At 62.7% G+C, this 114824-nt stretch carries 105 protein-coding genes (2 of these 105 running past the window's edge); 65 read left to right on the top strand and 40 right to left on the bottom strand.

Annotated elements, in window-relative coordinates; genetic code table 11:
- Positions 1-652, top strand: the 3' portion of a protein-coding gene (hppD, locus tag EYV96_RS09935) for a 4-hydroxyphenylpyruvate dioxygenase (RefSeq protein WP_131151254.1). 443 nt of this gene lie to the left of the window's left edge; 652 of the gene's 1095 nt are visible here — the last part of the coding sequence; its start codon lies beyond the left edge, outside the window; its stop codon occupies positions 650-652.
- 47 nt (positions 653-699) lie between these two features.
- On the opposite strand, the gene EYV96_RS09930 is transcribed toward hppD, so the two are convergent.
- Complete coding sequence (locus EYV96_RS09930; protein ID WP_131151253.1) at positions 700-1095, bottom strand: DUF5362 domain-containing protein; 396 nt, start codon at positions 1093-1095, stop codon at positions 700-702.
- Between the two features lie 154 nt (positions 1096-1249).
- On the opposite strand from EYV96_RS09930, the gene hmgA reads away from it, so the two are divergent.
- The 4 genes from hmgA to tpx all read left to right on the top strand — a co-directional run bounded on the left by hmgA (position 1250) and on the right by tpx (position 4803).
- The gene (hmgA, locus tag EYV96_RS09925; protein WP_131151252.1) at positions 1250-2548 is read left to right on the top strand and encodes a homogentisate 1,2-dioxygenase; all 1299 of its coding nucleotides are present in this window, start codon (positions 1250-1252) and stop codon (positions 2546-2548) included.
- A gap of 5 nt (positions 2549-2553) precedes the next feature.
- Positions 2554-3174: a lectin gene (locus EYV96_RS09920; protein ID WP_240732395.1), complete on the top strand. Its 621-nt coding sequence runs from the start codon at positions 2554-2556 to the stop codon at positions 3172-3174.
- A 24-nt stretch (positions 3175-3198) separates the two neighbouring features.
- Positions 3199-4185 carry a fumarylacetoacetate hydrolase family protein gene (locus tag EYV96_RS09915; protein WP_131151251.1) on the top strand — a complete coding sequence of 329 codons (987 nt, stop codon included), beginning with the start codon at positions 3199-3201 and terminating at the stop codon, positions 4183-4185.
- A 117-nt stretch (positions 4186-4302) separates the two neighbouring features.
- A complete protein-coding gene (gene tpx, locus EYV96_RS09910; RefSeq protein WP_131151250.1) occupies positions 4303-4803 on the top strand; it encodes a thiol peroxidase in 501 nt (166 codons plus the stop codon).
- Positions 4804-4843: 40 nt separating this feature from the next.
- Here the strand turns inward: tpx and EYV96_RS09905 are convergent, their stop codons facing one another.
- Together EYV96_RS09905 and gap are read right to left on the bottom strand one after the other, a co-directional pair.
- On the bottom strand, positions 4844-5251 hold the full coding sequence (locus tag EYV96_RS09905; protein ID WP_131151249.1) for a group III truncated hemoglobin: 408 nt from the start codon (positions 5249-5251) through the stop codon (positions 4844-4846).
- A gap of 265 nt (positions 5252-5516) precedes the next feature.
- Positions 5517-6530 (bottom strand): type I glyceraldehyde-3-phosphate dehydrogenase, encoded by a 1014-nt coding sequence (gap, locus tag EYV96_RS09900; RefSeq protein WP_131151248.1) that lies wholly within the window; start codon positions 6528-6530, stop codon positions 5517-5519.
- Positions 6531-6836: 306 nt separating this feature from the next.
- Here gap and EYV96_RS09895 point away from each other — a divergent pair, with 306 nt between their 5' ends.
- The 7 genes from EYV96_RS09895 (at position 6837) to EYV96_RS09865 (ending at position 13394) form a co-directional block, all read left to right on the top strand.
- Positions 6837-7313 carry an OsmC family protein gene (locus tag EYV96_RS09895; RefSeq protein ID WP_131151247.1) on the top strand — a complete coding sequence of 159 codons (477 nt, stop codon included), beginning with the start codon at positions 6837-6839 and terminating at the stop codon, positions 7311-7313.
- Positions 7314-7416: 103 nt separating this feature from the next.
- Entirely contained in the window at positions 7417-8226 is an 810-nt protein-coding gene (locus EYV96_RS09890; protein ID WP_131151246.1) for a S1/P1 nuclease, read from the top strand.
- 320 nt (positions 8227-8546) lie between these two features.
- Positions 8547-10016, top strand: coding sequence for a pyruvate kinase (gene pyk / locus EYV96_RS09885; protein ID WP_131151245.1), 1470 nt, complete (start codon positions 8547-8549; stop codon positions 10014-10016).
- 100 nt (positions 10017-10116) lie between these two features.
- Positions 10117-10563: an energy transducer TonB gene (locus tag EYV96_RS09880; protein WP_131151244.1), complete on the top strand. Its 447-nt coding sequence runs from the start codon at positions 10117-10119 to the stop codon at positions 10561-10563.
- Between the two features lie 201 nt (positions 10564-10764).
- Entirely contained in the window at positions 10765-11769 is a 1005-nt protein-coding gene (locus EYV96_RS09875; RefSeq protein WP_131151243.1) for a class I fructose-bisphosphate aldolase, read from the top strand.
- A gap of 139 nt (positions 11770-11908) precedes the next feature.
- Complete coding sequence (locus EYV96_RS09870; RefSeq protein WP_131151242.1) at positions 11909-12334, top strand: hypothetical protein; 426 nt, start codon at positions 11909-11911, stop codon at positions 12332-12334.
- Positions 12335-12467: 133 nt separating this feature from the next.
- Positions 12468-13394 (top strand): sugar ABC transporter substrate-binding protein, encoded by a 927-nt coding sequence (locus EYV96_RS09865; protein ID WP_131151241.1) that lies wholly within the window; start codon positions 12468-12470, stop codon positions 13392-13394.
- 66 nt (positions 13395-13460) lie between these two features.
- Here the strand turns inward: EYV96_RS09865 and EYV96_RS09860 are convergent, their stop codons facing one another.
- The gene (locus EYV96_RS09860; RefSeq protein ID WP_165488643.1) at positions 13461-15317 is read right to left on the bottom strand and encodes a CPBP family intramembrane glutamic endopeptidase; all 1857 of its coding nucleotides are present in this window, start codon (positions 15315-15317) and stop codon (positions 13461-13463) included.
- A gap of 286 nt (positions 15318-15603) precedes the next feature.
- Between EYV96_RS09860 and EYV96_RS09855 the strand changes: the two genes are divergently transcribed.
- Entirely contained in the window at positions 15604-16080 is a 477-nt protein-coding gene (locus EYV96_RS09855) for a hypothetical protein (RefSeq protein ID WP_131151239.1), read from the top strand.
- A 54-nt stretch (positions 16081-16134) separates the two neighbouring features.
- The gene (locus EYV96_RS09850; protein ID WP_131151238.1) at positions 16135-16518 is read left to right on the top strand and encodes a hypothetical protein; all 384 of its coding nucleotides are present in this window, start codon (positions 16135-16137) and stop codon (positions 16516-16518) included.
- 29 nt (positions 16519-16547) lie between these two features.
- On the opposite strand, the gene EYV96_RS09845 is transcribed toward EYV96_RS09850, so the two are convergent.
- The gene (locus tag EYV96_RS09845; RefSeq protein ID WP_131151237.1) at positions 16548-18593 is read right to left on the bottom strand and encodes a M13 family metallopeptidase; all 2046 of its coding nucleotides are present in this window, start codon (positions 18591-18593) and stop codon (positions 16548-16550) included.
- 88 nt (positions 18594-18681) lie between these two features.
- Here EYV96_RS09845 and EYV96_RS09840 point away from each other — a divergent pair, with 88 nt between their 5' ends.
- The 4 genes from EYV96_RS09840 to EYV96_RS09825 all read left to right on the top strand — a co-directional run bounded on the left by EYV96_RS09840 (position 18682) and on the right by EYV96_RS09825 (position 20684).
- Positions 18682-19170: a MarR family winged helix-turn-helix transcriptional regulator gene (locus EYV96_RS09840; RefSeq protein ID WP_131151236.1), complete on the top strand. Its 489-nt coding sequence runs from the start codon at positions 18682-18684 to the stop codon at positions 19168-19170.
- 96 nt (positions 19171-19266) lie between these two features.
- Complete coding sequence (locus tag EYV96_RS09835; protein ID WP_131151235.1) at positions 19267-19767, top strand: hypothetical protein; 501 nt, start codon at positions 19267-19269, stop codon at positions 19765-19767.
- Between the two features lie 99 nt (positions 19768-19866).
- Entirely contained in the window at positions 19867-20280 is a 414-nt protein-coding gene (locus EYV96_RS09830) for a VOC family protein (RefSeq protein ID WP_131151234.1), read from the top strand.
- 74 nt (positions 20281-20354) lie between these two features.
- Positions 20355-20684 carry a DHCW motif cupin fold protein gene (locus tag EYV96_RS09825; RefSeq protein ID WP_131151233.1) on the top strand — a complete coding sequence of 110 codons (330 nt, stop codon included), beginning with the start codon at positions 20355-20357 and terminating at the stop codon, positions 20682-20684.
- Here EYV96_RS09825 and EYV96_RS09820 read toward each other — a convergent pair.
- From EYV96_RS09820 to nirK, 3 genes are read right to left on the bottom strand one after another with little or no spacing between them, the layout of a single operon-like run.
- Positions 20681-21247, bottom strand: coding sequence for an SCO family protein (locus EYV96_RS09820; RefSeq protein ID WP_338068492.1), 567 nt, complete (start codon positions 21245-21247; stop codon positions 20681-20683). The genes EYV96_RS09825 and EYV96_RS09820 overlap by 4 nt on opposite strands.
- 9 nt (positions 21248-21256) lie before the next feature.
- Complete coding sequence (locus EYV96_RS09815) at positions 21257-22015, bottom strand: formylglycine-generating enzyme family protein (RefSeq protein ID WP_131151232.1); 759 nt, start codon at positions 22013-22015, stop codon at positions 21257-21259.
- Positions 22016-22024: 9 nt separating this feature from the next.
- Complete coding sequence (gene nirK, locus EYV96_RS09810; protein ID WP_131151231.1) at positions 22025-23542, bottom strand: copper-containing nitrite reductase; 1518 nt, start codon at positions 23540-23542, stop codon at positions 22025-22027.
- Between the two features lie 274 nt (positions 23543-23816).
- On the opposite strand from nirK, the gene EYV96_RS09805 reads away from it, so the two are divergent.
- The 3 genes from EYV96_RS09805 (at position 23817) to EYV96_RS09795 (ending at position 25085) form a co-directional block, all read left to right on the top strand.
- Complete coding sequence (locus tag EYV96_RS09805) at positions 23817-24161, top strand: antibiotic biosynthesis monooxygenase family protein (RefSeq protein ID WP_131151230.1); 345 nt, start codon at positions 23817-23819, stop codon at positions 24159-24161.
- Between the two features lie 35 nt (positions 24162-24196).
- On the top strand, positions 24197-24451 hold the full coding sequence (locus tag EYV96_RS09800; RefSeq protein WP_131151229.1) for a hypothetical protein: 255 nt from the start codon (positions 24197-24199) through the stop codon (positions 24449-24451).
- A gap of 88 nt (positions 24452-24539) precedes the next feature.
- The gene (locus EYV96_RS09795; protein WP_131151228.1) at positions 24540-25085 is read left to right on the top strand and encodes a hypothetical protein; all 546 of its coding nucleotides are present in this window, start codon (positions 24540-24542) and stop codon (positions 25083-25085) included.
- On the opposite strand, the gene EYV96_RS09790 is transcribed toward EYV96_RS09795, so the two are convergent.
- Positions 25082-25726: a glutathione S-transferase family protein gene (locus tag EYV96_RS09790; protein WP_131151227.1), complete on the bottom strand. Its 645-nt coding sequence runs from the start codon at positions 25724-25726 to the stop codon at positions 25082-25084. The genes EYV96_RS09795 and EYV96_RS09790 overlap by 4 nt on opposite strands.
- A gap of 142 nt (positions 25727-25868) precedes the next feature.
- Between EYV96_RS09790 and EYV96_RS09785 the strand changes: the two genes are divergently transcribed.
- The 5 genes from EYV96_RS09785 (at position 25869) to EYV96_RS09765 (ending at position 29950) form a co-directional block, all read left to right on the top strand.
- Positions 25869-26588 carry a helix-turn-helix domain-containing protein gene (locus EYV96_RS09785; protein ID WP_131151226.1) on the top strand — a complete coding sequence of 240 codons (720 nt, stop codon included), beginning with the start codon at positions 25869-25871 and terminating at the stop codon, positions 26586-26588.
- 69 nt (positions 26589-26657) lie between these two features.
- Positions 26658-27008 carry a VOC family protein gene (locus EYV96_RS09780; RefSeq protein WP_131151225.1) on the top strand — a complete coding sequence of 117 codons (351 nt, stop codon included), beginning with the start codon at positions 26658-26660 and terminating at the stop codon, positions 27006-27008.
- A gap of 301 nt (positions 27009-27309) precedes the next feature.
- Complete coding sequence (locus tag EYV96_RS09775; RefSeq protein ID WP_131151224.1) at positions 27310-28239, top strand: alpha/beta fold hydrolase; 930 nt, start codon at positions 27310-27312, stop codon at positions 28237-28239.
- Between the two features lie 126 nt (positions 28240-28365).
- Positions 28366-28848 (top strand): GFA family protein, encoded by a 483-nt coding sequence (locus tag EYV96_RS09770; protein WP_131151223.1) that lies wholly within the window; start codon positions 28366-28368, stop codon positions 28846-28848.
- Between the two features lie 115 nt (positions 28849-28963).
- The gene (locus tag EYV96_RS09765) at positions 28964-29950 is read left to right on the top strand and encodes a phytanoyl-CoA dioxygenase family protein (protein ID WP_165488642.1); all 987 of its coding nucleotides are present in this window, start codon (positions 28964-28966) and stop codon (positions 29948-29950) included.
- Positions 29951-29969: 19 nt separating this feature from the next.
- Here the strand turns inward: EYV96_RS09765 and EYV96_RS09760 are convergent, their stop codons facing one another.
- Entirely contained in the window at positions 29970-30497 is a 528-nt protein-coding gene (locus tag EYV96_RS09760) for a lipocalin-like domain-containing protein (RefSeq protein ID WP_131151221.1), read from the bottom strand.
- Between the two features lie 21 nt (positions 30498-30518).
- Here EYV96_RS09760 and EYV96_RS09755 point away from each other — a divergent pair, with 21 nt between their 5' ends.
- From EYV96_RS09755 to EYV96_RS09730, 6 genes are all read left to right on the top strand, one after another.
- Positions 30519-31553, top strand: coding sequence for a LysR family transcriptional regulator (locus EYV96_RS09755; RefSeq protein ID WP_205746123.1), 1035 nt, complete (start codon positions 30519-30521; stop codon positions 31551-31553).
- A gap of 58 nt (positions 31554-31611) precedes the next feature.
- Complete coding sequence (locus EYV96_RS09750; protein ID WP_131151220.1) at positions 31612-31902, top strand: hypothetical protein; 291 nt, start codon at positions 31612-31614, stop codon at positions 31900-31902.
- An 861-nt stretch (positions 31903-32763) separates the two neighbouring features.
- Complete coding sequence (locus EYV96_RS09745) at positions 32764-32979, top strand: hypothetical protein (RefSeq protein WP_131151219.1); 216 nt, start codon at positions 32764-32766, stop codon at positions 32977-32979.
- A gap of 111 nt (positions 32980-33090) precedes the next feature.
- Positions 33091-33483 carry a hypothetical protein gene (locus EYV96_RS09740; protein WP_131151218.1) on the top strand — a complete coding sequence of 131 codons (393 nt, stop codon included), beginning with the start codon at positions 33091-33093 and terminating at the stop codon, positions 33481-33483.
- Between the two features lie 2580 nt (positions 33484-36063).
- Positions 36064-36654 (top strand): cytochrome c oxidase assembly factor Coa1 family protein, encoded by a 591-nt coding sequence (locus EYV96_RS09735; RefSeq protein WP_131151217.1) that lies wholly within the window; start codon positions 36064-36066, stop codon positions 36652-36654.
- A gap of 542 nt (positions 36655-37196) precedes the next feature.
- Positions 37197-37613, top strand: a complete 417-nt coding sequence (locus EYV96_RS09730; protein WP_131151216.1) for a DUF4279 domain-containing protein — start codon at positions 37197-37199, stop codon at positions 37611-37613.
- 1041 nt (positions 37614-38654) lie between these two features.
- Here EYV96_RS09730 and EYV96_RS09720 read toward each other — a convergent pair.
- Positions 38655-39023 (bottom strand): nuclear transport factor 2 family protein, encoded by a 369-nt coding sequence (locus tag EYV96_RS09720; RefSeq protein WP_131151214.1) that lies wholly within the window; start codon positions 39021-39023, stop codon positions 38655-38657.
- Positions 39024-39204: 181 nt separating this feature from the next.
- On the opposite strand from EYV96_RS09720, the gene EYV96_RS09715 reads away from it, so the two are divergent.
- Both EYV96_RS09715 and EYV96_RS09710 read left to right on the top strand, forming a co-directional pair.
- Positions 39205-40089 (top strand): LysR family transcriptional regulator, encoded by an 885-nt coding sequence (locus EYV96_RS09715; RefSeq protein ID WP_165488641.1) that lies wholly within the window; start codon positions 39205-39207, stop codon positions 40087-40089.
- A 117-nt stretch (positions 40090-40206) separates the two neighbouring features.
- A complete protein-coding gene (locus EYV96_RS09710; protein ID WP_131151213.1) occupies positions 40207-40623 on the top strand; it encodes a hypothetical protein in 417 nt (138 codons plus the stop codon).
- A 292-nt stretch (positions 40624-40915) separates the two neighbouring features.
- On the opposite strand, the gene EYV96_RS09705 is transcribed toward EYV96_RS09710, so the two are convergent.
- Positions 40916-41566, bottom strand: coding sequence for a hypothetical protein (locus tag EYV96_RS09705; protein ID WP_131151212.1), 651 nt, complete (start codon positions 41564-41566; stop codon positions 40916-40918).
- 553 nt (positions 41567-42119) lie between these two features.
- Here EYV96_RS09705 and EYV96_RS09700 point away from each other — a divergent pair.
- The 8 genes from EYV96_RS09700 to EYV96_RS09665 all read left to right on the top strand — a co-directional run bounded on the left by EYV96_RS09700 (position 42120) and on the right by EYV96_RS09665 (position 47223).
- The gene (locus EYV96_RS09700; RefSeq protein WP_131151211.1) at positions 42120-42944 is read left to right on the top strand and encodes a hypothetical protein; all 825 of its coding nucleotides are present in this window, start codon (positions 42120-42122) and stop codon (positions 42942-42944) included.
- A 474-nt stretch (positions 42945-43418) separates the two neighbouring features.
- Positions 43419-44114 (top strand): alpha/beta fold hydrolase, encoded by a 696-nt coding sequence (locus EYV96_RS09695; protein ID WP_131151210.1) that lies wholly within the window; start codon positions 43419-43421, stop codon positions 44112-44114.
- Positions 44115-44230: 116 nt separating this feature from the next.
- Complete coding sequence (locus tag EYV96_RS09690) at positions 44231-44557, top strand: hypothetical protein (RefSeq protein WP_131151209.1); 327 nt, start codon at positions 44231-44233, stop codon at positions 44555-44557.
- Positions 44558-45099: 542 nt separating this feature from the next.
- Positions 45100-45534 carry a DUF4826 family protein gene (locus tag EYV96_RS09685; protein ID WP_131151208.1) on the top strand — a complete coding sequence of 145 codons (435 nt, stop codon included), beginning with the start codon at positions 45100-45102 and terminating at the stop codon, positions 45532-45534.
- Between the two features lie 108 nt (positions 45535-45642).
- On the top strand, positions 45643-46056 hold the full coding sequence (locus tag EYV96_RS09680) for a hypothetical protein (protein ID WP_131406473.1): 414 nt from the start codon (positions 45643-45645) through the stop codon (positions 46054-46056).
- Positions 46057-46106: 50 nt separating this feature from the next.
- Positions 46107-46352, top strand: coding sequence for a hypothetical protein (locus tag EYV96_RS09675; RefSeq protein ID WP_131151206.1), 246 nt, complete (start codon positions 46107-46109; stop codon positions 46350-46352).
- A 130-nt stretch (positions 46353-46482) separates the two neighbouring features.
- Positions 46483-46794: a hypothetical protein gene (locus EYV96_RS09670; RefSeq protein WP_131151205.1), complete on the top strand. Its 312-nt coding sequence runs from the start codon at positions 46483-46485 to the stop codon at positions 46792-46794.
- A gap of 105 nt (positions 46795-46899) precedes the next feature.
- Positions 46900-47223: a hypothetical protein gene (locus EYV96_RS09665; protein ID WP_131151204.1), complete on the top strand. Its 324-nt coding sequence runs from the start codon at positions 46900-46902 to the stop codon at positions 47221-47223.
- 16 nt (positions 47224-47239) lie between these two features.
- On the opposite strand, the gene EYV96_RS09660 is transcribed toward EYV96_RS09665, so the two are convergent.
- Positions 47240-48607 (bottom strand): FAD-binding oxidoreductase, encoded by a 1368-nt coding sequence (locus EYV96_RS09660; protein ID WP_131151203.1) that lies wholly within the window; start codon positions 48605-48607, stop codon positions 47240-47242.
- Positions 48608-48716: 109 nt separating this feature from the next.
- Complete coding sequence (locus EYV96_RS09655; protein WP_131151202.1) at positions 48717-49016, bottom strand: hypothetical protein; 300 nt, start codon at positions 49014-49016, stop codon at positions 48717-48719.
- Positions 49017-49628: 612 nt separating this feature from the next.
- On the opposite strand from EYV96_RS09655, the gene EYV96_RS09650 reads away from it, so the two are divergent.
- From EYV96_RS09650 to EYV96_RS09635, 5 genes are all read left to right on the top strand, one after another.
- The gene (locus tag EYV96_RS09650; protein WP_131151201.1) at positions 49629-50003 is read left to right on the top strand and encodes a hypothetical protein; all 375 of its coding nucleotides are present in this window, start codon (positions 49629-49631) and stop codon (positions 50001-50003) included.
- A gap of 79 nt (positions 50004-50082) precedes the next feature.
- Entirely contained in the window at positions 50083-50268 is a 186-nt protein-coding gene (locus EYV96_RS18950; protein ID WP_240732394.1) for an AAA family ATPase, read from the top strand.
- Between the two features lie 41 nt (positions 50269-50309).
- On the top strand, positions 50310-51257 hold the full coding sequence (locus EYV96_RS09645; RefSeq protein WP_240732393.1) for an AAA family ATPase: 948 nt from the start codon (positions 50310-50312) through the stop codon (positions 51255-51257).
- A 71-nt stretch (positions 51258-51328) separates the two neighbouring features.
- Positions 51329-51886, top strand: a complete 558-nt coding sequence (locus EYV96_RS09640) for a hypothetical protein (protein ID WP_131151200.1) — start codon at positions 51329-51331, stop codon at positions 51884-51886.
- A 70-nt stretch (positions 51887-51956) separates the two neighbouring features.
- On the top strand, positions 51957-52700 hold the full coding sequence (locus tag EYV96_RS09635; protein ID WP_131151199.1) for a ubiquinone/menaquinone biosynthesis methyltransferase: 744 nt from the start codon (positions 51957-51959) through the stop codon (positions 52698-52700).
- 48 nt (positions 52701-52748) lie between these two features.
- Here EYV96_RS09635 and EYV96_RS09630 read toward each other — a convergent pair whose 3' ends face one another.
- Both EYV96_RS09630 and EYV96_RS09625 read right to left on the bottom strand, forming a co-directional pair.
- Positions 52749-53732: a VOC family protein gene (locus EYV96_RS09630; RefSeq protein WP_131151198.1), complete on the bottom strand. Its 984-nt coding sequence runs from the start codon at positions 53730-53732 to the stop codon at positions 52749-52751.
- A gap of 198 nt (positions 53733-53930) precedes the next feature.
- Positions 53931-54866: a GlxA family transcriptional regulator gene (locus tag EYV96_RS09625; protein WP_131151197.1), complete on the bottom strand. Its 936-nt coding sequence runs from the start codon at positions 54864-54866 to the stop codon at positions 53931-53933.
- 201 nt (positions 54867-55067) lie between these two features.
- On the opposite strand from EYV96_RS09625, the gene EYV96_RS09620 reads away from it, so the two are divergent.
- The gene (locus tag EYV96_RS09620) at positions 55068-55874 is read left to right on the top strand and encodes a bestrophin-like domain (protein WP_131151196.1); all 807 of its coding nucleotides are present in this window, start codon (positions 55068-55070) and stop codon (positions 55872-55874) included.
- A 12-nt stretch (positions 55875-55886) separates the two neighbouring features.
- On the opposite strand, the gene EYV96_RS09615 is transcribed toward EYV96_RS09620, so the two are convergent.
- The 11 genes from EYV96_RS09615 to EYV96_RS09565 form a co-directional block, all read right to left on the bottom strand.
- Complete coding sequence (locus EYV96_RS09615) at positions 55887-60014, bottom strand: response regulator (RefSeq protein WP_131151195.1); 4128 nt, start codon at positions 60012-60014, stop codon at positions 55887-55889.
- A gap of 57 nt (positions 60015-60071) precedes the next feature.
- Positions 60072-61190 (bottom strand): response regulator, encoded by a 1119-nt coding sequence (locus EYV96_RS09610; protein WP_131151194.1) that lies wholly within the window; start codon positions 61188-61190, stop codon positions 60072-60074.
- A 233-nt stretch (positions 61191-61423) separates the two neighbouring features.
- Positions 61424-64582, bottom strand: a complete 3159-nt coding sequence (locus EYV96_RS09605; RefSeq protein ID WP_131151193.1) for an autotransporter family protein — start codon at positions 64580-64582, stop codon at positions 61424-61426.
- A 271-nt stretch (positions 64583-64853) separates the two neighbouring features.
- A complete protein-coding gene (locus EYV96_RS09600) occupies positions 64854-68315 on the bottom strand; it encodes an autotransporter outer membrane beta-barrel domain-containing protein (RefSeq protein ID WP_131151192.1) in 3462 nt (1153 codons plus the stop codon).
- A 249-nt stretch (positions 68316-68564) separates the two neighbouring features.
- The gene (locus EYV96_RS09595; protein WP_131151191.1) at positions 68565-69425 is read right to left on the bottom strand and encodes a MurR/RpiR family transcriptional regulator; all 861 of its coding nucleotides are present in this window, start codon (positions 69423-69425) and stop codon (positions 68565-68567) included.
- Positions 69426-69467: 42 nt separating this feature from the next.
- Positions 69468-70763 (bottom strand): peptide MFS transporter, encoded by a 1296-nt coding sequence (locus tag EYV96_RS09590; protein ID WP_240732392.1) that lies wholly within the window; start codon positions 70761-70763, stop codon positions 69468-69470.
- On the bottom strand, positions 70760-71776 hold the full coding sequence (locus EYV96_RS09585; protein ID WP_131151190.1) for a dipeptide epimerase: 1017 nt from the start codon (positions 71774-71776) through the stop codon (positions 70760-70762). The genes EYV96_RS09590 and EYV96_RS09585 overlap by 4 nt, the downstream gene beginning before the upstream one ends.
- 8 nt (positions 71777-71784) lie before the next feature.
- The gene (locus EYV96_RS09580) at positions 71785-73734 is read right to left on the bottom strand and encodes a serine hydrolase (protein WP_131151189.1); all 1950 of its coding nucleotides are present in this window, start codon (positions 73732-73734) and stop codon (positions 71785-71787) included.
- Between the two features lie 28 nt (positions 73735-73762).
- The gene (locus tag EYV96_RS09575) at positions 73763-76042 is read right to left on the bottom strand and encodes a TonB-dependent receptor (RefSeq protein WP_240732391.1); all 2280 of its coding nucleotides are present in this window, start codon (positions 76040-76042) and stop codon (positions 73763-73765) included.
- A 182-nt stretch (positions 76043-76224) separates the two neighbouring features.
- Entirely contained in the window at positions 76225-76974 is a 750-nt protein-coding gene (locus tag EYV96_RS09570) for a hypothetical protein (protein WP_131151188.1), read from the bottom strand.
- A gap of 248 nt (positions 76975-77222) precedes the next feature.
- On the bottom strand, positions 77223-77915 hold the full coding sequence (locus EYV96_RS09565; RefSeq protein WP_240732390.1) for a hypothetical protein: 693 nt from the start codon (positions 77913-77915) through the stop codon (positions 77223-77225).
- 669 nt (positions 77916-78584) lie between these two features.
- Between EYV96_RS09565 and EYV96_RS09560 the strand changes: the two genes are divergently transcribed.
- The gene (locus EYV96_RS09560) at positions 78585-83528 is read left to right on the top strand and encodes an IPT/TIG domain-containing protein (RefSeq protein ID WP_165488640.1); all 4944 of its coding nucleotides are present in this window, start codon (positions 78585-78587) and stop codon (positions 83526-83528) included.
- A gap of 42 nt (positions 83529-83570) precedes the next feature.
- On the opposite strand, the gene EYV96_RS09555 is transcribed toward EYV96_RS09560, so the two are convergent.
- From EYV96_RS09555 to EYV96_RS09545, 3 genes are all read right to left on the bottom strand, one after another.
- The gene (locus EYV96_RS09555; RefSeq protein ID WP_131151186.1) at positions 83571-84209 is read right to left on the bottom strand and encodes a glutathione S-transferase family protein; all 639 of its coding nucleotides are present in this window, start codon (positions 84207-84209) and stop codon (positions 83571-83573) included.
- Positions 84210-84403: 194 nt separating this feature from the next.
- A complete protein-coding gene (locus EYV96_RS09550) occupies positions 84404-84994 on the bottom strand; it encodes a porin family protein (RefSeq protein ID WP_205746122.1) in 591 nt (196 codons plus the stop codon).
- A gap of 222 nt (positions 84995-85216) precedes the next feature.
- Positions 85217-85954, bottom strand: coding sequence for an outer membrane protein (locus tag EYV96_RS09545; protein WP_131151185.1), 738 nt, complete (start codon positions 85952-85954; stop codon positions 85217-85219).
- Positions 85955-86246: 292 nt separating this feature from the next.
- Here EYV96_RS09545 and tkt point away from each other — a divergent pair, with 292 nt between their 5' ends.
- Positions 86247-88256, top strand: coding sequence for a transketolase (tkt, locus tag EYV96_RS09540; RefSeq protein ID WP_131151184.1), 2010 nt, complete (start codon positions 86247-86249; stop codon positions 88254-88256).
- A 73-nt stretch (positions 88257-88329) separates the two neighbouring features.
- Here tkt and EYV96_RS09535 read toward each other — a convergent pair whose 3' ends face one another.
- Positions 88330-88962 carry an HAD hydrolase-like protein gene (locus EYV96_RS09535; RefSeq protein ID WP_131151183.1) on the bottom strand — a complete coding sequence of 211 codons (633 nt, stop codon included), beginning with the start codon at positions 88960-88962 and terminating at the stop codon, positions 88330-88332.
- The gene (locus tag EYV96_RS09530; RefSeq protein WP_131151182.1) at positions 88962-90140 is read right to left on the bottom strand and encodes a phosphoglycerate kinase; all 1179 of its coding nucleotides are present in this window, start codon (positions 90138-90140) and stop codon (positions 88962-88964) included. The genes EYV96_RS09535 and EYV96_RS09530 overlap by 1 nt, the downstream gene beginning before the upstream one ends.
- A gap of 137 nt (positions 90141-90277) precedes the next feature.
- On the opposite strand from EYV96_RS09530, the gene maiA reads away from it, so the two are divergent.
- The gene (gene maiA, locus EYV96_RS09525; RefSeq protein ID WP_131151181.1) at positions 90278-90943 is read left to right on the top strand and encodes a maleylacetoacetate isomerase; all 666 of its coding nucleotides are present in this window, start codon (positions 90278-90280) and stop codon (positions 90941-90943) included.
- Positions 90944-91002: 59 nt separating this feature from the next.
- Positions 91003-91317, top strand: a complete 315-nt coding sequence (locus tag EYV96_RS09520) for a 2OG-Fe(II) oxygenase (RefSeq protein WP_205746121.1) — start codon at positions 91003-91005, stop codon at positions 91315-91317.
- A gap of 74 nt (positions 91318-91391) precedes the next feature.
- Here the strand turns inward: EYV96_RS09520 and EYV96_RS09515 are convergent, their stop codons facing one another.
- Entirely contained in the window at positions 91392-92507 is a 1116-nt protein-coding gene (locus EYV96_RS09515) for a PilT/PilU family type 4a pilus ATPase (protein WP_165488639.1), read from the bottom strand.
- Positions 92508-92591: 84 nt separating this feature from the next.
- On the opposite strand from EYV96_RS09515, the gene EYV96_RS09510 reads away from it, so the two are divergent.
- The 5 genes from EYV96_RS09510 (at position 92592) to glmS (ending at position 97956) form a co-directional block, all read left to right on the top strand.
- On the top strand, positions 92592-93194 hold the full coding sequence (locus tag EYV96_RS09510; protein ID WP_131151179.1) for a DUF4398 domain-containing protein: 603 nt from the start codon (positions 92592-92594) through the stop codon (positions 93192-93194).
- Positions 93191-93790 carry a hypothetical protein gene (locus EYV96_RS09505; RefSeq protein WP_131151178.1) on the top strand — a complete coding sequence of 200 codons (600 nt, stop codon included), beginning with the start codon at positions 93191-93193 and terminating at the stop codon, positions 93788-93790. The genes EYV96_RS09510 and EYV96_RS09505 overlap by 4 nt, the downstream gene beginning before the upstream one ends.
- Positions 93791-94199: 409 nt before the next feature.
- A complete protein-coding gene (locus EYV96_RS09500) occupies positions 94200-94427 on the top strand; it encodes an HP1242/YdcH family protein (RefSeq protein ID WP_131151177.1) in 228 nt (75 codons plus the stop codon).
- A 147-nt stretch (positions 94428-94574) separates the two neighbouring features.
- Entirely contained in the window at positions 94575-95945 is a 1371-nt protein-coding gene (locus tag EYV96_RS09495) for a pyridoxal-phosphate dependent enzyme (RefSeq protein WP_131151176.1), read from the top strand.
- Positions 95946-96129: 184 nt separating this feature from the next.
- Complete coding sequence (gene glmS / locus EYV96_RS09490; RefSeq protein ID WP_131151175.1) at positions 96130-97956, top strand: glutamine--fructose-6-phosphate transaminase (isomerizing); 1827 nt, start codon at positions 96130-96132, stop codon at positions 97954-97956.
- Between the two features lie 39 nt (positions 97957-97995).
- Here the strand turns inward: glmS and EYV96_RS09485 are convergent, their stop codons facing one another.
- The 7 genes from EYV96_RS09485 to EYV96_RS09455 all read right to left on the bottom strand — a co-directional run bounded on the left by EYV96_RS09485 (position 97996) and on the right by EYV96_RS09455 (position 104629).
- Positions 97996-98622 (bottom strand): hypothetical protein, encoded by a 627-nt coding sequence (locus tag EYV96_RS09485; protein ID WP_131151174.1) that lies wholly within the window; start codon positions 98620-98622, stop codon positions 97996-97998.
- Between the two features lie 131 nt (positions 98623-98753).
- Positions 98754-100166: a mannose-1-phosphate guanylyltransferase/mannose-6-phosphate isomerase gene (locus tag EYV96_RS09480; protein ID WP_131151173.1), complete on the bottom strand. Its 1413-nt coding sequence runs from the start codon at positions 100164-100166 to the stop codon at positions 98754-98756.
- A gap of 3 nt (positions 100167-100169) precedes the next feature.
- Positions 100170-101105, bottom strand: coding sequence for a dTDP-4-dehydrorhamnose reductase (gene rfbD / locus EYV96_RS09475; protein WP_131151172.1), 936 nt, complete (start codon positions 101103-101105; stop codon positions 100170-100172).
- Positions 101102-101659, bottom strand: a complete 558-nt coding sequence (gene rfbC, locus EYV96_RS09470) for a dTDP-4-dehydrorhamnose 3,5-epimerase (protein ID WP_131151171.1) — start codon at positions 101657-101659, stop codon at positions 101102-101104. The genes rfbD and rfbC overlap by 4 nt, the downstream gene beginning before the upstream one ends.
- A complete protein-coding gene (gene rfbA, locus EYV96_RS09465) occupies positions 101656-102543 on the bottom strand; it encodes a glucose-1-phosphate thymidylyltransferase RfbA (protein WP_131151170.1) in 888 nt (295 codons plus the stop codon). The genes rfbC and rfbA overlap by 4 nt, the downstream gene beginning before the upstream one ends.
- Entirely contained in the window at positions 102540-103610 is a 1071-nt protein-coding gene (gene rfbB / locus EYV96_RS09460; protein WP_131151169.1) for a dTDP-glucose 4,6-dehydratase, read from the bottom strand. Before rfbB ends, rfbA begins: the two co-directional genes overlap by 4 nt.
- Positions 103611-103831: 221 nt before the next feature.
- Positions 103832-104629: a sulfotransferase family protein gene (locus tag EYV96_RS09455; protein WP_131151168.1), complete on the bottom strand. Its 798-nt coding sequence runs from the start codon at positions 104627-104629 to the stop codon at positions 103832-103834.
- Between the two features lie 255 nt (positions 104630-104884).
- Here EYV96_RS09455 and EYV96_RS09450 point away from each other — a divergent pair, with 255 nt between their 5' ends.
- The 8 genes from EYV96_RS09450 to gmhB form a co-directional block, all read left to right on the top strand.
- The gene (locus EYV96_RS09450) at positions 104885-106063 is read left to right on the top strand and encodes a trans-sulfuration enzyme family protein (RefSeq protein ID WP_131151167.1); all 1179 of its coding nucleotides are present in this window, start codon (positions 104885-104887) and stop codon (positions 106061-106063) included.
- Between the two features lie 96 nt (positions 106064-106159).
- On the top strand, positions 106160-106984 hold the full coding sequence (locus EYV96_RS09445; RefSeq protein ID WP_240732389.1) for an ABC transporter permease: 825 nt from the start codon (positions 106160-106162) through the stop codon (positions 106982-106984).
- A complete protein-coding gene (locus tag EYV96_RS09440; protein ID WP_131151166.1) occupies positions 106974-108407 on the top strand; it encodes an ABC transporter ATP-binding protein in 1434 nt (477 codons plus the stop codon). The genes EYV96_RS09445 and EYV96_RS09440 overlap by 11 nt, the downstream gene beginning before the upstream one ends.
- Before the next feature lie 2 nt (positions 108408-108409).
- The gene (locus tag EYV96_RS09435; protein WP_131151165.1) at positions 108410-112429 is read left to right on the top strand and encodes a glycosyltransferase; all 4020 of its coding nucleotides are present in this window, start codon (positions 108410-108412) and stop codon (positions 112427-112429) included.
- Complete coding sequence (locus EYV96_RS09430) at positions 112426-113454, top strand: GHMP family kinase ATP-binding protein (RefSeq protein WP_131151164.1); 1029 nt, start codon at positions 112426-112428, stop codon at positions 113452-113454. The genes EYV96_RS09435 and EYV96_RS09430 overlap by 4 nt, the downstream gene beginning before the upstream one ends.
- Before the next feature lie 5 nt (positions 113455-113459).
- Positions 113460-114038, top strand: a complete 579-nt coding sequence (locus tag EYV96_RS09425; protein WP_131151567.1) for a D-sedoheptulose-7-phosphate isomerase — start codon at positions 113460-113462, stop codon at positions 114036-114038.
- The gene (locus EYV96_RS09420) at positions 114025-114741 is read left to right on the top strand and encodes a nucleotidyltransferase family protein (RefSeq protein WP_131151163.1); all 717 of its coding nucleotides are present in this window, start codon (positions 114025-114027) and stop codon (positions 114739-114741) included. Before EYV96_RS09425 ends, EYV96_RS09420 begins: the two co-directional genes overlap by 14 nt.
- Positions 114738-114824: the 5' portion of a D-glycero-beta-D-manno-heptose 1,7-bisphosphate 7-phosphatase gene (gene gmhB / locus EYV96_RS09415; RefSeq protein ID WP_131151162.1), read on the top strand. Its footprint extends 474 nt past the window's final position; only the first 87 of its 561 coding nucleotides appear in the window; it begins with the start codon at positions 114738-114740; its stop codon lies beyond the right edge, outside the window. The genes EYV96_RS09420 and gmhB overlap by 4 nt, the downstream gene beginning before the upstream one ends.

Below are 114824 nucleotides of genomic sequence, written 5' to 3'. Positions count from 1 at the left end.
CATTTACGACGGCGACTACGCGCCGATCGCCGGCGTCGACCCGCACCCGAAGGGTTTTGGCCTGACCTTCATCGATCACCTGACGCACAACCTCTACTTCGGCAACATGCAGAAGTGGTCGGATTACTACGAGCGCCTGTTCAACTTCCGCGAGATCCGCTACTTCGACATCAAGGGCGCCAAGACGGGCCTGGTGTCCAAGGCCATGACCGCGCCGGACGGCATCGTGCGCATCCCGCTCAACGAGTCGAGCGATCCGAAGAGCCAGATCAACGAATACCTCGACGCGTACCACGGCGAAGGCATCCAGCACATCGCCTGCTTTACCGACAACATCTATGACACGGTGGAAGCGATGCGCGAGCAGGGCGTCGAGTTCCTCGATACGCCGGAAACCTATTTCGACGTGATCGACATGCGCATCCCCGATCACAACGAAGACGTGCCGCGCCTGAAGAAGAACAAGATCCTGATCGACGCCGATCCGGAGACCAAGCAGCGCAAGCTGCTGCAGATATTCACCCAGAACAACATCGGCCCGATCTTCTTCGAGATCATCCAGCGCAAGGGCAACGAGGGCTTCGGCGAAGGCAACTTCCAGGCGCTCTTCGAGTCGATCGAGCGTGACCAGATGAAGCGCGGCGTGCTGTAAGACGCCGCGTGGGCGTGGCCTTCGGGAAGAAGGCCACGCCGCGAGTCTCAGTGCGGGAAGCCGCCATTCTTGAGCACGGTCGCCATCATCGCGCCAAAGAAGATGATGTACAGCGCGAAGATGCCGAACATCACGAGCCACAGCACACCCTGGATCACGAAGTAGGTGCGAAGCTTGGACAGGCCCTCCTTGAGGGCGGCGGCATCCCCGGTCTGGCTGGCGCGCTCGACGGCACCGGCCGACTGCATGACCAGGACGCCGATCCAGATCGGCAGCCAGGCAAACAGGATGCCGACGATGGTCAAGGCGGTGAGGGCGCCCTGGATGATGGACATGATGCCCACGAACTTCATCCAGCCCGTGCCCGATGCCAGTGGCTGGCTCAGGTCGGTGATGGAATGGTTGTTGCGGGCCTCGCCCAGCGAAGCGTACTGGTCAGACATGTGGTCCCCCTTGTAGATGTAGTGCTGTCGTTACGTTGCAGTCGATCCAACCAACATGGCGTTTCGCAGCGGTCTTGGCCTCGATCCTTGAGTGAGGCCGTCCAAGCGTAGCGAAATGTCATTGCCGTAATCGAGACCTTTCCAGGAATTGACGATGTCCAACCAAGCGCGCGGTTACCAGTCGGGTTTTGGCAACGAGTTCGCCAGCGAAGCGATCGAGGGTGTCCTGCCGAAGGGGCAGAACTCCCCCCAGCAGGTGGCCCACGGCCTTTACGCTGAGCAGGTCTCCGGCACGGCCTTCACCGCGCCGCGCCACCTCAACCGTCGCAGCTGGCTCTACCGCATCCGTCCGGCCGCCATGCACGAGCCGTTCGAGCCGCTGGGCAAAGCGTCGTTCCACAATCGCTTCGAAGAAGCCCCCGCCACACCGAACCAACTGCGCTGGGATCCGTGGCCGATGCCCGCCGAGCCGACCGATTTCATCGATGGCATCGTCACGATCGCCGGCAACGGCGGACCGGCCGAGCAGGGCGGTTGTGGCATCCATGTCTATGCGGCGAATCGTTCGATGGAAGGCCGTTTCTTCTACGACGCCGATGGCGAGCTGCTGATCGTGCCGCAGGAAGGTCGACTCGTGCTGGCTACCGAGCTGGGCGTGCTCGAAGTGAAGCCGCTGGAGATCGCCGTGATTCCGCGCGGCATCCGTTTCCGCGTCGAGCTGCCCGATGGTCAGGCGCGCGGATACATCTGCGAGAACTTCGGCGCGCTCTTGCGCCTTCCCGACCTCGGCCCCATCGGCGCCAACTCCATGGCGCTGCCACGCGATTTCCTCACGCCGCACGCGGCCTACGAGGACGTGGAGGGTGCGTTCGAGCTGGTCGCCAAATTCCAGGGCAACCTGTGGTCGGCAAAGATCAACCACTCGCCGCTCGACGTGGTGGCATGGCACGGCAACTACGCCCCGTACAAATACGACCTGACGCTGTACAACACCGTCGGTTCGATCAGCGTCGATCATCCGGACCCTTCGATCTTCACCGTGCTGACCTCGGCCAGCGATACGCCCGGCACGGCCAACATCGATTTCGTGATCTTCCCGCCGCGGTGGCTGGTGGCCGAGCATACGTTCCGCCCGCCGTACTTCCATCGCAACGTGGCGAGCGAATTCATGGGCCTCATCCAGGGCGCGTATGACGCCAAGGCCGGCGGCTTCGTACCCGGCGGCGCCAGCCTGCACAACTGCATGAGCGGCCACGGCCCGGATGAGGCGAGTTTCGAAAAGGCGACGCAGGCTGATCTGAGCAAACCCGATCACCTGACCGGCACCATGGCTTTCATGTTCGAAACGCGCAAGGTGATCCGCCCCACGCTGCAGGCGCTGGGCGCGCCGCAGCTGCAGGGCGATTACTATCAGTGCTGGCAGGGGATACAGAAGCACTTCAAGGAGAGCTGATCCGCATGCAGATCTTGCGCACGGGCCTTATCGTCACGCTGGCTATGGCTGTCGCCGCTTGCAGCCACAGCGAGGCACCGGAAACCACATCGGTACCGACGGCCGCCGCCACGGCGACTCCCGTCGCGGCGGCCAGCGTCGAAGAAGCGCCGCGAGCGGGTGCGCTGGAAGCCGATGGCATGGAAGGCTATGGCAGCACGCGCTTCGGCATGGATGAGTCCCGGTTCGCGACGGCCTGGCTGGCGACGACACAGGGCCGCGGGATTCGCCAGACCGAGCCCGCGCCTGGCGCCACCTGCCACTACGCCTATCCGGCCGACGACAAGGACAAGCCCTCGCTGGGTTTCATGTTTGAAGACGGTCGCTTCGCGCGCTATGACGTGCGCACCGACAAGGAAAAGGCGCCCGGTGGCGGCCGTGTCGGCATGACCAAAGTGGAGTTGCTGGCGTTGTACGCCGGCAAGTTCGAAGAACAACCGGCCAAATACGAGGCCAGGGCCAGCACCATTCGCGTGGCGGGCGCACAGGGCACGTCCCTGGTGTTTGATGTCAGCGCCGATGGCGAGGTCACGCAATGGCGCGTGGGTGTTTCCCCGCAAATCGATTACGTTGAAGGCTGCGGCTAAGCCGCTGCATACGGAGCATACGCAATGAAACTGGGCAGTCTTAAGGAAGGCGGTCGCGACGGCACCCTGATCGTGGTCAGTCGTGATCTGACGCGCGCCGTGAAGGCCACCGGCATCGCCGTCACGCTGCAGGCGGCGCTGGACGATTGGTCGAATGTCGCGCCGCGCCTGAACGCCTTGTCGGAATCGCTCAACGCGGGTGAAGCCGAGGGCGTGTTCCCACTGGACGTCGCCGCCATGGCGGCGCCGTTGCCGCGCGCCTACGAGTTCGTCGACGGCAGCGCTTACTTGCCGCACGTCGAGCGCGTGCGTCGCGCGCGTGGCGCGGAAGTGCCGGAGTCGTTCTATGTCGATCCGCTGATGTACCAGGCGGTGAGCGCCGGCTTTCTTGGGCCGCGCGATCCCGTGATCGTGCCCAGCGAGGAATACGGCATCGATCTCGAAGCTGAAGTCGTCGTCATCACCGACGACGTCCCGATGGCTGTGTCGCCCGGCAAGGCCGCCGAACACATCCAGCTCGTCGGTCTCGTCAATGACGTGTCGCTGCGCGGTCTCATTCCGGGCGAACTGGCCAAGGGCTTCGGCTTCCTGCAGAGCAAGCCGCGCTCCGCGCTGTCGCCGGTGTTCGTCACGCCGGACGAGCTGGGCGATGTCTGGAAGGACGAAAAGCTGCACCTGCCGATGCGCACCTGGCTCAACGACCAGTGGTTCGGCGAGGCCGAATGCGGCGTCGACATGCAGTTCAACTTCGCGCAGCTGGTGGCCCACGCCGCCAAGACGCGTCCGCTGACGGCCGGCACCATCGTGGGCTCCGGCACCATCGCCAACGAAGACACCAGCAAGGGTGCCTCCTGCCTGGCCGAACAGCGCACCGTCGAAACGCTGCGTGACGGCAAGGCGACGACGCCGTTCCTGAAGTATGGCGACACGCTGAAGATCGACGTGACCGATGCGCAGGGCGCTTCGATCTTCGGTTCAATTGAGCAGGTGATCGCGCCGCAGAAGGCCTGATTCACCAGGCTGTCCCGATAAGCCGCCTGGCGTCACGCCCGGCGGCTTTTCTTTTGCCTCGGGACAGCCATGGCGCTATCGTCGCCGGACCACTTCCCCATCCATTGAGGCACGCTCATGTCGCAAGTCACCCTGAAGGGCAATCCGGTCCAGGTCGACGGCACGTTTCCCGCCGAAGGCAGCAAGGCTCCCGCATTCTCGCTGGTCGCCAAGGACCTCTCCGACGTCGCGCTGGGCACGTTTGCCGGCAAGCGCAAGATCCTCAACATCTTCCCCAGCATCGACACGCCGACCTGCGCGATGTCGGTTCGCCAGTTCAACCAGAAAGCATCGCAGCTGAACAACGCCGTCGTGCTCTGCATCTCCGCCGATCTGCCATTTGCGCAGGCGCGCTTCTGTGGTGCGGAAGGCCTCGACAACGTCGTGACGCTCTCGACGCTGCGTGGTCATGACTTCCTCAAGAACTACGGTGTCGCCCTTGCTTCGGGCCCGCTTGCCGGCCTGGCCGCACGTGCAGTCGTCGTGCTCGATGAGAGCGACAAGGTGCTGCACGCGGAAATGGTGGGCGAGATCGCCGACGAGCCGAACTACGACGCGGCGCTGGCTGTGCTGGCGTAAGCGCCATATCGGGTGGGGGCCGGTCGAGCCGGCCGGTTCCTCACTTGCCCACGGAAACGAGCGGAATCCCCAGCCCGCGTCCCTGCATCGGAATACCCAGCCCATAACGCAGGCTGCGGCCGATGCGTTCGGCGAAATCGATCATCTTCGCCGCACCGTCTTCATCGAGCACCTCGCGCGTCGTCTCCCGCCATAGCGCAAGCCAGTCATCGAAATGCGCCGCGCGAATCGTGTTGTGCTTCTGATGCGCCGACATCGGCGAGCCGTTATAGCCGCGTTCTCCCAACGCCACTTGCGACCAGAAGGCCACGAGCGTTTCCTTGTGCTCCGTCCAGTCGTGCACGGCCGGATTGAATACCGGGCCCAGGGTGGGGTGCTTCTGCACCTTGTCGTAGAAGCGATCCACGAGCAGGGCGATGGAAGCGGTATTCAGGGGGAGGACGGTCATGGTGTCACGATACGCCCGCGGCCGGCCTGCGGGCGAGGCTGCGCCGCTTTGTCGCGGTCTGATCGCCCGCATTGAGACAGCTTCAGCGGCGCGCCAGACATCCATGTGTACCCACGGGATTCGCCCTTCCGGCCTGCGCCGGAAGGGCGGCGGCAAGGAGTCGTCGCCTGCGTACCCAAAAAGAAGGCCCGCATGCCTGCCGGCACGCGAGCCTTCGTCACATCAGGTGGCAAAGGGCCGGCAAGCCAGCCCCTCGCACCACGTCTTACTTCGCAGCCATCAGCGCCACGGTCATGTCGAGCATGCGGTTCGAGAAACCCCACTCGTTGTCGTACCAGCTGAGCACCTTGACCAGCGTGCCTTCCATGACGCGGGTCTGGGTGGCGTCGTAGGTGGACGAAGCCGGGTTGTGGTTGAAGTCGACCGACACCAGCGGCTTGGTGTTCACCGCCAGGATGCCCTTGAGCTTGCCATTGGCCGCTTCGTTGATGGCGGCGTCGATTTCTTCCTTGGTGGTGGCGCGAGCGGCCACGAAGGAGAGGTCAACGACCGACACGTTGATTGTCGGCACGCGCATGGCAAAACCGTCCAGCTTGCCGTTGAGTTCCGGAAGCACCAGGCCCACCGCGGCGGCGGCGCCGGTCTTGGTCGGGATCTGGCTCATCGTGGCCGAACGGGCGCGACGCAGGTCCGAGTGATAGACGTCCGTCAGCACCTGGTCGTTGGTGTAGGCGTGGATGGTGGTCATCAGGCCGTGCACGATGCCGATCTTCTCGTGCAGGACCTTGGCCAGCGGCGCCAGGCAGTTGGTGGTGCACGAGGCGTTGGAGATCACCTGGTGCGCGGCGGTCAGCTGGTCATGGTTCACGCCGTAGACGAAGGTGCCGTCCACGTCGCTGCCGCCCGGGGCGGAGATGATGACCTTCTTGGCGCCCGCGGCGATGTGGGCCGAGGCCTTGGCCTTGGTGGTGAACAGGCCGGTGCATTCCAGCACCACGTCAACGCCCAGTTCGCCCCACGGCAGCTTCGACGGATCGCGCTCGGCGCAAACCTTGATGCGGTCGCCGTTGACGACCAGATCGCCACCTTCCACCGTCACGGTGCCCGGGAAACGGCCATGGGCGGTGTCGTACTGGGTCAGGTGCGCGTTGGTCTCGGCGTCGCCGAGGTCGTTGACCGCGACGATCTGGATCTCGTTCGTGCGACCGGATTCGTACAGTGCGCGAAGGGTATTGCGGCCGATGCGACCGTAACCATTGATGGCGACCTTGATGGCCATGGGACAGCTTCCTCCAGGGTGATGGCGGGGCAGCGGTGGCCGACGGCCACCAAAGCGCCCATTTTAGCCCGAATCGGACCGTTCCCGCCGCAGGTTGCGACAATGGCGAGTCAGCCAGGGTAGGGAATACCACTTTTTTCCGTGCGCGCCGTGGCGGGACATGGCGGCCATGCCAATTTGCGTCACGACAGCTTCGATACAGGACGGCACCCGTGCGCATCTGTCTCCTCCGGCACGGTCCCACGCGCGCGAATGTGGGTTAGGCTCAACGCCCATCGTCGTGTCATTCGCAGGGAGTCTTGGGCCATGAGCAGTGAGCAGCAGGTCATCGAAATCACGCTGGAGCAGACCTCGGATTTCGAGTTCCGCGTGCGTTTCGACGACACCAGCATCCCCGACCTGATGACCGATGAGGCGCCACCGCTCGGTCAAGGGCATGGCCCGAACCCCAGCCGCATGCTGGCGGCGGCCGTGGCCAACTGCCTGTCGGCCAGCCTGCTGTTCGCCCTGCGCAAGTACAAAAATGACCCGCAGCACCTGGCCGCGCATGCCCGCGCCACGCTGGAGCGCAACGAGCACGGTCGCTGGCGCGTGGCGCGCATCGGCGTGGAGCTGAAGATGGACAGCGTAGAAGCCGACCTGTCGCACCTGGATCGCGCGCTCGCGCAGTTCGAGGATTTCTGCATCGTCACCCAGAGCGTGCGCCAGGGCATTCCCGTGGATGTCAGTGTCCGTGACGGGCAGGGAACCTTGCTGCACGAAGTCGCCAAGAGCATGGCCTGAAGGGCGGGGCGCCGAGTAGCTCGGCGCCGTCAGAGATGTCAGGGTTTGCCATATACGTATGGCAAACTGACCGGCCGATTCCTATCCATCCGCCGGAAAAGTCATGAAATACCCGCGTCGCGCGCTTGCCCTCGTCCTTGCCGCCCTTGTCGTTGCGCCGTCGGCGCATGCCTGGGGTCGCCAGGGCCATGCCATCGTCGCCGATCTGGCCCAGCGCCACCTCAGTCCGTCGGCCGAAGCCGAAGTTGAGCGTCTGCTGGCGCTGGACCACACCAAGTCCCTGGCCGACATCGCCAGCTGGCCGGACGACCTGCGCAATGACAAGGACCAGCAGGCGCTGTGGAAATCCACGCAGGGACTGCACTACATCAACTTCCTGCATGGCGACTGCGATTACCAACCGCCGCGCGACTGCAAGGGCGACAACTGCATCGTCGCCGCGATCGAGCACTACGTCACCGTGCTTGAAGACACCAGGCAGTCCGACGCCACGCGTCTGGAAGCACTGAAGTTCGTCGTGCATTTCGTAGGCGACATCCATCAGCCGCTGCACGCTGGTTCGCGTGACGACAAGGGCGGCAACACCTATCAGGTTCAGTTCGACGGCAAGGGCACCAACCTGCACAGCCTGTGGGACTCCGGCATGCTCAAGACCCACGGCAAGGAGTGGAAGGACTACGCCGATGAACTCAGTGCGGAGGGTCCGGTCGCATTGCCGGCCCCACGCGCACCGCTGGACAACCCCTACGCCCAATGGGCGGAAGAGTCTTGCGAGATTTCCGGCAAGATCTATCCCGATGGCCACAAGATCGACGACGCGTACGTCAAGGCCAACCTGCCGGTCGCCGAAATGCGCCTGCGCCAGGCCGGTCGTCGCCTTGCCGAAGTGCTCAATCTCGCACTGACGCACTGATTTTTGCTGCAACGCGATAGTGATGCGAAGGGTGCCCGGGACGTGTTCCGGGCACCCTTCTTCGTTTTGCATACGTATGTCGCGAGCGCTCCACTGGATCGCTTCAAACTGCGTTTGAGGTGCGTCCCCATCGACGATGGTGGCTTGTCATCAGGCATACCACTTCCATCGCCCGACCAGCTTTGCGTCGGTCAGTGGTAATACCAGTATGGTCCAGTGGTAGGGCATGCCATGCCAGTTCCACACCACTGCGTCGGCACGCCGCGCGCAACGAGCGCCGACCCTCTGGCGGAGCGCATCAGTTCTGCTAGTGTCGAAGGATGACGAACGATAATCCGCTGCGCCGCACCAAAATTGTCGCCACCCTCGGTCCCGCCACCGACGCGCCTGGCATGCTCGAAAAAATCATCGCCGAAGGCGTCGACGTGGTTCGCCTGAACCTCTCGCACGGGCAGCCGGACGATCACCGTGCCCGCGCTACCGCCGTCCGCGATGCGGCGGCCAAGGTCGGCCGCGAAGTCGGCATCCTGGCCGACCTGCAAGGCCCCAAGATTCGCGTCGAGCGTTTTGCCAACGGCCCCATCGAACTGAAGATGGGCGACAGTTTCGTGCTCGATTGCAGCCCCAACGCCGCGCCTGGCAGCCAGGAAAGCGTGGGCGTCAGCTATTACGGCCTGCCCAACGACGTGGTGCCGGGTGACGTGCTGCTGCTGGACGACGGCCTGGTCGGCCTTACGGTCGATCGCGTCGAAGGCAGCAAGATCTACACGCATGTCTGCGTGCCGGGTCGCCTCTCTGATCGCAAGGGACTTAACCGTCAGGGCGGTGGCCTCTCCGTCGACGCGCTGTCGGACAAGGACAAGAACGACATCAAGCTCGCCGCGGAAATCGGCTGCGATTTCCTCGCCGTGTCCTTCGTGCGCTCCGCTGCCGATATGGATCAGGCGCGTCGCCTGCTGGAAGAGGCCGGCGGCAAGGCCTCGCTGGTGGCCAAGATCGAGCGCGCTGACGCCATTCCGGTGCTGGGCGAAATCATCGACGCCTCCGACGTCGTGATGGTGGCGCGCGGTGACCTGGGCGTGGAAATCGGCGATGCCGAACTGCCCGGCCTGCAGAAAAAGATCATTCGCGAATCCATGCAGCGCAATCGCGCCGTGATCACCGCCACGCAGATGCTGCAGTCGATGGTGCGCTCGCCCATCCCGACGCGCGCCGAGGTGCTCGACGTGGCCAACGCCGTGATCGATGGCACCGACGCGGTGATGTTGTCCGAGGAATCGGCCGCTGGCGCGCATCCGGACAAGGCTGTCGCCGCGCTGCGTCGCATCTGTCTCGGTGCCGAGCGCCAGTTCGAGCCGAAGGAAGACATCAGTGGTCATCGCCTGGATCGAACGGATCAGGCCATTGCATTGGCCGCGATGCTGCTGGCCAGCCAGCTTGGCGTGCGCGCGCTGGTCGCGTTGACCGAGTCCGGCGCCACGGCGCAGTGGCTGTCGCGCTATCGCAGCGCCGTGCCGATCTATGCGTTGTCACCGTTCGACGATGCGCGTCGCCGCATGCTGGTGTTGCGCGATGTGCAGCCGGTGAAGTTCACGCATGCCAGCTCGCTGACGCCGACCGCATCGGCGCGCGAAGCGGTGCGCCTGTTGTTCCAGCAGGGCAAGTTGTCCGACGGCGATCGCGTCGTGCTGACCCACGGCGACCATATCGGTCGCGGCGGCGGCACCAACACGTTGAAGCTCCTGTCGGTGGGCCCGGACGGCGAAGTGGAGAGCCTGCGCGACCTGTAATCGCGCCGGAAGGCGGGAGGTCGCACGTGACGTCCCGCTTACGCTTCGCGCCGCTACACTGCGGCTTGCGTCCCCCTCCGCCTGTACAAGGAGTTTGCCCATGAAGAAGACCCTTCGCCCGTTGCTGTGCGGCCTGGCGGCCGTGATGGCGGTGGCCGCTGCGACCCCCGTACTGGCGCAGGACGCCCGCAAGGTCGATCCCGACCACCTGTCGGCGTACTGGATCCTGCTGAACACCAAAGTGAACGCGGACATCCCCAACACCGGCCGCAACATGGACAAGCCCGGCTGCGCCTCGGTGAGCTACCAGGTCGGCTCCGATGGCCTGCCCATGAACATCGAGCTGAAAAAAGTGGCGCCAGAGAGCGATCTCGGTTCGGTCGCCGTGAGCATCGTGAAGAACCTGCGCTATGGCCCGTCGCTGACCAACCGTCACAGCGAGCCGGTGGCGACCTATTACATCGTGCCGTTCAACATGCCGGCTGACGCCGCCGCCAAGGCCAAGCTCATCGCCGCCTGCCAGCTTCCCGGCTACGGACAGGGTTGAACCGCACCGGGTCGCTTCGGCGGCCCGCCAGCCACGGCCGGTGCACCCGGCCGGGCCTTCCTGAATGCCTTTCCCGGGAGGGACAGGGCGGTTGCCGTGCGAACGGGCTATACTCTCGCGCTTTAAGCCTTGCCGTCCCGGAAACGGGCAGGCATTCACTTTGCGCGGTTGCAACACCGCCCCTCGTTCCACGGAGTCGTCATGAGCATCGAAGATCTCGAAAGCATCGCACTGGCGATGGTCGCGCCTGGCAAGGGCATCATCGCCATCGACGAATCGACCAACACCATCAAGAAGCGTTTCGAGGCCGTCGGCATCGAGAACACCGAAGAGAACCGTCGCGCCTACCGTGAGCTGCTGCTCACCGCCCCGGCGCTGAACGAGCACATCTCCGGCGCGATCCTCTATGACGAAACCATCCGTCAGTCGACCAAGGACGGCGTGCCGTTCACCCAGGTCATGAAGAAGCTCGGCATCATCCCGGGCATCAAGGTCGACAAGGGTCCGGTCGCGCTCGCCGGCTTCCCGGGCGACGTCGTGACCGAAGGCCTTGATGGCCTGCGTGACCGCCTGCAGGAATACGCCAAGCTCGGTGCCCAGTTCGCCAAGTGGCGCGCGGTCATCAACATCAGCGAAGACAACCCCAGCTCCACCGCCATCGAAGCCAACTGCCACGCGCTGGCACGCTACGCCGCGCTGTGCCAGGAATCGGGCCTCGTGCCGATGGTCGAGCCGGAAGTCATCATGGACGGCGACCACACCATCGAAGTGAGCTACGAAGTGCACGAAGCCGTGCTGCGCAGCCTCTTCAATGCCCTGTACGAGCAGAACGTCCTGCTGGAAGGCACCATCCTGAAGGTCAGCATGGTCATCCCGGGCAAGGACTGCGACGAGCAGGCCGAAGTCGAGGAAGTCGCCGACGCCACCGTGCGCGTGCTCAAGACCACCGTGCCGGCCACCCTGCCGGGCATCGTGTTCCTGTCCGGCGGCCAGACGGACGAACAGTCCACCGCGCACCTCAACGCCATGAACCGCATGGGCCCGCACCCGTGGCCGCTGTCGTTCTCCTATGGCCGCGCCATGCAGCAGGCTGCGCTGAAGCTGTGGGCCAAGGACATGAAGGCCAACTACGCCGACGCCCAGAAGACCGTGGCTGCCCGCGCCAAGGACAACGGCCTGGCTGCGCTGGGCCAGTGGAACGGCTGATCGCCGCTTCACGCTAAGTGTCAGAGAAGGGCGCCCTCGTGGCGCCCTTTTTTTGCCCGGTTCCCACGCTTGTTCGCCGCCCCGGCGGGATGCCAAAGTTGGCGCCTGTTCGCGCAACGCGAACCCAAGGGGGGAATGCATGAGCTGGGACTTTGCCGTCTGGTATCCGCACGCGCGCACGTCGCCCGAGCACGCTGCGAAGGTTTACGCCCGCTTGTGCGAGGGTGATGAAAGCCTTGTTCAGCCACACCCCTCCGTCGCCGCGTTCTATCGAGACCTGGTGGCCATACATCCGGATCTGGATGACGCCTCGGAAGACGACGTCGATGCCGCCGCCAATCCCTGGAGCTATCCGATGGAACGATCGGATGCCTACGTCATCGTCAGTTGCCAGATGTCGAAAGTCGGCCAGGTGGAAGACCTGGTCAACCGTCTCGTGAAAGAGCACGGCCTCGCGCTCTACGATCCGCAATCGGAGCGACTGACCTCACCGGGTGATGCCGTCGCGCCGCCACGCCCCTGGTGGAAAATCTGGTCGTTGGCTGAGCGCACGCTGCAGCGTTAGCCATTGACTTCAACTGAGGTACATCCAGATATTAGCTAGGACATCTCTGAATTCATGCGTAGTGTGCGCAGCCTCACTTGCGCACCTGTACGCAGCAGCGATGGTCAGGACTCACCTCGAACGGGAGTAGTCCTTGAATAAATTCCACGCGCTTGCATTCACTGTATCCATGATCGCCGCCCCAGCGCAGGCCGGCACGATTGGCATCGCCATCTTTCAGGGAAGCGCCGATACACAGGAACGCGTGCAACATGCCGCGGCCGATGCCGCCCTGCGCGCCGGTCACGACGTGATCCTTCGCAACGCGAATGGCTCGCTGGAGGCCTACCATCAGATCCTCAACGAACTGATCGATCAGCGCGTGGATGCCATGGTCCTTGGCATGGGCAAGCCCCAGGAAACCGCCGGGGAACTGGAGCGTGCCCAGCGGCAGGGCATTCCGGTCGTGACCATCACGACGGGCTACAGCCCCTACGTACCGCTGCAACTGGACGCCAATCACTACAACGTCGGCGCCGACAGTGCCCTCTATCTGATGGAAACGTTGGGACACAGCGGGGACATGGCGACGATCCGATACGAAAAGAACGCGGGCTCACGTATGCGTGGACGCACGCTGGATGCGGTGATTGCCGAGGAAGCCGGCGTCCGTGAAGTGGCGAGTCACACCATGACCGATACGCATGACTGGAAGCGTGATGTCCGCCGCGGTGCGACCGACATCATGGAGAACCACTCCGGGACTTTGCGCGCCATGTGGGTGTCGTTCGATGGACAGGCCGTGGTCGTCGATGACCTTCTGCAGGAGCACGGGATCGGGCGTGATCGTCTGGGCATGGTCACCGTGGACGGGAGTCAGGACGTGTATCGGCGCATCGCATCGCCGAAGAGCACGATCATCGCCACGTTTGCCATTCCCTTTGAGGCCATGGCGCAGGAGGCCGTGTCGCACATCGATCTTTGGCTGAGCGGCAAGGAACTGCCCGCCAAACCTACGACCGTGTACTTCGACGCGCCGATGGTGGACGCATCCAACGTGACAACGTTTCTTCGCCCGTAACCGACAGGCTGCTGAACAGGCAGTGCTCCCGGAGAATGACGCTCTCCGGGAGCCCACCGCTTGCCCTTACCCTGCGGATGACGCCGATAACAGCGCCAGGGTGGCGATACCGTTATTGATCACGTGCAGCAGCATCGACGCAGCCAGTCCGCGCGTGCGACGCACCAGCCAGCCGGCTACCAGCCCGAAGGCAAGGTAAAAAACGAAGTTGCGCAAGTCGAAATGAATCGTTGCGAAGATCAGCGCCTGCCACGCGTTCGACCATCCAAAACTCAGGTGCCGCGCCAGGCCTCCGAGGATCAAGCCCCGGAAGATCAGCTCTTCATAAATGGGCGCCAGCACCGCTACGAGGATCAGCGCGAGCGAAGCGCCTCCCATCGAGACCGCACCGGCGGCCATGGTGCTGACCAGTTGGTCATGCTGGTTCGGCTTGATGGCCTGGTGACCCGCGCCGGAATGCGCAAGAAGGCCGTAAGCGAGCAACTTGATCACCATGAAGGCGACGATGACGACGGCCGCGAACTTGAACTGACGGGAGCCGATCCACTCGCGAAATGAGAGCTTCAGGATGACCGGCAGCACCAGCAGTGCTCCCAGCGCAAGCGTCATCAGTTCGACCATCGCGAAGGACGATGCCTCTGTGCTGGTGGGCACGTGTCCCGCGCCAATCGCCTGGACCGCGTTGCCGGCGCCAAGCACCGGGACGAGGCCTGACGTAAGCAAAAGCGTCGCCAGGCCAAGCCACATATGTCGCAGGCCAATGCGCGCGAAAGGCGGATCGAGCGGCAAGTGACGGCGCATGCGAACCGTGCCGCGATAGTGGGCAGGAAAGGCGAGGAAGGCGGGCGCTACAACGAGCATGAGCGCGGTCAGAAGAAGGGTCAGCGCGAGGGGAAGCAGTGGCAGTGAGAACCCCTGCGAAGGCGCATGCGCGAGCAAGGAGCCATAGGCAAACAGCACCGGTGCCGTGATGCCCGATTTGGCCAGCCACTCCTTCACTGCCGTGGCTTCGGCCAGGTGATCGCCGATGCCGGCAGCGATATCTGCCCGCAACTTGTATTGGTCGGGTCCCTGGTAGTCAGACTTTGTGTCGATCCTGGCGAGCGTTTCAGCGGCCTCGGCATATTTGCCGGCCCGCTCGTACACGTGGGCCGCCAGCCAGGTATCGGAGATGCCCTTGCGACCCTTGGCGCGCTCCAGTTCGGCAAGTGCGGCGGCGGGACTCAGATTGTCCGAGGCAAAGTGAAGACGCGCGGAAAGGCGCCAGGATTCATCGGGCAGGGGAGACGATGCGAGAAGCGTTTCGGCTTCCTTGCGTCGTTGGGTATCGCACAGGTAGCGCAAGCCGTCATTGAACACGCTGCTGTTGGCATCGAGGCGCGCCGATATCACGGCTTCCTGACCGGCAAGCGTCTTCTGTTTCGTTGTCGAATACGCATTCGACAGCTGAGCATGGAGGCGGGACTGCTGCGCCTTTGTCCACTGCTCGCTCGCGGGCTGAACGGCCCGAATCGCCTTGATAGCCTCCTCGCCCCACACGCTCTCGAACACGTAGAGGATGACTTCGGCATCCTGCTTGAAGCGCGCACCGATCGCCTCGCGACAGGCGTCCAGGTCCGCAAGGGCGTCATCGCTCCACGCGATCTCTTCGCTGAAGGCATAGGGCCTGATGAAACGGCACTGCGCGAGCGCTAGCGTGGCATCCGCAGGGTGCGCAGACGTTTCGCCCGCATAGGCCGCCAGCACACGCTTGTATGAGCTTTGCTGTGCGTCGGATACCCATTCGGCCGCGCGCCCAGGATCGCGCAGATCCTCAATGCTGATCGAGGCGCGACTCTGCGCGGGAGCGGATGTCTGCGCGATGCACGGCGCGCTGCTCCAGCCCATGGCCAGTGCGATTCCCATGACCAGTATGCCGCGCATGCGCGCAGTCATCGTCCCGCCGAGTACACGCGGCGCTGCCGAAGCACAATCGAAGCTCATGATGTTCCCCTGCCACCATCCGGTACCCCCTGGCACCCGGGGATGGCTTGTCCCAGCGTATCCCAGCCGGACCGCCACGGTCATCAGGGAGCGGTTGCGCCTCGGGCGAGTTTCGACGCAAGCTGGCACTCCGGCGGTACCTTTCCGGAAGAGTCACCTGAAACCCATGGCGGCACGCCTATCGCCCGCTGACTTCCTTTTTTTCCCGAGTGCAAAGGATGCCCCCATGAAAGCCCTGCTTGCCGCCTTGATGACGTTCGGTTTCGCCTCGTCGGCTTTCGCTGCCTCCCCGCATGTATCTCCTCTCGTCGGCCGTTGGGCAGTCGATTCCTCGCGCTTGCCGATGGCGCCCGAGGCGCGGCCCAGGCGCGTGACCATCACCTTCGGTGAAGCCGGCCCGGGGCAATGGACCACGGACGTCGCCATCGTCGATGCCGGCGGCACCGAGATTCACGCAGCGGGCACCAGTACGCTCGATGGCACGCCTTCCGCCGTGACGGGAAGCCCCGAGGCAGACACGGCCGCCTTCCGGCGCCCGGAGCCCAATGTCCTGATCATGGCGCTCTCGAAGGGCAGTGTTCCCGCGTCGACACGGATCTATACCGTGGCAGCCGATGGCAAGTCGATGATCGAAACGGCCGTCTATTGGGGCAACGACGGGACGCCGATCATGCGGACGAACTACTTCACGCGCCTGCGGTGAGCGAAGGGCACCGGGCATGAGGGGGATGACTCAAGCAACCGACAAGGATGATTCATGAGAGCGCGCAGCTTGCGTGGCATCGCGGTGTGGGCGGGACTGTTTGCCTTGGGCATGGCGATGCATGCCACGGCGCAGGAAGCGGGCCAGCCGCCGCTACGATGGAAACGATTTCCTTCGCTCGACGAATCGGCGTGTCACACCGTGGGAGGTGAGTGGGGCGTTTTTGGCATACCCGGCGCACCCATACCTCCTTCATGCAAGGTGCCTACGAAAGACGCTGGCAAAGCCTGCAAGAAATCCGCGGAGTGCGAAGGCTATTGTCTGCAGGACGAACCGACGTCCGATCCGTCCTCGGGTATGTGCTCGCGTGAACAGCAGCCGCTCAGTTGCCATGGGTACGTCGAGGACGGCATCGCCAGCCGGGTGTGTGTCGACTGACAGGCACCACGCGCCGGCGAAGACGACTGTCACCAAATGCGTGCTCGCTTGTCCGGCGCGCGGAACTCGCCATCGCCTTCCTTCACCCGGTAGGCACGATGGAACGCATCCTGATTGGATACCGCGCCGGTGACGCGAAACCTGTCCGGTGCATGCGTGTCGGCGAGTGCATGGGTGATCGCTGCCTGCGTGACGATGGGCTCGGAAGCCCAGGTTCTCGCAAAGCCCAGATAAAAGCGCTGATCGCCGGTGAAGCCTTCGATGACCGGGGCGTGATGACCCTGCAGGGATCGCTGATAGGCGTCATAGGCGATCGCCAGTCCCGACGTATCGGCGATGTTCTCGCCAATGGTCAGTTCGCCGTTGAGGTGATGGCCGGGCGACACGGCATAGTCATCGAACTGAACGACGATGGCATGCGCGCGACGCTCGAATTCAGCGCGATCTGCCGGCGTCATCCATTCGACACGTTTGCCTTCCCCGTCGTACTGACTACCTGCGCGATCGAATGCATGGCTCAGCTCGTGAGCGATGAAGAAGCCCAGCCCACCGTAATTGACCGCATCGTCCGCATCGGCCTGGAAGTAGGGCGCCTGTAGGAGTGCGGCGGGCAGGACCACCTGATTGCGGCTGACGGAGTAATACCCGTTCACCGACTGCGGCGACATCGTCCATTCTTCGCGATCAACGGGGCGCGAGAGCTTTTCGATCTCAAAGCGTGCGAGCAGGGTGCGTGCACGCATCCAGTTGCCAACGGCATCGTCAGGTGCCGTGACGAGGCGCCCGTAATCGCGAATATGCCCGGGAGCGCCCATGCGAATCACCAGTTGGTCGAGCTTGGCGAGGGCGCCTTGTTTGCTGGTGTCACTGAGCCAGTCCGAGGCGGCAATGCGCTGGCGAAAGCTGGCAATCACGTTGTCCAGAACGACACGTGCGCGCGCTTGTGCCTCGGGTGGAACATGCTTCTGCACGTACAGCTGCCCCAGCGCATCGCCCATGCTGTCTTCCAGGACACCCATGGCCCGCAACCAGCGCGGACGGCTTGCCGTCGCGCCATAGAGCGTGCCACTGAAGAACCGGTCGGCTTCGTCACGGTAGGGTTGCGGGAGGAACCGCGCCAGATGATCGATGAGGCGCACGCGCAGATAGGCGCGCCATACGGGCGCCGGAACCTCAGCCAGCAGCTTGCCGTAGGTGGCGAAGTAGTCGGGCTGACTGATGTTGAAGTGCTCCGCCGTGGCGGGAATGCCGATGCCTTGGGCAAATCGCGCCATGTCGAGGCCTGGTACGGCTTCGGCCAGTGCCTTGCGTGACACGCGATGCGCGGTAGCGCCCGGAACACGGGTGGCCACTGGTGTCCACTGCGCTTTGGCCAGTCGCGTTTCCAGGGCGATCACCTTGCGCGCAAGTGTGTCCGCATCAGCCACGCCCGAGAGCGAAAGCACGCGCGTCACGTGGCCGCGGTAGGCGTCGCGAATGGTGGCAAAGCGTGGCTCATCGCTCAGGTAATAGTCCCGCTCCGACAAGCCAAGATCGGACTGGACGAAGTCGGCCAGATAGCGGCTGGGATCTTCGTCATCCGGATGCACCCAGGTGCCGATGCCCAGGTCAAGGCCCTGGGCAGAGAGCATCGCGATGGCATCGGCGATATCGGCTGGTGATTTCGCCGCGTCGAATGTCGCCAGATAGGGCGCAATGGGCGTCAATCCGAGCCGGTCGATCTGCTCCACATGGATGTAGCTGGCATAGATGTCCGCGAGCTTGTGTTCGTTGCCCGTCGCGCGACCGCCCTTCATCAGGTCACGGACATCCTTGTCCAGCGCCTCATAGACGTTGAGCTGGAGTTCCCTGCCGGCGCTCCAGCCGGGCATATAGGCCGGTCCTTTTACCCGCTTGATCCAGCCGCCGACAGCGAACTGATAGAAGTCGTCCTGTGGACGCACGCTGCGATCCAGGTCGTTGATCGCGACACCGGAGCGCGGCACCGCGCCCCGCGCAGCGGGTTCGTTGCTCGCCACGGACAAGGCAACCAAGCCCGTACAAAACAGGGCCGAACACAGGACGAGCCGCCGCATGCCAAAACCTCCCCAGATATGTCACGCGGAACGTAACAGGTGACATAGATGGGTGCAAGTCAGGTCAAATCCGGATAGATTCACCGCCATGACCGAATTCATCGAATCCCAGGGCCTGATCTTCCTGCCGCATATCCTGCGCCGCCTGGCCAATCGCTTCAGCGACGCATGCGACGAGACCTTTCCCGATTTCGGGATCGTTGTGCCGCCCCGGCTGGTCTCGACGGTTCATTTGCTGTTTGAGCAAGGGCCCCAGGCGGTGACGGATATTGCAAACGCGGTGCGGCAATCCCATCCGTTCGTCATCAAGGCGGTGAAGGAGCTCAAGGCGCTCAGCCTGGTCGACACCCGTTCCGACCCCAAGGATGGCCGACGCACGATCGTCAGGCTCACTACCAAAGGCAAGGCGCAGGCGCAGCGCCTGCTCGACGTCAGGCCGGTGTTCGAAGCGGCGTACCGCCGGCTCATGAAAGAAGCGGATGCTGACCTCTTCGATGCGTTGTGGCGGATGGAGGAGCGATTGGCAAAGGTCGATTTCACGCAGCGCATCGAGGCAGAGCGCGCCAAAGGCGGGTGACAGGTTGTCACCGCAGAAGTGCCAGTGACTTCCGACGCATATTTTTTCGCCCAACCGCCGCCTTAGTCTTCGCGCAGTCACAAAAGGATCCGTGCCATGCGCTTGACCGTGTTGGGACTTGGGCTTTGTATGTTCGGCAGCAGTGCGTTGGCGGTGGCCGGCGAGCAGCCGTTTCGGGACTTCGCGAATTTATCCGGGCAATGGACGTGCCACGGCGTGTTTCCGGCCAGTGGCAAGACCATCGATTCGGTTATTCGCTTCGAAAGCGATCTCTCCGGGCAGGCCATGGTGAAGCATCACGATGACACGTCACCGTCGTCCAATTACCACGCGCTGGAAGCCTGGGGTTACGACGCCAAGGCGGCGCGATACAACGCTGTGATCATGGACAACTTCGGTGGGGCGCGCATCTTCGGCTCCGAAGGTTGGCGCGATGGCCGGCTGGTCTGGACGTCGGCGCCCGAGGTCAAGCCGGCGCAACGCTTTGTCTACGTGCGCATGCCGGAGAACCGCCTTCGCGTTGATTGGGAGATCGAGCGCGGTGGCAAGATGGTCATTGGCGATACGCTGGGCTGCGTGCAAAAGAGCCCGGGTTGAATTCGGCTTGCAATCGTCATGTCGATTCCCCGGAGCCCCGTTCGTCGCATGGATAACCACGGCACTTCAGCCGGGGCCTGCCTCCTAAAGGACTAAAGCATGACCAAGATGATTTTCGTGAACCTCCCCGTGACGGACCTGGCGCGCTCCAAGGCGTTCTATGAGGCAATCGGTGCGGCGAATAACCCGGCATTTACCGATGACACCGCCGCCTGCATGGTGATCTCGGACACGATCTTCACGATGTTGCTGACCCACGATAAGTGGCGCCAGTTCACCAGCAAGAAGATCGTCGATGCGCACAACGAAGCGCAGGTGCTGCTGTGCCTGTCGGCGGAGAGCCGCGAGGCCGTTTCGAGCCTGGTCGATGCAGCGGTTGCCGCAGGCGGCAAGGGTGACCCGACGCCGACGCAGGACTTCGGCTTTATGTTCGGTCGCAGCTTCGAGGATCTCGATGGCCACATCTGGGAAGTGATGTGGATGGACCCGACGGCCATCCCACCGCAGGGCTAAGCAACAATCGCTCGTCGCGCCCGTACCGATGTGCGGGCGCGACGCCGTTTCGCGCAAACGATAAGGAGCAGACCTTGAAGTTGTCCGACATCCCCTTTGGCACCACGGACTGGACCGACGTGGCGCCGACCCAACACCCGGGTGATACGGGCTTCGCCCTCTGGCGGACCCGGACGTTTGGTGATGTGCGGGTGAGGATGATCGAATACTCGCCCGGTTATCTGGCGGACCACTGGTGCGTGAAGGGCCATATCCTGCTGTGCCTGGAAGGCGAGCTGCATACGGAGCTCGAAGACGGGCGCACGTTCACGCTGAAGCCGGGCATGAGCTACCAGGTGGCCGATCATGCCGAGCCGCACCGGTCACACACCGCGACCGGCGCAAAGCTTTTTGTCGTCGATTAGCGCAGCGCTTCTTTGACCTTCGCCGCAAAGGCCGGGTCAACCTTGCCAATCACGGTCGTCTTGGCGAGGATCCTGCCGTCCGCATCCAGCAGAATCAGTTCGCTGGAGTGATTGAACTCGCCGTCAGGCAGCTGGCGATACTGCAGTCCGAGTAGCGCCGAGAGCGCGCGCACGTCCTGTGGCTTGGCGCGTGCAAGCGTCCAGCGTGGGGCGTCGAGCTTACGCTTGCCCATGTACGCGTGCAGCGCATCGACCGTATCGCGCTCCGGGTCGAAACTCACCGCCAGCAGGTCGAGTTTCTGCTTCGATGCGTCATCCAAGGTCGCACGAGTGGCCTTCATCGTATCGATGATCATCGGGCACACCATCGTGCACGACGAATAGAACATCGTGACCAACTGCACGCGGCCGCGACGTTCCGCGAGCGGCCAGGTATGGCCGTCCTGATCGGTGAGTTTGATGCCGAGTTGGTACACCGAATCACCCGGCAAGGGTTTCTGGTCAGCCAGTACAGGAGCGGCGAGGAGAAGGCTCGCCAGCAGGAAAAGCAGTCGCTTGATCATGTCGATCCCTTAGTCGTTGCGTGCGCAACGAAATCCCATGTTGTTGGTGGTGTCGGCGGCTTTGACGGCGGAGAGCATCGCCACGCGCATCAGGGTCGCGTAGTTTTCCTTCTGCTCAAGGTTGGCCGCGCCCGCGCCGCAGAAGCGCAGTTTGTCGGCGCCGTCCTGTTCGCGTCCGTCGCCGCTGACGAGCAGCGCGTTGAAATCGTCGACCCATTCCCACACCAGGCCGTTCATGTCACGCACGCCATGGATGTTGGCTTCGCCGCCGATGGTCGGCAAAGGTGTATTGGATGGACGGCTATACCAGTTGAGCACGGCATCGCGCCAGGCAGGATCCTGGCGTGCGTCTTCGCGATGCGCATCCGCTGCGGCGGCGTATTCCCATTCATACCAGCTGGGCAGGCGGGCGTTTTCGCTTTCACAGTAGGCCTGGGCGGCAAACCAGCTGACGCGCGTGACCGGCTGTTGCGGCAGGGCGCCGGGGCCGAGCTTGTCCGCGCTTGCCCACTGCGAGAGGTATTGTCGATCGGCGAGCACCGAGGCGACGCGGTCGCGGCGCCACTGCGGGTTCTTCATCACGAAGGCGAGGAACTCCGCGTTGGTGACCGGCTCCGTGCGCAGCTTGAATGGACGGATTTGCGCCGGCGCGCCCTTGTCATCCGCGCCAATCACGCTGGCGAAGGTACCGCCGGGCAACGGCACGTACTGCCCTGGCTTCGGCGTCGTCACCGAAGCCAGGATCATCACAACCCACGGCAACCACATAGCGAATCCTCAGTGTTCCGCCGTCGGGGCCGCGGCCGGCTGCGCCCGCACCTTGGCCACTTCTTCCTTGCTGACCTGGCCGCCGGGGTTGTCCCAGCTGTTGAGGACATAGGTCAGGATGTTGGCCACCTCGTCGTCGGTGAGCTGCATCATCGGCGGCATCACCGAGTCGTAGTCCTTGCCGTTGACGTTGATCTTGCCGGTGAGGCCGTGCAGCGGGATGCCGATCAGGTGTTCGCGATTCTGCTTGGCGAGGTAGTCGGACTTGGCCAGTGGCGGGAACACGCCCGGCAAGCCTTGTCCGTTGTCCTGATGGCACACAGAGCACGTGCCGGTGAACAACTGCTTGCCCGCGGCGATCTGGTCTTCCTTGCTCAGCTTGCCGCTGGCATGCGCATCGGCGGCTACGGCCACGGCCTTGAGGTTCGGTTCGGCGCGATCACCCAGGTACACCGAGTCGACCTCCTTGCCCGAGTAGATCGCCTTGTTCTCCGGGCCATCGACCTTGAGGATGCCCATCGCGCCCTTGTTGAATGCGCGCAGGATCGAATGATCGACCAGCACGTAGCTGCCGGGCACGTCGAGATGGAACTCGGCCATGATCGCGCCGCCCGCCGGGATCAGGGTGGTCTGCACGTTTTCCTGGGCGTGCTTGCCGCCCTCGTAGTAGACCTTGTCGAAGATCTCGCCGATCACATGGAAGCTCGATACCAGGTTCGGGCCGCCGTTGCCGACGAACAGGCGCACGGTCTCACCCACCTTGGCCGTCAGTGCATGATCACCGGTGATTGAGCCTTCGTGACCGTTGAACAGCACATAGGTCGGGCGCTCATCGATGGCCTTGTCCATGTCGAACGGCTGATGGCCCTTCTCGCGGTACTTGCCGGTCGTGTAGAAATCGCCCTGCATCACGTAGTACTCGTGATCCACCTTCGGCAAGCCTTCCGGCGGCTCGACCAGGATCAGGCCATACATGCCGTTGGCGATGTGCATGCCCACCGGCGCCGTGGCGCAGTGATAGACGAACACGCCGGCATTGAGTGCCTTGAAGGTGAACTGCGATTCGTGGCCCGGCGCGGTGAAGCTCGATGCGGCACCGCCACCCGGGCCCGTCACGCCGTGCAAGTCGATGTTGTGCGGCATCTTGCTGTCGGGCGCGTTCTTCAGGTGGAACTCCACCGTGTCACCCTGGCGCACGCGAATGAAACTTCCCGGCACCGTGCCGCCGAAGGTCCAGTAGGTGTAGGTCACGCCTTCGGAGATCGGCATGTCCTTTTCGATCACTTCCAGATCGACGATGACCTTCGCCGGATAATTGCGATTCAACGGCGGCGGCACATTGGGTGGGATGCCCAGCACCGCATGGATCGGCTCGCCCTGCGGTGGTCCGAAGTCACCATGCAACGCGGCCGTCGATGCCGGCGCGGGTGCGGCAGCCGTTTTGACGGAAGAGTCGGCGGGTTTGCCGGAACAGGCCGCCAGCGCGAGCGCGCAGCCAGCCATGAAAAGGACGGACCTCAGTTCCATCGTAGTGCCCCTTGGAGTGGCGCATGGCGTCGGCGCACGGTGCGCCCGATTCCCCTTCCCGGACCCGGGCGGCGCGCGCCGTTCAGGAGCCTATGTAGTGGGCCGTTAGGGGGGCGTCAATGAAAGGGCGAAGGACGTATAGTCGCGGGGAAATGACCTGGGTCGCCTCCCGTTTGCAAGGCATTGAATGGCTGGTCTGGCTCCCGTGACAGCGGGATGTCCCGCGTGCCCCGGGACACGTCAATGGCAATCCATGCATGGGGGATCACGGTCGATGGAAGTCCGGTCTGGTGTCGACGAAGCGGTGTTCTGTGCCATCTATCGCTGGCGCCTGCATGCCGGCTCCGAGGCCTCCTTTGTCGAGGCATGGAAGCGCATTACCGGACTCCTTCGAAGCGAGCGCGGATCGCTCGGTTCCCGCCTGCATCGCGGGCCGGACGACCTCTGGTACAGCTACACGCAATGGCCATCGGCGGCCGCCAAAGCCGAAGGGCTCGCCCGGCCATCGGTCGATCCCCAGGCGTGGGAACAGTTGCGAGCGGCGATTGCCGAAAGCCTGCCGGAGATCATTCTCGAGCCGGTATCGGATTTCCTGGCGCCGTTGCCAAAGGGCAACTGACCGCCGCAGTCACTGCAAATGCAACGGAGCGTGGCGTGGCCAAAGAGTGGAACCTGATCCCACGGCATCGACTGCTGATCCTGGCCTTTGCCCTGGGTTTTGCGCTTCTCGAGCAGCCGTGGAATGCTGCCAGCCAGGCAAAGGCGATAACGTCGTACGCGTGCGTGGGGGCGCTCGTCGTGCTGGCCCTGATGCCGAGGCGTACTCGCCTGTGGGTGGCGATCTGCGCGGCACTGGCCGTACCTCTTGTCGCGGGCATGGCGGGTAACGTTCTGGCGCTGGCGCCTTAGGCATGGCGCCGGGACGTTTGCTTGTCATGCGACGTGATGGGTTTGCCGCTCATGCAGAGCGACTTATCGTGAACAGGAATACGCCGTCATGCATCCAGGTTCATCGCTCCTGCTCGCCATCCTCGCCATGGGATCACCTCACCCGGCGTCGAGCGATCCCTGTGCCGCCATGGTTCCCGCCGCATTGAAGGACGCGCTCGCGCAGCGCTATCCCGACGCGCGGCTGCCAACGCATCGCGACGTGGGACGGGACGAGGAAAGCGGTGATCACCGCAAGGCCTGCCTGTCGATTGCCAGCGCCGACTTCGACGGCGACGGTAGGGCTGATCTTGTCCTGCTCTTGCCGGGCATCGCCGGTGACCGTTCCCGCCTGGTCGTGGCACTCAACAAGGCTTCCGGTTACGAAGTGGCCGAACTGAGCGCGTGGTCCGGATCGATCGCGTCGCTTTACGTCGACGTGGCGCCGCCGGGCACGTACGTCCATACCGAAGCTTATGCGTTCAAGCCCGAACCCGGTGGCGTGGAGCGGTTCACCAGCAAGCGCGTGGGGTTCTATTTCGGCGCAGTGGAATCGGCCGCCGCGGTTTATGTCCTGAGCCAGGGCCAATGGCTCCATGTGCATGTCATGGATTAGCCGGGCGGCGCGTTGATCGCCAGCTGCGCCGCGAAGGCGCGTTGGTAGGCGGGCCGCGCTTCGCCGCGAGCCACGTAAGCCGCCAGGTTCGGGAATTCGTCCAGCATGCCCGACGGCCGCAACCGAAGCAGCACCGACACCATCAGCAGATCACCGGCACTGAATGCGCCGTCGAGCCATTCGCCGTCGCCAAGTCGCGTGGCGAGCTCGCGCAGTCGCTGGCGAATCCGGTCCTGCACGATGGGCAACCGCTCCTTCGCCCAGGGTTTGTCGTGCTCGACGAACCGCGCAATGGTCAGGTCGAGGACAGGCACTTCGACCGTATTGAGCGCAGCAAACATCCACATGATGGCGCGGGCGCGCGCATGGGCATCGTCTGGCAGCAGGCCGCCATGTTGCTCGGCGATGTGGAAAATGATCGCGCCGGTTTCGAACAGGGCGAGCCCGTCTTCCTCGAAGGTCGGGATCTGGCCAAACGGATGAACCGCCATGTGCGCGGGTTCCTTCATCGCCTGGAACGAAACCAGCCGCACCTCATAGGGCAGGCCAGCTTCCTCCAGCGCCCAGCGAACACGCGTGTCGCGGGCCAGTCCCTTGCCGCCATCGGGTGAGCGTTCAAAGGCGGTAATGACGATGGTCATCGGTGGATCTCCGGGTGAGCTGGCAAGCCGAAGCAGCGCTTGGACAAGCGGTCTGGTTTGGAAGACTATGCCTTTCCGGGCTGCATTGTCCGGAACGCGTGTGATGGAAAGCTCAGTAGCCCGGCGTCCGCGATCTTCGAACATGACCGTCACATCCCGATATTCCCAAACGCCTCTGCCGGGTCATCTGCGCCACCGCATGGCGTGTGCCTGGGAATACGTCCAGGGAAACGCGGATCACGCGCCCGTGCGCGTCCTGCCCGACGGCCACATCGACCTCATCTGGGATGGCCACACCGTATTCGTCGCCGGTCCCGACACGACGGCCGCCATGGCGCACGTCCCCGCAGGAACGACGCTCACGGCTGTACGCCTCGCTCCCGGCTTCGGCTCTCCCTTCCTTGGCATGCCGCTCCACGCCATCCAGAACCAGCGGGTCGCGTTGCAGGATGTGTGGGGTGCGCGAGCAGGGCGTCTGGTGGATGCACTTCTCGACGCGCAGGATCCGCAGTCGGTGTTGGTTGAGTACGGTGCCTGTGCCAGCGGTGCACCGGACTCAGGCATGCGCCAGGTGTTCTCGCTGATGCGCCAGGGCCGGACGCGTGTCGGCGATCTGGCTTCGCAGATCGGAATGAGTGAGCGCTCGCTGCGGCGGCACTGCCTGGAGGCGTTCGGCTATGGTCCGAAGACGCTGGATCGGATCCTGCGGTTGCAGCGATTCCTTTCCCTTGCCAGTGACTCGCCGGACATGACAACAGCCGCGCTGGACGCGGGTTATTTTGACGCGCCTCACCTGGCGAGGGATGCGCATCAACTGGCCGGGCTGACGACAAGTGAGCTTCTGGCGCAGCACGGTCAGTGAGCTGTCCGAATTTTCCAAGACGCGAGCGTGGCGATTGCGTAGAGTCTTCCAACGCACAGGGAGATCGTCATGGCACGCCCGGAACACCATCACCGCATCGATTATCTGGAATTCGCCGTCGCATCGATCGATGCCGCCAAGGCCTTCTTTGGCGCCGCTTTCGGCTGGACCTTCCAGGACTACGGCCCGGACTACTGCGAGTTTCGCGACGGTCGCCTCACGGGTGGTTTTTTCCACGGCGACGCGAGGCCCGGCGGCGCCCTGGTGGTGATCTACTCCAATGACCTCCTGCAGACGCAGGCGGCCGTCGAGGCGGCCGGGGGCAAGGTGGTGCGCCCGGTGTTCGACTTCCCGGGCGGGCGCCGCTTTCACTTTGCCGATCCCGACGGCTACGAGTGGGCGGCCTGGTCGGAGCAGTAATGCCTCACGGCCGACACGTTCGTCCGTATCGAACATCTTGATCGCGCCCTTGGCACGTCATCCCGGCGTGCCAGGCGCAGCATCTCCCTCCAGTGGCGCAGCGCGCGCCACCTACCCGCCACTGGAGGATGCCCATGTCCCGCCTTGCCTTGTCCCGCCGCGCTCGCGGCCTGTCCCCGCCTCAATCACGCGCGCATGACGATGCCTGTCCTGAACTAGCGCGTCCGACGGCGCCTGGGTGCCTCGTCGGCGCTTCGGGGACCTTCCGTCATTTCAACCCTGCCGTCTGGGAGTCATATCCATGATTCGCCGAGTGCTGCTTGCGTGTCTGCTGGCCGTCGCGAGCCTTCCTGTCGTGGCCAGCGTCCAGCCTTTTCCCACCACCTTCAAAGTCCAGGACATCCCGGTGGACGGCGCCACGATTCATGTGCGCGTGGGTGGCAAGGGCCCCGCCGTCGTCTTGTTGCATGGCTTTGGCGATACCGGCGACATGTGGGCGCCGCTCGCGACCGAGCTGGCCCGCCACCACACGGTCATCGTGCCGGACCTGCGCGGCATGGGCTTGTCTTCCCATCCGGAGAGCGGCTACGACAAGCGCACCCAGGCGGCCGACGTTCGCGCTGTGCTGACCAAACTTGGGATCGATCGCGCGGTGGTTGTTGGCCACGACATCGGCACGATGGTGGCGTACGCCTATGCCGCCCGCTATCCGGACAAGACCGTCCGCCTGATCGTGATGGACGCCCCCGTGCCGGGCATCCCGCCGTGGGACCAAATCGTCCGGCTCCCGGCACTGTGGCACTTCGATTTTGGCGGCCCGGATATGGAGCGGCTGGTGGCCGGTCGCGAACGCATCTATCTCGATCGCTTCTGGAACGAGTTCGCGGGTGATCCGACCAAACTCGACGAAGGCATGCGCCAGCACTATGCCGCCATCTACGCCCGCCCTGACGCCATGCACGACGCGTTCGCCCAGTTCCGCGCGATCCGGCAGGACGCCGTGGACAACCAGAAGACCTTGGCGCCCAAACTCCCCATGCCGGTGCTGGCCATCGGTGGCGAGAAGTCGTTCGGCGCGAACGAGGCGATCGTGATGCGCCATGCCGCCAGCAACGTCACGGAGCTCGTGGTGCCTGGCGCCGGGCACTGGCTGATGGAGGAAGCGCCCGAGGTGACCATCGCTGCGGTCGCGCAGTTCGTGGATGGCAAGCCGGTCGCCGGATCGAAGTGATTGCACGAGCCGCTTTGCCGGGCAAGGCGGCCATGGCCATGGCGGGACCGACGCAACAGATGGCCGGGCGCGGGCCCGGCTTTCTGCTTATCCTTGCCGTGGACTGATCAAGGGGTGGGCACGGGCATGGCCAGCATCGTTAAAACCATCCACCAGCGAAGCGCCTGCGCATGCGGCGCATCTGGCACCCATATCGATGGCGCGACCGTGGCGCGCTTCGTTTGCCACTGCAGGATCTGCCAGTCGCTCTACCAGCAACCGTGGGCCGACGTCGTCGTGTTCCGGCCCGGTGCCATCACGCTGTCCGTGCCGAACGAGCTGACGTTCCGCCAATATCGCGCGTTTCCTGCCCTCAATCGCGGGGTTTGCGCCGCATGTGGTTCACCCGTCGCGGCGTTCACTCCGGGTGCTTCGCTGATCGGGCTCGCCTTCGTTCCCTCGCGCACGTTCGAGCATCCCGAAGATTTGCCTCCCGCCACGCAGCACATTTTCTACGACAGCCGCGTCGCCGATGTGGAAGATGACTTGCCAAAGGTGAGTGGGTACTGGCCCAGCGAGAGGGCGGTGATCGGCATGATCATGCGTGGCTTGATGGCGAAGCCGGCGTAATCATCGCGGCGGCATGTCCATCGGGCAGCCGTTCAATCGCCGGGCTGGACCCGCGCCGTCTTCCCTTCCTACTATCGGGAGACGGGAAGGGGAAAAGGTCAGGACGAGGGGCGCCATGGTCGAGGCAGGGGAAGGGCTGGGTATCGAAGCATTGCGTACGTACTGGGCATCCCAGTGCTTCCCGGGTTCCATTGAACGGCTCCCCCAGGATGTCGTAAAGACGTTGCTGGCAGGCCTGCGACTCAACGTGCTGGAAACCCTTCGCTACCTGCACCATCAACGACCCGATTACGCGCAATTCGAGGCCTGGGTTGTCGAGCGTCATGGCAGTGACGTGACGCATGCGGCCCTCGATCGCCTGCGGCGCGCGCTGGCTGGTGAGGCCGTCGGTTCCGAAGTCGGCAACCTCGATGACGTCGACGGCCTGAGTGCGGATGATCTGGCGCACTGGGACGAACATGGCTACGTCATTCTTCGCAACGCGATCAGCGAAGAAGCGGCGCGGGCGTCAGAGGCGGCCATCTACGAATTTCTCGAGATGAATCCGGGCGATCCGGCATCCTGGTATCCGGCGTCGCTCGGCCACTCCATCTGGGTGCCGTTGCTTCGGCATCCGGCCATCGTCGCCAACCGACGCTCGCCGCGCATCCACAAGGCCCACGCGCAGCTGTGGGGGCGCGACGATCTCTGGGTCACCATCGACCAGGTGGGTTTCAATCCACCGGAACAAACGCAGTGGCCCTTTCCGGGGCCGCACCTGCACTGGGATGCCACGCTGGCCGAGCCGCACCGGCTGGAACTGCAAGGCATCCTGTGCCTTGCCGACGTGGCCGCGGACCAGGGTGCCTTCAGCTGCGTGCCGGGATTCCATCGCACGCTCAAGGACTGGCTGACAACGGTTCCCGACGGTGTCAGCGCCAATGATCATGCGCGGCGCACGCTGACGATGACACCGATCGCAGCGCAACGCGGCGACATGATCATCTGGCATCACCTGCTGCCGCACGGCAGCAGCCCGAACCGCGCGCAGCGACCGCGCGTGGTGCAGTACCTGTCGCTCCGCCCGACGCGCTATGCGTATACCGAGCAGTGGATAAGCTGATGAAGCAGGTGAGGGCGGTTCATGAGCGGACGCGCCGCCACACCACTTCACCCCAGGCCCCTTCGGCCGCTCCACTCGACGGCTTGGCTACGCGGTAAGTGAGCTCATCGCCGTTGATGCTGTAAGGCTGGTCGGCGACGCGTCCGTCCCAGTTCGGAAACGACGCATGCACGATTTCGCTGTGCAGGGTATGGCTGTCCGCGCTCATGTGACCGAAGTGCGCGTTGGTATCCATGGATGCCGCGCGGTACTCCTCGGGCGTGCCTTTGGACTTGTCATTGGCCGCGAACGCCATGCGCTTCGCGCGCACGATCTGCATCATGTAATTCCCCTGCGCGTCGATGAGCCATAAGCCCGAAGGCGTGGGGCCGTAGAGTTCCACGCGATGACCATCGGGGTAGACGTTGTCGCAGCGGACCAGCTCCCAGGCGCCGACCAGGTTTTTGGGAACCATGCGAGCGCTGCTGGCCTCCTGGGCCGCCACAAGCGGCGAGGCAGCCACGGAGGCCATGAGGCAAGCGAGAAGTGCGCGTTTGAGGGATGACATGACGACACCTTGGTTTGTGGGGTGGGACGGATCGTCGCTCCGTTTGTCGGGTTTGATAATGAGTTGCCGTCTTTATTGACCTTCAAATGGCATTTGAAGATCATCCCGCTCATCCCTTCGGGAGTGGACGTCATGAACCGCCTGAGCGACATGCAGCTCCTGGTCGACGCCGCCGACCTCAACAGCCTCTCGGCCGCCGGGCGTCGGGCCGGACTGTCCCCCGCCGCGGCCAGCGCCTGCGTGCAGCGCGTGGAGTCCATGCTGGGCGCACGCCTGTTCGAGCGCACGACGCGACAGCTGCGCATGACCGACGAGGGCCGCATCTACATCGCCGCCTGCCGGGCTGCACTGGAAACCATGAAGGAGGCCGAGCGCGCCGTGCGCAGCGGCACCGACGCGGTCAGCGGAACGCTGCGGGTCTCGGCGCCCTCGGATCTCGGCCGCAACCTGCTGGTCCATATCCTCAACCGCTTCATGGAGCAGCATCCCGACGTGCGCGTGGTGCTGACACTGTCCGATTCCCTCTCGCGATTCGTGCCGGACGACATCGACATTGCTGTTCGCGTCGGCCCCCTGGTCGACAGCGATCTTGTGGCGCGCCACCTGGCCGACAGCTGGCGCGTGGTCTGCGCATCGCCCGCATGCATCGACATACACGGCATGCCGCAACGGCCCGACGACCTGGTCGATCTCCCGACGCTGGTCCTGACCACGCAGGCGGGCCCGCGGAACGAGTGGCAGCTCGGCGAGGATGTCGTACGCGTCCGCCGCTATCACGAATGCACCGATAGCGAAGTCATACGCACCTGGGCCATGCTGGGGCGTGGATTTGCGTACAGGCAGCTATGGGCGGTGGCGGCGGACGTGGATGCCGGGAGGCTGCGGCTGGTGCACGCACCGGCGTGGTCCGCGCCATCACCCATCCACGCCATGTACCATCCGAACGCATTCCAGCCGCCCCGCGTGCGGCGGTTTGTGGAGTTTCTCCAGGAGGCGTTCGCGCAACGGTTTGGGAGCGCGGGCGGCCTGGCGAAGGGCTTTATGGACGAGGCTTGACGAGTCGTCCGTAGTCGACTGATAGGGGAAGCGGATCAGGGGGGGGGCAGGGGTGCCATTGAATATTCGACCCGCGACAGCAGAAGAGCTGAGGAGCACGCTTAAAGAAATCGCCCGGCGGCCATCAACTGGCGATGGCGACGATGCGCATATTCAACGAGCCTGCCTGTTGCTAAGGCGCTACCTCCAAGGCGCAGCGCCGGCGTCGGTGAGCAGCTGCATGCCGGAAATCGTCTGGCATTACCTGTCCGATGCGGACATTCGCCGCAAGGATCAAGTGTTCGCTACGGCTCAGACGGATGCTCTGCTGGGTGCGTTGGTGGAATGGGAAGGTGAGGAGTTCAGTTGATTCGAATGTCTGCTTTCGAGCCATAGCGGACGGCGCGAGAAGCAAACTGGGAGGGAAAGATGGGTGCTCAGTACGAAATCTGCCCGAAGTGCTCAGCACACTTCGAAGGGCGAAGTGCTCTTTTATGGGGCGGAGTTGCCGCCTATAGCGGCTTTACACTACCCGCTGCCTCCTCCAAAGTTTGCTGCCCCAGGTGCGGCTATGTTTTTGCAGGCAGGAACGTTCGGTTTTTCGGTTTCCTGTCAGCTCCGGCACTTTGCTTGGCGCTTCTCGTAGGCGTCATGGCCGCCGTTCTGGTTATCGTGATGGCTTCAGAGGCTCCGTCAGGCGTTGGGCTGCAAGGCAGGACTTTCGGCGAAGTTGGAATGCCCGCTTTCGACCCAGCGCGGACCTAAATTCGATGGACGTCTGACCGCAAAAGTTTACTGTGCGCTCAAAAGACGTTTCTTCTACGCGCAGGGGGGGGTATGAGAAGCTCGGTCCGGACAATCGCATGGGTGTATGGCGCCGTAGTTTTCCTGGCAGCCCTATGGGCCTGGTACACCGAAATCGATCTGCGCAACTCAGCTACGGAGCATCTGCTGCCAGGCATATTGTTAGCGCTTGTTACGTTGCCATCGTCCCAATCCTTGGGCTTGATCTATGGGCGATGGCCTGCATTTTTCGACGCACCTTTTACGCAACTTGCATGGTTAACGGCCTGTGGTGCGTTTCAGGCTGCGGCTCTGTATTTGCTACCTTTTCTCGCCCATAAGGGGCGAGACCGTAAACAGGCATAGGATCGAATGAAATGTCTGCTTTCAACCGAGAGCGGACACTCATGTCGTAGCAAACGGTGTATGCGTAGCCAGGAGGGGGCGCGTGAACTGGACAGCAGTAGTCTTTTGGCTGATCGTCATCGGTTTCATCGTGGCTGCGAGCGTCGCGAACGCCGCACGGCGAAAGATCAAGGACGATAAGGTGCGGATGCGAGTTCGTCTGGCATGGATCGTTTTCTGGTCCTTGTTCGGTTTGCTATTCGTTGGCTCAGTGATCTATGGGGTGAACAGCTTCGCTGAGCTCGATAGCAGCCGCTGATACAAGTGCAGTCAGAGGTCCGCTAAGGTCCGCTTTCGACCCGGAGCGGACATTTCATAGAAAGCTGTACTGCAGTTCGATTGTTCGGTCATTAACCAACAAGGAGCAGGTATGAACAGGATTACTCTCGTCGCGGTGCTGCTGGCGCTCTCTTCTGTCGCTTCAGCGAAACCCGCCGGTGACATCTCGGCCACAGACTGGAACAACGCGCGTCCCAAGGTCGAACTTCGAGTAAGTCGAGGGACCACAAGCGACACCTATGCGGTGGAAGCGACCATTTCCGACCTTCGGTCCGGCAAGGTTCTTGCGCACCCGAAAGTCATTACACGGGCAGGTGTTCCAGCGAAAATCCAGGCCGGGGCAAAAGGCGCAGCAGGACTCATTTCAGTCGAGGCAACGGTCACGGTGGCTCCGTCTGGCGCAACGGCCACTTACGCCAGCGAGATCAAGGATAACGATGCTGTAGTTAGCTCGCAGGGAGCGACACTCGCGGTTTCGAGCTAACGGCCGGAGCTGACATCGAGCCAAGGGTCTTGGGCGAAATTTGGCCTTGCCGTGATGGCGGTGTCCGCTTTCGACCCAAAGCGGACACTCTTGTCGGGCCCAGTTGAGCGAGGATTGGGATGAGGCACGCAATTAGGATCTTGTTTGCGTCAAACGCAATGGCATTTCTCGGACTCATGCTGATCTTTCTGGCAACCCTCTTCGTCCAAGGGCCAGAGTCTGCCAACCGAGTCTGGCATACGCCATGGTGGTACTTGCTTGTTTGGCCAATCTCAACGGCGGCCTGCGTGCGGTTTCTCCGCACATAGGATTCGGGTCGTTAGGTCCGCTTCCGACCCGGAGCGGACAGTTTTCAAAAGAAGGGGGCGGCATGAAGTGTAGCGAGTGCGGCGCACAAAGCTGGATCGTCGTAGAGAAGCTCGGTTCCCTGGAGAAGTGGGAGTGCAACCAGTGCGGAAGCCGAAGTGCCGTCCATGTTAACGATGCAGGCATAGGCGATTCGTTTCCTCAAGATTTGTCTTCCATCCCTGAGCTGCACGGCATTTGGTTGTCGAAGCCATCTGCAGAGACGGTGCAGCGAGCTGAGGTTCTATTTCCGAGGCTGGAGCGACTTTCTCTCGCTCAGCACCTTCGGCGTTATGTTGATAAGACAAGCTTCTCGCTTGGGCGAGTCAATGCAGTCGATCGACTGAACTTGGGTCACAAGCTTGGTGAGGCTGGAATGGGTATCTTTGGTGAATAAAACTGTCCGCTTTCGACCCTAAGCGGACACTCCGAAAAACACAACTCAGGGGGAAGTGTGAGCCACGATCTCGCGTTTTTTGCCCATGCGCCTGGGATTTCCGAGGCAGACATACGAGCTTCATATCGAGCCTACTGCGAAGGAACCAGGGCGGACTCGGGAGCGGAGAGTCCCGAGCTTGCGCAGTTTGTGCGTGCCCTGGCGTTTCGCTACCCGACACTGGCTGCCCTGGACGATGCCGAGCTGGATGGTAGCCCCTGGTCCTCAGATTTTGATCAAGGGCCAACGCACCTGATCGTTTGCATGAGCTTCAGTAGGGCGGCTGAGGTTGGTCAGTTCATATGGGAATTGCTTCAGCGATTCCCGTTGGTGGTCTATGACCCCCAGGCTGATGAGGCATTTTTCGGCAGCGATAGATTGTCGCCGGCCCCTCCCTCGAGGCCGAAGCCTTGGTGGAAGGTGTGGGGCTAACGCCGAATTTGCGGCCGTGACTAAGCGTCCGCTTTCGACCCAAAGCAGACATCGAATCGTGGGCTCCTTAGGTGCGATCTTTGTGGACAGGGGAGTGGTGATGCGCCAATACAAGTTGTGGTTCGCCCTTTCCTTCTTTTGGTCTCCCCTAATGGTGGGATTGCTTTTGAATCCCGGGAGCAACGGAAACCATCTCCCGTCATTCGGTAGTCGTCAACTCGCACTGCTCGGCTTTTGCGGCCTCTTGATGGTGTTCTGTTTTCTGGCCAACCTCAGCGCAGGGAGATTGCAGGCGGCCTGCTGCAAGCGTGAAGAGGCATCCTGGTCCACAGTCCGGCAGGCATGGTTCTCACTTGCGCTCGGCCTAATGGCGGTGTGGTGGTCTGCAACTAGTCTCCTGAACCGTTAAGGTCCGTCTACAACCCGAAGCAGACTATTCGTCATCAAGATACCGGGGGAGGTAATGGTGAAGTCTATTGTGAGAGTCACTTGTTTTGCGTCGTTCCTGACGATCAGCACTTTGGCCCTGGCGCAAGCCGTCGGCATTCAGACCATAGGTCAGCATCAGGCAGACGTATTGCTAGCCGTGCTTCGAGGGAAGGTTTCGCCCCTAACTTTGTCAGGGCAAATGCCACCCCTGCCTCCGGGAGCCCTTGAGCCAATCATGGCAACTTCGGGCATTCACTGCGTATTGCCTGATGACGGCGAGAGGTACTTCTCCGTTCAATACGTAGTCGGGACGGGTCAAGATGCGCGCAGGACAGTTTTCGCATTCACCTTGTCGTCGGCCGCGACGAACGAACAAGGAGCAACGGACATTGTAGGCCTGCTCAACAGCGGGAAGGTCACGCAGTACCAGGTTTGGCACGCATCAGGTCCACCCGGTCATGAGCGCTCAACCGAAAGTGGAGTTGTCGTTGATTTCGTTTCACGAACGCCATCAAGGTGCGTGCCCCTCCGATAATCCAATAGCGTCAAAGGTAGAGTTTGTGTCTGTCCATGTTACCGAGTTTCGCCGGCTGCTCGATGGTGGGCGACGCTACTTGAAGGCGCTTGCTCGATCCAGGACCTAAATGGCCTGGCTGCCCGGTGAATCGATGCGTCTATCTTCTGGCACGGTCACCCGGCATTGGTTCGAGCCACCCAGGGCTGGGTGGCCATGATTGATAGACGCTGGAATGAATGGGGCCATTCGACCAGCCCTGTAAACGAAAGCACTTTTAGGGACCGGTTGCGGGGTCAACTGGTCGATGCGGAAGTCTAGAGCGTAAGGTCCGCTTGCGACCCGAAGCGGACGTTTTAAAGAGCACCAATAATCTGCACGCCGGACATCGGCTTGATATGACACTCAATTTTCTGGGGAGCACATGGAAAACACGTCAGGGGGCGGTTCAAAAGCGATAGTGCCACCCGAGATTGATCGCTGGAACTGGGGAGCATTTTTTCTCACATGGATTTGGGGCATAGGAAACAGCACCTTCATTGCCCTCCTCATGTTCGTGCCACTGGTCAATCTCGTCATGTGGTTCGTCCTTGGCGCGAAAGGCAGTGCATGGGCCTGGCAGAATCGGCGCTGGGAAAGCGTCGAGCAATTCAAGAGCACGCAACGAAGGTGGGCTCTGTGGGGAACCATTGTCCCGGTACTTTTCGTGCTGCTATTTGGCGGTATTGTCTCGACCATGAAGCACTCCGATGCCTACAAGCTCGCTGCCAGCGAATTGCAGGTCAATCAAGAGGCGACTCAGATGCTGGGTTCACCGATCACCACTGGTATTCCGATGGGAAGCATCCAAGTGTCGGGCGCCAACGGAATGGCTAGCCTTTCGTTCAGTGCGGAGGGCCCCAGGGGAAAAGGCACTGTCTACGTCGTGGCCGTGAAAGAGATGGGCCAGTGGCGTTTGGACCAAGCGGTGTTCGAGGATGCGGCCACGAAACGCCGTATCGATTTTCGCCAATAGTGTTGGTGGATGAGTGCGCCAGGAATGTCCGCTTCCGACCCAAAGCGGACATGGCCGACAATCCATTCAAGAGGAGGGCCGACAGGGTGCCGAAGACTAATCGCTATCTGGCTTTTCTTGTTCTCCTTCCTTGCTTACAGGCCTGCGGATCATCGGCTGCGCGGGTTGTGAAGCCCGAGGTGCCAAAGTCGGAGGTGGCCTGCGTGGCGAAAGGAGGGCATTGGACAACACTGGGTTTGCCGATGCCTGACAAGCCGAAGATGTGTGATCTCAGAGCGACCGATGCGGGGCATTCATGTACGGACGGCAGCCAGTGTCAGGGCGAATGCTTGGCGTCTGTGGCAGCGATTGTCGGAAGCAAGGGCAAAAAAGGCACGTGCTCTGCGTACCTGAGCAACTTTGGAAACGTCTTGCGCATTCGACAGGGCGCTGTGGAAGACATGAACGTTGAGTAGCAGGCGAAGGTCTGCTTTCGACCCAAAACGGACAAAGCAAGTGTCGATCCGGGGTGATTTAAAGGGATTGAGGACGAGGGAGGTGACGTGGGGCCATTCGGACATTCACAAGCAACGCTCCGCATCTTCGGTGACTGTCTTGTTCCCGAAGATGTCTCTAGATTGCTTGGCTGTGAACCAACAGCTTGCGAGCGCAAAGGCGAGCAGATTGTCGGCCAGAGCACCGGGACTGTGCGCATCGCACGTACCGGCCTGTGGCGCCTTCGGGCTGAGCGGACCGAACCCGAAGACTTGCCCGGACAGATCGATGGGCTGCTTGGAAAGCTGACCAGCGATATGGCTGCCTGGGCGACGATCAGGGAGACCTGCCGAGTCGACCTTTTCGTCGGGTTGTTTATGAATTCCGCCAACAACGGGCTCTCCCTGCCACCTGCGCACTTGCTTGCTTTGGGCGAGAGAGGCATTGAGCTCGGCTTGGACGTTTACGATCACTCAGAAGCCTAGTTGCGTGATGGGGACTGTCCGCTTCCGACCCAAAGCGGACATAGTCAGTGGTGCCATTCTCATTCCTCCTAAGCATTCTGCGTGAGCCCAATGCGACATGAACTGCCTGCGGACGTCGTTCGATACTTGCCTGACGGTCATGAGGCATCTCAGGGTGTTTGGCTTGTGCTTCCCGAGGCGGGGACGAACGATCGCGACATTGAATCGGTCAACGCCTGGTTAAGGGCGGAAGATTGGTACCCACCGGACCTTCAAGATGTTGTTTGGTTCGGCGACGATGGAGTCGGAAACTACTTCGGTTGGCGCCCGTCACTTGCGCTGGCCGTTCTGTGGAATCCCGAGGACGGGGACGAGCCATGGCGCGTCGGGCAGGTTCGTGATCTGTGGGACTTCGTCGTCGCCGGCTACAAGAGCGAGCCATAACGCGAGGCTTGGTAATGTCCGCTTTCGACCCGAAGCGGACACAATTCTTTCTTGGGGAAGGAAGTGGACAGCGAGCGCAGGCGACAACTGAAAGCCCTGGGGAAAGCCGAGGTTAGCCGACGCTCGGAGGCAATCCACGCTGCGCTCGCTAAGGCCAACCCGGCACCTATTGGCTCGGACGAATGGGTAAAGAACTACCGAGCGGTCACGCAGGCAGAGCGAGGCCTCCGCAACCAGCTACCCGTTCTGCATAAAGCCCAGCTCGACAAGTCTTTCGTGGTGGAGACTGATCTGAGCAGAGGATCGCGGCCTTACCTTGGAGGCTATGTTCTCTGTCTTGAGTGCGGGTCTGCATCGCCAACGGCTATTCCTAGGGCTCGCAAGCTGTTTTGGGCAAGCTGCGCATGCGGAAACATCAAGTGGCGTTGCATCTGGTTTTGGCGTCGTTGTCGTGTTCGTTGGCCGGAAAAGCTCGTTCCGGTAAAGATCTTTGCGAGGGCGACCTGACCGCTGGACGTGAAAGGTCCGCTCCCGACCCAAAGGAGACCCTCCTGATGGTCACCTTTCAGCCCCACTTGCAGAGGGTTGGTGGACAAGCCGTTCACCCGGAAGACACCGTCACGTGCTCGAAGTCATCACCTTCTGGACGATCTTCCATGTTCCATTAACCCTCAGGCACGACAGCATGTCCGTGAAGGCGTGCGGGGGAACCTGCAACTTCAGTTTCAGGATCGCCAGATCCTTTTCAACGTCGATCGACAGGACATGGTCGTCGCGCTGAAAACCTTGTTCTTTTGGCGCTCGCGCGTTGCGTACGGCATCCAGCCACGTTGCAATGGGCGTCACGCTCACGTTGCCGTTCGCGCCAATCTTTGTAACGGAACTGGATGAATCAAAGAGGGGTGCAAATTTCTCGGCATCCATCTCATAAGCGGCGTCGAAATAGGCCTGGGCGATCGATCGCAAAGCGGAAACATCGGAATTCATGGTTGCCCTCGAAATGGGGTGCGCCGGGCATTTGATGTGGCGCGGCTAATTCGTTTCAGGCGTCAAACGCCTGTGCTTCATCCAAATGTCCTGGCGTTACGCTGCCGACAAAAGCGTAGGGCTGGGCCGCTTATGAAGCTAGTCATGTTGCGCGTATCAGTGTCATGAGTGATATTCATGAATGATGAGAAACGAACTTAACGAGCTCGCCACTTTTGCGATGGTCGCTCGCGAACGGAGTTTTACCCGAGCTGCGGGAAAGCTGGGCGTGTCACAGTCGGCGTTGAGCCACACGATCCGTGGGCTTGAAAAGCGGCTCGGATTACAGCTTCTCGCCCGAACAACGAAGAGTGTCGCGCCAACCGCTGCCGGGGCCGATCTGTTGAAAGATCTCTCTCCAGCGCTTGAGCAAATAGCACTGGCCCTGGACAAGGCCCGAAGCGCCCGTCAACGCCCCGCAGGTCGCCTTCGGGTCGTGATGTCACGTTCCGCCGCTGTCATGGTATTGCTCCCGCGACTGACGGCATTCGCTGAGGCCTATCCCGACATTGTTCTCGATGTTGTGACCGTGACTGGCCCGGTAGATCTTGTTGCTGGCGAATACGATGCAGGTATTCAACTCGGCGAATATGTTCAGAAAGACATGGTCGCGGTGCGCGTCACGCCTGAGTTGCGACTGGCTGTCGTGGGATCGCCTGACTATTTCGCGTCGCGAGACATGCCGAAGAAGCCTGAAGACCTCCGCGACCATCGATGCATATCGCTACGCCTTCCGGGCGGCCCCTATCGATGGGAGTTCGAGCGTGGGCGAAAGTCCGTCACGATCAACGTGAATGGCCCACTCATCATCGACGATACCCATTTGGTGATCGAGGCAGCACTGGCTGGTGCGGGCCTCGGCTTCGTCTATGAAAACCAGGTCTTAAAGGACATCGCCGAGCGGCGGCTTATCCGGGTACTGGAGGATTGGACGCCACCGATACCCGGCTTCTTCATGTACTACCCGAGTCGTCAGCATCAGCCTTCTGCACTGTCTGCGCTTGTGGAAACGCTGCGACTGGCGTGACAAGCGTTGTGGTTTGGAAATTGTGTGAGGCTGTCCTGGATTCACGGATTTGGCTATGTTGCACGCGCAACGCAAGTCAGCTTTCGACCCAAGGTGGGCACGTCGCAGGAGAAATCTGTGAAGATCGGGGAACTCACATCATTCGGCCACAATCTTGCGGACTCGCTCGCGAGCGGAATGTGCTTCATGGCGGGCATATATTCGGTGGATATTTTTGGAGAAGCCGCCTCTTCGCCCGAAGGGCACATCATCGTCGATTTCATAACGGGCTCAATGTCTGGAAGCCCGGCGTCTCCCAATCTCAAGCGCGCTGTCCGTCGCTTCGCCGAGCTCCTCCCTGATCTCGCGAAGGAACACAATTTGGACCCATCGGACATCAGGGTATTGACGGCAAGGTTTGGTACCGACCCTGTCGCCGGGCCTCACTTCTCCGTTACGGTCGAGGCTTTAGACGGGCGACGCTCGATTGACCAGTACGTTGGTATTCCTGGCAAACGCTTTGAAAGGGCCCGAAGAAGCAAGCGCGCTGATTGAAAGGCTGTTCAAGGCCACGCCCTTTACCGTGTGGCTCCATCCCTTTGTCCATAATGTCCGCTTTTGACCGCCTTTCAAGAGCGCCTCGCTGCGGCGACGGAGAGGTGGCGGTGGGGCGCCTTTGGTGCCAGGAGGCAAAGCTCGGCCATGGGGGTGCGACTGTGCTTTGCCAGCGACCACTTTCCGCGCTGAGCTGTTCACCGTGTGCACCGACATCGCATGCACGCTGAGATGCATCGGCGAGAGGTACTGGACGCAACAGGGGTGCGCGACCACGCCCACCTGCCCCAATTCACTTCGTGGAAGCGTCTGTCACCAGCACCGACTCCGCTCGTACATCACGATGCACAAAGAACAGCGCGCGCACATCGACATCAGCTGTCACTGCGGTAGCAACCATGGCATCGGAGGTCGGCCACGGCGCGAAGGCATAGCTCAGGTCGATCTTCTTGATCCTGGCGAGCAAATTGCCCTGGGCTTGCGGCATGTGCAGATCGAGGTGGCTGACATAGGGCGCGCCCTTGGCGTCCATGCTCACTTCGGCGCGGCCTTCGAACTTGATATCGTCGTCTTCATTCTTGTTATTGGTGTTCACGTTCACCCTGCCACCCCCGGTGTAGCCGCGCGGTACGCGGCGCGTGGTGAAGGTGTAGACCGTGCGTCCAGCTTCGCGTGAAAGCACGCGCGCGTCTGGGCCAATCACTTCCTTGAGTTCGGCATACGAAGCCAGCGCCTTGTCGGGTGACCTTGCCAGATCCTGGGTTTCGGTTTCGATCTCCGGCTTGTCGCCACCACGTACCGTGGTGACCGTTTTCAACGTGCCGTGCAGCTCACTCGCGGGCATCGCGGTTCGCGCCAATGCCTGCGCCAGCAATGCATCGTGCGCCATTGCACCCGATGCAGCGGTGAGCAGGACGATGCCCGCAATCAGCTTCATCCCCATGACGGTCATCCTTGTCTGAAAGCCCGACAGTAGGCGGGCCGCCACGGCTTTCCATGGGTCATTGGTCACGCGGGGGTCGAGAGTCATGGGGCGGGATAGCGCCGGGCCTGGCCCTCGTTTGGGGGCGGCGTCCAACGCGGGTGGTAGTCTTGGCCGAGGGGCGCATGACGCCGCGCCCGGGGGACAGCGAGGACCTAATGGGTAGGACCTGCTGGGGTCAGAACACTCCTCCTGCAGCAAAATGTTCTAGCGGCGAACCGAACTCTGGCAGCCACTGAGGTCGAACTGCAATGTGCTTCCCAGATTCAGCTCCGGGGTCGGACGCCCGAAAGTGTTTTGACTCCTTGGGTGTTGAAGAGTTTTGCCCCTTAGCTGTCGAAAGTGGCTGCGTAACTTGACCGACAGTGATTTCGGGCGGAAATGCAAGAGGACAAGGCGAGCCAGCGCTGCGCTGACCAGGCAGGCAAAGCTTCGACTGATCGCCAAAAGTGGATGCGGCATATCCGCTTACTCTCAATGCCAATGGAAGGGGTCGAACCATGGAGGCGAATGAATGGCAACGTTGACGACAATGGATCATGTCGCACTGGGAGCCATGTGTGGTGGCATTGCCATCACCCTATTCAATAAGGCCCTTACCGATGGTGCGCGCAACGGCGCAGCTAGGGTGGCCTGGTTCCTCACAGGCGTTGCGTTTGCGCGCGCTGTCTATGGCGGAATCATTGGTCTTTTGTACGCCCTCGAAGCCGGCACTACTGTCGCGGGCTCTCGGGCCGGCGGACATATCGTGCTCCACCGCGATGAGCATCCCATCGTCTACTGGCTGACTGTGTGCTTGCAAACCGCAGCGATGGGCATAGTTATCGTCCTCACGCTTGTGTGCTTTGTGAAGGTATTCACGAACGTGCTGGAGGGGAAGGTTGGGCCTCGGGCCGCCGGCGCACTGAATTCGACCCGATCGGCGGGAAGGCAAGCTTTCACTGGAAACGGTTCCACGCGCGGTGTGTTGATTTTCGTCTACTGGTCGTTATCCGTTTTTCTGTACATCGTTTCCATGCTTTCGTTGGCAGCTGGTGCGGATGCCACGAAAGGCGTGAACTCGGCAGCGGGAGTGGCTATCGCCATCGGCGCGTGCCTGACGATGTTCACCTGGCGACGACGTGGATCTGGTACGCCGGTATGGTCGGACATGAGTAGAAAGATCGTTTCGCTGGCCGGCTGGACGGCACTGGCTGTCTCGCTTGTCATCGCAGCGGTGGGTGTGTTGATGTCAGCAAATGAGCGATCACCAGCCAGCCCCGTCGAGGCATCGTTTGGCCTGCTGTTTTACTGGATGGGAAGGATGCATATTGGCGACCCGCAAGGGAGCGCCGAATGAGCCCGGCGGCTGCAGCGGCATGAGCCGCGTCCGGCCTGGCGAGGGTGAGGATTTGAGAGTGCATGGTCCACTTTCGACCCGGAACGGGCAGTCTCTGGCCGACGCTCAGGATCGCTAAACGCTTAGCAGGGGAGAAATGGTAATGAGCCTTCTTGGCCGCATCAGGCGATGGGTGAATCGAGATGACGGAAAGCTACTCCAGGTTGGTAATACGAACTTGGGGTGGGCCGAGATCGTCGGGATGCTGTTGGCCACTGGCGGTCTGCTCCTTTGGCAGCTCCACGCAGAAATCGGATTAAGCTGGATATGGGTCGCTGCCTCAGGCGCCCTTGGCCTCTGCTTGAGCATTCTCGGTGGGTGCTCGAAACCAGATAGCCCCGGTCATTGACTGAGTGAATTTCTCGGGACCGCTTTCGACCCAGAGCGAACCCTATGCCCAGTACACATAGACGTGTCTTTGATGGCTAAATCAGCATGACAATACTCGTGGTGCTTCCTGGCCTGGACGGCACGGCTACCTTGCACTCGGACTTCTCGAATGCGGTTCGCACCGCATTCGAATCTGTTGCCGTCATTTCGTACCCATCGAACCAGGTTCTTGATTACATCGCCCTGGAAAGGCTTGTCAGATCGGAATTGCCCCCCACTGCGCAGTTCGTTCTGCTGGGCGAGTCCTTTTCGGGTCCCATCGCGCTTTCCATCGCCGCGAACCCCCCATCCAATCTGCTTGGGGTTGTCCTTTCCACTACCTTTGCAGAGTCACCGGTGCCGCTGTTTGCGCCGTTTGCTCCACTCCTGCGTCTCGCGCCACTGCGCGCACTGCCATTGCCCTTGGTTTCCTGGTGGTTGCTGGGCCGGTGGGCTACGCCACAACTGGAAGCGGCGCTCCAGAGTGCGTTGCTTACAGTTCTGCCCGAGGTCCTGCGATCTCGCGCCAGAACAGCGATGAGAGCAAACGCATTGGCTGTATGTCGGTTGGTTGATCTGCCCGTACTCTACCTGCGCGGGACAAACGACAGGCTGCTCAATCGGCGCGCAAGCAGGAAAATTGCTGAGGCTATCGAGCACTGCATTATCAAAGACGTTGCAGGGCCCCATCTATTGCTCCAGGCGGCTCCAGCGGCTTGCGCCAAAGCCGTAAGTGAGTTTGCCCTTGGCCTGGGTTGTTGACCGTACAAATAAGCGGACGTAGTGATTCGCGCATGTAAGTTCCGCTTCCGACCCGAAGCGGTCAGTCTCTATACCGTTTCCCTTTCAATCAGTAGATAGGCCGGAGTTCAATCCGCATGAATCAGCAGACACCATCGATCGCAATGTTTGATCTCCTCCTTGGCATGGTCGTCGTGTGGTTCGTACTCATCAAGCTGCTCTTCAATCGACTTGAGGCAGCGCATCCACAAAAGTACGAGGCCATGGGCAGGCCGTCGCTAGTCCTGCGCAATAACATCGCCACCGGTTGGGCGACCTTGAAGTTCCTGGTTGCACGCGAGCATAGACTGCTCAACGACAATTACTTATCCAAGCTGTCCGACGCCATGCTGGTTTACTTTTTAATCTACCTGCTTTTGTTTTTTGGGCTTTTCTCTCTTTTTATCGGACAACCCGCGGCCTAACGATTTACTCAAGCTCAATCCCATCAAGGTTCGGCTGGATCCAGGTGCTAAGGTACGCTTTCGATCCAGAGCGGACGTAGTTGCACAATCGCAGGTTTCAAAAGGGTTGGGCGATCTATGTTGTGTGATCACCGGGCGTACATGTCTTGGGTCGGTCTCTTGGCGTCCGCCGACATCAGTGGCCGGGCGTGTCCCTCTTGCCACGAGGTCGTCCGGTATGGCCCATGGGCGATGATGTTCGCCAACGGTTGTCTGGCCCTTGCCGGGTTCATGGCTCTGGGGTGGGCTGGCACGCTGCGCAGCTATTGGCCGTTTGTGCTGGTCCCTGCGACTTACGCCGGGTCGAGGTTGGTGCTGGTGACTCTGGCGCGACCGAGGCTGCATCAGCCTACTCGCCATTCGCTATTGTGGTTTGCGGTATTGCTCGTTGTCTTGATGGTGATGACCTGGGCATGGAAGGCCCTGGTATAGCCAAGGCGCCGTAAGGTCCGCATTCGACCCATCGCGGACATCAGCCACAAGTGAAACCTTGAGGTTACCTAATGGACTATGGCAATCCGGAAGCCGAAGAGCGGTGGTGCAATGAACGTCGAGACGACGTGTGCGCCTGCCTTCAGCAACAGGGCGTCGTGCACGGACAAGTTGGTGAGTGGCCGGCCTGGCATCTGGCACCCTATGTGGCGATCTGGGCCGTTGAGAGCAAGTCCAATCCAGGTCGCGTAGGCTGGTGGGCCATTTCGGGTGACCTACCAACGGACTATGTTTCGTCGGCCTCTATCCAGCATCCTCGCGATGCGATGGCGGCGATAGCAACCCGTTGGCGTGATCTGGCCGAACGTATGGCCCGTGGCGAACCCACAACAGGCATCTCAATAGGCGAATCAACCAACTGGCAGATTATGGCCCCACTGTTAGCGTCTCGCGCCGAAACCCTGCAAGCGTGGGCCGCCGATCCTGAGATATGGGGCGATCTTTAGTTCTTCTAAGCGTCCGGACTGGCGCACAGGTTGCGATCTGGGCCAGATCCACATGCAACGGCGGTCCGCATTCGACCCAAAACGGACGCTTACCCAGGAGGCAATATCGTGGTTCTTCTGCTCGTTGTCTTCGGTGCTGCAGTTGTCGTTGGATTGCTTTTTCTCGTATCGCCCCAGTGCGTGGAGGTCTACCAAGGGAGGCAATGCATGGGGAAGCTCTGGCGCATGCAATTTCCCGGCTCGCCTAAAGAAGACATCCGTCAGTTCCTTTGGTTGTTCGCCTCCGCGTTTGCCATTCCTCGTCGCCAAGCTCTCCTGCTTCGCCCAGATGACGAGCTATTGGCCATTTACCGGGCTCGCTATCCCGTGGGTGGTTGGCCTGACGCGCTAGAGTTTGAGACTCTCGCGAACGATCTGGATCGAGTCCACCACTTGTCGTTGGAGAAGATCTGGCACGACCGGCTTTCAGTGGGAGAGCTTTTTGCGACGCTGAGTGCGCCTGGGCGAAAGAGCCTCAATTGAGTAGTAAGAGGTTCGCTTTCGACCCCAAAGCGGATCTTAGCGAGGGATCAATGAGTACGTTTAAATTTCAACCAAGATGGAAGGAAGAACTTGTGTGCTCAGGACCAGGAGGCTCCTTTGTTTTGGAGCTTCCTATGGGAGTTCTGACGGCTTACCTTCCAAGCGAAGATGCGTGGCGTGACAAAGCGCCGGAATGGGCAAAAGGCCTTTGGCTGGCGCTTCACGATGAACTGAAAGACTGGTGCCTGCGTAACAAAGCCAACTTCATCGTTGACGCGACTGCCGGGGTTTACTGAGTACGAATGCCTGCTTTCGACCCGAAGCAGATCGTTCTTTCAAGAGCCGGAGGGTGCAATCACGCAATGCCGCCAAGATTCTCCGGCTGGTGCTCGACGAAAACGGGACAGTTAGGCCTACAATCGACCTATGGAATATCAACTCGTCATCAAGCTCTGGCGAAAGTCTCTGACCGACGAAGCCTTTCTCACGGAAATCGAGGGAAAGTTGAAGGTGGCATTAGGCAATGCCGTTGAAATGGAGGGCTACGACGTCAGCCCGAAAGAGATCAATCTCTTTATGCTCACGTCTGACCCGCGCCATGCCTTTCGGCGAGCAAGAGATGTTCTGGAATCGCAAGGTGTTGTGGCCGGCGTTTCCGCTGCTTTTCGCGTGTCAGGTGGTGCCCAGTTCACGTCAATCTGGCCGACTCGCACCACGCGCAAATTCAGGCTGCCGTAGCGTAGATTCGCCTGGTTCCCGGGTCGGGCGCCCTAAAGTATTCTGACCCCTCAGGCGCTGTTTGCGGATACGGCGAGGCGCGAATTCAGGGCGAAGGGAGCAAGCGTGAACGTAACCGCAGCCATGACGTTAGGTTTCGCGGCCATCGTAAGCCGGTGGTACCTGATGCTCATCGCAGGCAAAGCCTGGGGTGGCATTACGCGGGCTCATCCCGAATACGCCAAGGCACTCTATGCCTCGGGCCTGGATATGGCCTTCTATGGCATAGGGCCACTCAACTGGACGCCGCTGTTTCGCCAGCCCGTGCCGGCGGACATTCGCGTGACGATCAGGCGTCTAAGGCGGGTCGTAGTGATCAGCGGTCTGCTCGGTGTCGCAGCCCTGGCATACGTGCCCGCTACGTTTCTATATGCGGGTCGCGGCGGCTAGCGGAGGCCGTCATCCGCTATGGCAACAACTTCCCCGGATTAAGAATCCCGTCCGGATCAAACGCCGACTTCACGGCGCGCATCAAATCCAATGTGGATGCTTGCAGCGCCAGCGGCATGAACGGGCGTTTGGCGAGGCCGATGCCGTGTTCGCCGGAAAGCGTGCCGTCCAGGCGGATGACCAGATCGAACAGGTCGGCCAGGCAGGCGTGGGCGCGTTCGCGCTCGGCGTCGTCGCGGGGGAGCAGGTTCACGTGCAGGTTGCCGTTGCCGGCGTGGCCGAAGCTGACGATCAGTACGTTGTGTCGGGCGGCGAGTTGTTTTACGCCGTCGACGAGCTCGGGCAGGCGGCTGACGGGGACGACGACGTCTTCGTTGATCTTGTTAGGGGAGATGGTGCGCTGGGCGGGCGAGAGCGCTTTGCGGGCGGACCACAGCGCCTGGGTTTCCTCGGCGGTCTGCGCGATGTCCAGCGATTCCAGACCTTCACCGCGCGCGGCGCGGCTCACGGCTTCCACTGCACTGGGCAGCGTTTCCGGTTCGCCATCCACTTCGATCATCAGCATGGCGCCGGCCATGGGCACGCTGTCGCCGCCGTGTTCGTGCGCGAGGCGCAGCGCCACGTCGTCGATGAACTCCAGTGCGCAGGGGGTGACGGGCTGCGCCATGATGCGGGCGACGGCGTGGGCCGCGGCGCTGACATCGCGATAGGTGGCTCGCAATGTGCGCAAACCCGTGGGTTTGGGCGTGAGTTTGAGCGTGGCTTCGGTGATCAGGGCCAGCGTGCCTTCCGAGCCGATCAGCAGGCGCGTGAGGTCATAACCCGTGGAGCCTTTGCTGGTGTAAGTGCCAGCGCGAAAGCCTTCGCCGGTGCCGGCTACAGCGCGCAAGCCCAGCGTATTCTCGCGCGGGCTGCCGTACTTCACGGTGCGCGGGCCGGCCGAATTGCAGGCGAGGTTGCCGCCGATGCTGCACCAGGGTGAAGACGTCGGATCGGGCGGCCAGAAGAAACCGAGCGGTTTCAGGGCCTGCTGCAGGTCGCCATTGAGCACGCCGGGTTCGACGATCGCGAGGCGATTGTCGGGGTCCAGGCGGATGATGCGATTCATGCGCTCGAAACTCACCACCACGCCGCCATCGACGGGCACGGTGGCGCCTGTCGTGTTGGTGCCGCGGCCACGTGCGATGACGGGCACGCGATGTTCCCGGCACTGGCGAACCAGGGCCTCGACCTGCGCGTGCGTCGTCGGAAAGACCACGGCATCGGGCAGCGCGTGAAGGCGCGAGTTGTCGTAGGAGTACGCAACGCGTTCGGCTTCAGCCAACGAGAGGTCGGCGCCAAACGTGGCGCGCAGTGCTTCGATGAGCGGAGTGGGGAGTGGCATGGGCGGGAGTCTACCGCTAACCCCGCGTGGGGACAGTGCACATCCGGCGATCAAGGGATGCCCAGGGAAGTACCGTTCCGTGCAGCATCCCCTGGATCACGGCGGCGGGTCAGCCGTCGGCAGGCGCGACAACCGGCGTCGCCAGCTCATTGTCGCCCATCTTCCCCCGCGCCTCCCTGACGCACTGGAGCGTCATGCGCACGAAGATAAACAGGTTGCCCAGCCGGCATCGAAGCATTGCGGCCTCGTCGACGGGATTGTTCGATGCGTTGCGTTGCGCGTCTTCCACGATGATCCACGCATGCATCAGCCACTCAATCGAGTCATTGAGTAAGGATTCGATGGTGGCGTCCTTGTTGATCACATAACTGCCGTCGCCAATCGCCCAGCGTTCGCATGATTCCGTCATGAAGTGCTCCTTGGTGGTGAATGAGGTGTGGCACGCCGCGCGCGCACGGACGTGCCACGGGTAAAGCGACTACGCATCGCGCATGGCAATGAAGTCTCGTCGGCCTGCTTGTGTCCAAGCGCCGGGCGGTATGGTTTTGAAAGTCGGGCAGCACGGGGCACTGGCGCTCCTAGTGCGCCAGCATGTGGTCCAGACACACGCTCCGGAAGCGCCCGATAGGCTGCGCTCTATTCGTCAACCGTGTCTGGATGGATCGCAGACGGCCAGGGGACTTCCGAGGGATTTGTCGCAGGGGACGCGACGGGGAGGGGATGACGTACAATCCGTCATAGCCATATCAACTCCTTGTAAGTTGGTGATGGTCAGCGGGCCTCGAGGTGTGTCACCACCCTTGGCCCGCGCTTCGATCGCTTTGCGCGAGGCTGCATGCGACAGTGCATCAAGTAAGCGCGAGCAGCTGGTGAACCGTAGCAGATCGATTTTTGGAAGTCCGTAAGATGGGAGCGGGCATCGCTGCGTCGTTGCCTGATCTGCACCAAGACTAAGCATGTCGACTCAAGAGATTTCCTAGTTGCTTCGACAGCGGCACGTTTATCGGAACAGGGGGTGTTCGTGATAACTGCAATCGTCATCGCACTGGCCGGATTCACTTTGAATGCGTTGCCTGAGGCATCACTGCCAGGTGCGCACCTCGCCGAATCGGCGCTGATCCTGGAATACGGCCCGCGACCCAAGGCGGGCAGTGGTTTCAACGCTGTCCTGAGGTCCGTCAAGGTTGAACTTCGCGGTGGCTCCCAGCACCGAATGTATGTGCAGTACTTCGGCGATGCGCAGTTTTTCCCCGCCACGGGAACGCGATGCACGCTCCGCTACAGGGACGCCGTGATCAGCGGGCAGGTGGGTGGCAGAAGCGGTACGGACGATTTTGAGGGCCCCGTGATCGAAGCCTTCCTCTGCCCGGACAACGCCGCCGATCCTTTGGCTTGAGACTCACGGTTCTGCCACGGCGTCGCCTGCAGTGACGCCGTCCTCATGACAACGCATGGAACTTCAGGGGAGGGAACCCATGCTCAACACGCTGGCCGTCGCCAACTACCGGTCGATCCGCTCGCTGGTCGTTCCGCTTGGGCGACTGAATCTTGTGAAAGGCGTCAACGGAAGCGGTAAGTCGAATCTCTATCGCGCGTTGCGACTGCTGGCCGAAACGGCCGGAGGCAACGTGGGGCGGCGCTGGCGAAGGAGGGTGGGCTGACCTCCACGTTATGGGCGGGGCCAGAGCGCACTTCCGATCGCATGCGACGTGGTGAAGTGCTGATTGAACCAAGCGTCCAGTATGCGTCGGCTGCCTTGAAACTCGGCTTTGCCGGTGACGATTTCGGGTACGCGATCGATTTTGGGTTTCCGCCGCCCCCCGGGCCGGCGGCTCCTCCGAGTGCGTTTGACCTGGATCCGGAGATCAAGCGCGAGGCGATCTGGAGTGGGCCGTTTTTGCGCTCGTCCAACCTGCTGGTCGATCGCCACGGGCGCATGGTTCGCAGCCGCGAGGATCGCCAATGGCGCGTACTTTCCGACCGGCTGGACACCTTCGAAAGCGTGTTCTCCCAAATCAGCGATCCCGAGCGCGCTCCGGAGATCCTTCGCGTGCGCGAAGAGATCCGCCGCTGGCGTTTCTACGATCACTTTCGATCGGATCGCGATGCGCCGGCACGACAGGTGCAGATCGGTACGCGGACAACCGCGCTCGGCCACAATGGCGCGGATCTGGCCGCCGCCTGGGAAACGATTCGGGAGATTGGCGATGCCGGGGCCCTGAATGCGGCGGTCGACGATGCGTTCCCGGGAGCCCGGGTGGATATCGCTACCGACAACGGGCGCTTCACGCTGCTGTTCTCGCAGCATGGATTGCTGCGGCCGCTGACGGCGATGGAGTTGTCCGATGGCACGCTGCGCTATCTGCTGTGGATCGCCGCGCTGCATACTCCACGTCCGCCGTCGCTGATGGTGCTGAACGAGCCGGAGACCAGCCTTCATCCGGACCTGCTTCCCGCGCTGGCGCGTTTGATCATCAAGGCGTCGGAGCGGTCGCAGATCTGGGTGGTGTCGCACGCGCCCGGGTTGATCGACGCTTTGGAGCGGGAGGGTGCGTGCTGCTCCATCGAGGTGATCAAGGACCTCAGCCAGACACGCATCGCGGGGCAGGGCATGCTGGATGAACCGGCCTGGCATTGGCCCGAGCGTTAGCCGCGCGGTGGTTGCATGGACAAGTTTTAAGTTGGCACGACAAAAAGGGGAGAGATGTGTTTGTTCGAACAATGATGATCGCCGCTTTGGTGGTGCTTTGTGGCGCATGTGCCACAGGACAACCGAACGCCAGACGCCAGGCGCATGAGGATGCGCAGGTGATTGAGGCAGCACTCGGGAAATTTTGCCATCTGGCTAAGGGCTATACCCTCCTGTCGTCGCACACGAAGGGCCCCACATCGGACTCCTATTTGAAGAACGACACGACGGGCGCCTTCGACGACCTTCTGCAAAGGAATGCCAGTTCGTTGCCCCTGCCCCATGACCTGGCATGTCCCACCGGGAGGCTCGTCGATCACGCTGACATCGACCGGTTCTTCTACAGCCTTCCTGAGGGCCACAAAGGCCGGCCGGCGGACTGGGGCTGGCCGGGTATCGAGCGTGCCTACCCGGAGTCCAAGGGTTGGATGACGGTGAGCCTGCCGGGCTACAGCCCCGACGGGAATACGGCCGTGATCTATACCGCACTGGGCTGTGGCATGTTGTGTGGATCGGGCGGCTATGTGTACCTGGTTCGCAACGGCGGGCGCTGGGAGATCAAGGATCGCGTTCACATCTGGTCGTCGTGAGGCACGGGGCCCCGATGCGGGCCTGACGCCATCGTTCTGACATCGCAGTCCACTTTTGCCGGGTCCCGCCATGACGACTCAACGCGAAGACATCACGCACAACGCCGCCGGTTTTGAAACGGATCAGGATGCCGTCTTCGATCGCATCGCCGCGCGTTACGATTTGCTGTGCGACCTCTTCAGCTTCGGCATCCACCGCCACTGGAAACGTCGCGTTGCCCAGTTGATTGCGCGAGAGCCGTGGCGTGATCTGCTGGATGGCGCGACCGGCACGGGTGACGTCGTGCTGCGCGTGGCTGCGGCGCAGGCCCTGGGGCGCGATCATCACATCATCGCTTCCGACATCAGTCCGAAGATGCTGGCGATGGCGTCCAGGCGCGCATCAAACCTCCGGGCGAACATCACGTTTCGCCAACTCGACGCCCACGCCATGCCGGCCATCGCGGACGCGAGCATCGACCTCTACTCGATCTCGCTTGGCCTCAAGATCTGCGAGCGCGACAAGGTGCTGCGCGAGGCGCTGCGAGTGCTTCGGCCGGGCGGGCGGCTGGTGGTGCTGGAGGCATCGCATATCGCGCCGGCGTGGTTGCACCGGGCCTATCTGCACTACATGGGCATGGCCATGCCCATCATTGGCTGGCTGGCGACGGGTGGTGACGCCTCGGCCTACCAGTACTTGCTCAAGGGCATCCATCAGTTCCCGGATGCGGCGGACCTGGCGGACGAGATCCGGGCGATGGGCTTTACCGAGGTGTCGTTCGAGAAGCTGACGCTCGGCATCGTGGCGATTCATGTCGCGCGCAAGCCGGCATAGCGGGGTCGCATCGCGCATTGGCACGTGCGACCCCGTGACATGCGTGGATTACGACTTCGCGCCGGAGCACGCCAGGGCGCCGGCCTTCATGGCATGGAACTCGATGGTCAGGCCCAGATCATCCAGCGTCGGCGCGGCAAGCGACTCGCCGTTCAAGCCGTGATAGGTCGTCACCGCGTGTTCGTAGCCGCGCTCAACCCAGCGCTGCGCACGCCCCAGGTCGCTCACGCCCAGGCTGATGCCCATAACGCGCGGGCCCGTCTTGGCCATCGTCTGCGCGGCGAGTCCTTCGCCATCGGGTTGCAGTGCCAGCAGTGAGGTCGGGCCCACCGGCACGCAGAAACCCTTCGCGCCCAGCGCCGGCAGCTTTACGGGCACCGCGTGGCCGTAGCCCATTTTTTCCAGCTGCTTGCGATCGGCGTCGGCGTCGGCGGAGACGATCCAGATCGACGACAGTTCGCGGGCGCCGTTGGGATGCTCGCGCGTCACGCGGTAGTCGTCGCGATTGCCGGGGTCGAACTGATCGGGCGCGTAATCCGCTTCGTACTGGATGAAGAACGTATTGCTCGACAACGGGGCCTTGTCGAAGGCGAACAGATGCCAGCCGACCTTTTTGCCTTCGGGGCCGGAGAAGACAGGGGTGACGGCATAGTTGAGCGTCTGCAGGGCGCCGCGGATCGTGTCGAGCGAGGTGGTGCGAAAGCCGAAGGTGCGCGAGCCGGGGCCGGCCTTCAGGGCCTTCTGATCTTCGGCCATGCCGGGGTCGAATTTGGGATCGGGGCGCGTGATGCCGAGCAGTTCGACGAAGCTGGTATCGCCGAAGCGGATGTAGCGATTGGCGACGCCGTCGGGGTTACGGCCCGGGCGCACCTGAAAGCCGAGCTTCACCGACATGATCGAGGTGACTTCGTCGATGTTGCGGCCCCAGAGCAGGACGTGATCCAGGCGCGTGGTGGGTGCCGGGGCGGCCATGGCCGACTGGGCGACGCCAAAAGCCATCAGGCAGGCGGAGACGAACGGGATAAGGCGCATGCGAATCCTCACGGGAAAGGCGGGAAGGGCGCGAACGTCGAACGTGCTGCCACGGCCGGATGGACGGAAAGCGACATGCCGGGCAACGGACGGTTCGCGTGGGTGGGGTGGCCCATGGCGCCATTCTTGAATCGCCGGGCGAAGGCCGGCAAGGACAAGTTCCGGACAAAAACGGACACGCCGGACGCGGAGCCGCTGTCAGCCCGTGGCGCTCCGGCGCAGCGATTGCGGCGACATGCCCAGTGCGCGGACGAAGGCCCGGCGCATGCGGCTGGAATCGCCGAAGCCGGTGGAGGCGGCGATGTGGTCCAGATGCACATGGCTGGTTTCGACCGCCACGCGGGCCGCTTCCAGGCGCAGGCCTTCGACCACCTTGGCCGGCGTTGCGCCAATCTCGGCCGTGAACGCCCGGGTGAAATGGCGCGGGCTCATCGCCGCGCGCTCGGCCAGGCGCTCGATCGTCATTGGCTCGGAAAGGCGCGTGCGCATCCAGTGGATCAGCTCCCCGAACCGCCCGGTCTTGCCGCCCTGGTCGACCAGCGACGAATACTGCGACTGGCCACCATGCCGGCGCTGGTGCACTACCAGTTGTTGCGCCGTGCGACGCGCGATGCCGGGGCCCAGGTCGTCTTCGACGAGGGCAAGGGCCAGGTCGATGCCCGCGGAAATGCCGGCCGATGTCCAGAGGTTGCCGTCGCGAATGAACATCCGGTCGGCGTCGAGCTTCACCTTCGGGTAGCGCAACCGGAAACGATCGGCGGCGCCCCAGTGGGTGGTCGCGCGGCGCTCGTTGAGCAGGCCGGCCTCGGCGAGAAAGAAGGCACCCGAGCAGACACCTGCCGCGCGCCGCCACGCGTCGCAACCCAGCCACGCGACGATGCCCGCCTGGTGTTCCTCCACCTGGGCGAGGTTGCCACCGGAAACGATCACCGTGTCGTACTGTTTTGACGCCATCGGCTCGGCCGCGAGGCAGACGCCCGACGAACTGCGGATCACCCCGCCTTCGGGCGCAAGCACGCTGATGCTGTAGCTGCCCGGCCGGAACCGCTCGGCCATCTCGAAGACGGCGACCGGGCCGGCGGCATCCAGCAGTTGGAACCCAGGGAAAACGACGATGGCGATCTCGCGTCGCATGGCGGCAGTCGTGTGGCGTGGGCGAATGGTGGAAATTGGCGTAAGCGCGCGTCATGCGTCAAGCGGCGCGGGCTGGGCAGTGCCTTCTCGGCCGGTTAACGCCCCCGCGCCCACAATCCGCGCCGCCGCCCGCCAGGCTGGGGAGGGAATGCAGGCTACCCCAGGGGTTGTGCTGGCGCGGCCATCCAGCGAGGGGCTTCCATGCTCTATCCAGCGACGACCGCGATTGCCACCTTCTGCGTGCTGGTTGCCGCCGCGCTGATCGGCCTGGGCGTGCGCCGCGTGCTGCCGGAAGAGCACAAGGCCATGGAAACGGTGCAACTCGTGCAGTTGGTCAACGGCATGCTGGTGACCTTCGCCGCGCTGATGCTGAGCCTGCTGACGGCGTCGGCCAAGTCGAGCTTCGACACCGTCACCGATGACTTCCACACCTTCGCCTCCGACCTGATCCAGCTCGACACGACGTTGCGCTCCTACGGCACGGAAGGCGATCCGGCGCGTGCGCTCCTGCGCGCGTACACCGCAGCGACGACGGCCAGCACCTGGCCGCACGAACGCCCTCCGCCCGGGGACTATTTCCCCAGGGACATCACACCCAAGGACGCATCCGAAAATCTGGACGACATCCGTCTGGACCGGATGCTCGATGAGGCGGGCAAGGAACTGCGCAAGCTGGCGCCGGGCGATCCCTATCACCAGGTGCTGAAGGAGGAGGGGCTGGCGCAATTCGCGCGCGCCGTCAGTGCGCACTGGAAACTGGTCGAAGAAGCGCACAGCTCGATTTCGATGCCGTTCTTCATGACGCTCGCGTTCTGGTTGTTTGTCATCTTCCTGAGTTTCGGGCTCATTGCGCCGCACAACGCACTCGCGCTGGTGACGATCGGGCTGGGAAGCATTCTGCTCGCGTCCGTGGTTTACGTGATCGTGGATTTCGACACGCTGTTTCGTGGACTCATCGTGGTGCCCAGCCAACCACTGCGGGATGCCGTGGCGCATATGTCGACGTGAGTCGCTGGCGCATCAGGCGGGACCGCCTTCGAGCTTCGCCAGACCCGTCAGCACCGGTGCGAGGGCGGTAGTGACCCGCGCGAGGCTTGCTTTCACCTGTTGCGGATCGGCGCCCTGGTGACAGGCGTCTTCCAGCTCCCGTGCCGCGTCGGCGACGCCGGTTGCGCCCAGGTTGGCCGCCGAACCGCGCAGGCTGTGCGCCAGTCGCATCGCAGCGGTGGGGTCGGCATCGCGTTGCGCATCGTGGAACTTCTGCACGAAGTCCGCGTTGCCCTTGCGGAACATCGCCAGGATCTTCCGGTACAGGTTTTCGTTGTTGTCGCATCGACGCAGACCGGCTTCATGATCGATGCCTGCGGACACCAGCTCGGCAAGGCCACTTTGGGTCGGCGCCCTGGTGTCCGGCAGTGTCGGTGCGCGTGCACCCATCCACCGATCCATGGTGGCGAACATGGCGCCCACATCGAGCGGCTTGGCGATGTGGTCGTTCATGCCGGCGGCGATGGCCTTGTCACGATCGCCGGCCATGGCATTGGCGGTCATCGCGATGATGGGCAGGCGTGCCAGGCCCAGTCGTTCGCGAATCGCGCGCGTGGCCGCATAGCCGTCCATCACGGGCATCTGGCAATCCATCAGCACGCCGTCGAACCGGGCGTCGATGGACAGCTTCTCCAACGCTTCCTGGCCGTTCTCCGCCACGACCACGTCGATGCCTGCCTGGCTCAGCAATTCGCGGGCCAGTTCCTGGTTCAGGTCATTGTCCTCGACCAGCAGGACGCGTTTGCCAGAGAGCGAGTCACGGGTCTGCGAGGCCTCGGCCCTGGGTTTGCGGACATGCGTGACGACGACGGAGTCTGCATCCACGGCGATCGCCAGCGTTTCGAGCAGCACCGAAGGCGTGACGGGCTTGGTGAGGACGCTTTTCAGGGTGACGCCGCGCCGCCGCGCTTCTTCCAGCGCCTCGTCGCGATTGAAGGCCGTCACCATGACGATCGCCGGCGCATGGCTGCCCCGGTCGGCCTGCAGGCGATACACGGTTTCGATGCCATCGAGTTCGGGCATCTTCCAGTCCATGAGCAGCAGGCGATAAGGATGGCCTTCGCGTTCGGCCTGCGCGACGCGCACCAGTGCTTCCATGCCGCTGTCGGCCACCTCGGCGCGCAGGCCCAGCGCCCGTGCCATGCCCGACAGGATCTCGCGCGCCTCTTCGTTGTCGTCCACCACCAGGACACGCTGCCCATGCAGCTCGTCGGCCAGGAACATGCGTGGCCTCGGTGCACCGTGGGAGGTGCCCAGACGCACTTCGAAGTGAAAGGTCGACCCTTTCCCGGGCGTGCTGTCGACCCACAGGCGCCCGTCCATCAACTCGACCAGCTTCCGTGAGATGGACAGGCCCAGGCCCGTGCCGCCATAGCGACGCGTGGTGGAGGAGTCGGCCTGCACGAAGGACTCGAAGATGCGCGCGCTTTGTTCCTTCGTCATGCCAATGCCGCTGTCCTTGATCCAGAAGTGAAGGACTACGTCGTCGTCGCCGCGCGCCACCTGTTCGACGCCCATGACGATGGCGCCATGGTCAGTGAACTTCACCGCGTTGTTGCCGAGGTTCAGAAGGATCTGGCCCAGCCGCAGGGGGTCACCCAACAGGTCGGCCGGCAGTTCCGGGCTCATCTGGAACAGAAGCTCCAGTCCTTTTTCTTCGGCGCGGAAACCGATGACATCGGCGAAGTGTTCGGTGACATCCTCCAGCCGGAAATCGATGCGCTCCATGTGCATCTGTCCCGCCTCGATCTTCGAGAAGTCGAGGATGTCGTTGATGATGCCCAGCAGGTTCTGCGCGGACTGGTGCACCTTTTCGACATAACGGTGTTGCTTCGGTTCCAGCCCGGCCTGCAGTGCAAGATGGCTCATGCCGATGATGGCGTTCATCGGCGTGCGGATCTCGTGGCTCATGTTGGCGAGGAAGGCGCTCTTGGCGCGCGTGGCTTCTTCGGCCAGTTCCTTGGATTGCTGCATGGCGAGCTGGGCCGCCTTGCGCTCGGTGATGTCCAGGAACCAGCCGAGCATGCCGGGTTCGCCGCTGTAGTCGATCGGCATGTACGTGGCCAGGATGTCGCGCTCCTGGTGATCGCGGTCGTACATGCGGATTTCCCGACCCAGCACCGGCTCGCCCTGGGCGAGCAGCCTGCGGATGTCTTCGCGTTCTTCGGGATGAACGTAGAGTTTGACGGCGTCTTCGCCGGGCTCGATGCCGAAGGTTTCCGTGTACTTGGGGTTGGCGAACCGAATGATGCCGCGCGTGGAGACGCCGACACCCACCGGTCCTTTGTCGAGGATCGCGCGCAGTCGCTCCTCGCTCTGCTGCAGTGCCGCTTCCATGGCGCGTCGCTTGCTGACGTCGCGCACGGAAGCGCATACACAGCGGCCCTGGCCATCGAGTTCGGGAAGCACGGACAGGCCGATCTCCACCGAGATTTCCGTGCCGTCCTTGCGCAGGCCGTGGAGGTCGGCATCGGCCCCGCCCATCTGGCGTGCTTCGCCTTCGGCAATGAACGCATGCCGCAGTTTCTGATGGGACATGTTCACGCCATGCGGCACCAGCTGCTCGATGCCCACGCCGTGGAGTTCGCCTTGTCCGTAACCAAAGATGGCCTCGAGTTTCGGGTTGACCAGGATGATCTTGCCTGCCTCGTCGACGATCATCATCCCATCGGGGGCGGAGTCGATGATGCGGTGATACCAGGCCTGCGAGGCCTCGATGATCCGTTGCTTGGCTTCGAGTTCGGCCGTCTTGTCCTGCAGGCTGGTCGCCTGGCAGCGGGTTTCACCCAGCAGCTGTCCCATGCGCTCCGTGCGCTCGATGATTTCAAGGTTCATGGCGAGCATCGGCAGCAGCTCCACCAGCAACTCACGCTCGCTGACGCTCAGGCGCGCGGTGGCCGCCAGCTCGAACACACCCAGCAGGCGTTCGTTGCGCAGCACAGGAAGCAGCAGGATTTCGGCAGGAGGCGCGTGGCCCAGGCTCGACGAAACCGTCAGGTAACCGGCGGGTGGTTCGTGCAGTTCGATCGGCATGCATTCGCGTGCGCACTGGCCGACCAGGCCCTCCCCGATGGCGATCGTCGAGGGCGACTGCGCTGCGGCGTAGTCACCCAGGCGGTGCAGGTTTTGTGTCGCGTCATCGAGGCGGTAGAACGTCGCGTGCCCGATGGGTACCAGCGGTGCGACCGCCGAAAGAAAATGGTGCGCCAGTTCGCCGGCGTCGGTCATCGACTGCATGTCGGCGCCGATGGCCGCGACATGGGTCTTCACCCAGCGCGTGTGGGCGGCCCGTTTGACTTCCTGCTGCATGCTGGCGACGGAGCGGGCGAGATCGCCCGCTTCGCTGGGGTAGTCGGTGTAGGGAATCTGGACGTCCAGTTGGCCCGCGCCCATGGCCTCCAGCGATGCCATCAGGCGCGTGGACGGGCGCCGGATCGAGCGACCGATGAGGTAGCTGAAGAAGATGCCCGCGATGACCGCCAGTCCGAGCAGCCAGGCGGTCAGGCGGCCGGCGTCGTACAGGCGCTCGGTGGCCTGGTCGACTTCCTGGTCAGCGGCCTCCCGTTTTGTCTGCTCCATTCTCGCCAGCTGTTCCTTGACCGTGACGTCGGCGCGCAGGAACTCGGGCGAGGCAAGGAGGGCGGCCGCACTTCGATCCTTCGGGTTGCCCGGGGCTTGCACCGTCGCAACGATCTGGTCGACCTGTTGCTTGTAGCTGGCAAATGCCGCGTCGAAATCGGAAAGGCTGCGCTGCACGGTTTCGCGATAGACATGCGGTCGGGCCAGCTCGATTTCCTGCCGCGTGAGCGTTTCGGCATCGGCAAGATCGCGTATGGCACGTGACCTGCCGGAGCCGGCTTCGGTCATGGCGACCTGCCGGACGCTCTGGCCCATGTCGGCCAGTGCGGCGCGGGCGGACTGGATATGCAGCAGGCCCACCACGTCCTGCTCGTAAAGCCGGCTGACGCGATCCCGTTGCTGGCGCAGCGTATTGACGCTGTAGACACCCAGCAACAACGTCATCAGCAGAATGCCGCCAAAGCCGATGACCAGCCTGGTGCGGAGCGTCATGCGCTCCAGACGCTCGAGTAATGCACTCACGTGGCGAAAGCCTCCCTCGATGGGGGTGTCGCGTCGGGTTGCTGATGCTTCCTGCGGTTATTCGTGTTGATCGGGAAACTCGTCGACGAAACGGCTGGCGATGGCCTGGAACTCCGATTGCAGCGCGACGAACGCATCGACTACGTCCGGGTCGAACTCGACGCTGCGCTTGTTGACGATATATGCCGCGGCTTCGTCGTGCGGCATCGCCTTTTTGTAGACCCGCGGGCTGACCAGGGCGTCATACACATCGGCCACCGCCATCAACCGGGCCGACACCGGAATCGCATCGCCTTGGAGGCCTTGCGGGTAGCCGCTGCCGTTCCAGCGCTCCTGGTGGGAGTAGGCCATCTCCTTGGCGAAGCGCAGGAAGGGCACGGCAAGGCCGAGCAGGTCTTCGGCGTGCTGGATCGCGTTCCGCCCGAGTGTCGTATGGGATTTGATGACCTCGTACTCTTCGGCGGTCAACTTTCCCGGCTTCAGGAGAATGGCGTCGGGTATGCCGACCTTGCCAATGTCGTGCAACGGTGCCGACTGGTAGAGCAGCTTGCGCGTCGATTCATCCAGTTCATCGACGAAGCGTGGATGTCGCTGGAGATGATCGGCAAGTGCCTTGACGTAGTGTTGCGTGCGACGGATGTGGTTGCCGGTTTCATTGTCCCGTGCCTCGGCGAGCGAGGCGAGAGCATGGATGGTGACCTCCTGGACGGCGGCGACTTCGGCGGTGCGACGTGTCACCTCGCGTTCCAGGTAGGCATTTTGGTCGCGAAGGAAATCGGCGGCGGCTTTCAGGCGTAGATGGTTTGCCACACGCACTCGCACGATCGATGGATTGACTGGTTTGGTGATGTAGTCGACGGCGCCGAGCACGAGGCCGCGTGTTTCATCCTCGGTCGCATCGAGTGAGGTGAGGAAGATGATCGGGATATCGCGGGTGTCGGCTCTGGCCTTGAGCTGGCGACAGACATCAAATCCGGTCAGACCCGGCATGACGACGTCGAGCAGGATCAGGTCGGGCTTGTCGGTCGAGGTGGCCATGGCCAGCGCTTCCTCGCCGCTGCCAGCCGACTGGACCCGATAGAGCGGGCTCAGCAGCTCGGTCAGGATCAGCTGGTTATCCGGTGTATCGTCCACGACCAGGACGGTGGGTGCCTTGCTTGATTCGGTCACGCTCATGACGACTCCCCTGGGAAGCACTGCATGCGCGAGTCGCCCTGTCAGGACCGCTGGTGGCGCTCGAGGCCGCTGGCGATCCTATGCGCCGGTTCCTCAATGAATTGCGAAGACCGGGCAGGTCGTGCGGGCCTGGTCGGACCCCGGCGCGGTCTCGTGGGTCGGAGAGGAGCGACGCGCGGCCAGGGGCGGGGCATCAGGCGGACGCGGGATCGGTGTGCGGCCGCCTGGCCGGATTACCAGCGGAAGCGCAGGCCGATGTTGCCAGCGATGCCTTCGCGCCGCTCGTTGGATGAGCTGATGCCGAACTGATAACCCACTTGTCCGTAGATGCTCAATCCTTCGTTCAGCCTGGTGGTGAGTCCGACGGCGACGTCTGCCCAGTCGGTACTCATGATCAACGGCACCTGGTCGATGCCTGCGTACGTCGCCGTGGAGCCACCGCCCGTATCCCGCCAGACATTGGCGCGCACATAAGGCTGCCAGACCTGTCCGTCGTCGCGCACGATCGTCCACTGGCCGCGAATGCCCAGGCGTCCGGTGACACCCGAACTGGAGCCGAGCGATACCGAGCTGAACGCATCGGGCATGGTGCGGAACCAGACGTGCTGCCAGATCACCTGCGCCTGCGGTTCCAGGATGAAGTTGGGTCCCCAGTTGAGGTGGAACGGGTAACCGCCTTCAAGCGACGCGACCACGCCGTCGCCGCGCGTCACGAGCGATGTGTACTGGGTACGCGCGCTGCCGTTGTAGCGCGTTCCCTGAATCACGCCATCCAGGTACCAGCCGCCTGGCCCGTAGTGGGTCCAGTAGCCGCCACCCGATACGCCATCGAGATTCACGCGGCCGGTTTGCGTTTGCACGTATCCCGTCAAGGCTTCGTTGGTGACGAGGCCGCGAACATCGGCATGGGTATTGGCGTAGGAGAGGTAAACGCCAAAGGCGTCGGTGTGACCGTCTACAAGGCTGCCTTGCCATAGATCGATACCCAGCTGCCCTCCGGCCATGCGGCCATCGGTGCGCGGATCGACGTAGCTGCGATAGCGATCGTTGATGTCTTGCGCAAACCCGCGTACCCATGCGGACGTGACCCAACCTTCCGGACGGCCATCGGTTTCCGCCGCGGTCATCGTGTCGCCGATGCGTTCGTGCAGGGTGCCGAGCGACATCAGCCCCATGTTGCGTGCGCTGGGCTGCACGACACCGTAGGTGGCCAGCTCGGGTCCGATGATCGGATAGACGCCCGGCGGCAGGACGTCCGGTGGTGGATCAGGCGGTAGCGGAGGTGGCGGCGGTTCGGGCGCAGGGGCCGGCTCCGGCGTTGTGGGTGGTGGCGGAGGCGGCGGCGGCGGTGGAGGCACCGGGTCAGGGTCGGGGAGACCGGGAGGCGCAGGAGGCGAGGGTGGTGACGGTGGGCCTGGGGCGGGTGAGGGGGGTGGCGTCAGAACGATGGGTGGCGGTGGTGGTGACGGCGGCGGAGAGGGCGGTTCCAGGCTGGGAGGAAGGACGATGAAGTCCGAGCGCAGATACCAGCTTTCAGGGCTGCTGCCATCGGCGGCGCCGCGGAAAAGTCCATAGTCATAAGCGCCTGCGCGGACTTCGGTACCAAGCGAGAACGCATCGGTCGCGGTCGTCGCGTTATTGATCGCGCTGACCACCAGGATGCCATTGGCCTTCGTTTCGTCACCCGGCCCACCGCTGTTGTGGATGATGAGCCGGGTGTTCCCCACGGCCCTTCCGCCATCAAGGATGAGTTGATCCGAGGGTGAGCTGTCGTCGGCCAGATAGGTGTTGAGCGCAATCGATGCGTTGTTGCCGACATAAGTACCGGTCACCCTGATGCTGCGGTAACTGCTTCCGTCGGTTGGCGCCGAAGCGAGTGCCGGTGTCATCGGGAAATCAACGGCGCTGTCGAACACGTACAGGTTGGTGAGATTGGCGCTCCGGGTGACGTGCCATTGGCTGTTGTTGGCAAGATCCAAGGTTATGTTGCTGATGGCGTCGGTAAGAGTGCGTCCGTTGATGATCGAGTTATTGGCATACAGCCAAATATCACCCGCAATCGGGGACCCGTTGGCCGGCGTGCGTGACATCGAAATAATGGCGGTGCCTGCGCCGCTCAGGCTGGAATGGGTGAGATCCACAATGCCCGTTCCACCCCAGATGTAAAGCGCGGCGCTGGCGTCGGACGTCACCGTGGTGTCGTGCAGGATGAGATTGAACGGCCCATAGGTTTCAGGGGCATCGAACAGGATGCCGTACGAGCCCGCGCCTGTCGTATGGATGGTTGCACCCGTGGCGCTGAACATGCCTCCGTTCAACGCACGCACGGCGTAACTGCTCGTGCCCGATGTTGTGATCGTAGTGCCGTTACCGCCGGCATCGGGCACGAGCTCGACCACCCCTCCGTTTGTGTAGACGCCGTAGCCCGACGGGGCATCGGTGGCAATGCTGCCGCCGGCGACATTCGTTTCGCTCCCCGAGGCGCCGTAGATGGCGTATCCCGAACTTCCGTGCGTGACGATGCTGGAGTCCGTGAGGTTCATGGCGGCACCATTGGCGTAGGCGCCATAGCCATAGGTGCCCTGCGTTACGATCGCTGCACCATTGAGGTTGATGGTGGAGCCGTTGGTGGAGGACGCGCCGTAGGATCTCGATCCCTGCGTGGAGATGGATCCATCGTTGAATGTTATTCCCGCACCGTCCATGGCATTCAATCCGCCGCCACTATTGGCGATCGCGGCGATCGCCACGTTGGTCAAAGTGACGCTGCTTCCACTTCCGGCCTGTACGCCCCAACTGCCATCGCCATTGACCGTGATGCTGCTGTCCCGCAACTGCGCGCTGGAATTGCTCCCGAATACGCTCAGGCCGTTGGAGTTGGCACCGTTGGTGACGAAATCGACGTTTGCGCCGTCGAACAGCGACGGGCCCGCGGTGGACCCGGGCATGTACAGGCCTGGCACGCTTCGGCCATTACTGGTGAAGAGCACGCCGGCACTGCTTGCGGGAATGTTGACCGTGCCGTTGACGATGTAGAGCGCACCATAGGTGGGGTATCCCCCGATCGGAGGACCGGCGTCGGCGGTGACGGCGACAAGGCCAGGCGTTCCCTGATTGGGATCGATAAGCAGCGTGGCACCGTTAAGCACCGATATGCCCGTGCCATTGAGTATCGATAGCTGTGTCGTGGGATGAATCGTCACCGTTCCCTGGATGTCGCCGCTGGGCACGATGGTGCCGTCGTATCGCTGCTCATAGTTCAAATTGCTGCCGGAGGGGGTGACTGCTTTCGGGTAGGTCTGTGCACCGACCGGCTCGGCGATCACCAGGGCAAAAGAAATGGCGACGACCACATATCGCCGATGGAAGCGCAACTTCCCGGAGCGAGCCATACGACCTCCACGGAGTGGTTGGCACTTAGGACGTGGGCTGGTTGCACTACGTCCTAGTCCTCCTCGTGTGAGAGTTTGGTATAGCTTTTGACCGCAAAAGCGCGGGAGCCTCGCGAAGTGAGGCACAAGCACATGGGGCTATGACTAAGTGAATATGCGGAACTTCGCTTGCATTCAGATTGAGTGCTTAGCGCATGCTTAGTATGCGCTGCGCTTCTGCGACGAGGCGCGCGTGGGATGCCGCCAGCAAGCGAGCATCCCGCGGGTGACACTACCAGCGGAAGCGGAGTCCGATATCGCCCGACATCCCTTCGCGCTGTTCGTTGGAAGAACCGATGCCGAACTGGTAGCCAAGCTGCGCATAGAGGCTCACGGCAGGCGTGAATCGCGTAGTGAGGCCCATGGCGACATCCGCCCAGTCGGTGCGCATGATCAATGGCACCTGGTCGACGCCTGCGTACGTCACCGTCGATCCGCCGCCCGTGCCACGCCAGACATTCGCACGCACATAGGGTTGCCACACCTGCCCATTGTCGCGCACGAAGGTCCATTGACCGCGCAGGCCAATGCGCCCGGTGACGCCTGAGCTCGATCCGAGCGATACCGTGCTGAATGCATCGGCCACGGTACGGAACCAGACGTGCTGCCAGATCGCCTGCGCTTGCGGCTCAAGGATGAAGTTCGGTCCCCAGCTCAGGCGGATGGGATATCCGCCTTCGAGTGATGCGACAACGCCATCGCCGCGCGTGACGATGGATGCGTTGTTGCTTCGCGCGGTGCCGTTGTAGCGGGTGCCCTGGACAATGCCGTCGAGATACCAGCCGCTGGGCCCGTAGTGCGTCCAATAGCCACCGCCTGACACCGCATCGAGATTGATGCGGCCGGTTTGCGTTTGCACGTAATCGGTCAGTTCCTCGTTGGTGACCAGTCCGCGAACATTGGCGTGTGTGTTGGCGTAGGCAAGATAAATGCCGAAGGCGTCGCGGTGACCCTCGGCCAGACTGCCTTGCCAGACGTCGACGCCTAGCTGGCCACCGGCGATCCGGCCATCGGTGCGAGGGTCGACATAACTGCGATAACGGTTGTTGATGTCCTGTCCGAACCCGCGCACCCATGCCGAGGTGGCCCAGCCTTCGGGGCTGCCTTCGGTGTTGGCGGCCGTCAGTGTGTCGCCGATGCGCTCGTGCAAGGTACCGAGCGTGATAAGCCCCATGTTCCGTGCACTGGGCTGCACGACACCGTACGTCGCCAGCTCGGGCCCGATGATGGGGTAAGTGCCCGGAGGCAAAGGCTCCGGTGGGGGATCGGGCGGGAGAGGCGCCGGTGGGCCCGGTGGTTCGGGGGCCGGTGGGGCGGGTGGCGCCGGCGGGCCCGGTGGTTCGGGCTCGGGTGGCGGTACGACGAAGTCCGAGCGCAGGTACCAGCTGTTGGCGCTGCTGCCGTCGACGGCGCCGCGGAACAAGGCGTAGTTGTAGGCGCCCGCGCGGAGGGTGTTGCCGAGAGAGAACGCGCTCGTCGTGGTGGTCGCGTTGTTGATCGCGCTGATGACAAGGATGCCGTTCGCCAGCGTCTCATCGCCGGGGCCGCCGGTGTTGTGAATGAGTAGCCTGGTGTTGCCGGAGGCGGAGCCGCCATCGAGGATCAGCTGGTCCGACGGCGAGCCGTCGTCGGCCAGGTACGTATTGAGCGACAGCGTGCCGTTGTTGCCGACGTAGCTTCCGGCGACGGTAATGCTGCGATACGAGGCGCTGCTTGCCGGCGCCGACGCCAGCGCCGCATTCGTCGGGAAATCGATGGCGCTGTCGACATTCGACAAGTTAGTGAGGTTGGAGCTGAGCGTCACGTGCCACTGGCTGTTGTTGCTCAGGTTGAGCGTCGCGGTGCTGAGCGAGTCGGTCATCACCCGGCCATTCAATACCGAGTGATCGGCGTCCATCCACAACGTGCCGCCGATGGGCGAGCCGCCTGTCGGGGTGCGTGACGATGTGTAGATTGCCGCGGTCGATCCGGTGAGCGTGGCGTCGGTCAGATCGACGATGGCCATGCCACCGTTGACGCGAAACGCGGCGCTGGCGTCGGCGATAACCGTCGTGTCGTGCAACACCATGTTGTATGCACCGATCACCGGCGGGTCGGCGGCAGAGCCCAGCGCCAATGTGGTCGGGCTCAGATCGATGGCGTCGGGCGGTGGCGGAGGAGGCACGGCAGGATCGATCACCGGTGGCGGCGGCGGTGTGGCGGTATCCTGCTCGGGCGTCGTTGAGGGCAGTGCCGGCAAACCGGGTGTCGCACCCACCACCGGACTCGCACCCACCGTGACAGGCGCATCGAAAACGATGCCGTAGGCATGGGTGCCGGAGGTGTGGATCGTTGCGCCGGTGGCATTGAATGTCCCGCCGCCCTGGGCGCGAGCGCCATAGGCGTTGGCGCCTGACGTGGTGATGGTCGTACCGACGCCGCCTGCATCGGTGAGCAAGCTGACCTTGCCTTCATTGGCGTTCACGCCGTAAGCGCTGGCGCCATCGGTGGTGATGCTTCCACCGGCGAACGTGGTCGTACTGCCCGTCCAGCCGTAGATGCCGTGCGCGCTGCCTCCATGCGTCTCGATGTTGAAGTCGGTGAGATTGACGGTGGCGGCACCCGTACCGGACAGCACGCCGTAGGAGTTGGCTCCCTGCGTGGTGATGGCGCCTCCGTTGAGCGCAAGCGATGCACTTCCGGTGGCCCGGATGCCATAGGAGCCGGTACCGCCGGTGCGAACTTCCACCTGGGAGCCGGTGATCGTCGACGTGCCCGACACCCAAATGCCGTGGGAGGCGTTTTGTGTCGTCGTGGCGAGCAGCCGGTTGAGAACGCCGGTTGACGTATCGATGCGCACGGCATGGCTCGTCGCCCCCGTGGTCTGCACTGTCACCGTGCCGCCGACGGACGGGTCCGCATTGGTGTTGATGGTGCTTCCGGCGATGATGTACAGGCCATAGTTCCCGTCCACTGTTATGTTGACCAGTGAATTGCCATTGAGCGTGGCATGCGAGCCGTTGAGGAGATAGACGCCGCCGCCGCCGGTCGCCGTGGGCGTGATCGTGGTGTTGGTCAACGTGATGTTGCTCTGGTCCCAGGAAAGCACGCCCCAGCTGTTGGTGCCATTGACGGTGATGCTCGTGTCCTTGAGCAGGACCGTCGAGTTGTTGCCATAGATTCGCAGCCCATCCGCCTGATCGCCGTTGGTGACGAAGGTGACGTTGGCGCCATTGAGCAACGACGCACCGCTGCTCGCCTTGGGCATGTACAGGCCATGCGTTGTCTGCCCATTGCCGGTGAAAAGGACGCCCGCGCTGCTTGCGGCGATAGTGACCGTGCCGTTGGCGATGTAGAGCGCATCGTTCGGCGCGCCAGCGCGATAGTCGGAGGTGACGGCGACGAGGCCGGGCGTGCCCTGGGTCGGATCGATCAGCACCGACGCGCCACGGAACACGGAGATGCCCGCGCCGCCCAGTTGCGCCGGATACGGTGGAACGGGGTGAATGGTCACCGAGCCCTGAATGAGGCCGTTGGGTACCACGCTGCCGTCGTAATACTGCTCGTAGCTCCACGTCGTGTTGGAGGTGATGACGGGCAGAGGGTAGATCGGTGTTGTTGACTGTGCCTGGGCATGGCTGGCGATGCCCAACCCCAGAGATACCGCAACAACGATAGACCGGTGACTGGGATGCAGATGAGCGGAGTGAGCCACGTGACCTCCATGGAGTAGTGGGACTCAGGCGCGGGCGAGCTGCACGACGTAGTAACCCACGACGTGTGCAGGTGCAGTCGTTTGAATGAAGTGCGGGGTAGGTAAAACTACTTAAGCAGGGGGAGTGACGGTGAACGGTGAACAGTTAACGGTAAGTGCGCAGGTGGGGCGCGATTTCATCCTGACGCGCTCTTGCTGTTTGCCGTTGATAGCGCCAACGGCGCGCCATCACCGCTCTGCCGCGCCCCTTCAGTCTTTCGCGGATTTCCGCTTGGCGTGTTCGCCGCCCATATAACCGACCAGCTCCTGGCGCAGTTCGTTGATCTCGCTCAGGCGCTCCATCACGGCCGTGTTTTCCTTGCTCACATCGGCGGTGAGCAGGCTGAAAAGGCTCGATAGCGCGCTGTAGCTGTGCCACACCTCGCTGGCTTGCACCATCAGCACATGCGGGGTGAGTTCGCGGGCCCAGTAGCAATCGGTGTCGGTGATCAGCACGAGGGGAATCTTGCGCTGCGCGACCTTTTCGGCGATGGCGCGGAACTGTTTGAAGTAGCGGCGTGTATCCACGAGCACGATGCAGCTGCGCTTGGTGGAGTCGACGAGGATGTCGACGTACGCGGCGTCGCTGCTGTCGCTGAAGGCGACTCGTGGGCGCACCTGCTGCAATAGCTTGGCCAGGCCAAGACCCAGGAAGCTGCTGTGCTGGAAGCTGGCGACCGACACCTGGTCGGCGGTGGAAAGCAGCTTGACCACGCCCTTCCATTCCTTGCTGCGCGCGAGTGCGTGCACGCCGGCGAGTGCGCGGGTCTCCGCTTCCAGATGCATGTCGATGTCGTCGGCATCCTTCGGTCGCTTCGGCGCGCGGTAATACTCGCGCCAGGTGTTGTCGCCAAAGAAGTCGCGCTTGAGTTCACCGAGGTTCTTGTAGCCGAGCGTACGCAGGAACCGACCGACGGTCATCGAGCTCACGCCCACGCGCTTGCTGACCGACAGCGCCGTTTCCAGCGGCAGGTCGCGGATGTTGTGCATCAGGTACGTCGCGATCTTGCGATCGGAGGCGGTGAAGCTTTCCCAGCGGTCCTTGAGTGTTTGCTGGAGATCCTTGGTCATCGCGATGGACTCGGTCGAAGGCGCGGTGCGGTGATGCCTATCCTAACGTTGCGCACGTTGGGCGCGTAGCCCCGCGCCGAACAGCATGGCGGCCGAGCACAACGCGACGGCGCCGATGACGGCGAAGAAGATGGGTTGGGACAGGCGACTCCACAGCGTGCCGAGCGCGCCGGCCAGCAGGTTGCCGAAGAAGCCCGCGAAGAACCACAGGGCAATGCAGGTGGCCCGCCAGCCCTCGGGTGCCAGGTGCCCGAACAAGCCCAGACCCACGGGCAGGATATACAGCTCTCCGAGCGTCATCAGCACGAACCAGCCCACCAGCCAGCCCCAGTGTGCGTGGACGCCTTGCGAACCGGTCCATCCGGCGATGCCGGCGAGCAAGAGGTAGGAGAGGGCGACTACCGTGGCGCCGAATGCCATCTTGAGCAGCGACGGGGTGTCGATGCCGCGTTTTGCCAGGCGTGACCAGCGCGCTACCAGCAAGGGTGTGGCAGCAAAGACCACGAGTGGGTCCAGCGCCTGGAACCATGCCATGGGGATGCTCCAGCCGGATGTGACCTGCCGGTCAACACCCACGTCCGCCCACAACGCCACGGTGTTGCCGACCTGCTCGTAGGCACCGCGGAAGATCACCACGATGGCGGCGATGCCGAGCAGGAAGCCCAGCCGTGCACGCACCGTCACCGCGTCGGTAGTGGCAGGCGTCTCGCGAACGGCAGGCGTCACTTCCGCTGGCAGATGCCGGAGCCCCGCGACGTAGATCACCAGCGAGATCAGCATGCCGAAGCCGGCCGCCGCGAATCCCCAGTGCCAGCCGTAGACCTCACCCAGCAAGCCACATACCAGCGGCGCCAGAAATGCCCCGAGATTCACGCCGACGTAGTAGATGTTGTAGGCACCCTTGCTGCGCGGATCGTGTTTTGCGTACAGGCCTTCGATCTGGCTGGCCAGGCAGGGGAGGAAGAAGCCGTTACCTACCGCGATGGTGATCAGCGCGGGGTAGAACAACGTCTCCGCCGCCATCATGAAATGTCCCAGCGCCATGATGCTGGCGCCAAGCAGCACGGCGCGGCGCTTGCCCAGCCAGCGGTCGGCGATGAAGCCGCCGGGGATCGGCGTCAGGTAAACCAGCGCCGCGTAGCCGCCATAGATCAGTGAGGCGTGGTCCTGCGCCAGGTCCAGTCGCATGGTCATGTAGTAGACCAGCAGCGCGCGCATGCCGAAGAAGGAAAACATCTCCCACATCTCGGTGAGGAACAGCACCGTCAGTCCCAGCGGATGGCCGAGAAACTGACGGTTGCCCGGCATCCCGTCCTGGGCAGCGCGCGTGACACTCATGCCGTGGTCGCGCGCGGGTTGCCCCACACTTCGTCAGGGCACCACACACGGCCGTCGCGATAGGACACGCCGGGCGTGCGGTCGCCACGAATGAACATCGGGCCGTCGAGATCGACCACCTCGCAAAGCGAGCCCAGCACAAACGCCGGCCCCATGGACCAGGATGAGCCCCCCATGTTGCCGACCATCAGGTCAAAGCCCTGGCGTTTGGCCTCCGCCGCCAGCCGCAGGCCGGCGGTGAGACCGCCGCACTTGTCGAGCTTGATGTTGATGATCTGCACGCGCCCGGCGAGCTTGGCCAGGTCGCCGATGTCCTGCACGCTTTCATCGGCCGCGAAGGGGATGGGGCACTCGAAACCGTCGAACCAGTCTTCGCAGCCGATGGGGAAGGGTTGCTCGATGACGTTCACCCGCGCCTCGACGCAAGTGGGAAGCAAGGCGGCCAGCGACTCGCGCGTGAAACCCTGGTTGGCATCGACCATAATCCATGCATCCGGACAGGCGGCACGCGCTGCCTTCACGCGCTCGGCGTTGAGTGTGTCATTGGTCAGTTTGAGCTTGAGGGCACGGACACCGTCCATGCCGCGTGCAGTGGCTGCGACCTGCGTCGGTTCATCGGCGCTGAGTGTGTAGGTGGTGAGCAGCGACGCCACTTTGGATACGCCGGCCAACTCCCACACGGACTTGCCCCTGCGCTGCGCTTCAAGATCCCACAGCGCGCAGTCCAGTGCATTGCGTGCGCCGCCGGCAGGAAGCAAGGACAGCAGCTGTTCGCGTGTGACGCCCTGCTGGACGATCTCGCGCAATGCGTCCACCTGCGCCAGCATGTTCGGCGGCGTGTCGTCGCGGTAGTACACGCCAAGTGCTTCGCCGCGCGCGGTGAGGTTGCCCTCGCGCAGCGTCACGATGAGCGCATCGCAGGCGGTGAAGGTGTAGCCGGTGATGTGAAAAGCCTGCTTGAGCGGCAGCTTTTCGATGTGGGCGCTCAGGCTCAGGGTGGTTCGACCGGTCATGGCGTTCCTCAAAAGTGCGTGTTGAAGCTGACCAGCCCGAAGACCACGAGGAACCAGCCGAGATAGATCGCTGCCAGGGCAAGCCATGTGTCGCCCACCCGCACCAGGCGGCTGCGCGCACGGTCACGCCACTGGCGCGCTGCATGGACGACGATCGCGATGACGCCAAGCAAGGCCGCGCAGCCGAGCACGTAGAGGAACGTCATCCAGGGCGCAGCGGTGCCGTGCAGCAGCAGCTTCACGTTCGCGCCCATGGCGGCGACCAGGGCGAACCAGCCAAGCATCGTGGCGAGGAGGAACAACGCGCCCATGCGCGACCAGCGCCGCGAAATACGGGTCGCGGGGACGAGATCGAGCTTCGTACGGTAGTGGCGCCGTACGAATGGTGCGATGAACCAGCACAGTACGGCGATGAGTACCGTGACGACCGAGAGACCCAGCCACGGGCCGACAGCGCCCATGCTGCGCGACGCGGGAATGCGTTGGAAAACCGTGATGGCGGGCAAGTAATCGGTGGTGAAGTAGCGAATGGCGCCATGGTCGTCGGGCACGAACACCAGGCGATCCGTACCGTTCACCTGTCGATACTGGAGCGGTGCGATCTGTTTCCAGTGAAGCGGCTTGCCTGCATCGTCACTGAGCAGAGGCGCTACGGTGAGGGTGCCATCGGGTTCGGCGGCAACATGAAACTGGGACAACAGTGACAGCAAGCGCAGGGCGCTGTCGTTGCGACGGGTCATGCCGTAGAAGCCGGTGACTTTGCTTGAATCCGAGGCGCCGCTGTATGGCGGGTCGCGTGGCGTCTGCGTCGGGAAATAGCGATCAAGGAAGTCGTGGAAGATTGCCGCGCGCACCATGCGCGTGCCGCCAGCGTCCGGACTGCCTGCGCTGTTGAAGGATATGAAGATGCCGACGCCCTGTTCGGGCAGCAGGTGCAGGTCGCTATGGAACAGCACCGTATCGCCGCCATGCCCGGCGATGGTCAGTCCGTTGCGGTCTTCCCGATAGAAGCCCAGCCCGTAACCCGGCACGCCGGGCGCGGATACGTAGTGCTCCTTGAACATGTCAGCAACCGTATCGGATGTGAGAATTCGGGCGTCACCGAGTTGTCCGCCTTGCAGCATCGCCATCATGAAGCGCGACATGTCGGTAGCCGTGGCGCTCAGGGCGCCGGCGGGTGCCGGGTCGACGGCCTCGAAAGGTTGAGGCTTCCCATCGGAGGCCGTCAGATAGCCCTTTGACATCAGAGGCGCGAGGGTTGACGGCAGCGGCTGCGCAAACGTCGCATGGCTCATGCCCAGCGGCTGCAGGATGTGCTGCGCGATGTAGCTCTCGAAGCGCTCGCCCGAGACGCGCTGCACGATATAGCCGGCCAGCCCGCAGCCATAGTTCGAATAAGCGACAAGTTCGCCCGCCGGGAAAATGCGTGCGGGGATGTGTTGCTTGAGATAGCGCTCCAGGTCGACGTCGTCGGTCGACGCAGGCATCAGGCCGCGTGCGCTGTCTTCGAAGCCCGGCGTGTGGGTCAGCAGGTCCCGCAAGGTGATCGGGCGTCCGTCACGCTCCGGAATCCTGAAATCCAGATACGCGTTGACGTCGCGATCCAGTTGCAGCTTGCCTTGCTCGACCAGCTGCATCACGGCAGTCCACGTGAACAGCTTCGACGTCGAGCCGGGACGGAAGAGCGTGCGGTCGGGCGATACCGGAATGCGCTCGCCAAGGTCGGCGTAGCCATAGCCCTTGGCGAACAGCACCCGGTCGTTCTTCACCACGATCACGACACCGCCGGCGATATCGCTTCGCCGCAAGGCGAAGGGCATGGCCCCGTCGAAGAAGGCGCCGAGGTCCGCAGGCGTCAGCTGTGGCGAGCTGGCTGGTTCGGTCGACTGCGCGCTGGCGCCCGACGCCAGGCCAAGGCCCAGCAGCAGCGCCGCGAAGCGCCGAAAGTGTCGTTGCATGGTGAATCTCCGCTGGGCGTCGCGTGGATCAGAAATCCACGCTGGCCGATATGCCGATGGTGCGAGGCGTTTGTACGGTGGCGTTGAACGGACTGGCGATGGAGCTCTGCGTTTCCGGCCACACCGACGTGATGCCGCGCTTGTTGGCCAGGTTCTTGGCGTAGAGCTTGATCGTCCAGTTGCCGACGTTGGCACCGGCGTAGATGTTGATGTTGTTGTAGCTGGGCAGGTAGAAGCGTGGCGATGGCTCGGTGTTGAACTCCGCGGCGCGACGGCCGATGTAGCTGAAGTTGCCGCCGAAGAAACCTGACCAACTGCCCATGGGGAAGTTGTAGTCAGCGCCGATGTTCGCGTTCCACTTCGGCACGTAGGGCAGGGGGTCGCCGTCGAGGCCGTACACGCTGCCGGGCGGGTTGTCCTGCGCGAGCTTGGCGTCGTTGTACGTGGCGTTAGCCCACAGGGTCAGACCGCGCGCAGCGTTATAGCGCCAGCTTGCTTCCAGGCCCTGGCTGACGGCCTTGCCGCCGTTGCTCAGGAAGCTGATGCCGCCGGCCGTGGTGGTGAGCTGCACCTTCGACCAGTCGATGTAGAAGGCGCTGAGCTCGACCTCCATGCGGTGATCGAGCATGAGTGCCTTCAGGCCGGCTTCGTAGTTCACCAGCTTGTCCGGATCGAACGTCAGCGGTGCACCCAGGCCTGGGGGTACACCCACGTTGGCGCCGCCCGGGCGGAAGCCGGAGGCGATGCGCACGTAGGCCATCAGGTCGTCGCTGAACTTGTAGCTGGGGTTGAGCAGGAAGGTGACCGGGTGGTCGCTGCTTCGCGTGGTGAAAGTGGCATTGCCGATGAGCAGGCCGTCGTTCGACTGCGTGTACGTGGTCTGGTCACTGCTGTAGCGCGCGCCGACCAGGATGCTGAGCTTGTCGGTGGCATGCCAGGTGAGGTCGGCGTAGCCGGCATACTCCTTGAAGATGGCCGGGCCGAGCGAGACGTTGCCCAGCGTTGGCAGGGCGATCGGCGCCCCCGTGCTGGCGTCGAAGCTGGTGATGTGTTGCTCGTCGACCGTGCTTTCGCGCGTGAAGAACACGCCGGCGCGCCACGCCCACGGCTGGTTTTCCGGCGATTGCAGGCGGAACTCCTGCGTGACCTTGTTGAGCGAGATCGGCTGCACTTCGGCATAACCACCGTTTTCGATCCCGAAGATGCCGTTGAGCAACGGACCGAACAGGCTGGTCATGTCCAGCGTTTCGTTCATCCGCAGCGTGCCGTAGCTCGTCGTCGAATAGAGCGTGGCCCAGTCGAAGTCCGACTTGATCGACAGGTCGTACAGGCGGTATTTCACCTTGAACATGCCGGTGCTGGAGGCGCGGTACTGCTTGTCCCAGCCGTAGACTGGCTTCATGGTGTTCGGATCGATGTCGATGCCGCCGTTGGCGAGGCCATCGCTGCTGAGGTTCTGTGCCAGCGCCGAGAAACGCACCGAGGTCTTTTCCGTCGGCGTCCACAGCAACTGCGCGCGACCGCCGCGCACCTTGGCTTCGTTGACTTCCTTCTCGCCGGTGTTGACGTTGTCGATGTAGCCCGGGTCGGTGCGGGTGTACGCATTCACGCGCAGGGCCAGCTTGTTTTCGACCAGTGGCACGTTGAAGGTGGCATGGGCGTTGTAGCCGTCGCCGCCGCTGGTGACCGAGTTGGTTTCAAAGCCGAGGCGGCCGCTTGCCTGCGTGGTATCCGGCGCGGTTGTTACGAACTTAACAAGGCCGCCCAGCGTGTTCGAGCCATACAGCGTGCCCTGCGGGCCGCGCAGCACCTCGATGTGCTCGATGTCGTTGGGATCGATGTCGGGCGTCAGCATGCTGCCGGCGGCGTAAATGGTGCTGGAGCCGTAAGGCGCGTCGTCGATGTAGGTGCCGACGGTGGCGTTGGGCTGGTGGCTGCCGGAGGTGATGCCGCGCAGCACCAGCTGCGTCCAGCCCTGGCCCGAGGAAATGGTGTTGAGGCCCGGCATCTGGGTGGCGTAGTCGGCGAAGCTGTTCGCGCTCTGGCGATCGAGCGTGGTTTCGCTGAGCACCGACACGGCCATCGGCACGTCCTGCAAGCGCTCCTCGCGCTTGTTGGCCGTGACGATGACGGTGCCCAGATCCGTCGTGTCAGACGTCTTGGACTTTGCGTTTGCCTGCGCCTGATCCGGGGCGGCGGCTGGGTTTTCTCCCGGCACCTCGGCGTGACTGCAAAGCGGTACGGCCAGCCCCATCGCGATAGCGAAACAGAGGCGGCGACGACTGAATGGCGTACTGAACTTTTCCAAGACACGTCCCCCACGTGAACCGGGTCATCCCGTTGCTGTAGGTGATAACGAAATAACAGAAACGTGTCAATGGTCAAAAAGTAACATTGGCGACCTTTCGGCAGTCCATCCGCGTGTCGCGGCGCACAAAAAAGGGGGCGTCAGACGCCCCCGGTGGTTGGGTCCCGTTTTCGAAGGGCTGGCTAACCCGAACGGCTTTCGTCCCGGGTGCGGCTTTCACAATGCACTGGCGTTGCATCGATGTCGGGTTTGAGCATGACCGACATGAGCGAACCTCTCAGCGTGGGCAAAAGCATTCGGCCGCATTGTTCTGTCAGTGGCCGCCCGCGCTCGAAATGTTGTTCGCTGCCTTCAACGTATCGAATGGTCTTGAATGCGGAACCTTCGGATTTGCCCGTGGCATCAGCAAGCGCAACGTCGAGCGAGATGGCGAGCAACTGTGCGCTTTCTTCTCGCAGCGCTTCGCCCTGTTGGTCGGACCAGAACTGCGTGAGTTCGGGTGCCGTTTTCGTTTCGCCCACGACGCGAATCGTGTTGTGGTAGCTGGGCGTTTTCGACTCGCCTGGCGCGTAAATGGCGACAAGGTTGTCGAGCACCATGGCGCTGCGGTCCTGCGTCATCGAGTACACCGGCGCGACGAGCATCAACCACGATTGCGGGTGATCTCCGCTTTTGACCAGATCGACGCCTGCCCCTGAAGCCGAAAGCACAAGACTCCTGCGCAGAAGATCGCTGGCGTGAAATTCGGAAAGGAGCGAGGCAAAAGGCTCCAGCACCTTGTTGGCTTCGGCCTGGATCTCTCTCTTCTGTTTTTCTTTGCTGGAACTCAATAGTGAGCCACGAGTCAGCATGGCGACCAGGGCGACCGGGACGTTGGGGGCGGGGTACAGGAAGCCGTTTTGCTCCACGCCGGCCTGGTCGAAGTTCGCCAAGCCGCGATAGAGGACATCCTCACGGGGTGGCAACTGGAGCGACCAGTGAAGGTCGGCGCCGGCCGGAACGGGAGCGACGGCGGCGGCCGCCTGGGTCGCTGTGGTGCTTGAAGGAAGGGCCGCGAGCAGGGCCAGGGTCAGGCCAGCGAGCCAGGGCGAATGGCGATTCATTGGGTGCATGTCCCTATGGAAGCGTTGGGATCCCGCAGGATCGGTCGATCCGACCCTGCGGGAAGACGCGTGACCTCTCAGCCCCGGAAGGGCTTGAGCAGGTCGTCCTTGCTGGTTTCCAGCGCCTGGTAGTAGGCATTGGTAAGGCCGGGGAACATCGGCGGCTCATCCCACTTGCCATCGGTGCTGATGCGGATCGACAGTGGCGAATACCACTCGTAGGTATTGGTGCCGAGATTCACTTCATAGCCAACGCCGGTGACTGCACCTTTGGGATCACTGGTGGGGAAATAGTCGGCATAGGTCCGCTCGAATCCTATTTGCTGGATATCGATGACGATCAGGTGGTCGATGCTGTATTTCGTGCGCAGCGACGAATAGTCCTTTCTCGGGATGTCGTCACCCTTGGCCGTGGCTTTGGGAAGCTTGTCCACGACAAGGGGTTCATCGATAACGACGACATTGACGCCCTGCTTGCGCAGCAGGTCGGCCACGTCGTTCTTCAAGTGGGGAAGGCCTTCGGCGGGAAGCGAATGGGCATACGACGTCAGCTTCTCATTGGCCAGCGAAGCCGCCGCCATGCACAACAGGCAACCCGCGCCCGGGAGTGATGTGTCGACCTTGGGCAGGGCGGTCATGGCGATGCCGACCTTTTCGGCCTGGGTGGTGCCCGACGGCGCGGCAAAAGCGATGGGGCGTTGTGGAGCAACGGCGCAGCCGCTCATCAAGGCCGCCACTGCGACTAGAAACGATCCAATGCGGTATTTCATTCCTGGAATCTCCCCTGGTTTTATATAAGCCTGCCTTGGCAGACACGAACAAACGTTCAGACGCCATGCGCCGCGAGGCCGCGCCATTCCAGGCGCAGTTCGGGATTTGAACGATGGGTACGGAGGCCTTCGCTAACGATGTGGCGGACGGGCCTGGAGCAAATCCTGCGAGTCGCGCGAAGGTCCGCGGTGACTGGGACGGACCTGCAGTGACGTGACGGCGACACGATGCGGCGGCGCGCGCATGTGTGAGGCACACGCGCCCGCTGCCGCTGCCTGAGCGGCGCAAAAAATAACCATGATTTCCCCCTTGCGTAAAAACCTACCATGGCGATTTGCGTGGCGTCTATAAGTGACGCGCATGGTTTGCAGTCATAAACTGCGATCGCGGGTCCCGGTCATCGCCGCCGACCGCCCCGGTCTCGCATTCGCGTGACCAGATGTCGCCATCTTTTGCGCACTACCTCTTATCGCCCGCTTCGTAAGATCATGCGGTGGTGCAAACAAGCAGCAAACCGATGCCGCTCGCTGGGCGGTCATCGGTGCGTCAACAGGAACAGGGGATTACCAATGATGGTTTATCGCATCCGGACGGCCCTGTGCCGTGGTCGGGATTGGCTGGGGCGTGTGTTTGGAAAGGGTCAGGCACCCAGGCCAGACGTCGCATCCGTGGCAGCGACGCCACCACGCCGGAAGCTTCGCATTGCCACGGCTTCGCTGGCGATGTTGTTGCTTGCCTGTGCGATGCCAGGGCGCGCCTGGGCAGCATGCCCGACCGGGCTGTCGTTTTCGAAGGTGGGTGACGTGCAGGCCGGTGTCGCGCTGGATATGACCTGTGACCTATCCGGAAACGGCCTCGGTGCTTCGATGGGGGAAAACCTCAATCCGGCGATAGGTTCCCAGTTCACGGTTGGGACTTCCAAGGGTAACCAGTACCAGTTCACCCTGACCGGCTTCTCCGATCCCGAGGGTGACCCGATCTACAGGATCACCCTGGTAGGCGGACAGCCCAGCGTCGAAGGGATCCAGCTCTTTGTCGACCAGAACAACGATCTCAGGACAGATGCGCCGGTGGTGATCGGGGTGACGACCCCCGCGCCGACGATCTCTGGCATCTCTCCTGCCTCGGGCCCGATTGCGGGCGGCTCGAAGATCACCATCACGGGCATCAGCCTTGCCAGCACGGAGAGTGTCCAGATCGGAGGCGTGCTCAGCACTTTCACGATCGACAGTCCGACGCAGATCCAGGTGACCACGCCGGCGATGGCGGTGGGCGTAGTGCCGGTGACGGTGACCAACGCGTTCTCCTCAGCCACGACGTCCTACACCTACGTGAACCCGCCTGTGATCGCGTCCGTCTCTCCCACGGCGGGGCCGACCGCCGGTGGTACGACGGTCATCATTAATGGAACGGGATTTTTGAACGCGACCGCCGTCACCTTTGGCGCAACGAGCGCGACGGGATACACGGTAAACAACGACACGCAGATCACGGCAACCAATCCCGCGCACGGCGCCGGCACCCTCGACATTACCGTCACCACGTCGGGTGGCACCAGTACGACGAGCGCGAGCGATCAATTCACTTACGTTGCCGCGCCAACGGTCGTGTCGATCAGTCCGACCTCGGGCGCGCCTGCGGGCGGTACGCCGGTGACGATCACCGGCACCAACTTCAGTGGCGCGACGGCGGTGACCTTCGGTGGCGTGGCCGCGACGGGCATCACGGTGGTCAGCGCAACAAGCATCACAGCGACGTCGCCTGCAGGCAGCGGAACGGTCGATGTCCGCGTGACCACGACGGGCGGGACGAGCGCCACCAGTGCGGCAGATCAGTTCACGTATATCCCGGCGCCGACGGTGACGGGCATTGGGCCGACTGCCGGCCCCACGGCTGGCGGAACATCGGTGACCATCACGGGTACCAACTTCAGCGGCGTTACCGACGTCACGTTTGGTGGAACGTCGGCAACGTCCTTTACCACCCTTTCCGCAACCTCGATAACGGCGACTTCGCCTGCCGGAACCGGTACGGTGGACGTGCGCGTTACGACGCCAAGCGGTACGAGTGCAGCAAACGCAAGCGATCACTTCACCTTTGTCTCCGCACCGACCATCACGGGCATGTCGCCGACCAGCGGGCCGGTGTTCGGCGGCACGAGGGTGACGATTACGGGCACCGGTTTTTCTGGTGTGACATCGCTGACGTTCGGCGGCGCGGCTGCCAGCTCCTACTCGGTCGACAGCGACACGCAGATCAGTGCCATGACACCGGCCAACGCCGCCGGGGCGACCAACGTCAAGGTGACGACGGCTGGCGGGACGAACGGGAATGGCGGGTCGAACGTTTTCACGTACTCCTCTGCGCCCACCGTCACCGGCATCTCCCCGGCGGCGGGGCCGGCAGCGGGCGGTACGCAAGTCACAATTACCGGTACAAACCTGGGCAACGTCACCGCGGTCAAATTCGGCACCGTCGCCGCTACCAACGTTACCGCGGGTAGCTCGACATCCGTGACGGCCTTCGCGCCGGCCGGCACCCTGGGCAGCACCGTCGACATCACGGTCAGCGGCAGCGATGGCACCAGCCTGCCGGGGAATGTGCAATTCAGCTATCTCCAGATCCCGGGCTCACCGGTCGTCGGTTCGGTGACGGCAGGGGACAAGAACGCGATCGTGTACTTCACGCCGCCCGTGAGCGATGGCGGCTCGACGATCACCGGTTATGAGGTGACGGCGAACGGTGGCATTACCGGTTCGGGCGCGTCGTCGCCCATCACGGTCACGGGTCTTACGAACGGCACGGCATACACGTTTACGGTGAAGGCCATCAATGCCATCGGCGCGAGCGCGCCATCGGGAGCATCGCCAGCGGTGACGCCGAAAGGGCCGCAGTCGATCACCTTCGCCAATCCGGGCCCGCAGAACTTCGGCGCGACGGTGACGTTGAGTGCGACGGCCGATTCGGGTGACCCGGTGCTGTTCACCAGTGCGACGCCGAACATCTGCAAGCTGACCTCGGGGAATTCACTGCTGCTCACGGCGCCCGGATCCTGCACGATCAATGCCGATCAGAGCGGTAACACGGCATTCCTCCCCGCGCCGACCGTCTCTCAGACCTTCAGCGTTGTGGTCCCTGGCGGTGCAGTTTCTTTCGTCACCACGTCGCTGCCATCGGGACGAATTCCGGGTACGTACAATCAGACGATCGTCGCGGCAAACGGCGCCCCGCCATACGACTTCACGGTGTCCGGCACGCTGCCCAATGGCATCACCTTGTCACCGTCGGGCATGCTTTCCGGCACGCCGACCCAGGCCGGCACGTTCCCGATCACCGTGAAGGTGATGGATCAGGCCGGGCAGACGGCGTCATGGAACGTAAGCCTGGTCATCGACCCGCCGACGATTGACCTCAGCGCATCAACGTTGTCCAACGGGCAGGTGGGCGAGGCATTCAGCGGCCAGATGTCCGCATCTGGTGGCGTTGGGAGCTACACGTACGCCGTGACGAGCGGCGCGCTACCCGCTGGCGTCACCCTGTCCACGGCGGGTGTCGTCTCAGGCACGCCGACGGCGGCAGGCACCTTCAATTTCACGGTGACGGCGACAGACTCGCTCAACTTCAAGGGTTCGCTGCCGTTCTCCGTAGGTATCAACCAGCCCAGGCCGGTGGTTGTCGATGACACGGCAACGACGCCGGCAAACAACGTCGTGATGATTTCGGTGACGAATAACGATACCGGTCCGTTGACGAGCATCGACATCGGCAAGGCGCCTGCTCATGGCACGGCGACGGTGCATGGTCTGAATGTGGAGTACGCGCCCGCGACGAATTTCTTTGGGACGGACAGCTTCACGTACACGGCCAGCGGCCCGGGCGGCACCTCCAACCAGGCCACGGTGACCATTTCCGTGACGCCGCTCGCCGTGCCGGTGGTGCAGCCGATCACCGTGTCGGTGCTTGCCGGCAAGACGGTAACGCTGCATGCGGCGCAAGGTGCGACGGGTGGTCCGTTCACCGGGGCGAACGTGGCAACGCCGCCGGCCACGGGCGTGCTGACGATCACCGGTACGGATATCGCGTATACGCCGGCCATCGACGCGTCGGGTGAGGTCATGTTCGATTACACGCTGAGCAACCCGTTCGGCACATCGCTGCCGGCGCACGCCACGATCACGGTTAACCCCGTGCCGATGGCGCCGTCACTGAACGCGCAGGTGCTGGCTGGCGCGTCGACGCAGGTGGACCTGACGTCGACCGCGCATGGCGGTCCGTTCACGGCGGCCAACCTTGTGTCGGTGTCGCCGAACAATGCGGGTACGGCGACGGTTTCGGGCAGTGCCGGTGCGTACAAGCTCAACTTCATCGCGTCTTCTGGTTTTAGTGGCGTCGCGCAGCTGAGCTACACGCTGTCCAATGCGTATGCGACGTCGGAGCCGGGCGTCGTTTCTGTCACGGTGACGGCACGCGTGGATCCTTCGAAGGATGCCGAAGTGCTGGGCGTGCTCAATGCGCAGGTGAACTCCACGCGTCGCATGGCGCAGGGTCAGATCACCAACTTCCAGCAGCGCCTGGAGCGTCTGCACAGCGGCGCTGATGCGAGCGGGTTCAGCAATGGCATCACGCTGAGTTCGGCCAGCCGCCAGAATCGCGACCCCATGCAGGGCTTGCGTGGCACGGGTGATGACACGTGGTCGCGTCGCTACCTGGTCGACCCGAACGAACCGTCGGGCACGCCGGTAAGTAGTGCGACGGACAAGGGCAGCCTGCCGGGCGGCATCACGGTGTGGACGGGCGGCGCGCTGAATTTCGGCAAGAGCCAGCCGGGTACCAGTGACAACGGCATCGATTTCTCGACCTCGGGCCTGAGCGTGGGTGCGGACAAGCGCATCAACGACCAGCTCGCCGTGGGCGCGGGTGTCGGCTATGGCCATGACGTGTCGGATATCGGCAAGCACGACAGCCGCAGCACGACGGACAGCTACAACCTTGCGTTCTACGCCAGCTATCGCCCGACGGCCAACGTCTACGTGGACGGCTTGCTGGGTTACCAGTGGCTGTCGTTCGACTCGCGTCGCTATGTCACCAGCGATGGTAGTCGCGCGACCGGCAGTCGCGATGGCAAGCAGTGGTTTGGTTCGATCGCGCTGGGTTATGAGCAGCGCAAGGAGACCTGGACGCTGTCCCCGTATGCGCGCCTGGATATGGCGCATGCCCAATTGGACGGCTATACGGAACAGGCATCGGGGCAGAACGCGCTGAGCATCGAACGCCAGTCGGTCAAGACCACGACGGGCAACCTGGGCGTGCGTGCCGAGTGGACGATCAAGTCCGGGTACGGCATGTGGCTGCCGACCTTGCGTGCGGAGTTCCAGCATGACTTCCAGGGTTCCGGCGTGGCGAACATGCGCTACGCGGATCTGCTCAGCGGGCCGTTGTACCAGGCCTCGCTGACCGGCCAGTCGAGCCATCGCACCATGCTCGGTGCGGGCATTCAGCTGCAGACGCTGAAGGGTTGGCTGATTCGCTTCGAGTACCAGAACCTGATCGAAAACAATTCGCGCGAGAACCAGTCGATTCTGCTGGGCGTGGAAAAACGGTTCGATCCCTGAACCTGGGGACGGGGCCTTCGGGCCCCGTTTCTTTTGGGGCGTTCAGTCGGCGGCGGCGAAATGCGCCATCTGGTCGGCGAGGGCTTTCCTGAAAGCCGGCCGCGCGGTGGCGCGATCAAGATAGGTGCGTGCCGCGGCGTAATCGGCAAGCGCGCCGAAGCGATCAAGCAGGCGCAGGACGTCGGCCATGGCGATGTCCGCCACCGAGAAGGTGCCGGCCATCCACTCGCGTTTGGCGAGGATGGGCTCGAGGTGCTGCAGGCGCGAGTGCACGAAAGCATCGAACTGCTTGCGCATGGGCGATGCGCTGTCGTCGCCGGAAAACACGAACAGCGACCACGGCAAGCTCGCCATTTCCACGGAGTTGAGGGCGGCAAACAGCCACTCGATGGCGGTGAGCCGCATGTCGTCGTCGCGAGGAAGCAGGCCTTCGCCCAGGTGGCCGAGGTAGTGCAGGATGGCGCCGCTTTCGAACAGCGAGATCTCGCCATGGGTCAGCCAGGGGACCTGTCCGAACGGTTGGTGCGCGAAGTGCTCCGCGCCACGGCTTTTGAATGAGGTGCTTTCGACGCTGTAGGGCAGCCCCGCTTCTTCGAGTGCCCAGCGAATGCGCAGGTCGCGCACATAACCCCGCGGCATGTCGGGGACCCAGTCGAACGTGGTGAGAACCAGTTTGGCCATGCTGACCTCCATGTGCTGCTCAAGTCGATCCGCGCAGGAAACCGGGCGCACGCGGCGTGGCTTGCGACGGCTCTTTGAGTCTAGTCCACATGGCGTGATGCCAAGGGCGATATCCGTACAGATATGTCTGAAATCTGCCCAAGAAAAAGGGCGCCTTGAAGCGCCCTTTTTCCTTCAACGGGTGAATCGTCAGATCAGAAGCGGTATTCCGCGCTGACCGAGACCATGTCGGTGCTCAGGTCGACGTGGTTCTTCTTCGCGTCGAAGTAGTCGTAGTTCAGACCGACGCTGACGTTGTTGGTGAAGTTGTAGCCGAAGCCAACGCCACCGTACCAGCTGGTGTCATCCAGGCTCTTGCGGACCGGGTTGACGTCATTGCTCAGGCCGTGGCCCTTCCAGCTGTACAGACCCGCACGACCGCTGATGTACCACTGCGGATCGATGTTGAAGCGGGCATTGGCGCCGGCGGTCCAGCCGTGCAGCTGCGACTTGCCCTTATCGACGACGTCGTTGCTGTTGAAGATGTTCTTGACGTGGATGTTGCCCAGGTCGTTGTAGCCGACTTCCGCACCCAGCGCGAAACGCGGGGTGATCGCCCAGCGGTAGCCACCATTGATGGCGTAGCCGGTGTCGCTGTCGTCATACGGGCCCTTGTCGATCGAGGTACGACCCACATTGCCGTTGATGAACCAACCACCGTTGTCCGGGGCGTTCTGCGCGAAGGCGGCAGGGACGACGGCCAGGCCGGCGGCGGCAAGGGCGAGGGCAAGTAGCGACTTCTTCATGGAGATTCTCCTGTTATGCACTACGGGTGCGTCTGGCGGAGGGGATGGGGAAAACTCCGCCTTGGTTTCCGGTCGAACGGGGAATGTTTCGGTCCGGTGATGCTTAGATGAGGTTTCGGTAAGAAGATTCAATACCGACAAGTACACTATTAAGAAACCATTAAGCCGCGACGCAGGGGCGCCGCGGCTTAAGGTGGGCTCGAACGAGCCAGGGCCAGACGATCAGAAGCGGTATTCGGCGTTGAGCGACACCAGGCCGGTCGAACGCTTCAGGCCCGGCTGCGTTTCGCCGGTCTCGTTGTTCTTGATCTTGCCGGCGTTGGCGTGGAAGTAGTCGTACTGCAGGCCCAGGCCAAAGCGCTCGTTGATGTCCCAGCCGGTGCCGACACCGGCGTACCAGCTGGCGCGGCCCGAGTTGCCGCCACTGCTGAAGCCCAGGTCCTGGCCGACGCTGTTGTAGTACTTGTCGTTGTTGTCATTGGCCCAGAACGCGCCGCCGCGGGCGCTCAGATACCAGCCCGGGGTGAGATTGATACGGCCGTTCACGCCGGCCAGCCAGCCGCGAAGCGCGTCTTCGGTGGTCTTCTGGTTCACGTCGCCGGAGTTGAAGACGTTCTTGACGCGGTAGTTGCCCAGATCGGTGTAGCCGACCTCAAGGCCCAGGCCCAGGTCCTGGCCGGCCTTCCAGCGATAGCCGCCGAGAACGCCGTAACCGGTGCGACGGCCCTGTTCACCCTTGAAGAAATTGAAGCCGGCAGCGTTGCTGCCGAAGCCGCCGGTATCCGAACCGTTGGTACGGCCGACATTGGCGCCGATGAACCAGTTGCCGCTACCGACCGGCTGGCTCGACTGATAGTTGCCATTGCCACCCGACGGGGTGGAGGAAGCGTCCTGCGCAAAAGCCGGCAGAGCCGCCACACCGGCGGCAGCAAAAGCGAGGGCAAGTAGAGACTTGTTCATGGGAATACTCCTCTTGTGCATGGACGACACGCGAGCCGGAATGGGGGAAAGGCGATCGCGGTCGGCGTAGGGCTTCTAAGCCTTACCTCAGCGATTAGAGCGGCGCGGGCCTGAAGGGTTTCCGTATCTCTTGCCAAAAAATTAAGGCGGAATTAAGGGTTTACGCACAGGCGAGCTGGGGCTTGGTCTCATATCGGACGAGTCGCCAGCGAAAATCCTTGGGCGACAGTGGGCCGGCGATCGGCGACAATGGCCACTTTTCGTCGCCCCGCCTTCCCGGAGAACCCCCGCAATGACCACCCGTCGCGAACTCGCGAACGCCGTCCGCGCCCTCGCCATGGACGCCGTCGAGGCAGCCAATTCCGGCCACCCCGGCATGCCCATGGGCATGGCCGACATCGCCGAAGTGCTGTGGAACGACTTCCTTGCCTTCAACCCGGGCAACCCGAAGTGGTTCAACCGTGATCGTTTCGTGCTGTCGAACGGCCACGGCTCGATGCTGCAGTACGCACTGCTGCACCTGACCGGCTTCGACCTGCCGATGGATCAGCTCAAGCGCTTCCGTCAGCTGCACTCGCACACGGCCGGTCATCCGGAAGCCAGCGAAACCCCCGGCGTCGAGACGACCACCGGTCCGCTGGGCCAGGGCGTGGCCAATGCCGTCGGTTTCGCGCTCGCCGAGAAGGTGCTGGCAGCGCACTTCAACCGCCCGGGCCACGAGATCGTCGATCACCACACCTACGTGTTCCTTGGCGACGGCTGCCTGATGGAGGGCATCTCGCACGAAGCCGCCTCGCTGGCCGGCACGTGGAAGCTGGGCAAGCTCGTTGCCGTGTATGACGACAACGGCATTTCGATCGATGGCGAAGTGCACGGCTGGTTCACCGACGACACCGCCAAGCGTTTCGAGGCCTATGGCTGGAACGTCATCCCGCACGTCGACGGCCATGACCCGGAGGCCGTGAAGAAGGCGATTGCCGCTGCGGTGGCGCAGGGCGATAAGCCCACGCTGATCTGCGCGCGCACCATCATCGGTTTCGGCGCGCCGAACAAGCAGGGCAAGGAAGAGAGCCACGGTGCCGCGCTGGGCAAGTCGGAAATCGCCGCCACGCGCGATGCGCTGGACTGGCGCCACGACCCGTTCGTGATTCCGCAGGAGATCTACGCCGCGTGGGATCACCGCACCAAGGGCGAAGTGGCCGAGCAGGCGTGGAACGCGAAGTTCGACGCTTACGCCGCCGCGCATCCGGAACTGGCGGCTGAGTTCAAGCGTCGCGTCGCAGGCGACCTGCCGGCCGACTGGGCCGAGAAGTCGCAGGCCTTTGTCGACAAGCTGCAGGCAGAAGGCCCGGAAGTCGCCAGCCGCAAGGCCTCGCAGATGACGCTCGATGCCTTCGGCCCGCTGCTGCCGGAACTGATCGGTGGCTCGGCGGATCTGGCCGGCTCCAACCTCACCAAGTGGAAGGGCAGCCTGGACGCTGGCACGGGCAACAGCTCGGACGGCAAGGGCAATTACCTTTACTACGGTGTGCGCGAGTTCGGCATGAGCGCCATAGCCAATGGCATCGCGCTGCATGGCGGGTTCATTCCGTACGACGCGACGTTCCTGGTGTTCTCTGATTACGCGCGCAACGCCGTGCGCATGAGCGCGCTGATCCCGGCGCACGCCATCCACGTCTACACGCATGACTCCATCGGTCTGGGCGAAGACGGCCCGACGCATCAGCCGGTCGAGCATCTGGCCAGCCTGCGCTACATCCCGAACAACCAGGTGTGGCGTCCCTGCGATGCCGTGGAATCGGCCGTGTCCTGGAAGGTGGCGATCGAGCGCAAGGGCAACCCGGCGTGCCTGGTGTTCTCGCGTCAGAACCTCAAGCACCAGCAGCGCACTGCCCAGCAGGTCGCTGACATCCAGCGCGGCGCGTACGTGCTGTCCGACCCGCAGGACACCAAGTTCAAGGCCATCCTGATCGCCACCGGCTCGGAAGTGGAGCTGGCGATGGAAGCGGCCCGCACGCTGGCGCAGCAGGACATCCCGGTGCGCGTGGTGTCGATGCCGTGCACGGAAGTGTTCGACGCACAGCCGCTGGAATACCGCGAAGGCATCCTGCCGGGCTGGTGTCGTGCGCGCGTGGCGGTGGAAGCGGCGACGTCCGACTTCTGGCGCAAGTACGTCGGCCTGGACGGCGAAGTGATCGGCATGACCACGTTCGGTGCCTCGGCGCCGGCGTCGAAGCTATTCGACTACTTCGGTTTCACCGTGTCGCATGTGGTGGATGCGGTGAAGCGCACGGTCGGCTGATCGAACGCGCGGGAACAAAAAAAGCCGCGGCACTGACCGCGGCTTTTTTTATGCTTTGTGCAAGCGGATGGCCTCAGGCGGCCAGCATGCCGACCAGGTCCAGTGGCTGCTTGGCCAGCGCATGCGCGCCCGCCTTCTCCAGCTCGGCGCGATCACCGAATCCCCACAACACGCCGACGCCGCGAATGCCATTGGCGACGGCGCCATCGATGTCGAAGTGACGATCACCGATCATCGCCGTGTATTCGCGCGCCGCGCCGAAATCCGCGATGGCCGCTGCAATCATCGTAGCCTTTTCGCTGTGCGGGCTCAGCGGATCTGGCCCGTACAGGCGACTGAAGGCCTTGCCGAACGGGAGGTTCTCCACGATGGGCCGCGCGTGGCGTTCCGGCTTGCTGGTGACGACGGCGAGCTCGTGGCCGGCGGCCTTCAGCCGGATGATCGTCTCCTCGATATCCGGATAGACGCTGTGTTCGCGCCAGCCCAGGGTGTGGAAACGCTCGTGGTAGTACTCCACGGCCGCTTCCACGCGTTCGTGGTCGTGGTCGAGGAAGGGCGCGAAGCTGTGGCGCAGCGGTGGGCCGATCCAGTGACGCAGCTCGGCGGGCGCGGCCACGCCGAGGCGGTCGAAGGCATGTCGCACGCAGGCGACGATGCCTTCTTCGGAGTCGATCAGGGTGCCATCGAGGTCAAACAGACAGAGCATTACTTACCTGCACGTGCTTTGAGGGCGGCAACCGCCGGCAGCTCCTTGCCTTCGAGGAATTCGAGGAAAGCGCCGCCACCGGTGGAAATGTAGGACACGTCCTTGTCGATGCCGTACTTGTCGACGGCGGCCAGGGTGTCGCCACCGCCGGCAATGGAGAACGCTTTGGACGCCGCGACGGCGCGCGCCAGGGTCTCCGTGCCCTTGCCGAAGGCGTCGAATTCGAACACGCCGACGGGGCCGTTCCACACAACCGTGCCGGCCTTGGCGATCAGCTCGGCGTACATCTGCGCGGTAGCCGGGCCGATGTCGAGGATCATCTCGCCATCTTTGACCTGATCCACCGGCTTGACCGTCGCCGGCGCATGCGCGGAGAACTCCGGCGCGACCACCACGTCGACCGGCATCGGCACGTCGGCGCCGCGACGTCGCGCATCGGCCATCACCTTCTTGGCGGCATCGAGGAGGTCGGGTTCGTACAGCGAATTGCCGACGCCATGGCCGGCTGCCTTGATGAAGGTGTTGGCGATGCCGCCGCCGACGATCAGCTGGTCGACCTTGCCGATGAGGTTTTCGAGCAGGGTGAGCTTGGTCGACACCTTGGAGCCGGCGACGATGGCGAGCAGCGGCTTGGCCGGATGCTCCAGTGCCTTGCCCAGCGCGTCCAGCTCGGCCGACAGCAGCGGACCGGCGGCGGCGATCGGGGCGAATTTGATGACGCCATGCGTGGACGCCTGCGCGCGATGCGCGGTGCCGAAGGCGTCCATGACGAAGATGTCGCACAGGGCGGCGTACTTCTTCGACAGCGACTCGTCGTCCTTGCCCTCGCCGACGTTCATGCGGCAATTTTCGAGCACCACCACTTCGCCTTCGGCGACGTCGACGCCGTCGAGGTAGTCGCGCACCAGACGGACCGAGGTGCCAAGCTTGTCGCCGAGCCACTTGGCAACCGGCGCCAGCGAGGACTCTTCGTCGAACTGGCCTTCCTTCGGGCGACCCAGGTGGGAGATCACCATCACGCGTGCACCGGCGTCGCGAGCGGTCTTGATCGTCGGCAGGGCCGCGTCCAGGCGCTGCGTGGACGTGATCTTGCCGTTTTCGATCGGCACGTTCAGGTCTTCGCGGATCAGCACGCGCTTGCCGCGCAGATCAAGATCGCTCATGCGGGTGACGGACACGGCATAACTCCTTGGTTTGGATACAAGACGACGCCACGAGGCGCGAATCGCCTATTGTCCCGCCCCCCTGACGGCGATGCAAACCGCGCCCGGCGCTATGCTTGGCGTCTCCACAGGCAAACCATGGGTTCTCCGGTATGACGGCTGATCTGGTTCTGTACGGCTACTGGCGCTCCAGCGCGGCCTATCGCGTGCGCATCGCCTTGAATCTCAAGGGGCTTGCGTACGAATCGCGCGCCGTGCACCTGGTGAAGGATGGTGGCGAACAGCATTCCGATCGCTACCGCGCGCTCAATCCGCAGGAACTGGTGCCGTGCCTGATCCACGGCGACCAGGTGCTGACCCAGTCCATGGCGATCATGGAATACCTGGACGACGCCTTTCCTGCCTCGCCGCTGTTGCCGAACGATGCGGGCGGCCGTGCGCGCGTGAGGGCGCTGGCGCAACTGGTTGCCTGCGATATCCATCCGATCGGCAACCTGCGCGTGCTGCAGTACCTGGGCAGCCATTTCAACGCCGATGACGCGGTGAAGGGTGAATGGTCGCGCCACTGGATCGGCGAAGGCTTCAAGGCGCTGGAAACCATGCTGGCCAGCAGTGCGCAAACCGGTCGCTTCTGCCACGGCGACACGCCCTCGCTGGCCGACGCCTGCCTGGTGCCGCAGTACTACAACGCCACGCGCTGGAAGCTGCCGATGGATGCGTTTCCGACAATCCAGCGGGTTGTCGATGCCTGCAACGCGTTGGATGCGTTTGCGCAGGCCTCGCCGGAAGCGCAGCCTGACGCGCCGCCGTCTCACTGATCATGTGGCGCAATCTCTGGCGCTGGCAACGAGGCCGGCAGGGCACGGGCTACGACAAGATGCTGCTCGCCGGCAGCCTGTGGCCGTTGCCGTGTGACTGCTATCTGCTGCGGTTTCCGGCGGGAACCACCGTGCCGCCGCATGTGGACCGCGTGGAGCGCGGGCGACATTTCCGGCTCAATATCATTCTGCGACCGGCGAAGCGCGGCGGTGAATTCGTCTGTGAGCGTCCGATTTTCATCAGCCGCCGCATCAAGCTGTTTCGTCCGGACCGTGAAACGCACAGTGTCACGCGCATCGAAGAAGGCACGCGCTGGGTGCTGAGTTTCGGGTGGGTCAGGGGCGCGAAAGGCGCGGTGAAGCCGGCCGCGTGAATCGTCAGCGCAGGGCAAAAAGAAAGGGCGCGACACTTTCGTGTGGCGCCCTTCGTTTTCGGTAGCGACGGGTTTTAGAAACCCAGCCCGTACGGATCGCTGCCCACCAACTCCGAGCTCTCCGAGCCGCCGCCTTCGGACAGGCGCACCTTGAGCGCCAGGCCGTCGCGCGAGTCGGCTTTGCTGAGCGCTTCTTCCAGCTCGATGCGACCTTCCTTGTAGAGGCGGTACAGCGACTGGTCGAAGGTCTGCATGCCTTCCTGCAGGCTGCGGTCCATGGCCTCCTTCACTTCGTGGATCTGGCCACGGCGGATCATGTCGCGGATGAAGGGGGTGTTGAGCAGCACTTCCGTTGCCGGCAGGCGGCGGCCGTCCTTGCCGATCACCAGGCGCTGGCTGATCACCGCGCGCAGGTTCAGGGCCAGGTTCATCAGCACGTTCTTGTGGGCCGATTCCGGGAAGAAGTTGAGGATGCGTTCCAGGGTCTGGTCGGCGTTGTTCGAGTGCAGCGTCGCCAGGCAGAGGTGGCCGGTTTCGGAGAACGCGATAGCCGCTTCCATGGTGTCGGTGTCGCGGATTTCGCCGATCATGATCACGTCCGGCGCCTCACGCATCGCGTTCTTCAACGCCTCGTGATAGCTGTGCGTGTCTAGGCCGACTTCGCGCTGGTTGACGATGGATTTCTTGTGGCGGTGCAGGTACTCGATCGGGTCCTCGATGGTGAGGATGTGGCCCGAAGAGTGGTTGTTGCGATGGTCGATCATCGCGGCCAGGGTGGTGGACTTGCCCGAGCCGGTGGCGCCGACGACCAGGATCAGGCCGCGCGGCTCCATGATCAGCTCGCGGAAGATGCCCGGCAGCTGCAGCTGGTCGATGCTGGGGATCTCGCTCTTGATCGCGCGGATCACCATGCCCACTTCGCCGCGCTGCTTGAACACGTTGATGCGGAAGCGGCCGGCTTCCTTCACGGCCAGGGCCATGTTGAGTTCCAGGTCGCGTTCGAACTGCGGCACCTGGCCCTCGTCCATCAGGGAGTAGGCGATTTTCTTGACCATACCGCCCGGCAGGCCGGTATTGCCCAGCGGGTACAGCTTGCCCTCGACCTTGATGTTCACGGGGGCACCGGTCGTCAGGAACATATCCGACGCGCCCTTGTCCACCATGAGCTTGAGGAAGTAACCAATGTCCACTCGTGTCCCCTGAAAATTGTGCGCGTTGCAATAGTGGATTATGCCCGCCCACAATACGCTGCGACACTCTTAGAGGAATGAGTGATGGTGCACATCTTTTTCCCGTCAAACGGGCGTTCACAAGGCGCCCGCAAGGCGGTTTCCACCCTGGTACTGGCCCTGGTCCTGGGCTCGCTTGGCGGTTGCGCCAGCGTGCCCCCGCCCGATACGGCCATGAATCAGGCCCAGACCCAGCTCCAGGCCGCCCGTGATGCGGGTGCCGCCGACTACGCGCCGGTGGACCTGGGTTTTGCCCAGAACAAGTTCCAGCAGGCCCAGTCGGCCATGGCCAGCCGTGACTACGACGTGGCCGCCAGCCTCGCCGAAGAAGCCCAGGCGGACGCCGAACTGGCGCGCGCCAAGGCCCGCCTGGGTGCCGCCCGCGCCCAGATCCAGGCCAAGACCGACGCCAACAACCAGCTGCGCGAGCAGATCGAGGAAACCCTGAACCAGCAGGAGCAGCAGGCCCAGCAAGCCGCCCAGCAGGCCCAGGACCAGCAGAATGGCCTGCCGCCGCAGCAGCAGACGCTGGACATGCCGGCGCCGTCGTCCTCGGCCCTCCAGCCCCTGCCGCAAGGCCAGGGCTTCGAGACCCTGCCGCAGCCCCAGCAACAGCCGCAACAGCATGACCAGGGGGGCAACCCATGAAGATCCGCTTGACGCTCTCCGCCCTGGTCCTCGCCCTGGCCGCCGTGGGTAGTGCCCATGCCAAGGACGACCTGGACATCGCCCGGCTGAACAACAGCCTGGATCAGCTGTCCCGCGACCCCACTCTCGGCAACTACGCCCAGGGCGAGCAGGCCCGCGCCCGCGATGCCATTGCCCGCCTGGCCCAGGCACGTTCCAAGGAACGTCCGCACGCGCTTTACGTCGCAGAAAGACGCGTCGACCTGGCCAAGGCTGCCGCCCAGCTGCAGGACGCCCAGCTGAAGATCAACCAGCTGGATCGCGAGCACGACCAGATCCAGCTCGATGGCAGCCGCCGCGAGGCGGAAGCGGCCCGGCGTGAACTGGAACGCCAGCGCATGCAGTACCAGATGGCCCAGGAAGAGGCAGCCCGCCTCCAGGCCGAGGGTGCCGCCGCCGCGCAGCAGGCCCAGCAGGCGCAGGCCCAGGCCGAGCAGGCCAGGAAGCTCGCCGCCGCGCAGGCCAAGGCCGCCAGCGCCGCGCGCAAGCAGGCCGATGCCGCCACGCAGGCAGCGCGTGCACTGCGTAACCAGATGCAGGATTCGGGCGGCAAGTAAGCCTGCTTTTCATGCATCGACGAGCACGCCCGGTGCGTTCTGCGCCGGGCGTTTTCGTTGGCGTTCCGACAGTCGTTAGCGATGCGTTGAGCTTTCGTTGTCCTCGCGCAAACACGCGCATCGGCACGCGTGAAAATTAGCTGCCGCGACGGTAGTTGCCGATGAAAAACCGTGCCAGATAACGGTTTGCCGCAGGTGCTTGCGGACCCCGAAAACGCGGAGTAGGGTCAGATACCCATGGGGCATCTCCGCTCCATGGGTCACTGACCTGAATCATGCGCCGAATCCCTGATCGTCATGCTTCTCATGCTCCGGAAAACCGGCATGAGGCGTGGGTGCGCGCGTGTTTCTCCACCGTTTGCGGGCGCACCGATCCCGTGCCCGCGGTCATTTGCGAGGAGGTCGGATCATGTTCGAAAACCAGCAGCGTGATGATGTCGAAGCTTTGATGAAGGCCGACGCGGAGTTTCGTCGGCTTTACCAACATCACAAGGAACTCGACAGCAAGGTGCACGACGCAGAAATTGGCGTCCTACCGATCGATGACATGACGTTATCGGGCATGAAGAAAGAAAAGCTTCACGCCAAGCAACGACTACAACGCATGTGGGACGACCGAAGTCACCTCATCAACTGAATCTGCGCGGTTTCCGTGACAGCGGCCCCGGAGCCTCCCGCAAGGGATCGGCGACCGGGGCCGAATCGTTTCCGGCGCTCGGTTATGATGGCCCACCTTTTTGGCGCGCCCCCGGGCATGCGCCGACGCCACGGCAACGGAGTTTTCATGACGGTCCACCAAAGCGTTCTCGAACTGATCGGCCAAACCCCTATCGTGCGTGCACAGCGCCTGGATACCGGGCCGTGCGAGTTGTTCCTCAAACTCGAAAGCACCAATCCGGGTGGATCGATCAAGGACCGCATCGGCCTGTCGATGATCGAAGCGGCAGAGAAGGCGGGCAAGATCAAGCCGGGCGCTACGCTGGTGGAAGGCACGGCGGGCAACACGGGCCTGGGCCTAGCGCTGGTCGCGCAGCAGAAGGGTTATCGCCTGATCCTGGTGGTGCCCGACAAGATGAGCCGCGAGAAGATCTTCAACCTCAAGGCCATGGGCGCCGAGGTGGTGCTGACGCGTTCGGACGTGGCGAAGGGGCATCCGGAGTACTACCAGGACATGGCCGAGCGCATCGCGCGCGAAACGCCCGGGGCGTATTTCATCAACCAGTTCGGCAATCCGGACAACCCGGCCGCGCATATCGCAACGACCGGGCCGGAAATCCTCGAACAGATGGACGGTAAGGTCGACGCCATCGTCGTCGGCTGCGGCTCGTCGGGCACCATGACGGGACTGTCGAAGTACTTCGCCGAGCATTCGCCGAATACGGCGATCGTGCTGGCCGACCCGGTCGGTTCGATCCTCGCCCAGTACATCAACGAAGGCGTGCTATCGACCAAGTCGGGCAGCTGGATGGTGGAAGGCATTGGCGAGGACTTCCTGCCGTCGATCAGTGACTTCTCACGCGTGAAGAAGGCCTACGCCATCTCCGACAAGGAAAGCTTCCTGGCCGCGCGCGAGCTGCTCTCCAAGGAGGGCATCCTGGGTGGTTCGTCCACTGGCACGCTGCTCTCGGCGGCCCTGAAGTACTGCCGCGAACAGACGGCGCCCCAGCGCGTGGTCACGCTGGTGTGCGACACCGGCAACAAGTACCTCTCCAAGATGTACAACGACTACTGGATGCTCGACAACGGCTTCATCGAGCGCGAGCAGCACGGCGATCTGCGTGACCTGCTGCTGCGCCCGTTTGCGCAGCGTGACACCGTTGTCATCGGTCCCAACGAGCTGCTGATGACGGCCTACACGCGCATGAAGCTGTACGACGTCTCGCAGTTGCCGGTGATGGACGGCAACAAGCTGATGGGCATCCTGGACGAGTCGGACGTGCTGATGCACGTGCACGCTGACGAGGCCCGTTTCCGCGATCCGGTGTCCACGGCCATGATCAGCAACCTGCAGATGCTCGACGTGCGTTCGCCGATCGAATCGCTGCTGCCAGTGTTCGACCGCGGCCACGTGGCCATCGTCGTGGACGGCGAACAGTTTCTGGGCCTGATTACCCGCATCGACCTGCTGAATTATCTACGCCGTAAGGTGCACTAGTACCCAGCGAACGAAAGGCAGATGCTCCCCGTGAACGAAAGGGGGAGCGGCTTGTCTTAGCCGCTGTGCGCCCGCGTGCGCCTTCGGCAGCTCGCTTCCCCGGTGAAAGTTTGCCGAAACGGGTCGCCGACACAGTGGCGTCCCGCTGGCGCCTACGCGCTCTTCAGGAAAGGACAGAAAGACCATGTGTGGAATTGTTGCCGCTACCGCCCAGCGCGACGTCGCCCCCCTGTTGATCGCCGGCCTGAAGGCGCTCGAATACCGCGGTTATGACTCGGCCGGACTGGCCGTCCTGGCCCAGGGTCAGATCCGTCGCGTGCGTGAAAAGGGCAAGGTGCGCGAGATGGAGGCGTTGTACCTGGCCGATCCGTTCCCGGGTGGGACGGGTATCGCACACACGCGCTGGGCGACACATGGCGTGCCCAACAAGGTCAACGCACACCCGCACGTGGCTGGGAGCATCGCGCTGGTCCACAACGGCATCATCGAAAATTATGCGGAACTGCGCGCCGAGCTCCAGTCGCGGGGTCACGAGTTCACGTCCGAGACGGATACTGAGGTCATGGCGGCGCTGATCAGCGAGCGCCTTGAAGGGCGTTCTCTCCTCGATGCGGTGTCGTCGGTCGTGCACGAACTTGAAGGCGCTTACGCCATCGCCGTCGTCAGCCAGGACGAACCCGGTCGCGTGGTCGGTGCGCGGCGCGGTGCACCTCTGCTGGTGGGCGTCGGAATTGGGGAGAATTTCCTTGGTTCCGATGCGCAGGCGTTGATCCAGGTCACCAACCGCATCATCTATCTCGAAGAGCACGATGTCGTCGAGATCACGCGCGACAGCGTCCGCATATTCGATCGCGCCGGCGCCCCGGTCGAGCGCGCGGTGCATGAGAGCGAGCTCTCGGCCGACGCCGTCGAGCGCGGCGAATACCGCCATTACATGCAGAAGGAAATCTTCGAGCAGCCTCGCGCCGTGGCGGATACGCTCGAAGCGCGCATTGGCCCGCATGGCGTGCTGCCGAACATTTTTGGCGTCGGCGGCGACGACCTGCTGGCGAAAGTGAAGGGCATCCACATCATCGCTTGCGGCACGAGTTATCACGCCGGCCTGGTGGCGAAGTACTGGATCGAGGATTACGCGCGCCTGCCGGTTAACGTCGAAGTGGCGAGCGAGTACCGCTATCGCGAAGCCGTGGTGCCGCAGGACACCTTGTTCGTGGCGATTTCCCAGTCGGGCGAGACCGCCGACACGCTGGCCGCCATGCGCGAATCGCGTCGTCGCGGCTACCTGGGCACGCTGGCGATCTGCAACGTGCCGGAGTCTTCGGTGGTGCGCGAGGCGGACCTCAAGCTGATGACGCGCGCGGGTCCGGAGATCGGCGTTGCATCGACGAAGGCCTTCACCACGCAGCTTGCCGCGCTGGGCCTGCTGACGCTACAGCTGGCACGCCAGCGCGGCCTGGACGACAACCGTTACGCCGATCTCACGGCGCAACTGCAGAACATGCCGTCGATGATTGCCAAAGCGCTCGAGGTGGAGCCCAAGGTCATCGAGCTGTCCGAGCATCTGATCCACCGCCAGCATGCGCTGTTCCTCGGCCGCGGCGCGCAGTATCCCGTGGCCATGGAAGGTGCGCTCAAGCTCAAGGAAATCTCCTACATCCACGCCGAAGCGTATGCCGCCGGTGAGCTCAAGCACGGCCCGCTGGCGCTGGTGGACGAGGACATGCCTGTCATTGCGGTGGCGCCCAATGGTCCGCTGCTGGACAAGCTCAAGTCCAATCTGCAGGAAGTGCGCGCACGTGGCGGCGAACTGCTGGTGTTCGCCGATGGTGCGGCGAGCATGGACGGCAACGAAGCCCGCGGCGTGACGCTGCGCATTGAGGGTGGCGGCGATTTCATCGCGCCGGCGGTGTTCACCATTCCGCTGCAGCTGCTGGCTTATCACGTGGCGGTGCTGCGCGGTACCGACGTGGATCAGCCGCGCAATCTGGCGAAGTCGGTGACGGTGGAGTAACCGGTTTCATGCGGGTCGCCGCTGGCGATCCGTCTTACGCTAGAGCGTCTGGTCACCGTCAACCAGCCAACCTTCATTCGTCAGTACCAGGATGAGCTGGCGCTTGCCCACCGGGTCGCGCCAGCGGACGGCTTCGGGCATGGCGTCGCCAAGGTCCTTGCGCATGGCCCATGCGGGCACGTCGACGGCTTTGGCCGTGAAGGTGACTTGGGAAACGGTCATGCCGTTGGAAACCGCGGGTGTCGTGAACATCACGATCTCCGTCGTTTCCAGGTGCCCGGCGCAGAAGCGGTTGGTGTCGTACTTGCCCTGGCCCTTCAGTGCCACGCGGCCGGCTGCCGTGAGGCTGTAGGTCTTGTTGGGGCGCTCGCCCCAGATGCCCTGAGTCACGCCGTCCTGCACTGCGAGCATGCCGGCTTTTACCAGCGCCTCATATGACGCCACCATCCAGGCGCCGCCATCGGTATCGTCGCCATTGAGCGTAAATGTCGCCGGATAGCTGTCGGCATCGTTGAAATCATGGGTTGTTGGATTGACTTCGAGGCAATGCTTCTGGAAATGCGCATCGATGGCCTGAGTGAAGTGGCGCTTGCTGGGATCCCTGGAGGAGCAGGCGGCGAGCAGCGCGGTGGCGCCGAGGGCAGCGAGGAGGTAAGGGGTCTTCACGGGAGTGTCCTGATACGTCGGTGATGCGGGCATCACTTTGTCGGCAGGCTCGCTCGAATCTTTCGGCCCCTGGCGCCAGAAAAAAAAGAGCCGCGGCAGGCGCGGCTCGTGATCGTGTGTCCCGACGCGTATCAGGAGCGTCCGTAGACGTCTTCCAGGCGCACGATGTCGTCTTCACCCAGATAGCTGCCCGATTGCACCTCGATCATTTCGAGCGGCATCTTGCCCGGGTTGCGCAGGCGGTGGGTGCTGCCTAGCGGGATGTAAGTGCTCTGGTTTTCGCCCAGCAGGAAAACCTTGTCGTCGCAGGTCACTTCCGCCGTGCCCGAGACGACGATCCAGTGTTCTGCGCGATGGTGGTGCTTCTGCAGGCTAAGCGCGGCGCCCGGCTTCACGACGATACGCTTGACCTGGAAACGGTCGCCGGCTTCCAGCGAATCGTAGCTGCCCCACGGGCGGCGGACGATGCGATGGAGCGAGTGCTCGCTGCGGCCCGAAGCCTTCAGTTCCTCGACAACCTGTTTGACGTCCTGGGCCGCGTCGCGATGCGCGACGAGGGTGGCGTCGGGCGTGGTGACGACGATGAGGTTGTCGACCCCCACGGTGGCAAGCAAGTGACGCTTGTGCGAGCGCAGGAGCGAGTTGGTGGTATTTACCGCGATGGTGTCACCGTCGCGCAGATTGCCTTCGGCGTCGCGCACGCCGGCCAGCCAGAGGGCCGACCAGGAGCCGATGTCACTCCAGGCCACGGAAACGGGAATCACGGCCGCACGGCGGGTCTTTTCCATGACGGCATAGTCGATGGAATTGTCCGGCACCCTGGCGAAGGCGTCGGCATCAACGCGCACGAAATCCAGGTCGGTGGCGGCCGATGCATGGGCCACCTTGACTGTTTCCATCATGGCTGGCGCGTGCTGAGCCAGTTCCTCGAGGTAGCGCGAGGCCCTGAACAGGAACATGCCCGAGTTCCAGTCGTAACCGCCATCCTCGAGATAGGCCTGAGCCGTTTTCAGGGCGGGCTTCTCTACGAACTGCGCCACCTGGAATGCGTGCTCGCCGATGCCATCGCCGCGGCGGATGTATCCAAAACCGGTTTCAGGGCGATCCGGTCGAATGCCGAAGGTCACCAGCCAGCCATCGCGCGCGGCGGGCAGCGCCTGTTCAACGGCTTCGCAAAAATGCTCGGTATCACCGATCAGGTGATCGGCCGGAAGCACCAGCAGCAGGGCGTCGGGATCCTTGTCGATGGCGTGCAGTGCGCCCAGGGCGATCGCCGGCGCGGTGTTTCGGGCTACCGGCTCGAGGACGATGGTGGAACCTTCGATGCCCAGTTCCATCAACTGCTCGGCTGCCAGAAAGCGATGGTCTTCGCTGGCGACGACGATCGGTGCCGTTACGTCCGGTAGCACGCGAGTACGTTCCACGGTTTGCTGGAAAAGTGTTCCGTGGCCCATCAGCGAAAGGAATTGCTTGGGCAGGTTTTTGCGCGACACCGGCCAAAGGCGAGTGCCGCTACCGCCGCTGAGAATGAGAGGGATCAACATCGTTCATTTCCTCTGCAAGGCGAGGGTCGCCAGAACCCCGTCCAGGCCTTGCTGCCATGAGGGTAAGAGCATGCCAAAAGTCCGCTCGAATCCGCTCGCGTCAAGCACCGAATAGCGGGGGCGACGCGCGGGGGTCGGGAACTCGTTCGTGCCGATCGCCGTGACGCGCGGACAGCGCGCAAGGATACCGCGCTCGTGAGCCTGCTGGACGATCGCCGAGGCAAAGCCATGCCAGGAAGTTTCGCCACCCGCCACCAGATGGTGGACGCCCTCGAGCCCGCGACGGGTGTCCTGGTCGGCGGCCAGCCAGTGTTCCAGTGCCAGCATCGCGCCATCGGCGATGAGGGTGGTCGTGGTCGGGGCACCGACCTGATCGGCGACCACCCGAAGTTCGTCGCGATCGGCTGCCAGCCTCAGCATGGTGCGGAGAAAGTTATGTCCCCATGGGGCATAGACCCAGGCAGTGCGGAAAATCAGGTGAGCGACGCCACTGTGTTGCAGCGCCCGTTCGCCGGCCCGCTTGCTGCGGCCGTAGGCCCCGAGCGGGGACGTCGGATCATCCGGGAGGTACGGTCGGGTCCCTTCGCCGTCGAACACGTAATCGGTGGAGAAATGGACCACCGGGATGCCTCGGCCGGCAGCCCACTGGCCCAGCACGCCCACGGCTTCGCCATTGACGCGGGTGGCGAGGTCTTCTTCAGTCTCTGCGCGGTCCACCGCCGTGTAGGCGGCGGCATTGATGATGACATCGGGCGAGATTCGGTCGAGCACGGCCGTGAGGGATTCCGGCCGTGACAGGTCGGCCGTCTCGGCGGAGGCCCCGTTGCTGAGCTGTCCGTCCCGGGTGGCCAGGATGACTTCACCAAGCGACGCGAGCCGCGGATGGGCAGCGAGGTTCTGGCCCAGCTGCCCGTTGGCGCCAAGTAGCAGTGCCTTCAAGCCAGGTAGTCCGGCAGTCGTCCGGCAGGCACGTCCTTGAGCAAGGGCGTGCGCGTGTCCTTGTCCGACAGCAGTGGCTGGCCGATGGGCCAGTCAACCCCGATATCGGCGTCGTTCCAGCGAATGCCGGCATCGCACTCGCGGTCATACAGTGCCGTGCACTGATAAGCGAAGGTGGCAAATTCGCTCACGACGCAGAAGCCGTGTGCAAAACCTTCCGGAACCCAGAAGTGGCGCTTGTTCTCCGCTGAGAGCATGACCCCCGCCCACTGGCCGAAGGTCGGTGAGCCGCGTCGGATATCGACCGCGACGTCATAGACTTCACCTTCGAGCACGCTCACCAGCTTGCCCTGCGGATGGGGCCACTGGTAATGCAGTCCGCGCAACACGCCTTTGCTCGAGCGCGACACGTTCGACTGCACGAAGGTGCGGTCGATGCCGATCGCCTTGTAGCGTTCGGCATTGAAGCTCTCGTAAAAAAAGCCACGGCTGTCGCCAAAGACCTGCGGTTCGATGACCACGGCTCCGGCCAGCTGGGTTTCTATCACTTTCATCGAACGTGACCCTGATTGACCAGGCGCTGCAGGTACTGGCCGTAGCCTGTTTTTGCGAGCGGGGCGGCAGCGCGCAAGACCTGTTCGGCGTCGATCCAGCCATTGATGAAGGCGATCTCCTCGGGACAGCACACTTTGAGCCCCTGGCGATTCTCGATGGTTTCGATGTAGTTGCCTGCTTCCATCAGCGATTCATGCGTGCCGGTATCGAGCCAGGCGAAGCCGCGGCCAAGCTGTTCGAGATGCAGCGAATCGTCGTCGAGGTAGCGACGGTTGAGATCGGTGATTTCCAGCTCCCCGCGCGGCGAAGGCTGGAGATCCGCGGCGAAATCGCAGGCGCGCTTGTCGTAGAAGTACAAGCCCGTGACCGCGTAGCTGGATTTCGGATGGCTGGGCTTTTCTTCCAGGCCGATAACCTTGCCGGACGCATCGAATTCGGCGACGCCGTAGCGCTCCGGATCCCTCACCCAGTATCCGAAGACCGTCGCGCCATGATCACGCGCGGAGGCTCGCTTGAGTCGTTCGGTGAGGCCGACGCCGTAGAAAATATTGTCGCCGAGCACCAGGCAGCTTGGGTCGCCGTTGACGAAGTCGCGTCCGATGATGAACGCCTGGGCGAGGCCATCCGGCGAAGGCTGCACGGCGTACTGGATGTCGATGCCCCACTGCGAACCATCGCCAAGCAGGCGCTGAAACAAGGGTTGTTCGTGCGGGGTGTTGATCATCAGCACCTGACGCACGCCCGCCAGCATGAGCGTGGCCAGTGGGTAGTACACCATCGGCTTGTCGTACACGGGCAGGAGCTGTTTGCTCACCGCCTGGGTGATCGGGTACAGCCGCGTGCCCGAACCGCCTGCGAGGATGATGCCTTTCTGGGTCGTCATTGGCCGAGTCGCTCCATACGGTAGCTGCCATCCAGAACGCGCTGGACCCAGGGCTGGTTGTCCAGGAACCAGTCAACGGTCTGCGCGATGCCCGATTCGAAGGTTTGCGACGGCGACCAGCCCAGTTCGCGCTGAAGCTTGCTCGCATCGATCGCGTAGCGGCGATCGTGCCCCGGGCGATCCTTGACGTAGGTGATCAGCGACTCGCGCTTACGACCATCCGCCAGGGGGCGACGCTGGTCGAGCAGGGCGCAGATGGTTTTCACCACGGTGATGTTCTCCCGCTCGGCGTTGCCGCCGACGTTGTAGGTCTCGCCCACGGTACCGGCTTCAAGCACGCGCGCAATGGCGCTGCAGTGATCGCCGACGAACAACCAGTCGCGAATGTTCAGGCCATCGCCATAGACCGGCAAAGGCTCACCGGCGAGTGCCTTCTGGATGACCAGAGGGATCAATTTTTCCGGGAACTGATACGGCCCGTAGTTGTTCGAGCAGTTCGTCGTGAGCGTCGGAAGTCCATAAGTGTGATGGAACGCACGAACCAGGTGGTCGGATGCCGCCTTCGACGCCGAGTACGGCGAGTTGGGGGCGTAAGCGGTCGTTTCGGTGAACTTGCCGTCGGCACCGAGGGAGCCGTAGACCTCATCCGTCGACACATGCAGGAAGCGGAACGCCTCAGCTTGCGCCGGGGCCAGGGCGCGCCAGTAATCGCGGGCGCACTCGAGCAGGCCCAGGGTGCCGACGACGTTGGTTTCCACGAATGCAGCCGGGCCGTCGATCGAGCGGTCGACATGGGACTCCGCCGCGAAGTTGACGATGGCTGCAGGGTGGTGCTCTGCCAACAGCCGTGCTACCAGGGTCCGGTCGCCGATGTCGCCCTGCACGAAGACGTGGTGCGGGTTCTCTTTGACCGAAGTCAGGGTGTCGAGGTTGCCGGCGTACGTGAGCTTGTCGAGATTGACGACCTTCTGCCCACGCGCCAATGCGCCGAGTACGAAGTTGGCGCCGATGAAACCCGCACCTCCGGTTACCAGAATTGTCGCGGGTCCGCGGGAAGTGTCGCTCATGAAATGGGTCCGTATTTCAAGGGGGAGTGCGTCGCGATGGATGGCAGCGCATTTCTTCAATGATGCCTGTTAAGGCCAGAACAAACCAAGCTCGAGTGCGCCGCGCAGGGCGTTACGGTCAGGCTTGGTGCAGATCATGCTGACGGATGGGCGGCGTGAAGATGAAATTCACTTAACGGCCAGCCACGGCCGACGGATGGGCAACCAGCAGGACGCGAACCTTAAGCCATCGGTGACCCATGGCCGGCATGCGAAAGGCGGGCGATGGCGGCATCGAGCACTTTCCCGGCATGGGCGTGGAGCGCGAGGTCGAGGGCATTGGCCGCCATGAAACGGGCGTGCAATTCCTCGCCCAGAAGGCCGGCGAGCCACGCAAGCCTGTCCGGATGGAGCGCCGCTTCGGGCTCCGAAACGTTTTCACGGTCATAAGCCAGTCTCAACCCGGGCAAGGGTGCGCCGTACAGAGCCTGATAGGTATCGACAGATTCCTCGAAACGCTCCACGACGCCCGCTACACCCCATGCATTGAGCAGGGCCGTGGCCTGGCGCAGATCGGCCTCCGTCGCGCGCGCGTCGAGAATGTGGTCGCACCGCCATGAAGCGTCGCTGAGGTGGACGACCTGGTAGTTGCGGATGACGATGCTTCCGGGCTCCTCGCGAAGGGCCCATTCGATGTAGTCGGCAAATCCCTGTTCCGCCGCGGCATCGGCAAACGGCTGGCCGGGGTCCTTCCTTTTGAACAGGTAAACGGAATAGGCGCGCAGCAGGGGGTGGCGAAGAAAAACCACCGGCAGGCAGTCGGGATATGGCAGCGGCGGGCGCGCCAGATGACTCGAAATTGCGAGAAATCCGGGATTGGACGTCATGAACGTTGCCAGCTGGGATGCCGACTGGATGTCATGAGCGTTCGAGCCCTCGAAAGCCGCCCATCGGTCGCCAAAGCTCCGTTTCAGGCTCGAATCAATACTGGTTCCGGCATTTTTGAAGATGTGATAGTGGACTAGTGCGCGTGCTTTCATCATTTCGTAAGCTTAGCGAAGGGTTTTGTCATCGCTACATAACAACGCGCCATTTGAGCGCGGGTTGGCAGTCTTCACGCAAATACAACATTTGTTTGACGCAAGATGACGCCGCGGATGTCCTCTCGAACGCCCACTTCACGTGGGTTGTTGGTGGCGTGCGCGAAAATGAACAAAAGCCATCGTTGAAACGGTAGGGCCTGCCAGGGCAGGTAAGATGCGCGATTGATCCGGGTGGAGCAGGTTTCGCTACGTATGGCTACATCGAAGAAGAAGGTTCAGGGGCAGCGCGAGCTCGGTCTGGGCACGCTCGCCATTCATGCCGGGCAGCAGCCCGACCCATCGACCGGGGCCATCATGACCCCGATTTACGCCACGTCCACGTACGTGCAAGAGAGCCCGGGCGTTCACAAGGGCTACGAATATTCGCGCACGCAAAATCCGACGCGCATGGCCTATGAGCGCTGCGTGGCGGCGCTTGAGGGTGGCGTAGCGGGCTTCGCCTTCGGCTCGGGGCTGGCAGCGGCCGCCACGGTGCTGGATCTGCTCGACAGTGGCAGCCACGTCATCGCCATGGACGATCTCTATGGCGGCACGTATCGCTTGTTCGAGCGCGTGCGTCGCCGCTCAGCCGGCCTGGATTTCAGCTTCGTCGATCTGAACGACCTTGCTGCAGTCAAAGCCGCACTCAAGCCCAATACGCGCATGATCTGGGCCGAAACCCCCACCAATCCGATGCTGAAGCTGGTAGATCTGCGCAAGATCGCCGATTTTGCACGCAAGCACGGATTGATCCTGGTGGTAGACAACACCTTCTGTTCGCCCATGATCCAGCGCCCCTTCGAGAGCGGCGCGGATCTGGTCCTGCATTCGGCAACGAAGTACCTCAACGGCCATTCCGACATGGTCGGCGGCATCGTCGTGGCTCGCGAACAGGCCCTGGCTGAGCAGATGGCTTTCCTGCAGAACTCGGTGGGCGCCGTGGGGGGACCCTTCGATGCTTTCCTGGCCATGCGGGGCCTCAAGACCCTGCACCTGCGCATGAAGGCTCACTGCGAGAGCGCGCTGATCCTTGCCCAGTGGCTGGAGAAGCACCCGGCCATTGATCGGGTGATCTATCCCGGACTCAAGAGCCATCCGCAGCACGCCCTGGCGCGCCGTCAGATGGATGGCTTCGGCGGCATCATCAGCGTCGAGGTGAAGGGCGGTCTGCGCAAGGCCCGCCGTGTCCTCGAGCGCTGCGAACTGTTTGCACTCGCTGAATCGCTCGGCGGGGTCGAAAGCCTCATCGAGCATCCGGCCATCATGACGCACGCTTCGGTCCCGCCGGCCAATCGAAAGCGCCTGGGCATCAGTGACTCGCTCATCCGTCTTTCGGTCGGCGTGGAAGACATCGACGACTTGCGGCATGAACTCGATGCTGCACTGCGCTGAAAGGCTTTCGAAGGTAATGGACCGGCTGGTCGCACTTTCAGGCGCGACTAGCCATGGTCTGCAATACAACTCTCCCCGCACTTCAATCGGAACTGCATGATTTCGAAGTACAGGCTAGCTGATCCCCTGTCGCCCTATCGGGCCCTCCTGCGCCATTTTCACCTGGTGGTGCAGATGGCCAAGCGCGATGTCATTGGCCGCTATCGCGGTTCATTCATCGGCCTGCTGTGGTCGTTCTTCAATCCGCTTTTGATGTTGAGCGTATACACGTTCGTCTTTGGCTACGTCTTCAAATCGCGTTGGGCCGGGCAGGGTGGCGGTCAGTTTGAGTTCGCGGTGATCCTGTTCGCCGGTCTCAATATCAACACGTTTTTCCAGGAGTGCGCCAACCGCGCGCCGACGCTGATCCTGGAGAACCGCAATTTCGTCAAGAAGATCGTGTTCCCGCTGGAAACGTTGTCCTGGACGACCATCGGATCGGCGCTGTTCCATTTGCTGATCTCAACAATCGTCCTGCTGATATTCGCGCTGGTCGTGCGTGGAACGCTGCCGTGGACCGTGGTGCTGTTTCCGATCGTGGTGCTCGTCTTCCTGCCTTTCATGGCGGGGCTGGTATGGTTCCTGTCGTCGCTTGGCGTGTTCCTGCGCGATCTCAAGCACGCCATCACCATCATCACGATCATGCTGATGTTCCTCGCGCCCATTTTCTACTCAAAGGAAATGATCCCGGAGCACTACAGGAAGCTGCTTTATCTCAATCCGCTGACGGCGATCGTCGAATCGACGCGCGACGTCCTGATCTGGGGACGCATGCCCGATTGGGGCATGCTGGGCGCCTATACGCTGGCTGCCGTGCTGTTCGCCTGGCTTTCTTTCGGATGGTTTGAACGCACGCGCAAGGGGTTCGCCGATGTCCTCTGACGAACTCATCATTTCCGTCGATTCGCTGGGCAAGAAGTACGACATTTATGCCCAGCCGGTCGATCGCCTCAAGCAGATGATCCTGCCGCGTCTTGGTCGCGCCGTGGGTCGTCACGACCTGCGATACCACAAGGAATTCTGGGCGCTGCGCAACGTGAGTTTCAGCGTTCGTCGTGGCGAGACCGTGGGCATCATCGGTCGCAACGGTTCCGGCAAGTCCACGTTGCTGCAGATGATCTGCGGCACGTTGCACCCTACCGAAGGCGAGGTAAAGACATTCGGCCGCATCGCCGCGCTGCTGGAGCTGGGTGCGGGTTTCAATCCCGAGTTCACGGGCGAGGAAAACGTCTACCTGAGCGGCTTGCTGTACGGTATCCCGGAAGTCGAGCTGCGCAAGCGTTTCGATTCCATCCTGGCGTTCGCCGATATCGGCGACTTCATCAAGCAGCCGGTGAAGACCTACTCCAGCGGCATGTACGTGCGCCTCGCGTTTTCCATCGCCGCGCATGTGGATGCCGACACGCTGGTGATCGACGAGGCGCTCAGCGTCGGTGATATCCGGTTCACGCAAAAGTGCATGCGATATCTGCGCGAGTTCCAAAAGCGCGGCACGCTGCTTTTCGTCAGTCACGATACAGGTGCCGTCACCAATCTTTGTGATCGTGCCGTCTGGCTGGATCGTGGTGAAATGGTGATGGACGGAATCACTCGCGACGTCGTGGAGTCGTATCTTGCGGCCCAGCACGCCGCGGACCGGGCAAGTATCGGGCAATCCATTTCGGTGGAAAAACCCAGGGCGACCTCGGCTCGTGCAGCCGAGTCGGCGGACGCTGCCCCCGCGCCGCTCGCGATGCCGGCTACGGATGCCCATCCCGATGATGTCATGGACGGGCGCCTGGCGGAGCTGCATGGCCGGGGTGCCCGCAATATCGTCGAATTCTTTGAGTTTGATCCGGATCAGGTGGGTTCGTCGTTCGGGGCGGGCGCGGCGGAAATCGTCGACGTCAAGCTTGCCGGAGCGACGGGCGAGAGTGCCCAGATCGTGCTGGGTGGCGAGCTGGTGGAGCTTTCGATCGACGCCCGGATTCGTGAGCCCATCGAAGGCCCCATTTTCGGGTTCTACGTGAAAGACCGTCTTGGGCAGCGCCTGTTTGGTGACAACACCTTTGTGTCGTATGTGGACAAGCCGCTGATGCCAGGGGCCGGCGCGCGCGTGCGTGCGTCCTTCCACTTTCGCATGCCCATTCTCCCGACGGGTGAGTACTCAATCGACGTGGCGCTTGCCAGCGGAACGCAGATTGACCACACGCACCAGCACTGGATTCACGACGCTCTCTCCTTCCGGGCCAGCGAGAGCACCATGCGATATGGCCTGGTGGGCATCCCGATGCTGTCCATCGATCTGCGTCAGGTGGAGGTTTGACGATGGAGTTCACCGGCGAACGATTCATTCCCACCGAGGCGGGGGAAATCCGCCACGAACACCTGCATCGCTATGCCTGGTGCAGGGAGCTGGCGCGGGGCAAACAGGTCCTTGATATCGCATGCGGCGAAGGCTATGGCAGCGCGATGCTTGCCACCGTTGCCGGTTCGGTCACTGGCGTGGATATCGCCCAAGAGGCCGTCGATCACGCCACGAATGCATACCGGGGTGCCTCCAATCTCTCGTTCCGCCAGGGTGACGCGGCGCGCATCCCGCTGGAAGACAACAGCGTGGATCTCGTGGTGTCGTTCGAGACGATCGAGCACCACGATCGCCATGAGGAAATGATTTCGGAAATTCGGCGCGTCCTTCGCCCCGATGGCGTACTGGTCATCTCATCGCCGAATCGACCGGTCTATTCTGACAAGGCCGGTCACCACAACGAATTTCACGTCAAGGAACTCGATCTCGCCGAACTGGATGCGTTGCTGCGCTCGGTCTTCCCGCGCGTTCGTTATTACGGCCAGCGCCTGGCGGTGGGTTCAGCCGTCGCGCCCATGGCACTCGAAGATACCGAGCAGGCCATGGAGGCCTTTACCGACACGGGTACCGATGTCGTTGAGCGATCGGTCCGCCTGATCGATCCCGTGTACTACGTCGCCATTGCGGCGGGCGAGCAGGTCGATTTGCCCAGGCTCCAGCCTTCGGTGTTTTTTTCCGAGGCCGAAGATCTCTACAACCATCACCACGACATTGCGAAGTGGGCGCAACGCATCGACAAGGAGCTCAGCGAGGTTCGCACCAAGTACGGCAACCTCGTGCAGGAGCACGAGAAGACTGCCAAGTGGGCGCTTGGACTCGATGGTGATCTTCAAAAGCTCCGCGGATTCCATACCGGAGTGCTCAAGCATGAGCAGGAGCTGTCCGGATTGCTGGATGAGGACGAGCGACTGTTGGCCGACCTGCGCGATAAGCACGACAAGATGACGTCTCGCCTGGCCGTGTTGCTGGATGAAGGCAAGCAACAGGGCATCTCCGGCGTGTCATCCGTTGCTGACGATCTGTCGCCGGTGCTGTCGGGTGTCGAGACCATGGTGCGCTCGGCCTTGTCCAGGCTCGGCGAGTTGAACCAGCTCAGTTCGCGACACATGGATGACACACGCGAGCTCGCCGAAAAGCTGGTGCACCTCGAACGTGAATTGTCGGAAGCCCATATTCACGCCAGGAAGATCACCGTTGAGCGCGACCAGTGGGAGCGCCAGGTTCAAACCGGCAAGCATGATCTCGAATCATGGCAGTTGCGTTTCAACTCGCTGAGTGAGGCGCACGAATCCGCCAATCACCTCGTCGCAACCCAGACCAGCGACATTGCCGAGCTCCAGGCGCGCTGCGGCGAATACGAGCGCGAGTTCCGTTCCGCGCTGGCGCAGATCTCCGACCTGAGTGTCAAGCTGCTGGAGCGCGATGAGCGCCTCAATCTTGCGCACAATGAAATACAGGCTACACTCAGGAATGTCGCAGAGCTTGAGCAGGGGCGCAAGGACGTGGAGTTGTGGGCTAAGGAAGTCGAGCGGAAGCTCGATAGGCTCGGTGTCAACCTGCTTGGCGAGACCTATCTGCAGGAGAGTGTCGAAACCAACACCAGCCTGATGGCGCGACATGATTCGCTCATGTCGGAAATTGGTGAGTTTCGCCTCGAGAACCTGATTCTTCGGGAGCGCCTGAATGCCGTGGAAGCACGCGCCGATAGCCAGCGTGCCTCCATCGACAAACTCGAGCTGTACGAAAATCACGCACGCGAACGCATCAATGCATTGATGGAGGAGTCGCGCCACCTGCGCGCCCTCAACGATCAGTTGATCGCGTCGCGCTCGTGGAAAATGACCCGGCCGCTTCGCCTCATGGGACGCGTCTTCCGTGGCGACTGGAGCGGTGCCGTCGATTCGGTCAAGCACATCCCACTGGCTCGTTCGCCGGCGCTTGCACCTGTGCGCAAGCTGGTCAGGAAGCATCTTCTCAAGACCACGGCGCCCGCACCCAGGCTGGACGCGCCGAGCGATGAGTCGCCGCGTGACATCGTTGCCCAGCTTGCATTCCCGGTGTTCACTGATCCAAAGGTCAGTATCATCATCCCGGCCTATGGCAGGCTGGACTTCACCGCTGCCTGCCTGCGCTCGATTTTGCAGCACAAACCCAGCTGTGAATTCGAAGTGCTGGTAGTGGAAGATGTCTCGGGCGACGAAGAGATCCACCTCCTGGCGGATGTTCCCGGCCTTCGTTACGAAGTGAATCCGGAAAACCTTGGCTTCATTCGCTCCTGCAATCGCGCGTCGACGCTAGCGCGCGGCGAGTACATCTATTTTCTCAATAACGATACGCGCGTGACCGAAGGGTGGCTCGACGCCATGCTCGAGGTCTTTGAGCGTTTCGACGATTGCGGCATGGTTGGTTCCAGGCTGGTGTATCCCGACGGTCGCCTGCAGGAAGCGGGCGGGATCATCTGGAATGACGCATCCGGATGGAATTTCGGTCGGCTGGCCGATCCGGAGGAATCGCGTTTCAACTATGTGCACGAAGTGGACTACTGTTCCGGCGCATCACTATTGATCAAGTCGACGCTCTTCGATCGCCTGGGGCGTTTCGATGAGCATTATGTGCCGGCGTACTGCGAGGACTCCGATCTTGCATTCAAGGTGCGCCAAGCGGGGCTGAAGCTCTACTACACGCCATTCTCGACCGTTGTGCACTATGAAGGCATCTCGCACGGAACGGACGAGACCAGTGGCATCAAGGCGTATCAGGTAGAGAACCAAAAAAAGTTCTTTGCGCGCTGGAAGGCGGTGCTCGAGTCCGAGCAGTATCCCAATGCGCAGAACGTCTTTCGCGCACGCGAGCGTTCTCGCCATAAGCCTGTCGTGCTGGTGGTGGATCACTACGTTCCCCAGCCGGACCGCGATGCGGGCTCGCGGACCATGATGCAGTTCATCCGCCAGCTCTGCGCACTTGGTTGCTCGGTCAAGTTTTGGCCCGAGAACCTCTGGCGCGATCCGCACTACACGCCGCGCCTGCAGGAAATGGGCGTCGAGGTGATCTACGGGCACGAATGGGTGGGCGGATTCGAACGCTATCTTCAGGAAGCCAATGGCAACATCGATCGCGTGTTGCTTAGCCGCCCCCATATCTCCGTGCAATTCATCGATGCGATCCGCAAACACGCGCCGAACGCGCGTGTCGTTTACTACGGGCACGATCTCCATTTCGCGCGCGCGCAGCAGCGCTTCGAGCTGTCCGGCAACCAGGAGTACCTCGACGAAGCGAACCGCTTCAAGTCGATGGAGCTGGCGCTGTGGCAGAAGAGTGACATGGTGCTATATCCGTCGCCGGATGAAATCACCGAGGTTGGCAAGCTCGCTCCCGCAGTCAAGGCACGCGCGATCCAGGCCTATTGCTACGAGGCGTTTGGTAGCGGAAACCGCCCGCCTGAGCAGCGCTCGGACATTCTCTTCGTGGCTGGATTCGGACATCCGCCGAATGAAGATGCGGCCGTTTGGTTGGCTGAGTCGATCTTCCCAAAGGTGCAGGCGCGGGTGCCTGATGCCCGGCTTTACCTGGTCGGCTCCAACCCTACGCCACGCGTGGAAGCACTGGCGCACGGCAGGGTGGTCGTAACGGGCTTTGTTGAAGACGATGTCCTGCGCGACTTCTATAGCAAGAGCCGCGTAGCGGTGGTGCCGCTTCGCTTCGGCGCAGGCATCAAGTCCAAGGTGGTGGAGGCGTTGCAGCAGGGGGTTCCCCTGGTCACGACGTCAGTCGGCGCCCAGGGTTTGCCAGGCGTGGAGCGCGTGGCGCGAGTCGTCGACGATGAAGATGCCATGGCCGATGCGCTGGTTGAGCTGCTGACCAGTGGCGATGCCTGGCGCCTGATGTCGGCCGGCGGCAGTCGCTACGCCGAAGCTCACTTCTCGTCGGGCAGCATGCGAAAGGCGCTCGCGGAGGTGTTTCGCCTGGAGACGGCGGCATGATCGTTCGATCGCGAGCGCCGTTGCGACTAGGCCTGGCCGGCGGTGGCACCGATGTGTCGCCTTATTGCGATGTCTTCGGTGGTCATGTGATGAACGTGACCATCGACAAGCATGCATTTGCCATCATTTCGGATTCACCGGACGGCAAGTGTGAGTTCGCGGCCATGGACGTGGGTGTCAGCGAGTCCTATGCCTGTCATCAGGAGTTCGCTTCGAACGGTCCGCTGCAGCTGCTAAAGGGCGTCTATTCGCGCATCTGCAAGGAGTTTCTGGGCGGTGAGCACCGGCCATTGCGCGTCCAGACGTTTTCTGACGCGCCTCCTGGCTCCGGTCTCGGTTCGTCGTCCACGATGGTAGTCGCGCTTGTTCAGGCCTTCGCCGAGTACTTCATGCTCCCTCTGGGCGAGTACGAGGTCGCGCATCTTGCCTACAACATCGAGCGCAAGGATCTTCAGCTCGCAGGCGGCAAGCAGGATCAGTACGCCGCGACGTTCGGTGGCTTCAACTTCATGGAGTTCTACAAGGACGATCGCGTCATTGTGAACCCATTGCGTGTGAAAGACTGGGTCTGGTCCGAGCTGGAAGCATCACTGGTGCTTTACTTCACCGGCGTGTCGCGCGCATCGTCCGACATTATCGACCAGCAGTCGCGTAACGTCGTTCAGGGCAATCAGGCGTCCATCGACGCCATGCACAGCCTCAAGCAGGAGGCCGTGCAAATGAAGGAATGCGTTCTTCGGGGAGACATTCAGGGGCTTGCCCGCACTTTGCAGGCTGGCTGGGAAGCAAAGAAGAACATGGCCACGTCGATCAGCAACCCGTTGATCGAAGAGGTCGAGCGCGTGGCCTTTGCCAATGGTGCATACGCGGCCAAGGTCTCGGGCGCTGGCGGTGGCGGATTCATGATGTTCATGTGCAGCCCCGACAAGCGCGTCGGGTTGACCAGAGCACTCGCCGAACAGGGCGGTCGACTGCTTGATTTTCATTTCACGCAGCAAGGAGCGACCTCGTGGCGAATCATGTGACGTCCATGCTTGAGTCGGAATTCAGCAAGTCCATCGCATTGCTCACGACGATGCGTAACGACACGGGCCTGCACGACCAGGTGCAGCAGGCGCTCGAAATTTCGGTTTCCGCGCTCAAGAGCGGTAAGAAAATACTCTTCGCCGGCAATGGTGGCAGCGCGGCTGACGCGCAGCACTGGGCAGGAGAGCTGGTCAGTCGGTTTTACTTCGATCGGCCGGGTTTGCCGGGCATCGCGTTGACGACGGATACCAGCATCATTACCGCGGTTGGCAACGACTACGGCTACGACTACGTATTCGCGCGCCAGATCGAAGCGCTCGGCGCGGAGGGTGATGTCTTCTACGCCATCTCGACCTCCGGTAACTCAAAGAACATCATTCGTGCCATTGACGCTGCTCGCGCAAAGGGTATCAAGGTCATTGGATTCACCGGCCAGTCAGGTGGTGCGATGGCATCGGCATGCGACATCTGTTTTCGCATTCCTTCCACGGAGACACCCCGTATCCAGGAAGGCCATGAGGCACTTGGCCACCTGCTTTGCGCGTTGATCGAACAGGAAATGTTTGGCGATGCTCGCCACTGACGAGGCCATCATCCTCGCCGGTGGTTTCGGCACACGCCTGCAAAGCGTAGTCAGGGATGTTCCCAAGCCGTTGGCACCCGTTGCCGGACGGCCGTTTCTGGCCTGGCTGCTGGATCAACTCGCCGGCCAGGGGGTCAGGCGGGCCGTGCTTGCGACGGGTTACCTGGCGGACGTCGTGGAATCGACGCTTGGAAGCGACTGGCATGGCATGAAACTTGTCTACTCCCGTGAAGAGCAGCCCTTAGGCACCGGGGGAGCCATCGCCAAGGCGGCGTCGGCGGTTTCAGGCAAGCGGGCGTTCGTGCTTAATGGCGACACGCATCTGGCGCTTGACTATGCCCGTTTAGGCCAACTTGCGATCGGCGGGGCTTCGCCCATCACCATGGCGCTGGCGTCGGTCGACGACGTGGGTCGGTATGGTGCCGTGATGTTGTCCGGTGATCGCGTGACCGGGTTTTCCGAAAAGGGAGGCCACGGGCCGGGCATGATCAATGCCGGCGTGTACGATATCGACCTGGCGTCTCTATCGGCGGAATTTCCCCATGGCCCATTCTCGTTCGAGCAGGATGTTCTGGTGCCTGCAGCCGCCAAGGGGCGGGTCCGCGCATTTACGCAAACGTCCCGGTTCATCGACATAGGCATTCCGGAAGACTTTGAGCGCGCGCAAAGCATGTTCTCTCAGTCACTGCAGAACGGGGCATGACACCCCATCCTGGCCGGTTCTGGTCGTCTCCGCCCCCGCCCGCCAGCGGCGCCGCGAGGAAAGTTCTGTTTCTGGATCGCGAT

It is taken from the genome of Dyella terrae (genome assembly GCF_004322705.1).
GTDB lineage: Bacteria > Pseudomonadota > Gammaproteobacteria > Xanthomonadales > Rhodanobacteraceae > Dyella_D > Dyella_D terrae.
The sequence above is the reverse complement of the archived record's forward strand: the minus strand, read 5'-3'. Positions and strand labels throughout refer to the sequence as shown.

Bases quoted from the DNA above. Each gene is read 5' to 3' on its own strand.
- EYV96_RS09930 (WP_131151253.1), bottom strand. From the start codon at position 1,095: ATGTCTGACCAGTACGCTTCGCTGGGCGAGGCCCGCAACAACCATTCC.
- hmgA (WP_131151252.1), top strand. From the start codon at position 1,250: ATGTCCAACCAAGCGCGCGGTTACCAGTCGGGTTTTGGCAACGAGTTC.
- EYV96_RS09920 (WP_240732395.1), top strand. From the start codon at position 2,554: ATGCAGATCTTGCGCACGGGCCTTATCGTCACGCTGGCTATGGCTGTC.
- EYV96_RS09915 (WP_131151251.1), top strand. From the start codon at position 3,199: ATGAAACTGGGCAGTCTTAAGGAAGGCGGTCGCGACGGCACCCTGATC.
- tpx (WP_131151250.1), top strand. From the start codon at position 4,303: ATGTCGCAAGTCACCCTGAAGGGCAATCCGGTCCAGGTCGACGGCACG.
- EYV96_RS09905 (WP_131151249.1), bottom strand. From the start codon at position 5,251: ATGACCGTCCTCCCCCTGAATACCGCTTCCATCGCCCTGCTCGTGGAT.
- gap (WP_131151248.1), bottom strand. From the start codon at position 6,530: ATGGCCATCAAGGTCGCCATCAATGGTTACGGTCGCATCGGCCGCAAT.
- EYV96_RS09895 (WP_131151247.1), top strand. From the start codon at position 6,837: ATGAGCAGTGAGCAGCAGGTCATCGAAATCACGCTGGAGCAGACCTCG.
- EYV96_RS09890 (WP_131151246.1), top strand. From the start codon at position 7,417: ATGAAATACCCGCGTCGCGCGCTTGCCCTCGTCCTTGCCGCCCTTGTC.
- pyk (WP_131151245.1), top strand. From the start codon at position 8,547: ATGACGAACGATAATCCGCTGCGCCGCACCAAAATTGTCGCCACCCTC.
- EYV96_RS09880 (WP_131151244.1), top strand. From the start codon at position 10,117: ATGAAGAAGACCCTTCGCCCGTTGCTGTGCGGCCTGGCGGCCGTGATG.
- EYV96_RS09875 (WP_131151243.1), top strand. From the start codon at position 10,765: ATGAGCATCGAAGATCTCGAAAGCATCGCACTGGCGATGGTCGCGCCT.
- EYV96_RS09870 (WP_131151242.1), top strand. From the start codon at position 11,909: ATGAGCTGGGACTTTGCCGTCTGGTATCCGCACGCGCGCACGTCGCCC.
- EYV96_RS09860 (WP_165488643.1), bottom strand. From the start codon at position 15,317: ATGCGCGGCATACTGGTCATGGGAATCGCACTGGCCATGGGCTGGAGC.
- EYV96_RS09855 (WP_131151239.1), top strand. From the start codon at position 15,604: ATGAAAGCCCTGCTTGCCGCCTTGATGACGTTCGGTTTCGCCTCGTCG.
- EYV96_RS09850 (WP_131151238.1), top strand. From the start codon at position 16,135: ATGAGAGCGCGCAGCTTGCGTGGCATCGCGGTGTGGGCGGGACTGTTT.
- EYV96_RS09845 (WP_131151237.1), bottom strand. From the start codon at position 18,593: ATGCGGCGGCTCGTCCTGTGTTCGGCCCTGTTTTGTACGGGCTTGGTT.
- EYV96_RS09840 (WP_131151236.1), top strand. From the start codon at position 18,682: ATGACCGAATTCATCGAATCCCAGGGCCTGATCTTCCTGCCGCATATC.
- EYV96_RS09835 (WP_131151235.1), top strand. From the start codon at position 19,267: ATGCGCTTGACCGTGTTGGGACTTGGGCTTTGTATGTTCGGCAGCAGT.
- EYV96_RS09830 (WP_131151234.1), top strand. From the start codon at position 19,867: ATGACCAAGATGATTTTCGTGAACCTCCCCGTGACGGACCTGGCGCGC.
- EYV96_RS09820 (WP_338068492.1), bottom strand. From the start codon at position 21,247: ATGATCAAGCGACTGCTTTTCCTGCTGGCGAGCCTTCTCCTCGCCGCT.
- EYV96_RS09815 (WP_131151232.1), bottom strand. From the start codon at position 22,015: ATGTGGTTGCCGTGGGTTGTGATGATCCTGGCTTCGGTGACGACGCCG.
- nirK (WP_131151231.1), bottom strand. From the start codon at position 23,542: ATGGAACTGAGGTCCGTCCTTTTCATGGCTGGCTGCGCGCTCGCGCTG.
- EYV96_RS09805 (WP_131151230.1), top strand. From the start codon at position 23,817: ATGGAAGTCCGGTCTGGTGTCGACGAAGCGGTGTTCTGTGCCATCTAT.
- EYV96_RS09795 (WP_131151228.1), top strand. From the start codon at position 24,540: ATGCATCCAGGTTCATCGCTCCTGCTCGCCATCCTCGCCATGGGATCA.
- EYV96_RS09790 (WP_131151227.1), bottom strand. From the start codon at position 25,726: ATGACCATCGTCATTACCGCCTTTGAACGCTCACCCGATGGCGGCAAG.
- EYV96_RS09785 (WP_131151226.1), top strand. From the start codon at position 25,869: ATGACCGTCACATCCCGATATTCCCAAACGCCTCTGCCGGGTCATCTG.
- EYV96_RS09780 (WP_131151225.1), top strand. From the start codon at position 26,658: ATGGCACGCCCGGAACACCATCACCGCATCGATTATCTGGAATTCGCC.
- EYV96_RS09775 (WP_131151224.1), top strand. From the start codon at position 27,310: ATGATTCGCCGAGTGCTGCTTGCGTGTCTGCTGGCCGTCGCGAGCCTT.
- EYV96_RS09770 (WP_131151223.1), top strand. From the start codon at position 28,366: ATGGCCAGCATCGTTAAAACCATCCACCAGCGAAGCGCCTGCGCATGC.
- EYV96_RS09765 (WP_165488642.1), top strand. From the start codon at position 28,964: ATGGTCGAGGCAGGGGAAGGGCTGGGTATCGAAGCATTGCGTACGTAC.
- EYV96_RS09760 (WP_131151221.1), bottom strand. From the start codon at position 30,497: ATGTCATCCCTCAAACGCGCACTTCTCGCTTGCCTCATGGCCTCCGTG.
- EYV96_RS09740 (WP_131151218.1), top strand. From the start codon at position 33,091: ATGAACAGGATTACTCTCGTCGCGGTGCTGCTGGCGCTCTCTTCTGTC.
- EYV96_RS09735 (WP_131151217.1), top strand. From the start codon at position 36,064: ATGGAAAACACGTCAGGGGGCGGTTCAAAAGCGATAGTGCCACCCGAG.
- EYV96_RS09720 (WP_131151214.1), bottom strand. From the start codon at position 39,023: ATGAATTCCGATGTTTCCGCTTTGCGATCGATCGCCCAGGCCTATTTC.
- EYV96_RS09715 (WP_165488641.1), top strand. From the start codon at position 39,205: ATGATGAGAAACGAACTTAACGAGCTCGCCACTTTTGCGATGGTCGCT.
- EYV96_RS09705 (WP_131151212.1), bottom strand. From the start codon at position 41,566: ATGGGGATGAAGCTGATTGCGGGCATCGTCCTGCTCACCGCTGCATCG.
- EYV96_RS09700 (WP_131151211.1), top strand. From the start codon at position 42,120: ATGGCAACGTTGACGACAATGGATCATGTCGCACTGGGAGCCATGTGT.
- EYV96_RS09695 (WP_131151210.1), top strand. From the start codon at position 43,419: ATGACAATACTCGTGGTGCTTCCTGGCCTGGACGGCACGGCTACCTTG.
- EYV96_RS09690 (WP_131151209.1), top strand. From the start codon at position 44,231: ATGAATCAGCAGACACCATCGATCGCAATGTTTGATCTCCTCCTTGGC.
- EYV96_RS09685 (WP_131151208.1), top strand. From the start codon at position 45,100: ATGGACTATGGCAATCCGGAAGCCGAAGAGCGGTGGTGCAATGAACGT.
- EYV96_RS09675 (WP_131151206.1), top strand. From the start codon at position 46,107: ATGAGTACGTTTAAATTTCAACCAAGATGGAAGGAAGAACTTGTGTGC.
- EYV96_RS09670 (WP_131151205.1), top strand. From the start codon at position 46,483: ATGGAATATCAACTCGTCATCAAGCTCTGGCGAAAGTCTCTGACCGAC.
- EYV96_RS09660 (WP_131151203.1), bottom strand. From the start codon at position 48,607: ATGCCACTCCCCACTCCGCTCATCGAAGCACTGCGCGCCACGTTTGGC.
- EYV96_RS09655 (WP_131151202.1), bottom strand. From the start codon at position 49,016: ATGACGGAATCATGCGAACGCTGGGCGATTGGCGACGGCAGTTATGTG.
- EYV96_RS18950 (WP_240732394.1), top strand. From the start codon at position 50,083: ATGCTCAACACGCTGGCCGTCGCCAACTACCGGTCGATCCGCTCGCTG.
- EYV96_RS09645 (WP_240732393.1), top strand. From the start codon at position 50,310: ATGCGACGTGGTGAAGTGCTGATTGAACCAAGCGTCCAGTATGCGTCG.
- EYV96_RS09640 (WP_131151200.1), top strand. From the start codon at position 51,329: ATGATGATCGCCGCTTTGGTGGTGCTTTGTGGCGCATGTGCCACAGGA.
- EYV96_RS09635 (WP_131151199.1), top strand. From the start codon at position 51,957: ATGACGACTCAACGCGAAGACATCACGCACAACGCCGCCGGTTTTGAA.
- EYV96_RS09630 (WP_131151198.1), bottom strand. From the start codon at position 53,732: ATGCGCCTTATCCCGTTCGTCTCCGCCTGCCTGATGGCTTTTGGCGTC.
- EYV96_RS09625 (WP_131151197.1), bottom strand. From the start codon at position 54,866: ATGCGACGCGAGATCGCCATCGTCGTTTTCCCTGGGTTCCAACTGCTG.
- EYV96_RS09620 (WP_131151196.1), top strand. From the start codon at position 55,068: ATGCTCTATCCAGCGACGACCGCGATTGCCACCTTCTGCGTGCTGGTT.
- EYV96_RS09610 (WP_131151194.1), bottom strand. From the start codon at position 61,190: ATGAGCGTGACCGAATCAAGCAAGGCACCCACCGTCCTGGTCGTGGAC.
- EYV96_RS09605 (WP_131151193.1), bottom strand. From the start codon at position 64,582: ATGGCTCGCTCCGGGAAGTTGCGCTTCCATCGGCGATATGTGGTCGTC.
- EYV96_RS09595 (WP_131151191.1), bottom strand. From the start codon at position 69,425: ATGACCAAGGATCTCCAGCAAACACTCAAGGACCGCTGGGAAAGCTTC.
- EYV96_RS09590 (WP_240732392.1), bottom strand. From the start codon at position 70,763: ATGAGTGTCACGCGCGCTGCCCAGGACGGGATGCCGGGCAACCGTCAG.
- EYV96_RS09585 (WP_131151190.1), bottom strand. From the start codon at position 71,776: ATGACCGGTCGAACCACCCTGAGCCTGAGCGCCCACATCGAAAAGCTG.
- EYV96_RS09580 (WP_131151189.1), bottom strand. From the start codon at position 73,734: ATGCAACGACACTTTCGGCGCTTCGCGGCGCTGCTGCTGGGCCTTGGC.
- EYV96_RS09565 (WP_240732390.1), bottom strand. From the start codon at position 77,915: ATGAAATACCGCATTGGATCGTTTCTAGTCGCAGTGGCGGCCTTGATG.
- EYV96_RS09555 (WP_131151186.1), bottom strand. From the start codon at position 84,209: ATGGCCAAACTGGTTCTCACCACGTTCGACTGGGTCCCCGACATGCCG.
- EYV96_RS09550 (WP_205746122.1), bottom strand. From the start codon at position 84,994: ATGAAGAAGTCGCTACTTGCCCTCGCCCTTGCCGCCGCCGGCCTGGCC.
- EYV96_RS09545 (WP_131151185.1), bottom strand. From the start codon at position 85,954: ATGAACAAGTCTCTACTTGCCCTCGCTTTTGCTGCCGCCGGTGTGGCG.
- tkt (WP_131151184.1), top strand. From the start codon at position 86,247: ATGACCACCCGTCGCGAACTCGCGAACGCCGTCCGCGCCCTCGCCATG.
- EYV96_RS09535 (WP_131151183.1), bottom strand. From the start codon at position 88,962: ATGCTCTGTCTGTTTGACCTCGATGGCACCCTGATCGACTCCGAAGAA.
- maiA (WP_131151181.1), top strand. From the start codon at position 90,278: ATGACGGCTGATCTGGTTCTGTACGGCTACTGGCGCTCCAGCGCGGCC.
- EYV96_RS09520 (WP_205746121.1), top strand. From the start codon at position 91,003: ATGCTGCTCGCCGGCAGCCTGTGGCCGTTGCCGTGTGACTGCTATCTG.
- EYV96_RS09510 (WP_131151179.1), top strand. From the start codon at position 92,592: ATGGTGCACATCTTTTTCCCGTCAAACGGGCGTTCACAAGGCGCCCGC.
- EYV96_RS09505 (WP_131151178.1), top strand. From the start codon at position 93,191: ATGAAGATCCGCTTGACGCTCTCCGCCCTGGTCCTCGCCCTGGCCGCC.
- EYV96_RS09500 (WP_131151177.1), top strand. From the start codon at position 94,200: ATGTTCGAAAACCAGCAGCGTGATGATGTCGAAGCTTTGATGAAGGCC.
- EYV96_RS09495 (WP_131151176.1), top strand. From the start codon at position 94,575: ATGACGGTCCACCAAAGCGTTCTCGAACTGATCGGCCAAACCCCTATC.
- glmS (WP_131151175.1), top strand. From the start codon at position 96,130: ATGTGTGGAATTGTTGCCGCTACCGCCCAGCGCGACGTCGCCCCCCTG.
- EYV96_RS09480 (WP_131151173.1), bottom strand. From the start codon at position 100,166: ATGTTGATCCCTCTCATTCTCAGCGGCGGTAGCGGCACTCGCCTTTGG.
- rfbC (WP_131151171.1), bottom strand. From the start codon at position 101,659: ATGAAAGTGATAGAAACCCAGCTGGCCGGAGCCGTGGTCATCGAACCG.
- rfbA (WP_131151170.1), bottom strand. From the start codon at position 102,543: ATGACGACCCAGAAAGGCATCATCCTCGCAGGCGGTTCGGGCACGCGG.
- rfbB (WP_131151169.1), bottom strand. From the start codon at position 103,610: ATGAGCGACACTTCCCGCGGACCCGCGACAATTCTGGTAACCGGAGGT.
- EYV96_RS09455 (WP_131151168.1), bottom strand. From the start codon at position 104,629: ATGAAAGCACGCGCACTAGTCCACTATCACATCTTCAAAAATGCCGGA.
- EYV96_RS09450 (WP_131151167.1), top strand. From the start codon at position 104,885: ATGGCTACATCGAAGAAGAAGGTTCAGGGGCAGCGCGAGCTCGGTCTG.
- EYV96_RS09445 (WP_240732389.1), top strand. From the start codon at position 106,160: ATGATTTCGAAGTACAGGCTAGCTGATCCCCTGTCGCCCTATCGGGCC.
- EYV96_RS09440 (WP_131151166.1), top strand. From the start codon at position 106,974: ATGTCCTCTGACGAACTCATCATTTCCGTCGATTCGCTGGGCAAGAAG.
- EYV96_RS09435 (WP_131151165.1), top strand. From the start codon at position 108,410: ATGGAGTTCACCGGCGAACGATTCATTCCCACCGAGGCGGGGGAAATC.
- EYV96_RS09430 (WP_131151164.1), top strand. From the start codon at position 112,426: ATGATCGTTCGATCGCGAGCGCCGTTGCGACTAGGCCTGGCCGGCGGT.
- EYV96_RS09425 (WP_131151567.1), top strand. From the start codon at position 113,460: ATGCTTGAGTCGGAATTCAGCAAGTCCATCGCATTGCTCACGACGATG.
- EYV96_RS09420 (WP_131151163.1), top strand. From the start codon at position 114,025: ATGCTCGCCACTGACGAGGCCATCATCCTCGCCGGTGGTTTCGGCACA.